The following is a 115,343-nucleotide window of genomic DNA, read 5'->3' on the forward strand; positions in this document are numbered from 1 at the left end:
GTGTGCCATGACGGCCCGCCGCCCCAGGCGGTCGGCACGCACGCGCTGCCCGGCCACGACCACGTGCATCCCCATGGCGAGGAGACCTCTGTGAGCCCGCTCGACTGGAGGCCCGCGTCGTGATCGCGCTTCTGCAGTTCGACTTCATGCGGCGAGCGCTGATCGCCGCCCTGCTGGTCGGCCTGGTGGCCCCCGCCATCGGCACGTTCATGGTGCAGCGCCGCCTGGCCCTGCTGGGCGACGGCATCGGGCACGTCGCGCTGACCGGTGTGGCGCTCGGCTTCCTCACCAACCAGGCTCCCGTGCTGACCGCCGTGGTGGTCTCGATCCTCGGCGCCGTGGCCATCGAGCTGGTCCGCGCACGCGGCAGGACCAGCGGCGACGTGGCGCTCGCGCTGTTGTTCTACGGTGGCATCGCCGGAGGCGTGCTGCTGATCTCGCTGGCTCCCGGCGGCAGCAACGCCACGCTGATGTCGTATCTGTTCGGCTCGATCAGCAGCGTCCCCACGGAGGACGTGTGGGTGATCGGCTTCCTGGCGGTGGCCGTGCTCGGCGTGGTGATCTTCTTCGGCCGCGAGCTCTACGTGCTCTGCCAGGACGAGGAGGTCGCCAGGGCCAGCGGCCTGCCGGTGCGCTTCCTGAGCCTGCTGATCGCCGTCACCGCCGCGCTGACCGTGGTCATCGCCATGCGCGTGGTGGGGCTGTTGCTCGTCAGCGCGTTGATGGTGGTTCCCGTGGCGACGAGCCAGCAGCTCACCAGGGGCTTCAGAAGCACGATGCTTCTTTCTATGCTTTTTGGAATGATTGCTACTGTAGGCGGGTTGACCTCCTCGTTCTACGTCGAGGTTCCGCCAGGCGCAATCATTGTGATCGTTGCCCTCGCAGGGTTCGTTCTGGCCCTCGGGCTCGGTAGATTCGTACGCCGAAGCCGACCACAGGAGGCCAACTTATGAGTAACAGACGTGAGGCCGTCCACGCAATTCTGCGCCAGAGCGAGGGGTTTCGCAGTGCGCAGGACGTATATGCGGAAATGCGTGCAGAAGGCGCAAAAATTGGACTTACAACGGTTTATCGGGCGCTACAGGCACTCGCCGACATCGGTCATGTCGACATGCTCAGGACCGACGACGGAGAGTCGGTCTACCGCGCCTGTGCCAGCGGTCATCACCATCACCACCTGGTCTGCCGGACCTGCGGGCGAACGGTCGAGGTGGCCGGCCCCGCGGTGGAACGCTGGGCCGAGACGGTCGGCTCCGAGCACGGCTTCACCGAGATCACCCACACGGTTGAGATCTTCGGTACCTGCGCCTCCTGCTCCGACGCCCTCAAGATGGCCGGCGCGTCGAGCAGCTTCTGAGCGTCAGGACACGCCCGAACGCGGAGACCTCGAGATGACCGTCGCCTCCGCCGAGGCCGCAGAGCGCCGGAGCGCCGCGGCCACGGCTGCGGCCACGGCCGCGGCGAGGCGCGGAAACGCCGGGAAGGCCCGACGGTGCGAGGCCGCGGAGGCGCCACGAAGGCTCGCCGGAGAGATACGCTTCCGAGACGGCGAGCCGCCGTACGCTGGAATTACCTCCAACAGGAGTCAACATGCCATTCGGACATGACATGCTGCACTCACTCGCCGTTGTGGTCGACCTGGTCAACACCTCCCCCGGCACCGGGGGCGAAGACCGGCTGACCGACCTGCGAGAGCTCGGCGAATTCGTGGAGCGCTGGCAGATCAGCGGCATCGGCGAGCTCGGTGCCGCGGACCTGAGCCAGGTGCGCGCCCTGCGCGACGCCTTCCACAAGGTGTTCACCGCCTCCGGCCACGCCGCCACGGTCGCCTGGCTGAACTCCCTGCTGAGCGAGACCCGCATCACCCCGCGCCTGGCCGAGCACGACGGTCACCCCTTGCACGTCCACTACTTCGCGCCCGACGCCTCGCTTTACGAGCACCTCTCGGCCGACCTGGGCGTCGCCCTGGCCCACCTGCTCGTCGAGGACGAATGGGAGCGCCTGCGCACCTGCTCGGCTCCAGACTGCGGCAACGTCTTCTTCGACGAGTCCCGCAATCGCTCCCGCGTCTACTGCGACAGCCGCACGTGCGGAAACCGCATGCACGTCGCCGCCTACCGCGCCCGCCGCCGGGTCTGAGTCACGCTCCGCCGTCACCTGCCGACCGGGCAGGTGGGCGCATGAGGAAGGTCAGGGCCTGGCGGACGGGTCCGGCACGGCGTTGGGTACGGCTCCGCCGTACCTCCTGTCACGCTTGGCGTAGGTCTCGCAGGCCTCCCACAGGTCACGACGGTCGAAGTCGGGCCAGAGGCGGTTGAGGAAGACCATCTCGGCGTAGGCCGTCTGCCAGATCAGGAAGTTGGAGGTGCGCTGCTCGCCCGAGGAGCGCACGAACAGGTCCACGTCCGGGATCTGCGGCTCGTCCAGGTAGCGGGCGAAGGTCTCCTCCTTCACCCGGCCTGGCTTGAGCCGGCCCTCGGCGATGTCCTGGGCCATGCGCACGGCCGCGTCGACGATCTCGGCCCGGCCGCCGTAGTTGACGCAGAACTGCAGGGTCAGCGTGGAGTTGCCCGTGGTCATCTCCTCGGCGTCCCGCAGCTCCTGGATGACGCTCTTCCACAGCCGTCCCGGGCGGCCGGCCCAGCGGACCCGCACCCCCAACGCGTTGAGGCCGTCTCTCCGACGGCGGATGACGTCGCGGTTGAACCCCATCAGGAAGCGCACCTCGTCCGGGGAGCGCTTCCAGTTCTCCGTGGAGAAGGCGTAGACCGACAGGTAGGGGATGCCGAGCTCGATCGCACCCTCGATCACGTCGAAGAGCGAGGCCTCGCCCGCCTTGTGACCTTCGGTCCGCGGCAGGCCACGCTGTTTGGCCCATCGGCCGTTGCCGTCCATCACGATCGCCACGTGCCGGGGCACGAGGTCTCGGGGGATGGAGGGCGGGGTGGCGCCGGAGGGGTGAGGGACGGGTGGGCGGACGTTCACGTGGCAGGCTCCCTTTCTACGTGTCGAAGAGAGCGTATGCCGTGTTCGAGGTGCCATTGGAGGTAGGCGGCGACCAGGCCGCTGCATTCGGCGCGGTGCCGGGGGACGGAGGCGTCGGCGGCGGGCCAGTCGCCCCGCAGGAGCGCGAGCATCAGGGCCAGGGTCGCCCCCTCGGGCACCGCGGCGCCGGCGGGACGGCAAGCCCCGCACACCACGCCTCCCGACACGATGGCGAACGCCCGCACCGCGGGGGCCTTGCACCGGGCGCACGACTCCAGGGCGGGGGCGTAACCGGCGACGGCCAGCGAGCGGAGGAAGTAGGCGTCGAGGACGAGCCGGGCCTCGTGCTCCCCCGAGCCGAGCGTGCGCAGACCGCCGACGAGCAGCAGGAACTGGCGGAGCGCGGGCTCCTTCTCCCCCATGATCAGCCGGTCGGCGGTCTCCAGCATCGCGACGCCCGCCGTGTAGCGCGGATAGTCGCTGACGAGCGCCTCGCCGTACGGGCGGATGGTCTCGGCCTGGGTGATCACGTCGAGTGTGCGGCCGGTGTGGAGCTGGAGGTCCACGTGGGTGAACGGCTCAAGCCGGCCGCCGAATCGCGAGGTCGTCCGCCTGACGCCCTTGGCGACGCCCCGGACCTTGCCCGTGCGTCTGGTCAGGATGGTGACGATGCGATCGGCCTCACCCAGCTTGTGGGTGCGGAGCACGATGCCGTCGTCCCGGTACAGACTCACCTGTGCAGTCTAGCGTCGTTCTTTCATACCGTTTCATGCCGTGTACACGGTCGGCGGACAGCCGAAACCCGGCACCCGAATCCAGATCTTCGCACGTCGGCGCGTGAGCGGAGGCCGTCGCCGAGGGCGGCGCGGTGGCTCCTCCGTCCCCGTTTCAGGGGCTCTCCGCGAACGGACCGGAGGGCGGTACGGTCAACGTGCCGGGACCAGGTCCAGGACGAACAGCCGGACCAGGTCGTCGAGGCGGTAGTGGAACCGCCCGGCCTGCCCCGAGGCGACCACCGAGACGAACCGGGCCTCGACCAGGGCGTCCAGGCAGGCTTCGGCATCCGCGTGGTTCAGGCCGCAGACGGCGGCGGCGGTACCGACCGCGAACTCGACCGATCCCAGCCTGGCCAGCTGGGCCAGCGCCTTCCGGGCGTCCTCCCTCAGCCGCGAGTGGCTCTGCCGCAGGCCGTCCCGTATGGCCAGGTCCGCGACGCTCAGCTCGTCCAGACGGCGGTGTTCGTCACGCAACATGACGACCAGGCCGGAGATCGGCCAGTGAGGACGGGCGGCGAGCCGGGCGCCGCAGATGCGTACCGCCAGGGGCAGCCTGTCGCACAGCTGGACCAGTTCGGCGGCGGCCTCGGGCTCGGCGGCCAGCCGCTCGTGCCCGACGATGCTCGCCAGCAGGTGGACGGCGTGATCGACCTCGAACCGGTCGAGGTCCACGATTCTCGCGCCGCCGATGCCCACCAGCCGGGACCGGCTGGTGATGAGGACCGAGCAGGTCGCCGAGCCGGGGAGCAGCGGCCTCACCTGCGCCTCCCCCACGGCGTTGTCGAGCACGACCAGGATGCGGCGGTTGTCCATGAGGCTGCGGTACAGGGCCGTTCGTTCGGCCAGGTCCTCAGGGACGGCCGCGTGGCCGACGCCGAGCGCCCGCAGGAACCGTCCGAGCACCCGGGCGGGAGCTTCGGGGACGGCTCCGGCGCCGCCCAGGTCGGCGTAGAGCTGGCCGTCGGTGTAGGTCGGCACCAGCCGGTGGGCGAGGTGCACGGCCAGGGCGGACTTGCCCGCTCCGGCGGGACCGGTGACACCCGCGACCGGCGCGGCCGGTCGCATCGGATCGTCCAGCACCCCGCTCAGATGATCGAGGAGAAAGGCGGTCGCCTTGTCCCGCCCCGTGAAGTCGGCGATGTCGGCGGGAATCTGGTGAGGCACGACCGGACGCCCCCATCCCATGCCGTAGGTCCGCTCGAACCCTCCGAGTACCGGAGGGTCCTGGTCGAGCACGGCGAGGTGGGCGCGCTGGGCGTCGGCGCTGGGCGCGACGCCCAGCTCGTCGGCGAGCCTGGATCTCAGCCGTTCGTACTCCATGAGCGCCTCGGCGGGCCGGCCGCAGGCGGCGTACAGCTCGATCAGGCGTGTGTGCAGGGGCTCGTCGAACGGACGGGCCTGGGCCAGGGCGCGGGTTCTCGGCAAGAGCAGCTCGGGGGCCTGGACCGAGATGGCGAGCGCGGCCAGCCGCTGCAGGCACGTGGCGTGGTCGTCGTCCAGAGCCCGCACCACGGGGTCCTCCCGCACACCGTCGGGAGCGCCCTCCAGCACGGGACCACGCCACTGTTCGAGCGCGTTCATCAGGTTGGCCAGTCGCTGATGCGGGTCGAGGCCGGAGATGTCGGAGTCGGCGGCCAGGGCGACGCGGAACCGGGTGGCGTCGACGGACCCGTCCGGTAGCCGCAGCCGGTATCCACCGTCGACGTGCTCGATGGAGGCGACCGCGCCGACCGTGTCGCGCAGCCAGGAGCGCAACCGCGACACGGCGGTGCGCAGGGCGATCACGCTGCCGACGCCGTGGTCCCACACCTGCTCCAGCAGCTGTCCCTCGGCGACGATTTCTCCGTTGTGCAGCAGCAGAGCGGCCAGGAGCATGCGGGGATGACGTGCCGGCAACGCCACGGCGACCCCGTCCCGGCACACCTGGAGCGGTCCGAGCATCTGGAAGTCGTACACGGAAGCAATCTGATCGACGGTCATGTCTGTCCTACGCCTGAATCTCTCGCTGACACTTCGCAAAAGTCATAGTCAAGCCACATATAGCGGTGTTTGCGGAAGTTGCAATCGTATGGCTAATGATCAGAAATGTCCGCCCTTTAACGTTCCATATGTCATCAATCCGCACCTTGCGCATGATGACGTAACACGCAGTAACGGCGGATCCGGACATTGATCTCCGGACAGTGATAAACGTGCAGGAATTCGGATAATGCAACATACGGTAATTGGCCGATTCCTTGATGTCGTGAACGCCGGCCCCGACCGCGTCGCGGTGCGTTCTGCCGATTCCTCGGTCACCTACGCCGAACTGGCCGCCGCCGCCGGGGGAATCAGGCACCTCGTCGCCGCCGCGGGAGGCCGCCCGGGGGCACGCGTCGGCCTGTTGACCGGCCACGACGCAAAAACCGTCGCCGCCGTTCTGGGAACCCTGCTCACCGGCTGCGTCTACGTTCCGCTGGACCCGTCGTACCCCGTGCCGCGGCTGGCGTACATGCTCGGCGACGCCGACGTTTCCGTGCTGGTCACCACGCGGAGACACGAGGCACTCGCCCGGACCCTCCTGGGAGAGCGGTCCTGCGAGGTGGTCTTCGTCGAAGACGCGATCCCGACGGCCCCGGCGATCGCCGGATCGATCGATCCCGACGGCCTGGCCTACCTGCGATACACCTCAGGATCCACCGGCGTGCCCAAGGGCGTGGCCCAGAGCCACCGCAACCTGGCGCACTGCGTCGACAACCAGATCGAAAGCCTGTCGATCACCTCCGAGGACCGGCTCAGCCTGCTCGCCTCGGTCAGCTTCGACGCCTCCATCCCGGACATCTACCCCGCCCTGCTGGCGGGCGCGACCGTGGTGCCGATCGACGTCCGCGCCCTCGGGCCGGACGAACTGGTGCGGCACCTGGCCGAGCTGGGGGTGACCGTCTACCACTCCACCCCGACGCTCTACCGTTACGTGCTCGACGCGCTGGGGTCCCATGGCCGGCTGCCCTCGATACGCACCGTTCTGCTGGGCGGCGAGCGGGTGACCCGGTCCGACGTGATCGCGGGCCGGGGGCGTTTCGCCGACGCCTGTGCTTTCGTCAACGGTTACGGTGCCACCGAGGCCACCTTCGTGGCCCACTACCGGACCTCTTTCGACTCGCCGGCCGAGCCGGAGACCGGACCCTCGCTGCCGATCGGGCACGCTCTGCCGGGCTACGAGGTGGTGCTGCTGGACCCCCGCCCCGGCGAGGGCGAGGCCGAGGGCGTGGGCGAGATCGCCGTCCGCAGCCCGTACCTGGCACTGGGGTACTGGCGGGATCCGGAGCGCACCGCCGAACGGTTCACCACCGACGACGACGGCAGGCGGGTCTACCGCACCGGAGACCTCGGGCGTGAGCTCCCCGACGGCACGCTGGTCTGCCTCGGCAGACGCGATCGGCAGATCAAGGTGCGCGGGTTCCGCGTCGAACCGGCCGAGGTCGAGGCGCACCTGGCGGGGCAGCCGGGGGTGGCCAGAGCCGTGGTCACGCTCGCCGGCGACAGGCTCGTCGCCCACGTCCAGCCCTCCGCCGCCGCCGTACTGGATCCGGCCGCGATGCGGCGGACCGCGGCCGAGGTCCTCCCCGACCATCTGGTGCCCGCGGCGATCGTGGTGCTCGACGCGCTGCCGCTCACCCCGACCGGCAAGGTGGACGTCCAGGCCCTGCCCGCGCCGGGCCCCGCCCGCGACGGCGAACGGCCCGCCACCCCCGCCGAGACCACCGTGCACGACGCCTGGTGCGAGGTGCTCGGCGTGGCCCGGATCGGCGTGACCGAGCCGTTCTTCGACGCGGGCGGCCACTCCCTGCTCCTGGGACGGCTTCAGCGGCTGCTGGCCGCCGCGTTCGGGACACCGGTATCGATGATGACCCTGTTCGAGCACACCACGGTGCGCGCCCAGGCCCGTGCCCTGGCCGCTCCGGACGACACGTCGCCCGCTCCGGGTGACGCGCCACCCCTCCGGCCCGCCGTCGCGGAGCTCCCCGGCCCCGACGACGACACCCTCGACGGGCACATCGCCGTGGTCGGCCTGGCCTGCAGGTTCCCCGGCGCACCCGGCCCCGCCGCCTTCTGGTCCGTGCTGTCCGACGGGGTGGACGCCATCTGGGACTACTCGGACGCGGAGCTGCGCGAGCTGGGCGTCGGGGAGTCGTTGCTGGCCGACCCCGCGCACGTGAAAGCCGGCGGGAAGCTGGACGGGGTGGCGGACTTCGACGCGGAGTTCTTCGGATTCGGCGCGGAGGAGGCCGCCCGCACCGATCCGCAGCACCGGCTGTTCCTGGAGACGGCCTGGGAGGCCCTGGAGGACGCCGGCTACGACCCTGACCGGTTCGACGGCCAGATCGGCGTGTTCGCCTCCGCCGCGGCCAACCGGTACTTCCTGTTCCACCTGTTCGGCAACCCCGCCGCCGGAACGCCGGCCGACCCCGACGACTGGGAGGGACGGCTCCTGTCCCACCAGGGCTCCGACCACCTGCCGGGACAGGTCGCCTACCGGATCGGCCTGACCGGCCCGGCGATCGCGGTGCAGAGCGCCTGCTCCAGCTCCCTGGTCGCGGTCTGCCTGGCCGCCCAGAGCCTCGCCGACCACCGCTGTGACCTCGCGCTCGCGGGCGGTGTCACCGTCACCTGGCCGAGGCACCGGCACACCCCCGGCGGGATGGTCTCCTCCGACGGCCGGTGCCGCGCGTTCGACGCCGCGGCCGACGGCTCGGGGTTCTCCAGCGGGAGCGGCGTGGTGGCGCTGAAGCGGCTCGCGGACGCCATGGCCGACGGCGACCACGTGTACGCCGTGATCCCCGGCTGGGCGATCGGCAACGACGGCGCCGCGCGGGCCGGCTTCGCCGTACCGGGCCTGGCCGGGCAGGTGGCCGCGGTGACCGAGGCCCTGGAGGACGCGGAGATCTCCCCCGACGAGGTCGGCATGGTGGAGGCCCACGGCAGCGGCACACCGCTGGGAGACGCCATCGAGGTGGAGGCGCTGACCCGCGCCTATCTCGCGGCCGGCGCGCGGAGCACCGGAGGATGCGCGCTGGGTGCGGTCAAGACCAACATCGGCCACACGGACGCCGCCTCCGGAATCGCGGGGTTCATCAAGGCGGTCCTGTCGGTACGGCACCGGCAGATCCCCGGCAACCTGCACCTCACCTCCCCCAACCCCCAGCTCGACCTGGACCGTGGACCGTTCTACCTGCCCACCAAGACGACGGACTGGCCCGCCGGCCGCCGGCGCGTCGCGGGGGTCAGCGCGATCGGCATCGGCGGCACCGGCGCGCACGTCCTGGTGGCCGAGGCGCCGGAGCCGCCGGCCGCGGCGCCCGCCTCCGGGCGCCGGTACCTGTTCCCCGTCTCCGCCCGCTCCCCCGAGGCCCTGCGCGCCGCGATCGTACGGCTCCGCGACCACCTCGCCGACAACCCGCACCTGTCACCGGCCGACGTGGCCTACACCCTGACGGCCGGACGCCGTTCCTTCGCCCACCGGGTCGTCGTGGAGTGCGGCAGCCTCGCCGAGGCGATCACCGCACTCGACCCCGACCGGCTGTCGTCCCAGGCTCACACGCCGGAGACGCCGCCCTCCGGCCCCGCCGTCCCAGGCCGGCGGATACCCCTGCCGACCTACCCCTTCCAGCGGCAGCGCCACTGGATCGACCTGCCGGGAGGCACCCGATGACCACCCTGACGGCTCGTTGGTTCCGGTGCTCACAGCCGTTGCCGCGCGCGGCGTTCCGGCTGTTCTGCCTGCCGTACGCCGGTGCGGGCGCGGGCGTGTTCCATCCGTGGCCGTCCGCCCTCGCTCCCGGCGTGGAAGTCGTGGGCATCCAGTTGCCGGGCAGGGAGAACCGGATCGTCGAGCCGGCCGAGATCGACCTGTCCGAGCTGGCCACCGCGGTCGCCGACGCCGCGGCCGCCGACAACCGTCCCTACGCGCTGTACGGGCACTCGCTGGGCGCGCGGCTCGCGTTCGAGGTGGTACGGCTGCTGCGCCGTGCCGATGCGCCCCTGCCGGTCCGGATGTACGTGGGCGCCGCCCGCGCGCCGCACCTGAGCGGGTCGGCCATGTTCGACGGGCTCTCCCTCCTCTCCGACGACGAGCTGGTCGCCCGGGTCGTGGCCGGAGGCGGCGTGCCCGAGGCGGTCGCCGACGAACCGGAACTGCTGGAGCTGCTGCTGCCGGCGCTGCGGGCGGACTTCACCTGGCTGGACGACTACGTGTACCAGCCAGAACCGCCGCTTCCGGTGGCGATCACGGCCTTCGCCGGCACCCTCGACCGGGCCGTCTCGGTGGAACAGGTGGCCGCGTGGGAACAGCACACCACCGCCGGGTTCGTCCTGCACCGCATCGACGGCGACCACTTCTTCCTCCAGGACCGGCTGACGGATCTGACCGCCCTCCTGACGGCGGACCTCATGACCGCGGGCGGTGTGAGGTGACGAAGGTGAACCTGGGCGACACCGGCTGGTCGGTGTGGACCGACGCGCTGCTGCGCACCACCGGATTCCCCGCCGACGGACTGAACGCCTTCGCCGCACCCTCGGCCGCCGCAGCCGCCGACGACCTCCTGACCGGCCACGGCTCCACCGACGCCTTCGACAAGGCCCTGACCGAGGCGATCACCACCGGAGCGCAGAAGATCTGCGACATCGCCGCCGACCCGCTCTTTCGCGAAGCCGTCACCTGGCAGAACCCCGGCGTCCTCGTCGCCCTGGACGGCCTGCTCACCGGCGGCCCCCACGCCACCCGCAACGTCCGCCGCCGCGACCGCGAACGCGCCGTCCTGCGCTACTGGCAACGCTACTGCGCCAAAAACGAGACCATCGGCTTCTTCGGACCCGTCTGCTGGATCACCGTCGCCCCGGACACCGATCAGATGGTGGAGATCCGTACCGGAGCGGGCCTGCTGCGCGAACGCCGCGTGTTCTTCGAGGGCTGGGCGATGACCGCCTACGCCGACCACCTCGCCACCGACCCGCGCGTCCGCCGCTGGTGGCCACCCGCCCTCCTGCCGCACCTCACCCTGCACGAACGGCAGATCCTGCGGCCCCTGCAACCGCCCCTGCCGCTGTCCTCACCCGAGGCCGCCCTGCTGGCCCGCTGTGACGGACGCACCCCCGCCGTGAACGTGGTCGCCGAACTCGCCCGCCCCGAAGACGGCTACCTCCTCCTGGAACGACTGGTCGAGCGCGAGCTGATCACCTGGGACGCCGCCCTGCCCATCGGCCGCGACGCCGAACACGAACTCCGCACCCGCATCCACGCCATCGGCGACCCCGACCTGCGCGAACAGTCACTGAACGGCCTGGACCGGCTGTGCGCCGCCCGCGACACCGTCGCCGCCGCCGCCGGAGACCCCGACACCCTCAAAACCGCCCTCGCCACCCTCGACACCGAGTTCACCGCCCTGACCGGCGCCCCACCCCGCCGCCGCGACGGCCAGATGTACGCCGGCCGCACCCTCTGCTACGAAGACACCACCCGCGACCTCGACACCGTCATCGGCACCACCCTCCTGAACGACCTCGCAGCACCCCTCGCCATCACCCTCACCACCGCCCGCTGGCTCACCCATGAGATCGGTTCGGCCTGCCGGGACGTCCTGCGGGGCCTGTACGACGAGCTGAGGGAGGACACCGAGGGTCCGGTACGGCTGGCCGACCTGTGGTATCTCGCCCAGGGGCTGCTGTTCGCCGGTGGCGAGAATCCCTTTCGCGCGGTGGCAGATGACTTCGCCCGACGGTGGGCCGAGCTGATCGGCGTGTCGATCGCACCCGAGGGCGACGCCCCGGTCCGGTTGTCCTCCGCCGACCTGGCCGAGCCCGTGGCCCGGCTCTTCCCCGCCGAGCGGCCCGGCTGGTCCAGCGCCCGGATCCACAGCCCCGACCTGCAGATCTGCGCCACCGACGTCGACGCGATCAACCGCGGCGACTACCAGGCGGTCCTCGGCGAACTGCATCCGGCGTGGGCGCCGTTCGACAGCGCCCTGTTCAGCCCGTTCCACCCCGACCCCGATCGGCTACGCGCCCACTACGACCTCGATCTGGGGCCGGATCGAATCCGGATCCTGTATCCGGAGGACTACCCCCGCAACACCAGCCGCACCGGTTACGGGCTGGTCGGGCCCGGCGACCGGCAGCTGGGCATCGACAAGGCCCGCGGCGCCGACCCCGACCGGCTGTTGCCGTCCACCTCCGTCACCGTCTCCGACGAGGACGGCGCCCTGATCGCCACGGCGTCCGACGGGCACCGATGGCCGCTGATCGAGATGTTCGCCGGGATGCTCAGCACGCAGCTGATGGACGCGTTCAAGCTCACCCTGCCCCTCTCGCACGTCCCCCGGATCACCATCGACCGGCTGGTCATCACCCGCGAGACCTGGCGCACCACCGTCGCCGACACCGGACTGGCCACCATCACCGACGAACGCGAACGCTACCTCGCCACCCGCACCTGGCGAGGACACCTCAACCTGCCCGACCAGGTCTTCGTCAAGATCGGCACCGAAGTGAAACCCTGCTACTTCGACCTCACCAGCCCCCACTACACCGGCCTCCTGTGCACCATGCTCCGCACCGCCGGAGAAGACGCATCCGTAACGGTCAGCGAAGCCCTGCCCACCCCCGACCAGGCCTGGGTCCCCGACCACAACGGCAACCGCTACTTCAGCGAACTCCGCCTGCAGATCACCGACCCCGCCACCGCGGACGGTGTGAGGTGACGAAGGTGAACCTGGGCGACACCGGCTGGTCGGTGTGGACCGACGCGCTGCTGCGCACCACCGGATTCCCCGCCGACGGACTGAACGCCTTCGCCGCACCCTCGGCCGCCGCAGCCGCCGACGACCTCCTGACCGGCCACGGCTCCACCGACGCCTTCGACAAAGCCCTGACCGAAGCGATCACCGCCGGAGCGCAGAAGATCTGCGACATCGCCGCCGACCCGCTCTTTCGCGAAGCCGTCACCTGGCAGAACCCCGGCGTCCTCGTCGCCCTGGACGGCCTGCTCTCCGGCGGCCCCCACGCCACCCGCAACGTCCGCCGCCGCGACCGCGAACGCGCCGTCATCCGCTACTGGCAACGCTACTGCGCCAAAAACGAGACCATCGGCTTCTTCGGACCCGTCTGCTGGATCACCGTCGGCCCCCACGCCCCTCAGGCACTGCAGGTCCACGCAGGAGCGGGCCTGCTGCGCGAACGCCGGGTGTTCTTCGAAGGCTGGGCCATGACCGCCTACGCCGACCACCTCGCCACCGACCCGCACATCCGCCGATGGTGGCCACCCACCCTGCTCCCCCACCTCACCCTGCACCAACGACAGATCCTGCGCCCCATGCAACCGCCGCTGCCGTTGACGGCGCCGGAAGCGGCATTACTGGCCCGCTGCGACGGACGCACCCCCGCCATCGACGTCGTCACCGAACTCACCCGCCCCGAAGACGGCTACCTCCTCCTGGAACGACTCGTCGAACGCGAACTCATCACCTGGGACGCCGCCCTGCCCATCAGCCGCGACGCCGAACACGAACTCCACACCCGCATCGAAACCATCGGCGACCCCCTCCTCCGCGAACGATCACTCACCGGCCTGGACCGGCTGTGCGCCGCCCGCGACACCGTCGCCGCCGCCGCCGGAGACCCCGACACCCTCAAAACCGCCCTCGCCACCCTCGACACCGAGTTCACCGCCCTGACCGGCGCCCCACCCCGCCGCCGCGACGGCCAGATGTACGCCGGCCGCACCCTCTGCTACGAAGACACCACCCGCGACCTCGACGCCGTCATCGGCACCACCCTCCTGAACGACCTCGCAGCACCCCTCGCCATCACTCTCGTCGCCGCCCGCTGGCTGACGGCGACGCTGGCCGACGCATACGGGACGGCGCTGCGGGAGCTCCACGACGACCTGCGGGAGGGCACCGACGCCCCGGTGCGCCTGGCCGACCTGATGTCTCTGTCCCAGGGACTGTTCTGGGGAACCGGACGGCGTCCCGCGGACGCCGTCGCCGAGGAGTTCACCCGGCGCTGGGAGAGCCTGTTCGGCCTTGACGGGAGCGACACCCCTGTCCGGCTGTCCGCCGCCGACCTGGCCGAGCCCGTGGCCCGGCTCTTCGCCGCCGAGCGCCCCGGCTGGTCCACCGCCCGGATACACAGCCCCGACCTGCAGATCTGCGCCACCGACGTCGACGCGATCAACCGCGGCGACTACCAGGTGGTCCTCGGCGAACTGCACGCGGCGTGGCCGACGTTCGACAGCGATCTCTTCACCGTCTGGCACCCCGAGGTCGAACGGCTCCGGGAGCAGCTGACCGCCGACGTCGGGCGGCACAGGGTCCGGCTGCTCCATCCCGACACCTGGCCCCGGTACACCGGACGGGTCGCGGCGTCGCTCACCGGCGCCACCGACCGGCTGCTGGGGTTCGCCGCGGCGCGGAGCGCCGACCCCGACCGGCTGTTGCCGTCCACCTCGGTCACCGTCTCCGACGAGGACGGCGCCCTGATCGCCACGGCGTCCGACGGGCACCGATGGCCGCTGATCGAGATGTTCGCCGGGATGCTCAACGGACTCGCCGTCGACGCGTTCAAGCTCACCACGCCCACTCCCCACGTCCCCCGGATCACCATCGACCGGCTGGTCATCACCCGCGAGACCTGGCGCACCACCGTCGCCGACACCGGACTGGCCACCATCACCGACGAACGCGAACGCTACCTCGCCACCCGCACCTGGCGAGGACACCTCAACCTGCCCGACCAGGTCTTCGTCAAGATCGGCACCGAAGTGAAACCCTGCTACTTCGACCTCACCAGCCCCCACTACACCGGCCTCCTGTGCACCATGCTCCGCACCGCCGGAGAAGACGCATCCGTAACGGTCAGCGAAGCCCTGCCCACCCCCGACCAGGCCTGGGTCCCCGACCACAACGGCAACCGCTACTTCAGCGAACTCCGCCTGCAGATCACCGATCCCGCCACCGCGGACGGTGCGCGATGAACGACCTGTTGTCCCCCTCCGCGGGGAACCCGCCGTCCCGGCCGGGAACGGACTCCTCGCACCTCGTGGAGACGACCGCCGCCGACCTCATCGTGGCGCGGGCTCGCGCCGTACCCGACGCGGTCGCGGTCGCCCAGTGGGACGAGAAGATCACCTATCGCGAGCTGGTCGGCCGCGCCGCGGCGCTCTCCGCCCGGCTCGGCGCGCTCGGCGTCGGGCCGGAGAGCAGAGTCGGGATCTGCGTGGAACGGCGCCCCGAGATGGTCGTCGCGGTCCTGGGCGTCCTGCTCGCCGGCGGCTGCTACGTACCGCTGGATCCGGCCGGTCCGCGGCTGCGGCTCCGGGACATGACCGCCGACGCCGGCCTGGACGTCGTGGTGTGCGACCAGGCGGGAGCGGAGGCGGTCGGCGAGGCGGGTCCGCGGTGCGTCGCCGTACCCGGCCCGGCGGAGGAGCCGGTCGATCTGACCGCCGTGCCCGCCTGCCCCGCCGCGCCGGACAACCTCGCCTACGTGTTGTACACCTCCGGCTCCAGTGGGCGGCCCAAGGGCGTGCTCGTCACCCACCGCAACCTGGTCTCGTTCGTCGTCGCATACGTCACGAACGTCGGGGCCGACCACACCACCCGCGCGCTGGGGTTCTCCTCCCTCGGATTCGACGCCTCCTCCATCGACCTGTTCGTGCCGCTGTCCGTGGGCGGGTCGGTGCAGCTGGCCGACGACACCGACCGCACCGACCCGGCCCGGCTGCGGCGGTTCATCGCCGAGCACCGGGTCACCTGGGGATTCGTCACCCCGGCTGTGCTCTCCCTGCTCGACCCGGTCACGCTGCCCGGCTGGCGGGTGGTGATGTGCGGCGGCGCCGCGGTGCCGCCCGAGCTGGTCGATCGGTGGGCGGCGCCCGGCCGACGGTTCGTCAACATCTACGGGCCCACCGAGACCACGGTGGTGGTCGTCACCGACGAGCTGACCGCGCCGCAGGTCACGCCGGTGCCGATCGGCTTTCCCACGCCCGGCCACCGCTGCCATGTCGTCGACGACCGGCTCCGCCCGGTCGAGCCCGGCGTCGAGGGCGAACTGCTGGTCGGCGGCCCCGGCGTCACCCGCGGATACCTGAACAGTCCCGGTCTGACCGCCGGGGTGTTCGTGCCGGACCCGTTCTCCGGCGAGCCGGGCGCGCGGCTCTACCGGACCGGGGACATGGTGCGGTACGCCGACGACGGGCGGCTCGTCTACCTGGGCCGCCGCGACGGGCAGATCAAGGTTCGCGGCCAGCGGATCGAGCTCGGCGAGGTCGCCGCCGTGCTGCAGGAGCACCCGGCGGTGGCGCAGGCGGCCGTGGAGGCGCTGCCCCGGACCGGCGGAGATCTGGAACTGGTCGCGTTCCTCACGCCGCGGGACGCCCCCGCCGACATCGGCTACGCCGCCTCGCGGCTGACCGCGGCGATGCTGCCGGGGCGCGTGCTGCGCCTGCCCGAGCTGCCGCTCACCTCCTCCGGCAAGGTGGACCGGGCCAGGCTGCGGGAGCTGGCCGACGAGGAACGCCCGGCCGACGTCTCGCCGGAAGGGGGAACGGCCGCGGAACGGGCGCTCGCGGCGATATGGCGGCGCTTCGGCGTCGGCGCCGACTTCTTCGCGAGCGGAGGCGACTCGATCACCGCGATGCGGCTGGTCGCCGCCGTCCGGGACGAGCTGGGCCTGGACGTGACGGTGGACGACGTGTTCGCCGGCCGTACCCTGCCGGAGATCGCCAGGCGGTTCGGCAAGGCCCCCCGGCTGCCCGGCCCGGAGCTTGTCCTCGGCCACCCGCCGACCCTGGCGCCACCGCAGCGCCGTCTGTGGTTCCTGGACCAGCTGGCGCCCGAGGCCGCTCCGTACAACATCGCTCTCGCCGAGAGACTGCTCGGCTCCCTGGAGGTGCCCGCGCTGCGGGCCGCGCTGCGGGCGGTCGCCGAACGGCACGCCGTGCTGCGCTGGCGAATCCGGCAGAACGCCGGGGTGCCGTACGCCGTCTGCGAGCCGCCGTCCGAGGTGGACCTGACCGTGGTGGACCTGAGCGGGTACGGCCTGGCACAGCGGGACGTGCAGCTGCGCACCCGGCTGTCGGCCGGCGCGGCAGCGCCGTTCGACCTGGCGGGCGGTCCCCCCTGGCGGGCGTGGCTGTACGTGCTGGGCCCCGACGAGCACGTGCTGGCGCTGACCCTTCACCACGCGGTGTTCGACGGCTGGTCCCAGGACACGCTCTACACCGACCTGTCCGCCGCCTACGCGGCCGCCGTCACCGGTCCGGCGGCGGACCTGGCGCCGTTGCGGGCGTCGTACGCCGACTACGCGGTCTGGCGGGCCGAGCGGGACCGCCGCACCGGTGAGGCGGACCTGGCCTGGTGGACCGAGCACCTGGGCGGGGCGCCCACCGTACTGGAGCTGCCCCGCGACCGGCCCCGCCCGGCCGTGCAGACCTACCGGGGCGCCGAGGCCCGGGTACTCCTGCCGCCCGGAGTGGACGCCGCGGTCCGCGCGCTCGCCGCCGACCTCGGGGCCACCCCCGCGGGGGTGCTGCTGGCCGGGCTCGGCCGGCTGCTCCACAGACTCACCGGCACCGCCGACCACGTGATCGGCGCGGTCATCGCCGACCGGCGGGTGGCCGCCTTCGACGACCTGGTCGGGTTCTTCATCGACATGGTCCCGCTGCGGCTGCGCTCGGACGACGACGCCGACTTCGCCACCCTCGTACGGCGGTGCGCCCGCGAACTGCTGGACATCGCCGCGCACCCGGCCGCCCCGCTGGAACGCGTGGTCGAAAGGCTCGGCATCCGCCGGGACCCGTCCCGTGCCCCGCTGGTGCAGGTCATGTTCAACGTGTTGAACCTGAAAGAGCCCCGGCTGGGGTTTCCCGGCCTGAGCAGCGAGACGATCGAGGTCGACAAACCGGGGTCGCCGTTCGACATGACCGTGTACGTGGCGGAGCGAAACGGCGGATTCTCCGTCGAGGTCGTCTACAACCCCGACCTGTTCGACGCCGTCAGGATCGAGGCGATGCTCGCCGACTATGTGAACGTGCTCGGCGCGCTGGCCGCCGACCCGGCCACCCCGGTGGGCGCGGTCGCCCTGCCCGGACGGGTCACCCCCGATTCCGCGCCCGGCGCCATGCGGGTCGCCGAGCCGCACACGCCGCCCCCGAACCCGGGGAACGGGTCGAGCGCCACCGAACAACTGATCGCCGCGATCTGGCGTGAGGTCCTGGAACGGGACACCGTCGGCCCCGACGACAACTTCTTCGACATCGGCGGTCACTCACTGGCGCTCGCCGCCGTGCACGCCCGCCTGTGCGTCCGGCTCGACCGTGAGCTGCGGATGGTGGACCTGTTCCGCTACCCGAGCATCCGTGCCCTCGCCGTCCACCTCGACACCCAGGCCGACGGCCCCGTCGAGGACGGCAGTTCCGAAATCGCCCGTGCGACCTCCCGTGCCGAGGCGCGGCGCAACCGTATCCGACGCCCGCGACGCGTCAACAGCACCACCGGACAGGAGAACGACCATGACCAGTGACGTCACCGACGAGGGCGTCGAGCCGATCGCCATCGTGGGGATGGCCGCCCGGGTACCGGGCGCGGCAGACATCGGCGAGTTCTGGCGCAACCTGGTCGACGGCGTGGAATCGATCACCACCTTCACCCGCGAGGAGCAGGTGGCCAGGGGCGTGCCCGAGGAGGACGTCGACGATCCCAGCTGGGTGTCGAAGGCCCCGTACGTGGAGGGGTACGACCAGTTCGACGCCGAGCTGTTCGGCCTGACCGCGCGAGAGGCGGAGATCCTCAACCCGCATCATCGGCTGTTCCTGGAGTCGTGCTACTCCGCGCTGAACGACGCCGGAACCGACCCGGCGCGCTACGACGGCGCCATCGGCGTCTACGCGGGCACCGGGGGCAACCAGTACCTGTGGGAGAACCTGGCCCGCAACAAGCGCGTGTGGGACACCCGTCACGGCATCGGGCTCGCCACCGCCAACTCGCCGAACTACGTGGCCACCACCGTGTCGTACCGGCTGAACCTGCGCGGGCCCAGCCTGACCGTCCACACCGCCTGCTCCACGTCGCTGGTCGCGCTCCACCTGGCCTGCGAGGCGCTGCGTGGCGGCGAGTGCGACATGGCCCTGGCGGGCGGGGTGAACGTGGAGCACCCACCGGCGAGCGGATACATCGGGGTGGAGGGCTTCACCTCTCCCGACGGTCACTGCCGGCCGTTCGACGCCGACGCGAACGGCACCGTCTGGGGCAGCGGCGTCGGCGTCGCCGTCCTCAAGCGGCTTGAGGACGCCATCGCCGACGGCGACCACATCCGCGCGGTGGTGCGGGGCAACGCGATCAACAACGACGGCGCCGGCAAGGTCGGTTTCTCCGCGCCCAGCGTCGACGGGCAGGCCGCCGCGGTCGCGCAGGCGGTCGGGCTGGCCGCGATCGACCCACGCACGATCGGCTACGTCGAGGCGCACGGCACCGGCACCGCGATGGGCGACCCGATCGAGGTCGCAGCGCTGTCCGCGGTGTACACGCGGGGCACGCGGGACCGCGGCTGGTGCGGCATCGGCTCGGTGAAGTCCAACATCGGCCACCTCAGCCAGGCCGCGGGCATCATCAGTGTGATCAAGGCGGTGCTGGCCCTGGAGCACGGGCTGATCCCGCCGACGATCAACTACGAGCGTCCCAACCCGGCGATCGACTTCGACGACACCCCGTTCTACGTGGCGTCCACGCTGAGCAAGTGGGAGACCGACGGCGGCCCCCGGCGCGCCGGGGTGAGCTCCTTCGGCATCGGAGGCACCAACGCGCACGTGGTCCTTGAGGAGGCCCCGCGCGTCGCGGCCGACCCCCTGCCCGCGCGGCCCGCGCACCTGCTGCAGGTGTCCGCCAGAACCGCCACCGCGCTGGACGCGGCGGTGGAGCGGCTCGCCGGGCATCTGACCGCCGACGAGGGCCTCGACCTCGCCGACGTCGCCCACACGCTGCGGGTGGGCCGGCCCGCGTACCCGCACCGGGCCGCGGTGGTGGCCGCCGACCGCGCCGACGCGGTCGCCGCGCTGCGGGACCGCAAGCGCCGCCGCAGGGGGGAGTCCGGCGTCACGCCGCCGGTGGCCTTCCTGTTCTCCGGGCAGGGCGCGCAGTACGCCGGCATGGGCGCGCAGCTGTACCGGACCGAACCGGTGTTCGCCGCCGCCGTCGACGAGTGCGCGGGCCTGCTCACCGAGCACCTCGGTCTCGACCTGCGCGACCTGATGTTCGGTTCCGCGCCCGACGCCGACGAGACGCTCCGGCAGACGCGCCTCACCCAGCCGGCGCTGTTCACCGTGGAGTACGCCCTGGCCCGGCTCTGGCAGAGCTGGGGAGTACGGCCCGCCATGATGATCGGCCACTCCATCGGCGAGTACGTCGCCGCGACCGTCGCCGGGGTCTTCACCCTGGCCGACGCGGTGCGCCTGGTCGCCGCCCGCGGCTCGCTGATGCAGTCGATGCCGCCGGGCGCGATGCTCGCCGTCCAGCAGGACGAGTCGGTGCTGGCGGGCCGGCTGCCGGACGGGGTGTCGGTGGCGACCGTCAACGGTCCGGGCACCTGCGTGGTGGCGGGCTCCCCGGACGCGATCGAGGCGTTCGCCGAGACCCTGAAGTCGGAGGAGGTGGGCTGCAAGGCCCTGCGCACGTCCCACGCGTTCCACTCGCCGATGATGGAGCCGATCCTCGCGGAGTTCACCGCACTGGTCGCCTCGGTGCCGCGGCGGGCTCCGAGCCTGCCGTTCTGGTCCAACGTCACCGGTGAGCTCATCACCGCCGAGCAGGCGACGGACCCGGGATACTGGGCCGACCACCTGCGGCGGCCGGTGAGGTTCGGCGCCTGCGTCGCCGGGCTGTTCGCCGCATACGGCGACACGCCGCCGCTGCTCGTGGAGTGCGGCCCCGGACGACAGCTGGCCGGGCTGGCCAGGATGCAGCTGCCCAAGGGGGCGCCCGCACCGCTGCCCAGCCTGCCTGCGCCCGGGGAGCGGAGCGGGGACGCCGCCACCGTCTACGACGCCGCGGGCACGCTGTGGGCCGCCGGAGTGCCGCTGAGCGCGGGCTTCGGCGTGGCGAGCCGGCGGGTGCCGCTCCCGGCGTACCCGTTCGAGCGCCGGCGCTACTGGATCGACGCCGACCCGGTCGATCAGGCCGCCACCGTCCCGGTCCGGCGCCGTGGCCCGCTGCCGCTGGCCGACTGGTTCGCGGTGCCCACCTGGAGGCAGGCTCCCCCGGACCTCCGCGAGACCGAGCTGGGCGACTGCCTGGTGCTCGCCGACGGGCCCCGCGGTGAGGAGCTCGTCGCCGGGCTCCGTGCCCGGGGCGCCACCGTGCGGGTGGCCGGCGCCGGTGAGCGCGAGGCGCTGCTCGCCGACGGGACCCCCACCAGGATCGTGCACGCCCTGGCGCTGGACGGCCCGCCCGCGGACGGTGGGATCACCGCCACCTGGGACGCGCAGGAGCGCGGCTTCCTCGACCTGCTGGACCTCGTCCAGGTCCTGGCCGCCGCAGGAGTGGCCGACGGGATCCACCTCGACGTGGTGTCGTCGGGCGCCTCGGACGCCCAGGGCGCCCTGCTCCGCCCCGAGCACGCCACCCTCGCCGGCATCGCCAGGGTGGTCCCGCTGGAACTGCCCGGCCTGACCGTCCGCCACATCGACGCCGACCCCGAGGCGGGCGCCGCGCAGACGGCCGACCTCGTCGCGGAGCTGCTGCGGCCCGCGGACGAGGCGGAGGTGGCGCTGCGCGCCGGCCGCCGCTGGGTCACCGACTACGCCCAGGTGCCCTTGACCAAGGAGTCCTCCGAGCCGGGAGCGGTTCGCCGGGAGGGCCGGTACTTGATCACCGGCGGGATCGGCGGGATCGGCATCACCCTCGCCGAGGACTTCGCCCGGCGGTCCCGCGCCCGGCTGGCGCTGCTCAGCCGGAGCGGTCTGCCGCCGCGGGAGGAGTGGGACACCCACCTGGCCGTGCACGGCGGCGCGGACCGGACGGGCCGTGCCATCCTCGCGATCCGGCGGATGGAGCAGGCCGGCGCCCAGGTGCTGGTCCTGGCCGCGGACGTCACCGACCCGGTCGAGCTGGGCGCGGCCCGGGAGCGGATCGAGGCCGAGTTCGGCGGCCTGGACGGCATCGTGCACGCCGCCGGCCTGCCCGGCGGCGGCATGGCCGAGGTGAAGGACCGTGCGGCGGCGACCGCCGTACTGGCTCCCAAGGTCGCGGGAACCCTCGCCCTGGCGCAGGTCTTCGGCGACCTCCCGCTCGACTGGGTGGCGCTCTGCTCCTCGGTGACCTCGGTGGTCGGCGGCTTCGGGCAGGTCGACTACTGCGCGGCCAACGCCTTCCTCGACGCCTACGCCCGCAGCGCCCACGGCTGGCGCGCCCCGGTCGTCTCACAGAACTGGGGCGGCTGGACCGAGGTCGGCATGGCCGTCGAGGTGTCCGCGCCCGACGGGTTCCGCGCCGCCCGGGGCGGGATGGCCCAGGCGATGGACCACCCCGTTCTCTCCACCCGGGTGAACGGTCAGGACGGAGGAGCCGAATGCCACGGGCTGGTGTCGGCCTCCACGCACTGGCTGCTCGACGAGCACCGCATCGGCCAGGTCGCCGTGGTGCCCGGCACCGGTCACCTGGAGTCGGTCCGGGCCGCCGTGGCCGCGTCCCTGCCCGCCCCGGACGCCGGCCACGTCGTGGAACTGCGGGACGTGGCGTTCCTGGAACCGTTCTCCGTCCCCGACGGGGGCACCGCGCAGTACCGGGTGGAGATGACCCCTTCGGCGGACGGCGCCGAGTTCCGGGTGGTGAGCCGTACGGCGGGCCGCTCCGCCACTCACGTGCGCGGATCGGCCGCGTGGGTCCGCCCGGAGCCGGCCGCGACGGTGGACGCCCCGTCGATCGTGGCCCGCTGCCGGCCGAGCTCCGCGAGTTCCGCGAGCTCCGCCGGACACGAGACGGGTCGCACCAGCATGCTCGTCTTCGGCCCCCGCTGGGACGCGCTGGGCGAGCACCACGTGGGCCCGGACGAGGAACTCGCCAGGATCGTCGCGCCTGAGGCCGCCCTGGCCGACCTGGGGCACTGGGTGCTGCATCCGGCGCTGCTCGATGTGGCCACCGCGTTCGGCGAAGGCCGCGGAGAGGGCAGCTACCTGCCGCTCTCCTACGGCCGGGTGCTCGTGCGCGGGCCGCTGCCCGCGCGGTTCTGGAGCCACCTGCGGTACGCCGACGGCGGCGACGACGTGGTCTCGGCGGATCTGACGCTGTTCGACGAGGACGGCCGGACGCTGGTGGAGATCGGCGACTTCGTGTTACGCCGGGTGAACCGCGACGCCGTCACCGGTGATCTGGCCTCCGTCACCGGCGACCCGGCCGAAGGGACCGCCGCGACGGCCGCGCCGGCCACGGACGGGATCACCCCCGTGGACGGCGCCGAGGCGTTCCTCCGGGTGATGGCCGCGCGCCTCGGCGCCCAGGTCGTGATCAACCCGCTGCCGGTGGCCGAACTCGCCGAACGGGCCAGAGCGCGGACCACCGACACCCTCGCCGGAGACCCCGGCGCCGGCGAGCTCCTTGAGACCGCGGCGTCAGGAGACGACGGCGCCGTGCCCCGCACCGAACTGGAGGCGACCATCGCGAGGGTGTGGAGCGACGGTCTCGGCGTGCCGCGGGTCGGCATCGACGACGACTTCTTCGAGCTCGGAGGCAACTCCCTGATCGCGGTGCAGCTCATCGCCTCCCTGCGCAAGGCCGTCAGAGTGAAGCTGCCGATGCGCAGTCTGTTCGAGTCCCCGACCGTGGCGGAGCTCGCGGTCGTCGTCGAACGGCTCCGTGCCGCCGACGGCGACGCCGAGCAGTCCCGCCCGGCCACCACCACCATCCCCAAGCTGGACCGCCGATGAACGAGGCAGGAAACATGACCGACGACCACTACCTGGTCGTGCGTAACGACGAGGAGCAGTACTCGATCTGGCCCGTGGGGCGTACCCTCCCCGCCGGATGGCACGACATCGGCTTCAGCGGAGCCCGGCAGGAGTGCCTGGACCACATCGAGACGGTATGGACCGACATGCGTCCGCTCAGCCTCCGCCAGGGCCGGTGACGAGGATGACCCCCAGGGAATGGGAGGCTCCCGCCTCGTTCGGCCAGGAACGGATCTGGCTGGCCGACCAGATGGACCCCGGCTCGCCGGTGTTCAACCTGCAGTGCTCGTTCGTGGTGCCGCACCCGCTCGAACCCGATCAGGTCCTCGCGGCGCTGCGGGTCCTCACCGAGCGGCACGAGGTGCTCCGCACCTCCTTCCGGCTCGTCGACGGCGTTCTCCACCAGGTGGTGCACGCGGAGGTCGACCTCGACGTGCGGATGCACGACCTGCGGGCGCTCCCTGTCGAGGAGGCCCGTACCGAGGCGTACGACCTCGCCGTGGCCGCCACCGGCGCCGCGATCCCCACCGGCCGTGCCCCGCTCTGGTGGGTCACGGCGATCAGGACCGAGAACGCGCGCTGGGTGATCAACTTCGTCATCCACCACGCCGTGTTCGACGCCACCTCCGCCGTCATCCTCGAAAGGGAGACGATCGAGGTGTGCGCGGCCGCGGCGGCCGGCCGGCCCGCCGACCTGCCCGAGCTGCCCATCCAGTACGCCGACTACGCGGCCTGGCAGCGCGGCCAGCTCACCGGCCCGGTGCTGACCGAGCAGACGGACCACTGGCGGTCGCGGCTGACGGGACTGCCCGCCGTACACACCCTCCCCACCGACCGGCCACGGCCGGCCCGGCTCGGCTACGCCGGCGACGAGGTCCGTTTCACCATCCCCGAAGAGGTACAGGAGCAGGCCGCCGCGACGGGACGCCGCTCGGCCGCGACGCCGTTCATGGTGTTCCTGACGGCGTACGTCGCGCTGCTGTCGCGGCTGTCGCGCGACGACGACACCGTGGTCGGGGTGACCCTGAGCGGCCGGGACCTGCCGGAGGTCGCCGGCCTGGTCGGCATGTTCGTCAACCAGATGGTGCTGCGGACCGACGCCTCGGGCGACCCGACCTTCACCGAGCTGCTCGGCCGGGTCCGCACCGCCTTGCTCGACGCCATGGAGAACGGCCAGCTCCCGTTCCAGGCGGTCGTGGAGGCGATCGCGCCGCAGCGGGACCCGGGGGTGCAGCCGCTCTACCAGATCGGCTTCAACTTCATCCCCGACTCCGGCATCGAGCCGATCCCCTACACCACCTCGAAGGACGACCTGGCCTTCGACCTGACCACCGGCATCAGCCGGCTGCTGTATCGCACCGACCTGTTCGACCGGGGCACCGCGGAGGCGTTCGTCGCCCGCTACCTGCGCGTCCTGGCCGCCGGTGCGGCCGATCCGGAGACCCGGATCGGCGATCTGCCGCTGATGGACGAGACCGAGCGCGCGTCGCTGCTGGAGACGGGAGCGCAGGAGCCGCCGCGCGAGCACCCCACGGTGCGCCACATGGTGGAGGCTCAGGTCGCCCGCACCCCGGACGCGACCGCCGTGATCACCGGCGACCGGCGGCTGACCTACACGGAGCTGGACGAGGCCGCCGAGCGGGTGGCCGACCGGTTGCGCGGGTCGGGCGTCGGCCCCGAGTCACTGGTCGCGGTGTACGCCGAGCCGTGCCTGGAACTGCTGCCCGCCCTGCTCGGGGTGTGGAAGGCCGGAGCGGGTTACGTGCCGGTGGACCCCGCCTACCCGGCCGGCCGGGTGGCCTACATGCTCGCCGACTCGGCCGCCGCGGCGGTGCTCACCCAGCGGCATCTGGCGGGCACCCTGCCGGCCACCGGCGCGACCGTGCTCACCCTCGACGACCTCGGCGATCGGGCCGGGCCGGCGGCCCCCTCGCAGCGGGCGGCCGGACCGGGGAACATCGCGTACGTCATCTACACCTCCGGTTCGACCGGCACCCCCAAGGGGGTCGTGGTCGAGCACGGCTCGGTGGCCGCCTACCTGGCGTGGGCCGGCACCGCCTATCCCGGCCTGGCCGGGCAGGCGCTGCTGCACTCCCCGATCTCGTTCGACCTGACCGTGACCGGCCTGTTCGGGCCGCTGACCGTCGGAGGATCGGTACGGCTGGCCGCCCTCGACGAGATCACGGCAGGCGACCGGCCGACGTTCCTCAAGGCCACCCCCAGCCACCTGGCGCTGCTGGCGGCACTGCCCGACCACGTGGCCCCCGGCGCCGACCTGGTGCTGGGGGGTGAGGCGCTGCCCGCCGACTGGGTCGCCGCCTGGCGGGACCGGCATCCCGGTGCCACCGTCGTCAACGAGTACGGCCCCACCGAGGCCACCGTCGGCTGCGTCACGGCCCACGTGGCGCCGGGCGAGGCGCCGCCCGTCGACCGGACGGGTTCGGTCGGGATCGGCCGCCCGGCCCCCGGCAACACCGTCTACGTGCTGGACGACGGGTTGCGTCCGGTGCCCGCCGGTGTCATCGGCGAACTCTACGTCGCCGGCCCCCAGGTCACGCGCGGTTACCTGAACCGGCCGGGTGCCACGGCCGCCGCCTACGTGCCCTGCCCCTACGGGCCCCCCGGCCTGCGGATGTACCGCACCGGCGACCTGGCCCGCCGACGCGCCGACGGGGGCCTGGAGTTCGCCGGCCGCGCCGACGACCAGATCAAGCTCCACGGCTACCGCATCGAACCCGGCGAGATCGAGGCGGCCCTGCGCGCACAGCCCGGCGTCCGCGACGCCGCCGTCAGCGTCCGCGAGGACACCGCCGACGGCAGGCGGCTCGTCGCCTACCTGGTCGGTGAGGCGGACCCCACCGCGGTCGGCGACGCGCTCGCCGCCACCCTGCCGGCCCACATGGTCCCCGCGGGATACGTCGCCCTCGACGCTCTGCCCCTGACCGCCAACGGCAAGCTGGACCACGCGGCGCTCCCGGCGCCGGCGGCCCCGAGCCGCGGGTACGTCGCACCCAAGACCATCGCGGAAGAGCTGGTGGCGGAGGTGTTCGCCGAACTGCTGAAGGTGGAGAAGGTCGGCGTCGACGACGACTTCTTCGAGCTCGGAGGCAACTCCCTGCTGGCGATCAGGGCCATCGCCAGGATCCGCAGCCAGATCGAGGTCGACATCCCGGTCCGCGGGCTCTTCTCCTACGCCACCGTCGCCGATCTCGCAGCCGAGATAGAACGGCGACTCACCGAAGACCTCGACCGGCTCAGCGATGAGGACGTCGAGCGGCTCCTCACAGCGGAAGGTGACGGCCGAGCATGACGACCACCCCGGAGATCCCTCCACCACCCCCCTCTCCCCCTTCTCCGACGTCGGCCGCGGCCCGCCGGGCGCTGCTGGAGCAGCGGCTGCGCCGGCGCCGCGCCGCGACCGTGGCGCCCCGCCCCGAGGGAACCGCCCCGCCCCTGTCCTACCAGCAGGAGCGGGTCTGGTTCATGGAGCAGTTCGCCCCGGGCACGAGCCAATACACCATCCCGGTTCCGATGCGCCTCACCGGAGAGCTCGACCTCGAACTGCTCAAGGAGGCCCTGCAGACGCTCCCCGCCCGGCACGAGGCGCTGCGGATGCGGTTTCCCTCCGACGCCGACGGCCGCCCGACCGTCCACGTCGAGTCCTCCGTCGCGGTGCCGCTGCGCTTCGTCGCCGCGGACGACGAGGCCGCGGCCCAGGTGCTGATCGACGAGGCGGCCACCGAGCCGTTCGACCTGGCCGACGGGCCGCTGCTCCGCGCTCTGCTGGTCAGACTGGCCGACGACGACCACCGGCTGCTGGTCACCACCCACCACATCATCGGTGACGGGTGGTCGGTGGACCTGCTGCTGCGCGACCTCGCCGCGGCCTACCACGCCCTGCGCGCCGGCACGCGGGCGACGCTCCCGGACCTGGCGATCTCCTACGGCGACTTCGCGCACTGGCAGCGGCAGACCCAGACCGGCGCCGAGCTGGAGCGCCAGCTGGAGTTCTGGAGCGACCGGCTCACCGGGGTCCCGGCCCTGGAACTGCCCGCCGACCGGCCACGGCCCGCCACCCAGGCCTTCGACGGCGACTGGCACGTCGTCGACGTCGACGCCGAGCTCACCGGCGCGGTCAACCGGTTCTGCAGGGAGCGCAACGCGACCCTGTTCATGACGCTGCTCGCCGCCTACCAGGTGCTGCTGGCCCGGCACTCCGGTCAGGACGACTTCGCGGTCGGCTCCTCCTCGGCCGGCCGGTCGCTGGCGGAGCTGGAGAACGTGGTCGGCATGTTCGTCAACATGCTGCCGATGCGTGCGCGACTCGGCGACGACCCGACCTTCGACGAGTTGCTCGAACGCACCAGAATCAGCGTTCTCGACGCCTTCGACCACGCGGAGGTTCCGTTCGAGCAACTGGTCAACGCGCTCGGCGTGCCCCGGGACGTCAGCCGGTCGCCGGTGTTCCAGGCGATGTTCGCGCTGCAGAACTACCAGATGGGCAGGATCGCGGACGCGGGAAGCTCGGACCTGCGCATCTCGTGGCTGCCGATGGACCTGCGGGCCACCCGCTTCGACATCGAACTGCACGTCATCGAGGTGGCGGACGGACTGATCGTCAAGTTCGCCTACAACACGGCGCTGTTCGACGAGGCGACCGTGGCGAGGATGGCGACCCGCTTCGTCACCCTCCTGCGGGCGGTCGTCGCCGCCCCGGCCACCCGGGTGTCCGAGCTGCCGATCCTGGACACCGGCGAGCAGACGCTGCTGGTGGACACCTGGAACGACACCGGTGTCGCGCTGGACGAGAGCGCGACGCTGCACGGCCTGATCGAGGACCAGGCCGCCCGGACCCCCGACGCGGTCGCGGTGACCTTCGAAGGCCGCCACCTGACCTACGCCGAGCTGGGCGAGCGCGCCGACCGGGTGGCGCACCGGCTGGGCGAGCTGGGCGTGGGCCCGGAGACCCTGGTCGGCGTCTACGCCGAACGCTCGGCCGAGCTCGTGGTGGCGTTGCTGGGCGTGCTCAAGGCGGGAGCGGCCTACCTGCCGCTCGACCCGGAGTATCCCGCCGACCGGCTGACCTTCATGATCAACGACGCCGGTGCCCCCGTGGTTCTCACCCAGGGGCACCTCAGGGAGAGCGTCCCCGCCACCGACGCGATCATCCTGGACCTGGACGATCCCGGCGAGTGGGCCGGCAGGCCCGCCGGCGCTCCCCGGCCACAGGTCACCTCCGGCAACGCCGCCTACGTCATCTACACCTCCGGGTCCACCGGCCGTCCCAAGGGCGTGCCCAACACCCATCGCGGCATCGTCAACCGGCTGCGCTGGATGCAGAGCACCTACCGGCTGGGCGACGACGACGTCGTGCTGCAGAAGACCCCCGCCGGCTTCGACGTGTCGGTGTGGGAGTTCTTCTGGCCGCTGCTCACCGGGGCGCGGCTGGTCCTCGCCAAACCCGGCGGCCACAAGGACGCGGCGTACCTGCGCGACCTGCTGATCTCCGAGAACGTGACCACCGCCCACTTCGTCCCCTCGATGCTGGCGGTGTTCCTCGCCGACGACGAGAACGCCGCGGCGGACTGCACGGGGCTGCGCCGGGTGATCTGCAGCGGCGAGGAGCTCCCCGTGGCCACGGCGGCCACGTTCACGACGGCGCTGCCGCACTGCGAGCTGCACAACCTGTACGGTCCCACCGAGGCCGCCATCGACGTCACCTCCTGGCACTGCGATCCGGCGGCCGTCGCCGGCGCGGTCACCCTGCCGATCGGCGCCCCGATCGCGAACATGCGGCTCTACGTCCTCGACGGGCACGGCAACCCCGCCCCGATCGGCGTGCCCGGCGAGCTGCACATCGGCGGGGTCGGGGTGGCCAGGGGCTACCACCGCCGTCCGGCGCTGACCGCCGAACGGTTCGTCCCCGACCCGTTCGGCACCGATCTGGGCGCCAGGCTGTATCGCACCGGCGACCTGGCGCGCTGGCGCCACGACGGGAACCTGGAGTTCCTCGGCCGCATCGACCACCAGGTGAAGCTGCGCGGCCTGCGCATCGAGCTCGGCGAGATCGAGACGGCGCTGCGGGACCGGGAGGGCGTCGCCGAGGCGGTGGTGGTGGTCCGCGAGGACACTCCCGGCGACAAGCGGCTGGTCGCCTACCTGACGACCTCCGGCGAAGCGGACGCCGACGCCGACCTCGACGTCGCCGAGCTTCGGGCCGCGCTGAAGCAGAGCCTGCCCGACTACATGGTGCCGACGGCGTTCGTCATTTTGGAGACGCTGCCGCTGTCCCCCAACGGCAAGCTGGACCGCGCGGCGCTGCCGGCCCCGCAGGCGACACGGGACGCCACCGCCGAGCTGGTCGAGCCGGAGACCGCCACGGAAAGGATGCTGGCCGGAATCTGGACCGAGGTCCTCGGCGTGGAGCAGATCGGCGTCCACGACGACTTCTTCGACTCGGGCGGCCACTCCCTGCTCGCCACCCAGGTGGTGGCCCGGATCCGCAAGGAGTCCGACGGCTCGGGACGTCCCGTCGGGGTGATGGACCTGTTCCAGAACCGCACCATCCGCGAGCTGGCCGTCTTCATCGACGCCGGCGCCGACGCGGCCGCCGGGCCGCAGCCGCTGCTGTACGAGCTGACCCCGAAGGGCGGCAGACGCACCCTGTCCTACGTGTGCGTCCCGTACGGGGGCGGCAGCGCGATCGTCTACCAGCCGCTCGCCGACGCCCTCCCCGCCGGGCACGCGCTGTACTCGGTGGCCATCCCCGGTCACGACGTGGGCCTGACCGAGGAGGCGCTGCCGTTCCACGAACTGGTGGACCGGATCGTGGCGGAGGTCGGGGAACGGGTGGACGGCCCGCTGGTCCTCTACGGGCACTGCGGCGTCGGCAGCGCCATCGCCGTGGGCGTGGCACGGAAGCTGACCGAGTCCGGCCGGGACGTGGACGCGGTCTACATCGGCGCCATGTTCCCGTTCGCCCGGCTCAAGGGCGTCATCGGGGCCGTGCGGACCCGGTTGGAGAAGCTGCGCAGCAACCGCGAGTCCGCCAACTGGCTGAAGGGGATGGGCGTCGACACCGACGCGCTCGACCCGGAGCAGGCCGATCGGATCATCGGCAACATGCGTGCCGACTCCCGGGCCGCCGAGGAGTACTTCACCGAGCTGCTCGACCGGCACCCGGAACCGATGTCCGCCCCGATCATCTCGGTGGTCGGCTCCGAGGACCCGGTCACCGACTACCACACCGAGCGCTACCGGGAGTGGGAGTTCCTCACCGGCACCACGGGGCTGGTGGTGCTCGACCAGGCCGGGCACTTCTTCCTGAAGCACCGCTCGGAGGAACTGGCCGAGATCGTCACGGGCATCCACCCGGCGATGGCCCGCCGCGAGACCGCCGAGTACGGCGTCGCCGGGCGGGGACCGGACGCCGCGTGGGCGCTGCACGCCACGCACTACCCGGCCGAGGCCGGCCAGAGCGAGGACTCGCCGGTCGTGAAGCCGAGCGGCAGGAGGTTCCTCAGCGTCGCGATCGGCCAGCTGGTGTCGACGACCGGATCGGCGCTGACCGGCTTCGCCATCCCGGTGTGGCTGTTCGACCGGACCGGGTCGGTGGCCGACCTCGGCCTGTTGTGGGCGCTGATGCTGCTCTGCGGGGTGGCGATGCTGCCCATCGCCGGGCCTCTCATCGACCGGTTCGACCGGCGGCGCGTCATGATCGCCGCGAGCGGCATCGCCGGCACGATCCAGCTCTGCATCGCCCTGCTGCTGTGGGCCGACCGGCTGGACCTGTGGATCATCTACCTGCTGCTGCCGCTCAACTCGATGGCAGGCACCTACCAGCGGCTGGCCTTCCAGACCGCGGTTCCCCAGTTGGTGCCCAAGCGTTACCTGGGACACGCGGTGGGCCTCACCCAGCTCACCAACGGGTTCGCGATGCTGTTCGCCCCCCTGATGGGCGCCGGGCTGTACGTCGCGATCGGCCTGCCCGGCATCATCGCCATCGACATGGTGAGCTACCTGTTCGCCCTCGCGGTGCTGCTGGTCGTCCGCTTCCCCGACACGCTCGGCTTCCGCCGCAAGGAACCGCTGGTCACCTCGATCGCGGAGGGACTGCGGTTCTCCTGGAACCTCCGCGGGTTCCGGACCATGGTCGTCTACTTCACCGTCGCCAACGTCTTCCTGGGCCCCGCCCTGGTGCTGACCGTCCCGCTGACACTCTCCTTCGGCACGGTCGACCAGGTCGCCCAGGTGGCGGTGGCCGAGGCCCTCGGCGCGGTCGCCGGCGGGGTGGTGATGGCGCTCTGGGGCGGCCCCAGGAAACGCCGGATGATCGGCGTGTTCCTGGGCAACCTGGGGATGGCCGTCGGCTGCCTGGTGATGGGGCTGCAGCCGTCCCTCGTCGTGGTCATGACCGGTGTCTTCTGCCTGGCGATGGGAATGACGATCTCCCAGGGCATCTACGTGACGCTGATCCAGGTCAAGGTGCCGCAGCGGTTCCACGGGCGGGTGCTCGCGCTCAACCAGGCCATCTCGTGGTCCACCCTGCCGATCGGGTTCGCCGTACTGGCTCCTCTGGCCACCTCCCTGTTCAATCCCCTGCTGCAGCCGGACGGCGCGCTCGCCGGCTCGGTGGGCGCGATCATCGGCACCGGAGACGGGCGGGGCGTGGGCCTCGCCTACATCGTCTTCGCACTGATGATGGCGGCGGTCACCGTCTGCGCGTCCACCATCCGGCTGCTGCGGAACTTCGACACCGAGGTGCCCGATTCGCTGCCCGACGACCTCATCGGCATGCAAGAACGGCAACGTCGCCTGAAAGGAAGCATCGCATCATGACGGGTGTCATTCCCACGGACCTGGCCCAGCTCGGGCCGGTGACCGGGCATCTGTCCGGAAACGACCACACCACCGTCGTGGTGTACGGTCTCGGGCCGGACATGACCGACCATCTCGGCTGGGTGACGGCCCATCGCGAGGGACTGCGGGCCGGTCTGGCCGGGCACGGTGCGGTACTGCTCCGCGACCTGCCAGCAGACCTCGACCTGTTCGACCGGATCGTCCGGGTCATCGGCGGCGACCCGCTGCGCTACACCGAACGCTCCACCCCGCGCACGTCCGTCACCGAGTCCATCTACACCTCCACCGAGTACCCGGCCGACCAGCCGCTCCCGATGCACAACGAGAACTCCTACTCCGACACCTGGCCGGGTCACCTGTTCTTCTACTGCGACATCGCCGCGGCCACGGGCGGGGCCACCCCGATCGCCGACAGCCGGGCGGTGTTCCGCCTGATCCCCGACGAGGTGCGGGACAGGTTCGCGGACGGCGTCGTGTACTCCAGGGCCTTCCGGGAGGGACTCGGCCTGTCCTGGCAGGAGTCGTTCCAGACCGACGACCCGGCGGCGGTGGAGGAGTACTGCGCGCGGCACGGGCAGACGTTCGAGTGGACCGAGGACGGCCTGCGCACCAGACACCACCGGCCCTCTCACCAGACCGAGCCGCTCACCGGGGAGCGGGTCTGGTTCAACCAGGCGAACCTGTTCCACGTCACCAGCCTGGACGAGGAGGTCCGCGAGGCCCTGCTGTCGCTGTACGACGAGGCCGACCTGCCCCGGAACGCGTATCTGGCCGACGGCTCCCCGATCGACCCCGCCGACCTGGCCGCGATCAAGGATGCCTACGACGAGGTCTCCTACGGGTTCCCCTGGCGCCAGGGCGACCTGCTGATCATCAACAACATGCTGTGCGCGCACGGCCGGGACCCGTTCACCGGCGCCCGCCGGATCCTGGTCGCCATGACGGCCTGACCGCCGGCCCCCGTGATCGACGGCTGAGGACCTGACCACCGGCGACGGCGGCCAGGTCCTCAGCCGTCTCCCGGACGTCGCGGGCGAGACTCCGTCACCGCGACGGACGGTCCGGAAACGGCGGACTCGGCGTGCAGACGGAGGAGGCGGCCGGGGTCAGGCGTGCTGGGCCGCCAGGTCGCGGTAGGTGCTCCGGACGACCAGCAGCCGGTCCAGCCGGAAGCGCCCCGGCTCCGCCGCACGCACCCGCTGCCCGCGCTCCGACCAGAACCCGCCGTCCGACACCTCCTCCTGCCCCGGCGAGACGAACTTCATGACCTCCTCGATCGCCGCCATCGCGATCGTCAGCGCCTGCAGCGCCTCACGGGGTTCACCGACCGGCACGTTCCCGGCGGTCAGGTCGGCCACCCACAGCCATTCCCCGGCGTCGAGCAGCCGCGACGGCTCCGGGCCGCCGAACGCCGGGAATCGCGCGGACGTCACCTCGCGTTCCGGCAGGCCGAACAGGAACTCACGCTCGGTGCCGCATCCCTGGCACACGCCGGTGTACCAGGAGACCGGCTCACCTCCGGCGTTCGCCAGAGCGCTCTCCCAGGTCGTGTCGGCCGAACCGCACTCGCACGGGTGCAGGTCGAGGTACAGATGCGCCTCGTCCCTGCTCCGCGCCACCGGAAACGGCATCGCAGTCCCCTCTTCCGTTCTTCCAGTCTTCCAGGCCGACGACGGGCTGACGGGCTCCCGGATGTCCTTCCGGCGACGGCCGTCGCCCTAGTGGTTCCCGGCGATCTGCCACAGCGTCTCACTCGAGGCGACGGTACGGCTCTGCCCCGTGAGCTGTGCCGGAGCCGGGACGGGGTCCGCGGTTGCGTGAGCCGGCGGCGAGGCGCCGTTCTCCGGGCCGGAATCCACCGGCCGTCGACCGCAGACACAGGGCTCGCCGGGCGGGCATTCGCACGCCTCCTCTTCCGGCGGGATCCAGCCGGTGGTGTTGCCGATCCGGGCCATCCGGTCCCAGTACTCGTCCCTCAGCGCGTTCCGCGGGGCCGGTCGGTCCGGCATCGGAGCGGTGCCACCGTCGGGGCGGTTGAGGAGGGCGGCGAGACCGCCCCTCTGGGCCGGCACCGCCGGCTGCCCGTCGTTCCGGGGCGGCACCGGCGGAACCTGGCCGCGGTCCCGGATGGCCCACGCCACCCCGCTCATCTCACGCTCGTAGTAGTCCCGTTCGCCGTTCGTGCGGGCCGACCGCCACTGAGCGACCAGCTCCTGATACTCGCGGTACCGTGACGTCGCGCACTCGTCCCGGCTGTCCGTCCGGGTCACCCACGACAGGGCACGGCGGATCACACCCTGCTCCGGCCGCTGCGCGGCCGCCGCCGGCCGCTGGAGCACGTCACTGATCTCGCGGAGCACCATCCGCTTCACAACGTCCGGGTGGGGCCGTTCGGTGAGCACCATGTCGTGCAGGTACGGGAAGTCGCCCGACGGGGTCGTCGTCTTCGCCATCAGCTCCTCCACCCGGCCACTCAACACCATCCGCTTCACCGGCCGGCCGATCGTGACCCGGAAGTAGTGCGTGGCGTGGCCCTTGGTCTCCACCACCAGCGTCGAACCGTCCGCGGACCAGCTCAGGCTCTTGACGTCCCGGCCCAGCTGCGAGGGCAGGAGGTGCTCCACCGCCGTCTTGATCTCCTTCACGGTCAGGTTGGGCAGATGCGGCGCCCGATTGTCCACGACGAACGCCGTCCCCGGGCTCTGTCGCAACGCCGCCCCCGGGCGCTGTCGCTCCGACACCGAGCCCGCGCCACCAGCCGGCGCCGCGGCAGTGGGCGACACCGCACCCGGGCCGGCGGCTCCCTGGTAGGAGCTGCTCAGCCCTGCCGAGCCCGCCTGCGTTCCGGGGGCGGCGGAGGCGCGTGGGACGGACGTCACCGGGGGGACGACCTTCACGCCACGCCGGTCCAGCTCTTCGCGGACCCGGTGGTCGAAATCGCCCTCCTCCGGCGAGCGGTTGTGCAGTGCGCGCAGGTCGGCCCCGGCCTCGTCCGCGAGGGCCACCAGCCCGGGGGGGAGCGTGCCGAACGCCGAGGTGAATCCGCCGTCGGGCAGCTCGCTGCGCAGCGTGCCGTCCCGAGTGGCCCGGTAGTGGCGTGCGGTGCCGTCGGGCTCACGTAGCTCAAGGCTGACGTCGGTGTGCAACGCGCGGGCCAGCAGCCGGGCATGGGTCACCAGGCTCATCTGTCCGGGGGCGCTCGCCTTGGCGGTGAGCAGGATCGGGGTGCCGGGCGGCCGGCGGCCGAACAGGTTCCACTGCGCCGTTTTGACGATCGCCTTGTGCAGGACGTCGGGAGGGATGTCGGGGCCGGCCCTCCCCTCAACCTTCGCCAGGGTCTTCGCCAGGGCCTTCGCCTCGGTGATCAGTGCGTTCAGATCGAGCGGATGCGCGGCCCCGGCCGCCGGTCTGCTCCGCCACAGCGCCCGCCAGCCGGGCCGCTCGGTGGTGCGGGTGACCTCCGGCTCGCCGAGGCTCCAGCCCCACCGGCGCCGGTCTTCGGCGCCACGCGAAAGCTCGACCTTCCTCAGGTCACGCTCGAACATGGTCACCTCGGCCAGGCCCGTCGCGACGTCCTGCGCCTCGACCCGTAGGCCGGCCTTCTCGGCCTTACCGGGCTTCACGGTCTTCACCTCGGCCGTGATGTCGAATGACACCGGCACCTCGACGCTGGCGGCGGTGCCCTTCGCGAAGCGGCTCAGCTCGGTGCGATTCCCGTTGCTGACCGTGGTCTGCACGGAGACCTGCCAGCCTGTGGATTTCGACCTGCTCAATCCGAAGAGCTGTGAGGCCCGGCCGATGGAGAACTTCCGGCTCCAGCTGACGGTCCGCTCGGTGATGTGCATGATCCGGCGCACCAGGCCGATCTCGGTGTCCTTCCGGCCGGGGACGGTGACGTGGAGGTCCTGCGGCCGGGCCTTGAGGGTCACCTCCACCACCTTGCCCGGCTTGCTCGGGTGGGTGAAGCGGATCGTCGTGGACCCCTCCTCCTCGAGCATCTGGCGGAAGTTGACACCTTGCCGCATCTCCGACAGGTCGCGTTCCAGCGTGGCCAGCGCCTCTGCGGCACCCTTCTCGCCGAGAAGCCTCTTGTCCGCGAGCAGTTCCCGTACGGCCTTCTCCAGCCCGTCGGTCCGCAGGTTGTCCACCATGAAGGTCTCCGGCAGCTTCACCACCGGCCGGGGGTCGGGGGCCCGTTGCCGCTTCTCCGCCATCACCAGCTCCGACGGCACCAGCCGGGTCATCTCACCTGCCAGCTCGACCACGACAGGCTTGCGGGCGCCGTTCTGCTCCGCCTCCCCCTCGGTGACCTGACTCCCGCCGACCGTGATCGTGACCCTGACCGCATGGCGGACCTCGTCCAGGCCGAAGGTGGCGATGCGCTGCAGCTCGGTCCACTGCCGTGTTCTGGAGGCCGAACCGGAATGGCTGTAGCTGACCCCTCCCGAACCTGACATGCCGAAACCGACGTCGGCGTTCCCCACCGAACCTCTGGCGCCGACGTTGCCCCCGTACGACGTGCCGGACGACTCGGACGCGGTGAGCTGGTCGTAGACGTAGCGCTGCACGATCAGGCCACGGTCGCTGTAATGGGCGAGCAGCTCGACCGGTCCGTCGCCGAAATCCATCTGCAGCCGGATGGCGGGGATCGTGCCGGTCCCCGCATCGGCACGCACCGTCGGGGAGTAGACGTATCCGTTCCCACCGAGCATGTTGGCCAGCTTCGCTCCCAGCCAGCGCCGACCGGCGAAGCTGCTGAACAGGCTGCGCCGCGGCACCGGCCTCGCGTCCGGATTGGCCCGCTCGTAGGCTTCGACGGCGTCGAGTATCGCGTGGTGCAGGTCGGTCTCCGGGCCGCCCTTCCCGTAACGCAGGACGATCTCCTCGGGCCAGGACTGGCCCAGCTTGCCCCGGACGGAGTCCGCAAGCTCCACCATGTCCGGTCTCGGGTGCGCAACCCGATTGGCTTCCTTGGCCAGCAGGCGTGCCAAGCGCCGGCTGGGGTTGGTCTCCGCCCGGAGGGCGGCGTCGTGGTTGCCGAACAGCTGCATGAGCCGGTCGAGCAACACCTGCGGCGTGTGCCCGGCGGCCAGCCCGAGTGCGGCACCGGAGGCACGGGCGGCCCTGATGTCCTGGAGGTAGCGCTTGACCAGCAGGGCCTGCGTGTCACGCCTGAGGGTCAGGTGGCCGTACAGGAACCGTTCCACCGCGTCGGAAACCTCGTCCAGCGACAGCAGCACCTCTCCCCGCGCGTACATGTCCAGCACGTCCCGTTCGGGCTTCAGGAACATGTACGTACCGTCATCCGTCGTGACCCTCTCGGTCTTGTCCGTGCCCACCTCGCTGACGGTGACGGTGGTGGTCAGCTGCGCGGCGAACAGCGACTGGTCGCCGGTGTCGATGCCCAGATACTCCTCTCCCGAGATCGGCAGTTTCGTGCGCGAGGTGGAACCGTTCTTCGACCTGGACCCTCCGGCGTCCGCACCGCCCATGGGCTGCGCGGCCTGGCTGGCGCCTCCCGAGACGGAGCCGTTCACCGTCCCGCCGTGCTGCTTGCCGGAGGACGTGCCGTGGCTGCCCAGGGTGAGGTTGATGTCGCCGTCCACCATCTCGCCGGTGGTGACGTGCCGCGATTCGCCCACCTGGCCGGAGATCGACACCGACCAACGACGTGGCCGGACCCCCTGCGACGTTATGACGAACTCGATCTCGTACGGGGTCTGCATGAACTCGGTGTGGGACAGGAGGCTGGAGTCGCTCAGGATCTGGGCGATGGCGTGGTAGGCCTCACTGCCCTGCGGGATGCCCATCTTCTTGGTGATCTCGCCCAAGAGATCGGTGTTCGCACCTGTGTCGATGGCCCACGGCCTGGCCCTGTCCAGCAGCCTCCCGGGCGTCTGGAACGTGGCCGAGGGGCCGGTGGAACCGGTCGCGGGCAGCATGCCGGCGGGCAGCGGATGCCCCACCCGCACATAGGCGGAGGCGACCTCTTTCACCTTCCCGTCGCTCATCAGATGCTCGATCGTCAGCTTGTCCACCTCCTCGGTCACCGCCGTGGTGGAGCGGCCTTCCGCCAGGAGCACCCCGTTGGTGGTGAGACCCTCGCTCTCACCGGAGCTCGGGCCCCAGTTCTTCCCGTAGCCCACACCACCGCCGACCACGCTTTCCTCGGCGCCGAACTTATATTCGGCGCCGACCGCGGCACCGACCGACGTGGAGACCGACAGGCCGCTCGAGCTTCCCTCGGTGTCGGACCCGATATACAACGTGACCACCGTCTTGGCGGTCCCGTGCCCGATGTATTGCCTGCTGCTCCAGTCTCGGTTGCCCCGGACGCGCAGGGTGGTCTCCTTCGGCCGGTGACCGCTCCGCCCGTCCACGACGCGAATGAGGATCCCGTCCTTGACGAGTTGGTTGTAGTCGGTCTCCAGCCGCAACTTGGACAGTTGCCTGCCCAGTTCCGTACCGGGATCCACACCTATCCCGCGCAGATACTCCTCCGTCACGCGCTGGATCCTGGCGAGCTCGGCGAGGTTGGCGGGGTCGTCCGGCAGCAGCGTGTGCCCCATCCCGACCGTGCGCACCTGGCCCGGACCGTCTCCCTGCCAGGTCGCCGGCTCTCCCTTCCGGCCGGGCGGCGGTTCAGGTGAGATGTCGTCCCGCAGCTTCAGCGAGCCGTCGGCATGCCGCAGCTCCGCACCGGATTCGTCCCGTTGGATGATGTCCGCGTCAACCGGGAACCCCGCGTGGTATGCGGCGCTCTCCGGCATCTGCATCGTCACCCCGAGCGTGCTCGCGATCGGAGCGCGCGGCTTGCTCTCACCACGGACACGCACGGTGAACGTGATCACCATTTCGGCCGTGTAGGCCTGGTTGTGCCCGGAGTCACGCCCCACGATCGGCACGATCGACGTGCCGCCCACGTTCACCCCGCCGGAATGCGACACCCCGTGGGAAGCGTTGGCGACGGCCTTCGCCGACAGACCCTTGACGTCCGCCAGGTCGGTGATGACGATGTCCGGCAGGGGAAGCGCGTCCTTGCCGAACTTGACGCCCGCCGTGGCGTTCACACCCGACGACTGGTTGGTCCCCTGTCCTCCCGACACCTCGGAGAACGAGACGCCCAGTTTCTCGCCGAGCTGCTTGGTGCTGGCCCACCCGAGCGCCTCGGTCTCCAGCTCCACCTTCCCGTTCCCCACGGGCCGCCACTTGAGCTCGCCCTGGGCCTGGATGTCCACCTGCGGCATTCCCTCGGCGGTGGTGGTCCAGGTCTTTCCGTCCGGGTTGTTCACCACCTCCAGCAGGCTGTTCGGCAGTTCCTCGACGATCATCGTACGGATCTCGTGGTGGGCCATGCTGCCCACCTTGGCGAACTTGGGACCCAGCTCCGCCCTGAGCTTGCCCATGGCCTCTTCCGCACCGGCCACATTGATGACCGAGTGGTCCGGGAGCGCCGGCGTCTGCCCCCGGTCGAACTTGAGCTGGATGGTCTTCTCGGGGCCGCGCTCGGCGTGAGCGTGCGAGATGTACACCACGGTGTGCGTCGCGTCGCCGGGCAAACCCTCGGTGACTCGCCCGCCTGACTGCCACCTGGCCTTCCCCGGGGCGAGAACCTCGACCTCGTACTCGGACACCGCGCTGTACTCATCCGAATCACCGCGGTTGTCCGTGACCCCGCCGCCCGTGACGCGGGAGCTGGATTTCTCGTTGATCGACTTTCCGGAGCCGCTGCTGCGGCCGCCCTCAAGCACGATGTGCGGCAACACGTTCTCGGCCCACAGCCGCACGCTGTGCTGGGCCGGCAGCATCTTGATCAGGTTTCCGATCAGTCCCGGCACATCGACCCCCGTCGCCGTGCCGGTGTTACGGCTGGTGGTGACCGATACCGCCTCGTGCCCCTGCTTCATGCGGCCGAGCATCAGTTCGGAGGCCACCACCTCCCGGTCGAGGACCTCCACGAGATCACTCATCTGCAGCTTGATCCGGACCTCGGCGGTCTCGCCGACCCCCACCCTCAGCACCGCCCCGTCGCCGGATACCAGTTGGGGGAACTCCGGCCACAGCATCTTCTCCAGTTCGGCGGGGGTGAACAGGTGATCGACCTTGTTGTCGGCCAGCGCCTCGTTGACCTTCTTCGTCAAAGCTTTCATGAACGGCAGCCGGTTGGCCGGCACACCGGCGGCCTGCCCGGCCGCCGGCGGCAGCGCCGCCTTCAGCGCCTCCTGGTACTCGGCGAGCCGGGAGTCCGCCTCATGCACAAGCCGGGCGGCCTCAGCGGCCAGCGTGGCCGCCGGACCCGGCTTCCGCTCCGCCTTCAGCCGCTGCAGCGCGTCGGACGCCTTTTCGAACGCCTCGCGCACGGCCTTGGCTCGGTCGACTGCCGTTTCGTACCTGAGGGCGGCCCTCATCTCACGTGCCGCGGTTTCCTTGTCGAGCGTGGCCTCCGCCCGTGCCTGGCGGCGCCGCTCCGATGCCTTGCGGTCGCGCTCTCCCGGTAGTTTCTCGCCCTTCTTCTCCGCCTCCTCGGCGGCATCCGCCTTCCTGATCGCCTCGTCGGCCCGTTCCTCGGCCGTCTCCGCGCTCTTCGACTTGACCTTCTCCCGCTCCTTCAGGCCGGTCTCGGCGGCTGCCAAGGACTCGGCCAGTTCCTTCACCTGCGCGGACAGCTCGGAGAGCGCGGGAGGCACCGACGATGTGCCCGATCCACCCGGTTTCGCTGCCGCGCCGGCCAGTTGGACGGCGAGCTCATCGGTCTGCCGGACGATCTCCTTGGCCGCACTGACCTGCCGCCCCGAACGGAGCGCCTCGTGCTCGTCCACCGGTGCACTCGCCGACTCGTTCGCGGCGCGGGCCAGGTCGTTCTCCACCTGCTTGCGCGCACTCTCGTCCAGTTGGGAGTGGTCAATGCCGGTCGGATTGTCCTGGACGATTTCCATGGCCACCCGCATGGCCGCGTCCATGGTCTCGGGCGACCCTTCCGCCAACCAGTGGAGCGCCTGGATCGCGCTTGCCAACGGTGGTTCGCCGTCGGCCCGGGCGATCTCGATGCCCAGCCAGGCGGCCGCCTCCGCACGGAGCCGGTGCGGGCCGACGCCGTCGCCCGCCCGGACCGCCAGCCGTTCCCGCATGGCACGCAGAAGGTCGGCAGTCAGGTAAACGGGGCTGCCGTCCGCCCTGGTCAGCCGCATCTGACCGCCCTGTACCAGCGACGCGTCCGGCACCACGATCCCCATGGTCTCGGCCATCACCGACTCGGCGAGCAGCGTCGTGCCGGTGGGGACCGTCGCGGCCTGCCCACTCGGCGTGCCCGCCGCGACCTGCGTGGGCGCGTTCGCCCCGTTGGACGCGGCGGCACTGGCGGGATTCGCCGCAACCGGGCCGGCGGCCGGACCGCCCTGCCCGCTCACATTCGACGCACCCGGTGCCGCCTGACCACCCGCGCTCGGCGCACTCGCACTCGACGGGCTCGGAGACGCCGACGTGCTCGCGCTTGACGCACTCGCATTCGAAGGATGCGGCGCCGCCTGCCCGCTTGTACCGCTCTGCCCGCTCACATTCGCCGCACTCGCCGCACTCGGTGCACTCGGTGCACTCGGTGCCGCCTGACCGCCCGCACTCGGCCCAGCCACGTTCGAAGAATGCGGCGCCGCCTGCCCGCTTGGGCCGCCCTGCCCACTCGGCGTGCCCGCCGCGACCTGCGTGGGCGCGTTCGCCCCGTTGGACGCGGCGGCACTGGCGGGATTCGCCGCAACCGGGCCGGCGGCCGGACCGCCCTGCCCGCTCACATTCGACGCACCCGGTGCCGCCTGACCACCCGCGCTCGGCGCACTCGCACTCGACGGGCTCGGAGAGGCCGACGTGCTCGCGCTTGACGCACTCGCATTCGAAGGATGCGGCGCCGCCTGCCCGCTTGTGGCGGTCGGACCCGAGGCGGTGCCCTGAGTGGTGCCGGCCTGAGTAGTGCCGGCCTGGGGGCTCGGAGAGGCCGACGTGCTCGCGCTTGACGCAGCCGCGTTCGAAGGATGCGGCGCCGCCTGCCCGCTTGGGCCGCTCTGCCCACTTGTGCCTGACATATGTGAGGCCCTGGCACCGGCCGTGGCACCGGCCGTGGCGGAAGCACCGGCCCGGTTGCCACCTCCCTGGCCTCCGGCTCCGCCACCGGGGACGCCCACGCCCGCCATACCCGGGGCGCCGGTAACGGGACCACCTGGACCACCGGTGGTGGGATTGGGGGCGCCGCCCGCCATACCGCCCGGCGGGCCGCCGGGACCGGCGCCCGCGCGTATCGCGTCGGCGAGAGCGGCGGCGTCGTAGGCGGAGGCGAGGGTCGTGTTCGGGCTGGCGAGCGCGGTGTAGACGTCCGCGCTGAACGGGCTGACCGACCCGGTGCGTCCGACGCCGCCGAAGAACGCGCCGGTCATCGAGTCCATCGTGAACGGGTTGCTCCACTGGTCGTAGACCAGGCCGTTGGCGACGAAGCTGCCCACCGGCGAGGCCACAACGTTGCTGAGACCGGTGTTCAGCGCCCGCCCCGCGAAACCGGGCACGTTGCGGGTGACCCGGGAGATCGGACCGGCCGTTCCCATGCCGACCACCGCGCCGGTGCCCGCGCCGATGACGGCGGCCTGGGACTTCTTCCAGTCCCATTTCTCACGGGTGCCCATCTTGATCTGCTGGTACTGGGCCATGCCGTCGATGAAGAACTCCTCGCCCATCTCCTCGATGAGTTCCTTGCCGAGCGGCGAGAGGAGGATGCGGGTGAGCAGGCCGCGGCCGGTCGCGCCGCTCAGCGCGGTGATCCGGGCCATGCCGGCGGGACCGATCACCCGGCCCGCGACGGCGGCCAGCCGGGCGAGGATGCGGCTGATGGCCGCGCGGGCCGCCGCCGCGTACGGGCCGATCAGCGGGGCGGTCGAGCCCGCGGTGAAGAAGGCGACGAGGAGCGCGATGGAGATGGCGACGACCGTGACCCAGAACGCCACGTTGATGGAGAGCTTGGAGTACTGCGTCTCGACGGCGAAGTCGCTGACCTGCACGGCGTAGGCGTCCGCGCCCCGGGAGACGCCGGCCAGGCCGGCCTGCTCGCCGTACATCGTCTGGGCACGGGTGACGAAGTCGGCTGTGGCCGGGGCCTGCCAGCCGGCGACGACGGTGCGGACCGCCTTGCCCGCGGGCTCGGCGTAAGGCCTGAGCCCGGCGGCCAGCTCCTCCCATGCCTGGGCCAGCTCCGACAGCTTGCTCTCACTGAGACCCCCGCCGTCGCCCTTGCCGGGCCACATCTGCCCGCCCGCCAGCAGTGGAATCAGTACGTAGTCCACAAAGTCGGGCATGACGTCGGTCTCCCAGACGGGCATGACGTCGCTCGTGATGCGAACCACGCGCTGCTGGGTCGGCTGCCCACTCTGATTGACCGTATCCGTACCAGTGTTCGTGGCCATGCCGCCCTCACTCCGTCACCTGACCCTGATCTGCCCCCTGCGCGCCTCGGACCCGCGCGTCAGATCTGGCGCACCGCGCCCCGGCCGAGGTCCTGGGCGATCGCGGCGTCGGTGCCCAGCGAGTTCTCGAAGGTCCGGCGCAGCCCCGGGCCCGCGTCGGCGATCTGCCGGACGAGATGGGCACCGTTGGAGAGCATGACGTCGGGTCCGTCCCCCTGCATGTAGGACTGCTGGAAGGCGCGCCCTGAGGCGTCTCCACCCCAGGGCGCGGCGGCGTTGAGTTCGGTGATCCTGGCCGCGCGCTCCGTGAAGAACCGCTCCAGGTCGCCGGACATGACGTTCCACTGCGCCACTCCCGCGTCCACCGCGGGCTTGGAGATCGCCAGGCCGTCGTAGGGGTTGTTCATCGCTTCCCACCCATCTGGTCGGCGAGCTGGGTCATCAGGGATCCGAGGTCGCCGTCGAGATGGACCTTCATCTGGTCGGCCGGGATCAGCGGCTCGAAGACCTCGATGATCCGCTCCCGGGCCCCGTCCGCCGCCCGCCGGACGGTCTCGGTGATCGAGTCGGCCAGGGCGCGGGCGTCGGGGCGCCGGTAGATGCGGGGGTCGATGTCGAGCCGGATCAGTTCGCCGCGCGAGCCGACGGTGACCGACACCAGGCCGTCGCGCGATTTCTCGGTCACCTGGACCGCTCTGGCCACGGCGTGCAGTTCGGCGCCCTCGTCCTGAAGCCGCATGAAGGTCGCGCGCAGTTCCTCCGTATAAGCCTGCAGACCGGTGGCGTCCCTTTCGCCGAAAGGCTCCATGTCACTCCCCTCACCATGCGCACCTGCCCCTCAGATGTCGCAGATGTTACTGAGTAGTTTCTGCCACATGAACACCATTCGACAAGCATGTGGAGGGAAATGCCTATACCTAGTCAAACCTCACAAGTTCAGCGCAATCGCGCGTTCCTGAAACTCGCCGACCTCGGCACGCGGGATCCAGCGGCGGTAGACGCCGCGTTCGATCCGCTCCAGGCCGAGTGCCACGGCCTCGGGCGCGGAGCCGCCCAGATACTCCAGCAACACCTCGCCCTCACGCTCGTCGTGCACGTGGAACTCGGCGTCACGCCACCGGCAGACCGTGGTCACGAAGTGCACGGACTCGCACTCGGCGGCCGGGACGGCCCGGACGTGGCACCCGGGCTCGACCTCCTCGAAGCCCTCGGCCGGCTCGTCGCGGCGCAGCCGTACCCACGTCTCCAGCGCGGACGGCTCGGGGCTGGCGGGGTAGTCGGCGCCCCGCCAGCGGGCGCGGTAGGAGTGCCAGGTCACGGCGCGCTCGCCCGGACCCCGACCAGCAGCCAGCGCCGCAGGTCACCGTGGTAAAACGCGCGCCGGTGCTCGGTCCCCTCCGCGGTCAGCTCCCAGATCTCGGCGCCGTGGGTGAGCCCGACGCCGTACACCTTGTACTCGCGGATGACCTGGTCGACGTTGGGCACCAGGCCCAGCCCCACGAACGGCGGCTCCTCCACCACCCATCCGGCCACCGCGTCGCGGCCCGCCTCGTCCACCCCGCCGTACGGCGTGCGGTACAGGTCGAGCCCGGCCGGACGCCAGCGCAGCAGGTTGAGCCCGCCGTCGTCGGTGAGCAGATCGGATCGGCCGAGCGCGTCGGCGAGCACGGCCGGCGTGGCGATGTGCGAGACGTCCAGGGCGTGGTGGCAGTAGCCGGAGACCCGGGGCTCCCCGCCGGACAGCAGGTCGTGGATGTCGGCCGGGCGCAGCGGCTTCTGCAGCACGGGGACACCGGCTTCGGGGGCGAGCGCGAGGTCCTGGGCCAGCGTGGGGACGGCGAGCCTGGCCACCGTGCCCGACTCCAGGAGGAAGCAGACGGGCAGACCGGGATTGATCGCCAGGCCCCAGTGGGGATCGGGCCAGCCCGCGGCCAGCTCCGTCATCGAGACGATCCGGTAATGCTCGGTGACGCCGCCGCCTGCCAGCGTCATCGCCTCGGCCGAGGTGTAGGCCAGCAGCCAGGTCCGCTCGGCGTCGGCGGCCGTCGGCCAGGCGACCGGCTCGGCGCCCTCGGCCGCGGCCCGGGTGATCGGCAGCACGAAGTCGGCGTCCTTGAGCAGGCTCAGGCACCGGGCCGTCCGGCCGGCCTCGAACTCCGCCCAGAGGTGTTCCTCGAAGGGGCCGGAGGGGGGCACGGTCAGCATGCCGGGGCGGGGTTCGACGGCTGCATGTCGATCACACTAAATGATGGGTTCCGTCCGGAGGACATCCCATGGCTGACCATACGAAATCACGGGTCCCCGGTCGGCGGAACGCCCGATTGGCGAGGCTTCAAGCATGATCAAGTGGCTTGCGTAGATCACGGATGCATGTTGTTAACCTAAAACTCACTAAACTTTGGCTTCTGGCGAACTCCCCCGCCCGCGTTTTACCCCGCCCCCGCACGAAAGGGTGCCATGCCCCGCGTGGTCCTGCTGGGCTCATCGCCCAGCCCCGATGCCGCTACCGGCCAGTCGACGCCGCCCGCCGCGCTGACTCTGCCCGCGCTTCCCGGCTGCCCCACGGTGATCGGCAAGCTGCACGGCCAGCTCGCCTCTCTTGATCCCGCACCGGTGACGATCGCCCGCTCGGGCGACGCGGCGGTCTATCGGGGCCTCCCCGGCCGGCTCGTCGAGACCTCCGATCTGGCCGGCGACCTACGCGCCGTGGCCGACGCGGTCGAGAACGCCACCGAGAACCTGCTCATCCTCCCGGCCAACTCGCTGATCCACGACGAGCTGATCTACCAGATCACCAAGTCCAAGCGTGGAGCGCTGGCTCTGATCACCAAGGAGCCCCGCGAGGAGGACGAGAACGGCGACGCCATCGTCCCCAACGTCCCGATCGACGAGGCGCAGCCGGAGATCGGCGACCGGATGCTGGAGGGCCTCCCCGTCCGGGTGCGCGTCCGCCGGTCCCGGGTGATCTCGGTGGGCTCGGCCTACCACGGGGTGACCAGGCCCAACTCGGTCCTGCTCGGCCCGCTGCACCTGCATCACAAGCACGCGGCCACGCTGGCCGAGGCGGCCCGCGAGCTCGCCGACATGGCCCATCTCCTCGGGCCCGAGGACGACCTGCTCCAGCTCCTGGTCCTGGGCCTGGTACGGCGGGGCGTCTCGGTCGGCATCCGAGGCCGCCGCGACCTGTTCTTCCGCCGGGTGACCACCCCGGAGCAGGCCGCCGAGGCGGTGGCCGAGATGGCCACCTTCAACGAGGACAAGGCGCGGCTGAGCAACGCGGTGAAGGGGGCCGACGGCTTCTTCACCACGTACTTCGTCAGCACCTACTCGCGCTACATCGCCCGCTGGGCGGCCCGGCGCGGGCTCACGCCCAACCAGGTCACGCTGATCTCGATCGCCCTGGGCGTGGCGTCCGCGCTGTGCTTCGCCACCGGAGAGCGGGCCGGGATGGTCGCCGGCGGCATCCTGATCTACTTCGCGTTCGTGTTCGACTGCGTGGACGGCCAGGTCGCACGATACGCCCGTAAGTTCGGCGTGCTCGGGGCATGGCTGGACGCCACCTTCGACCGGTTCAAGGAGTACGTGGTCTTCGCCGGTCTGGCGGTCGGCGCGGCCGTCTCCGGCGTGGGCGACGTCTGGACCCTGGCCCTGATCGCGCTCGGGCTGCAGTCCGTCAAACACCTGCTGGACTTCTCCTTCGGTGCCGCCAACCGGCGCAAGCCCCCGTCGCCGCTGCCCTCGCTGGCGCTGTCGATCAGCCCCGACACCGGTCTGCGCACGGCGCTGGAGCAGCGCAAGCTGGCGCGGAGCGGGGGCATCCGCAGCCTGCTGAGGATGTGGGGCAAGGCGGGCAAGTACCGGGCGGTGCACTGGGCCCGGAAGATGATCGTGTTCCCGATCGGTGAGCGCTTCGCCGCCATCGCGATCGTCGGCGCCCTGTTCGACGCAAGGATCACCTTCATCACCTTGATCATCTGGGGCGGCATCGGTTCCGCCTACTCGCTCACCGGACGCCTGATGAGGTCGCTCGCATGATCACCCAACCGCAGACCAGCCCCGCCGTTCCAGACCCCTACGAGGAGCGGCTGCGCATCCAGACCGCGCGGCTGCTCGCCTACCGCGACGACGGCCCGCTGGTGACGCTGCTCCGCGGCAAGATGGGACCCGGGCTGCCCACCGTGCCCTCCGCGCTCGTCGCGCTGCTCGCGATCGTCGCGATGTCGATGACCGGGATGCTCACGGACGGCCCGATCCTGCTCGTCCCGGTGCTGATCATGATCGTCCTGGTGCTGCCCACCGCGGCCCGCGACCACCTGGGCAAGTTCGACTGGCTGATGCCCCCGCTGATCCGGGCGACCGAGTTCCTCACCATCGTTCTGATCGGCCTGGCCGCCGACGCGCCCAAGTGGCTGCTGTTCGTGCTGCTCTACGTGATCGGCTACCACACCTACGACACGGTGTACCGGACGCGGCAGAGCATCTGGCCGCCCGACTGGGTGTTCCGGGCGGGGCTGGGCTGGGAGCTGCGGCTGCTGCTGATCGGCGCCGGCGCCGCGCTGGGCGTGCTGACCTGGGTGCTGGCCGCGCTCACGCTCTACCTCGGCGTGCTGTTCGCCATCGAGAGCGTGACGAGCTGGGTCCGCCTGGACAAGGGCGCGGCGCTCGCCCAGGCGGGTGACGACCTGGAGGCCTCCCCCGAGGAGGTCCTGGAGCAGACCACCGGCGACGCGGATCCCGCCTGACCCCTACCGGGGTCACCGCCACGTCGCGACACGCGGCACGGAGCGGCCCGGAGCTTCACGGCACGCCGTGAACGCCGTGCCATCCACGGCACCCCGCGCCACCACGGCACGTCATAACGCACAGGAGAGGACCGCGACGCACTGTCGCGGTCCTCTCCTGTGTTACAAAACAACGTGGAACTGGACCGGCTGGATCGTGACATCATCGGGGCGCTCGTCGAGGACGCCCGCACCACCTACGCGGAGATCGGGCAGAGGGTGGGCCTGTCGGCGTCGGCGGTGAAACGGCGGGTGGACCGGCTCCGGGAGACCGGGGCCGTCACCGGGTTCACCGCGCGGGTGAACCCCGCGGCACTCGGCTGGACCACCGAGGCCTACGTGGAGCTGTTCTGCGCGGGCAAGACCTCGCCGTCGGAGATCGGAGTGGCCGTCGCCCGGCATCCCGAGGTGGTCTCCGCCTGCACCATCACCGGCGAGGCGGACGCTCTGCTGCACATCAGGGCCACCGATGTGAGACACGTGGAGCAGGTGATCGAGCGCATATCCTCGGAGCCGTTCGTGGTGCGGACCAAGAGCTCCATCGTGCTTTCCAGGCTGATCGACGCCCCGCTCATCACCTCACGCAACGAATCGCCGTTCATCGCCTGAACAACGCGCGAAACCCGCGCTCATACGCAAAAACATGCTCTTGGCCTGCGCGAACACCGTTCGTAAGCTGTTGACGTCGTCGGTGCGTCTGTCACTGCGACCATCACTACGACGTCTTCTGCGGAGTTATCTATGACGAGGCACTACCTCATGTGTCGGCCCGACTACTTCGCGGTTGAGTACGCGATCAACCCGTGGATGCATCCCGAGGCCGGTGCCGACCGCGAGGTGGCGATCCGGCAGTGGGAGACGCTCAAGAGCGCCTACGAGGAGCTCGGCCACCGCGTGAGCCTCATCGACCCGATCGAGGGCCTGCCGGACATGGTCTTCGCCGCCAACGGCGCGCTGGTCGTCGGCGGACGCGTGTACGGCGCGCGGTTCACCCACAAGGAGCGCGCGGCCGAGGGGCCCGCGTACCTGAAGTGGTTCACCGACCACGGCTACGACCGGGCGCGCGAGGCGTCCTTCACCAACGAGGGCGAGGGCGACTTCCTCACCCTCGACCAGGTGGTGCTGGCCGGCACGGGATTCCGCACCGACATCACCGCGCACAAGGAGGCTCAGGAGTTCCTCGGCCGCCCGGTGGTGACGCTGCAACTGGTGGACCCGCGTTTCTACCACCTGGACACGGCGCTCTTCCCGCTGAACGGACGACGGGTGGCGTATTTCCCCGGGGCCTTCTCCCCGGGCAGCCAGGAAGTCCTGCGGAGCCTCTTCCCCGACGCCGTCATCGCCGACGAGGACGACGCGTCCGTGCTGGGCCTCAACGCGGTCAGCGACGGCACGCACGTGGTCATCAACGCCGAGGCGGGCAACCTCCAGCTCGAACTCAAGCGCCAGGGCTTCGAGGTCATCCCGGTCGACCTCTCTGAGCTGCGCAAAGCGGGAGGCGGCCCGAAGTGCTGCACGCTTGAGATCCGGGAATGACCCGGAAATAGGGCCAGGCAGGACGGTTACGAAACAAGAAACGGCAAATATCGGATGACCAGCACAAACGAGTTCATCGAGCTCAGCGAGCGACGCAGCGCGCACAACTACCACCCGCTTCCCGTCGTGATCCATGAAGCTCAGGGCGCCTGGGTCACCGACGTCGAGGGCAAGCGGTTCCTGGACTGCCTGTCCGGCTACTCCTCACTGAACTTCGGCCACGGCAACCCGAAGATCATCGAGGCGGCGCAGGAGCAGCTCTCCAAGCTCACCCTGACCAGCCGTGCCTTCTTCCACGACCAGTTCGCCGCCTTCGCCGCCGGACTCGGCGACCTCACCGGCAAGGACATGGTCCTGCCGATGAACACCGGCGCGGAGGCCGTGGAGACCGCCATCAAGGTGGCCCGCAAGTGGGGTTACGACGTCAAGGGCGTGACCGCGGAGCAGGCCAATATCATCGTGATGGAGGAGAACTTCCACGGCCGCACCACCACGATCGTCAGCTTCTCCACCGATCCCGACGCCCACGACGGCTTCGGCCCCTACACCCCGGGCTTCAGGATCGTGAAGTACGGCTCGGTCGAGGCGATTCGCGAGGCGATCGACGCCAACACGGTCGCGGTGCTGATCGAGCCCATCCAGGGTGAGGCGGGCGTGCTGGTTCCGCCGGACGGCTACCTCACCCAGGTCCGCGCGCTCTGCACCGCCGAGAACGTCCTGATGATCGCTGACGAGATCCAGTCCGGCCTCGGCCGTACCGGCGACACCTTCGCCTGCGATCACGAGGGGGTCGTTCCCGACATCTACGTGCTGGGCAAGGCCCTGGGCGGCGGTGTCGTCCCGGTCTCGGCCATCACCGCCAACGAGGACGTCCTCGGTGTGATCAAGCCCGGCCAGCACGGTTCCACCTTCGGCGGCAACCCTCTCGCCTGCGCGGTCGCCAATGCGGTCATCGAGCTTCTCAACACCGGCGAGTACCAGGCGCGGGCCAAGCGGCTCGGCGTGGTGCTGCACGAGAGGCTGCGCGGCCTGATCGGCCACGGCGTGATCGCCGTACGCGGGCGGGGGCTGTGGGCGGGCGTGGACATCGACCCGTCCCTGGCGACGGGCCGGGAGGTCTCCAAGGCTCTGATGCGCCGTGGCGTCCTGGCCAAGGACACCCACGGCTCCACCATCCGCCTCGCCCCGCCGATCGTCGTCTCCGAGGAGGACCTCCTCTGGGCCGTCGACCAGCTCGCCGACGCCATCGCGGAGTTCTCGAACTGACCCGTCCGGTGTGGCCGGCGCACCCGTGAGCGCGCCGGCCGCACCGGAATCGCCCTGCCCTCCCGAAGCCGGATCGGCCGGCCTCGGGGGCCGGGGCGGTCAGGAGCCGGCCACCCCACCGGGCTGGAGCGTCCCGGTGTCCTGTCTCCTGCCGGGGACCTCCTGGAGTTCCACCGTGGTGATCTCCGAGATGTTCGTGGCGGCCGCGGTGTCCCAGCGGACGGACACGGGGCTGTTGTCCAGGCACAGGGTGGCCACCGCGTTGGAGAACCACGGGCCGTTGGTGATCCGCCACCTGAACGGCGGCTTGGGGATCTTGGCCATCCGGGAGAGCGAGCGCCCGATCAGGGTCGCGACGCCGAACTGGGCGACGATGTTGGCCAGGCGGAGCGTACGGCTCAGCGGGTTGCGGATCGGGGAGCAGACGAGCTGATAGATGGGTAGCTTGTCCGCCTTCGCCACGTAGGAGTAATGCACGTCGCCGGAGAGCAGCATCACGGGCTTGCCGACCCCCGCCAGCAGCCTGGACAGGTCTTCGAAGGAACGGCGGAAGGCCGCCCAGTGCTCCAGGTCGACGGCCTGGCGGATCGCCTCCGACCAGCGGGCCGTCCGCTTTCCCCAGGCCCCCTGGGCCAGTGCCTCGTTCCAGCTCTCGATGTGGTGAATGCCGGAGGGGAGCAGGAACGGCACCGACGTGCCGATCACAAAACGCTCCGCGCCCTCCTTCTTGAGCTCCCCGGTGAGCCACTCCCACTCCACCGGGTCGAGCATCCGCCGGTCTCCGGGGGTGAGCTGCCGCGCGGACCGGGAGTCGAGCATGAGCAGGCGGGTGCCGCCGAGGTCGCGGGAGTAGCTCCACCGGTTGTCCGCGGGGGCGTCGTAGGCGTGCTTGGCGAACGTGTCGAGGGCTGCGGCCCCGTCGCCCTCCATCGCGCACAGCTTGCCGAGCAGCTCGTCCGACGAGCGCTCCTGCGGTGACATGTTGCCCAGGTGCTGGTAGATCCAGTAGGCCCCGAGGCCGGAGGTCACCCTGCGCGGCCACCACTCGACCTTCTCCATCTGCTCGCGCCAGGAGGAGGAGGTGTTGAAGTCGTCGCGCAGGTCGTGGTCGTCGAAGATCATCGCACTGGGCACGGTCGAGAGGAACCAGCGGATCTCCGGGTCGGTCCACGCCAGGCGGTACAGCTCGGCGTACTCCTCGAAGTCGGCGATCTCGGTCTTCGGCTCGTCGTCCCTGCGGTTCTTGATGAACTCCAGCATCTCGGCGGACGGCTCGTCGGCGTAGACCTGGTCCCCGAGCAGGAGCACCATGTCGGGCCACTCCTCCTCGGGCGTGCCCGTCAGGCTGTCGCCGTACGCCCGCAGCACGTCCACTCCGTGCGAGATCGTATGCATCGTGTCGTGCGGAACGCTGGTCCGGCAGGAGCCGAACATCACCCGCCTGGGTCCTTCGGGGCCCAGCAACCGGATACGGCTGGGCGGCTGGTCCGGAAGCGGCCAGACGGTCTTCCCCTCAAGGCGGACCTCGTAGGTCCCGCCGCCCTCGACGTCCACGATCGCGTAGTGGTGGCCGTGCACGGTGAACGTGCGTGCCCGCGAACGCGTCCCGCCGACCTCGATCGTCACCTCGCACGGCTCGCTGGTCTCGACCCACACCGACGCACTCGTCTCATCCACATAACGCAGCATCGGTCCGACCACAAGCTCTGGCACGTTCGTCTCCTCAAACATCACACAACGTCAAGCATCCCGATCCGATCCCGCCAAACCGGTGTGTTCATCCCACAATGCCCAGACGCTCCGGCGGATAACAACGGATCATCCCGCAGGTGGGGAAACACTCAAGGGCCGGTCATGAGAACGCGATGTTTCCGGCGTTCTCCGGCAAAAAATCGCGGCCGTCCCGACCGCGAAAAACCACCCGGGCAGAGCGGGGAGGCTCCGCTCGCCGTCCCGGTGCCGGGCGCGGCGCGAGGCCGGAACGAACGCCGCGTGAGGCCTCCGGGTCCGGCACGACACCGCTCGCGGCCTGCCAGGACCCGCCGCCCGTGCGGGGCTCCGCGTATGAGGCACGCCCCCGGTGCGGCGTCCCGGCGCTCAGCGGGCGATACCGCCCAGATTCTGTTCGGAGAGCACCGCGGACGGCTCCTCCAGGGCCCTGACCAGGCCCTCCAGGTCGCGCATGAGCCGTTCGGTACGCTCGGTGCCATAGGCCGCCTCGATCAGCCGATGGTGCTCGGCCACTCCGCCCTCGACCCGGGCGAGCAGGTCGCCTCCTCTGTCGGCGAGGAAGACGGCGACCTTGCGGCGGTCTGCCGGGTCGTGCCCCCGGTAGACGAGGGAACGGTCGATGAGCCGGTCGATGGCCTTGGTCAGCGTAGGGTGAGGCATCAGCACCGCCTCGGCGAGATCGCCCATCGAGTGCCCCCGGCCGTCGGCGAGGGCGCGCAGGATGCGCCACTGCTCGACGGTGATCTCCTCGGCGGTCACCGCGACGGCGAGACCTCGATTGACACTGCGCTCGGCCCGGCTGAGCAGGTAGGCGAGCGAGGATCCCAGCCCGGTCGTCACCATGTGGAGCTCCCGTCTGTATCCCGGCTGTGTAACAGGTCTGCCGTACCCGTCCATTGGGGAGGATACTCGTCTTCGTGGCAGAAGCCATCGCACCCGTTATAGAACCCCTGGAAGCAGAGCTGATCCGGGGCGGTGCACTACGCGTCGGACTGGTCGTGCCGATCTCAGGGGTCCTCGGCCTGGTGGGACCGTGCGCGATCAACTGCGCGATCCTCGCCGCCGACGAGGTGAACCTCGCGGGCGGGATACTCGGCAGGCAGGTCGAGCTGGTCCTGATCGACGGCGGCGGCCCGGCGAGGCAGGTGGCCGCCCAGGTCTCGGGGCTCGCGCACAGCGGTGTGATCGACGCGGTGGTCGGCACCCACGGCAGCGACGTGCGGATCGAGGTGGTACGGGCGCTGGCCGGAAAGGTGCCGTTCGTCTACGCCCCGCCGTACGAGGGGGGCGGCCACGCGCCCGGCGTCTACTTCCTGGGCGAGACCCCCGGCCGCCAGCTCAGACCCGGCCTCGACTGGCTGATCGACCGGCGCCGCGCCCGCAGGTGGTTCCTGCTCGGCAACGACTACGTCTGGCCGCGCCTCGTCCACGGGGCCGCCCGCCGCCACCTCGCCGCCCGCAACGTCACGGTGGTGGGCGAGCGGTTCGTACCGCACGGCATGCGGGATCTCGCCTCGATCCTGGAGAGACTCGTCGCCAGCCGGCCCGACGCCGTGCTGCTCAGCCTGATCGGCAGCGACCTCGTCACCTTCAACCGGGCCTTCGTCGCGGCCGGACTGTCGTACCCGCGCCTCTGCGGGGCGCTGGAGGAGCACGGCCTGCTCGGCATCGGCGGCGACGCCACCGGCGAGCTCTACGGGGCGATGGGCTACTTCGCGAGCCTGGTCACCGACGACAGCCTGAGCCTCGGTGAGCGCTACATCCGCCGGTTCGGCTCCAGTGCGCCGCTGCTGAACGGGCACGGTCAGGGGTGCTATGAGGCGGTGCTGATGCTCGCCGCCCTCGGCGCGCGCGCGGGCACGCTCGCCGTACCCCAGGTGGACGCGATCGCCGACGGCACCTCCATCGTCACCGCGCGGGGACGGCTGACGCTCCAGGGCCGGGGAGTACGGCGGAGCGCGCACATCGGACGGGCCGAAGGTCTCGACTTCGACATCGTGCGGTAAAAACTTCCACCTGGAAACTTTTCCTTTTCAAGTTTTGGTTCTATGGTCAGGCCTGCAGCCATATAAGGAGCCATTTCATGACCACCGAACCCTCACTGGAGCAATTCGGCTACCAGCAGGAACTCCGCCGATCCCTCAGCTTCACGGACCTGCTCGTCTACGGCCTGATCTTCATGGTCCCGATCGCGCCGTTCGGCATCTTCGGGGGCGTCTTCCAGGTCTCCGGTGGCATGGTCGCCCTCGCGTACGCCGTCGGCATGATCGCCATGGCCTTCACGGCGATGTCCTACGCGCAGATGGCCCGCGCCTTCCCGATGGCCGGATCGGTCTACACCTACGCGGGCCGCGGCATCGCGGCACCGGTCGGTTTCCTCGCCGGATGGGTGATCCTGCTCGACTACGTGCTGGTGCCCGCTCTGCTCTACCTCATCGCGAGCGCGGCGATGGCGTCGTTCGTCCCGGCCATCCCGATCTGGGGCTGGCTGATCGTGTTCGTACTGCTCAACACGGTCGTGAACTACACCGGCATCCAGATGACCGCGCGCATCACGAAGCTCATGCTGATCGGCGAGGTCATCGTACTGGCGATCTTCATGGTCGTCGGCGTGATCGCCCTCGCCCAGGGCAAGGCCCAGACCGGCGCGCTCACCCCGCTGTTCGACTCCTCGACCTTCTCCTGGTCCCTCATCTTCGCCGCGGTCTCGGTCGCGGTCCTGTCCTTCCTCGGCTTCGACGGCATCTCGATGATGGCCGAGGAGAGCCAGGTGGACTCGCGGAAGCTCGGCAAGTCGATGGTCGCCGCGCTGGCCCTGGCCGGCCTGCTGTTCATCGCGCAGACCTGGGTGGCCGCGCTGCTCACGCCCAACCGGGCCGATCTGCTGGCCAACGGCGACCCCGCGGGCAGTGCCTTCTACGACATGGCCGAGTTCGCCGGAGGCCACTGGCTCAGCGTGCTGACCGCCGTCGCCACCGCCATCGCCTGGGGCTTCGCCAACTCGCTGGTCGCCCAGGCCGCCACCTCGCGCCTGCTGTTCGCGATGGCTCGCGACCGCCAGCTCCCCGCCTTCCTGGCCAAGATCAGCCCCAAGCACAAGGTGCCCGTCAACGCCACCCTCCTGGTGGCCGCGATCTCCCTGGGCCTCGGGCTCTACCTGGACACCCGCGACGACGGCATCGCGCTGATCAGCGGGCTGGTCAACTTCGGCGCGATGACCGCCTTCCTCGCGCTGCACGTGTCGGTGGTCGTGCACTACGTCCTGCGGAAGGGCAGCCGCGACTGGTGGAGGCACCTGATCGCCCCGGTGATCGGCTTCGGGATCCTGCTCGCCGTCGTGATCAACGCCAACATCGCGGCCCAGGTCCTCGGCGCCATCTGGTTCGGCATCGGCGTGGTGGTGCTCATCGTCTTCTACGCCCTCAAGCGCCGCCCCACCCTGGCCGGGATCACCGAGACGCCGGACGCCCCGGAACCGTCCGCGAAGTACGTGCGGTAGCCGTCTCCCCTCCCCACAGTTCCGATCATGCGAGGTCAGATCAATGTTTGAGCTTTTTCTCGAGGTGGAGGAAGGTTTCACGTCCTCTCCCCTCACCACGGCGCGGACCCTCGACGGGGCGGGCGCCCGGTGAACGTCGTCTCCTACCGTCCCGCGCTCGAAGACCTCAGCTACACCTTCGGCGGGCGGCCCGCCGTCGGCACGATCCAGCCCGGCACGATCCTTGAGATGTACACCGAGGACTGCTTCGGCGGCCGGGTGCGCTCGGTCGACGACCTGCCCTCGCGCGTCTGCGAGTTCCCCTACCTGAACCCGGTCACCGGCCCCTTCCACGTCGAGGGGGCCCAGCCGGGCGACACGCTCGCCCTGCACTTCGTCTCCATCGAGCCCGCCAGGGACTGGGCGGTGTCCGCCACGTTCCCGCACTTCGGCGCATTGACCGGAACGCACACCACCGCCATGCTCAGCCCGCCGCTGGACGAGGTCGTGTGGCGCTACGACATCGACGTGGAGAAGGGCGTGGTCCGCTATCACGCCCGCAACAGTGACTTCACGATGGAGCTCCCGCTCGACCCGATGCACGGCACGGTCGGCGTCGCGCCCGGCGCGTCCGAGGCCCGCATGACGATCACCCCGGACGCCCACGGCGGCAACATGGACACCCCCGAGCTGCGCGCCGGGGTGACCGTGTACCTCGGGGTCAACGTCGAGGGCGGGCTGTTCGCGGTGGGGGACGGACACGCCCGCCAGGGACACGGCGAGGTGTGCGGCACTGCCGTCGAGGCCGCGATGAACACCGTGGTGGCGGTGGAGCTGATCAAGGGGGTCGGCACCCCCTGGCCCCGCCTGGAGGACGACGACCACCTGATGTCGACCGGCTCGGCCCGCCCGCTGGAGGACGCCTACCGGATCAGCCAGCACGACCTGGTCACCTGGTCGGCGGAGCTCACGGGGCTGGAGACGCTGGACGCCTACCAGCTGATCAGCCAGATCGGTGAGGCGCCGGTCGGCAACGTCTGCGACAGCAACTACACGATGGTCGCCAAGGTCCCCAAGACCTACCTGGGCCGGCCCGACGTCTACGAGTCGGCCCACGAGCGGCTGCGCGCCCTCGGCCGGCGGTATCTGGCCGAACGCTGACGGAAGGCGTTCACCTCGCGGTGAACCGTCCCACTCCACGCCTCACCGGGGGCGCGTGGCGCGGGACGGTTCACCGCGTGATCGCCGCTCTCAGTCCCCGTAAAGCGGAGCAATCGCCGGCGATCGAGTCTCTCTGGGCGGATACCCAGCTAACTCCATCCGAACGAATACCCGTGGGATATCCTGCGGACATGGCTGAGCCTGCCTTCGAGTTACCGCTCGACGAAGCACCGGAGCACCTTGACCAGCTGACCCGCGCGGCCAGCGAGCAGGGAATCGCCTACCTCACCGAGCATGGGCGACGGCGATTCGTCCTACTGCCGACGGAGAACTTCCCGAATATCTGGCATGTCGCCGCCAGAACAGATGACGAAGAGGACTCCCTTGAGGCCCTGATCGGGTCCGCTCCAGGGCTGTCCGCCGCGACTGATCTTCAAGCATTGCGGGACGAATGGGAACGGTAGTCCTCGACAGTTGCATTCTGCTCGGGCTTTTTGACCCCAAGGACGCACTTCATCTGGCCGCGGCCGGCACAGTTCGAGAGCGCCGCCTCCGCAGTGATCGACTTGCCGTTCCGATCATCGTGTCCTCGGAGATTCTGATAGGTGCCGCACGGCAGGGCGAACCCGCTCTACAAGACCGACTAAGACGTCTTATCCGCGCGTTCGGTACCCCGGTTCCCATAGACCTCGATATCGCTGTCACAGCGGCTAGACTCCGTGCCGCCCACTCCGCGCTACGGTTACCCGACGCCCTTGTGCTGGCCACCGGCATCGTTCTCGATGCCGAGATACTTTCCGCCGACAAGAAGTGGCCCAAAATCGATCCACGCGTCACCCTCGTCGAGCCCCAGGTCAACTGACGGATCTGTAGTGGCCGGAATCTAGCCTGCGCAGGCGCGGACGATGTCCTCGCAGATCGCGTGGGTGGCCAGGGCGTCGCCGGCGTCGATCACGACGCCGGAGCGGACCGCGTCCAGGAACTCCAGGCAGACCTGTTCGATGCCCCGCTGGCGGGAGACCGGGGTCCAGTCGCCGCGGCGGGTCAGCGTCTCTCCCCCGGCGTGGTCGATCACGTCGGCGAGGTTGACCACTCGCCGCTTGACTCCCCCGCCCATGACCTCCACGGTCTCCTCGGCCGCACCGCTCACCCTGTTCATGATCCCGAACGCGGTGAAGCCGTCTCCGGAGAGCTCCAGCGTCACGTGCTCCAGCAGCCCGTCCCTGACGCGGCTCCGGATCCCGGCGTGCTCGATCTTCCCGGGCACCAGGAACCTGAGCGTGTCCACGACGTGGACGAAGTCATCGAAGATCGCGGTGCGCGGGTCCTCCGGGAGGTCCCTGCGGTTCTTCTCCATCACCACCAGGTGACGGGGCAGGTCGAGCAGGGCCGCGTAGGACGGCGCCCTGCGGCGGTTGAACCCGACGAGCAGCGACCGTCCCCTCTCCCGTGCCAGCCGTACCAGGCGCTCGGACTCGGCGAGGGTGTAGGCGATCGGCTTGTCCAGGTAGACGTGGACGCCCGCCTGGAGCAGCGGCTCGACGATCTTCACGTGGGCGCCGGTGGCCGCGTGCACGAAGGCCGCCTCGACGCCCGCGCCGAGCAGCTCCTCCACCGAGGTGAAGCGGTGCTCGATCCGGTGCGCGTCGCCGAGACGGTCGAGCGTGACCTGGTTGCGGGTGCACAGGTGGAGGTCGAGGCCGGGCAGCGCGGAGAGGACGGGCAGGTAGGCCTTCTCCGCGATATCGCCGAGGCCGATCATGGCGAGCTTCATGAACCGAGCGTACGGCCTACGCCGCCGTCGCCGACCGGTTTCGCCACCACGCGAGAGTCCCCGTCAGCGCCTCGTCCATCGAGGTCGGCTCCATGCCGAAGGTGGTCCGGAAGTCGGTGGAGTCCATGACGAAGGGCCGGACGAACTGGTAGCGCAGCTCCTCCAGCTCGCCGAGCATCGGCGAGAAGGTCCCTGCGGTGCGGACGAGCCAGTGGGGCATGGTCTTGACTCCCGGGTTCCGGACGCCCGCGAGCGCGCACAGGCGCTCCGCGACCTCCTGAGCCGTCATCGGGTCGTTCGTGGGAACGTGCCACGCCCGGCCCCAGGCCCGGTCGCCGGCCCCCGCCGCCACCAGGGCCCGCGCCACGTCCGGCACGTAGGTCCAGCTGTGCGGCTGCGTGGGATCGCCGACGTAGCGGACGGGCTTTCCCCCGAGCAGCCGGGGAACGAACCTGTCCCCCAGGTGCGACTGGTCGAGGCAGCCGGGACCGAAGTAGTCCGAACCGCGCACCTCGGTCACCCGGACCCGCCCCGCCTCGTGCGCGGCCAGGGCCTCCCGCCACATACCGGCCCGGATCGCGCCCTTGGCGCTGGGCGGCGTGAGCGGGTCGCTCTCCCTCATCGGCCGCTCGGGGGCGCCGTAGCCGTAGAGGCAGCCGAGGATGACGTAGCCCGCGCCGGTGGCCTCTGCGGTCGCCAGCATCGATCCGGCCATCGCCGGCCAGTCCTGCGCCCAGCGGTGGTAGGGCGGGTTGACGCAGTTGTAGAAGGTGTCGGCCCCCTCGGCCAGCGTGGTCAGCCGCTCCCGGTCGGCCACGTCGGCCACCGCCTTGCGGACCCCCTGAAGATCGGGGCCGGATCCGGAACGGCTGACGAGGACGACCTCGTGCCCCTGCCCCGCCAGGAGGCGGGCGACCTCGGAGCCGACCTGTCCGGCTCCGGCGATGACGTGCTTACCCATGTCGATCTTCCTTTCGCTGATGTTCGAGGATGCTTCAACGGGTTCGCGTCACTGAGCCCACAGCAGCCGCAGCGCGGCGTTGACGACGTAGACGGCGGCGAAGACGATCCCCGGGGTCAGGCGTCCGGCCATGACCAGCGCCGCGGCGCCGCCGCCGAACCAGAGGACCTCCAGAACGACCCTGGCGAATCCGGTGAGCGGGATCACGGCGCCGTTGGCCGCGCCGAAGAGGGCCCAGAGCGCGATGAAGAGCGCGGGTGCGCCAAGCCCGAGGAGCAGTTTCACCGGCCAGTTCTGCCCCACGACGAACCCCCAGTAGCCGACCGAGACGAGAACGCCCAGTTCCAGCAGGAACATGACCAGAAGGTTGGTGTTCTTGGCCAGGGACAGCATCGAGGGCTCCTTGGAGATTGTCGTTCCGTTTCGAGAGCAATGCTCTCCCAAAAGAACGACGCTCGTCAAGAGCACTGCTCTTTTTTTCTTTCGGTGCTCTGGTATGGTCCTGGGCATGAGCTCAAGCCGTACAGCGAGAGAACGGGTCCGGGCCGAGCTGACCCGCGAGATCACCGACATCGCCCGCAGCCAACTCGCCACCGAGGGGGCCGGCGGCCTCTCCCTGCGCGCGGTCGCCCGCGAGATGGGCATGGTCTCCTCGGCGATCTACCGTTACTTCCCGTCGCGGGACGACCTGCTCACCGCCCTGATCATCGACGGCTACAACGCCGTCGGCGAGGCCGTGGAGAACGCCGAGGCGGCCTGCCCACGCGAGGACCACTCCGGCCGGTTCACGGCCGTGTGCCATGCCGTACGCGACTGGGCGCTGGCCCATCCGCACGAGTACGCCCTGCTGTACGGCTCACCCGTGCCCGGCTACCAGGCTCCCGTGGACACCGTCTCCGCGGCGCTTCGCGGCACCCACGTCTACGGCCGGATCATCTCCGACGCCCACCGCGCCGGAGCCCTCGACCCGCCCGGCCTCTGCCCGCCCCCGCCCCCCTCCTTCGCCGAGGACGCGGCGCGCGTGCGCGAGATCATGCCCGAGGCCCCCGACGACCTCGTCATCCGCGCCCTGATCACCTGGACCGGCCTGTTCGGCTGGATCGGCTTCGAGCTGTTCGGTCAGTTCACGAACGCGATCCTCGACCCGACCCCCGCCTTCGATCACTCCATACGCTGCCAGGCCCGTTTCCTCGGCCTCCCAGCCTGACAAAGTATGACTTCGCCGAGATTAGTAACGCTTTTATGCCTAACGTGATAGATGAGAGAGACTCAGCTCTCAAGCGAGCCATCCACCACAGGCGAGAGGCGTTCCCGATCCATGGCGGAAAGTCCTATTCACGGTGAAGGTGTAACGGTCCGCACGCTCTTCGAGCGCAATTCCTTCGCCCTGGACTACTACCAGCGGGAGTACACCTGGACCCGTCACGAGGTCGGCACCCTGATCGACGACCTCAGCCAGCGTTTCCTCAGCCAGTGGAACCCCCTGCACGAGCGCGACGAGGTCAGCCGCTACGCCCCCTACTTCCTCGGCCCCTACGTCTACCACGAAGGCGAGGGCCGTACCTTCCTCGTCGACGGCCAGCAGCGCGTCACCACGCTCCACCTCGTGCTCATCTACCTCCGGCAACTGCTGCTCGACCAGGAGAAGTGGATCTACGCCGACGAGCTGGAGGGGCTCACCTACACGGCGCGGCACGGCAGGCGGAGCTTCAAGGTCGGCAGCACCGAGGAGCTGGCCCGCGCGCAACTGCTCAACTCCCTGGTCACGGATTGGAACGGTCTCAAGGGGTTCACCCTGTCCGACGACGCCCACATCTCGGTGAGAAACCTTCACGACCGGAGCAGGGAGATCGACGGGGAGTTCCCCGAGGTGCTGCGCGGCGAGGCCCTGGTGCCCTTCGTCCGGTGGCTGCTCGACCGCGTGTGCCTGGTCGGCATCCGTGCCCTCGACCAGGAGAACGGACGCGAGATCTTCGTGTCCATGAACGACCGGGGGCTCCGGCTGAGTCACGTGGACCTGCTGAAGGGACACCTCTTCCGGCGGGTCGACCCGCGGACGCGCGAGGAGCTGAGCAAGGCGTGGGCCGACATGCTGGCCCGCCTCACCACCGCGGAGACCGACTCCCCCGAGGCCAACACGCCCAGCGCGTACGTCCGCTCGTTCCTCCTGGCGCAGTACGCGCACCTCGACGCGGCGTCCGCGGACGCCGCCGACATCGGGAGAGCCGTCCACGAGTGGATCCTGCGCAACGAGGTCCACCTGGGCCTCGACCGCCCGGCCGGAGCGCGGGAGTTCGTCCAGAGGCTCACGAACGTGTCCGAGCGCTACTGCGTGCTGCTCCGCGCCTGCCGGGAGTTCAGGCCCGATCTGGCCGCCGTCTACTTCAACGGCTACCACGGCATCGACAGCCAGTTCACCCTCCTGCTCTCCGTCGCCTCTCCGGAGGACTCCGAACAGGTGTTCGTTCAGAAGTGCTCGATGGTCTCGATGTTCCTCGACCTCGTCTACGTACGGCGGTGCGTCAACAACCTGCCGGTGCAGCGCCGCGACCTCGACGAGATCGTCCACCGGCTGATCCCCGTCCTGCGGATCTGCCGGACGACCGACGACGTCGCCACGGTCCTCGGCAGGGAGACCTCCCTGCTTGATCACGACTTCCGCGAGCTCACCTCCTTCGGGCTCCGGGCGAACAACCGCCGCCTGGTCCGCTACCTGCTCTCACGGATGACCGCCCACGTCCAGCGGGCGTGCGAGGGGGGAGAGCACGAGTACGACTTCCTCCGGGGAGCCCGCGACTACGAGATCGAGCACATCTGGGCCAACCGCTTCGAGCGGCACCGGGGCTCCGTCAAGAACATCGAGGAGTTCTACCTCCGGCGCAACCGCCTCGGCGCCCTGTTGCTCCTGCCCAAGTCCGTCAACGCGAGCTTCCGGGACGACCCCTACGAGCGGAAGATCGAGCACTACTACGCCGAGAACCGGCTCGCAGCCTCGCTGCATCCCAAGAGCCGCCTGCGGAACACCCCCTTCACCCACTACCTCAGGGACTCCGGACTCGACAAGGCGTTCCAGCCCTGCCCGGAGTTCGGCGTCAAGGAGATCGAGCGGCGTCAGCAGCTCTACCGGCTCCTCTGCGAGGAGATCTGGAACCCGTCCAGGCTCGGCTTCCGCCTGCCGGTGATCGAACTTCCTCCCGAGCCGCCTCCGGCCCGCCGCCACTACGGCGTCGAACTCCTCGATCTGATCAAGGGGGGTCTGATCCCCCCGAACGCCAAGATCTTCCGGACGGTCAGGGGTGAGATCCACTTCGCCACCGTCGAGGAAGGGGGGACGATCAGGGTGGAGGCGACGAGCGAGGTCTTCCACTCCCTGTCCGCCGCCGGGGCCGCGGTCGCCGGGACCAAGGCATGCGCGGGCTGGGACGTCTGGCGGATCGAACACGGCGGTGCCGCGGTGCCGCTGAAACGCCTCCGCGAGGAGGCCATCAACCGCGGCCTGGCCGGCACCGGCTCATGACGCTCCACGGACCCGTAGGTGCCGGGAGCCTCCGGGTCACCTGATCGACCGATGCTCAACGCTCGCCGAACAGCCGTTCGTCGACGAACGCGTTGCGGAACTTACCGGTGGGGTCGTGGTCGGTGAGCAGCCGCCGGAAGTCGGGAAGCCGCTCGTACAGAGATCGCACCCGCTCGGGACCCATGACAAAGAGCTTGCCCCAGTGGGGCCGGGCCTCGAAGGGTTCCAGCAGGTCCTCGATCACGGCGAGCACCCGTCGCACGGCCGGCCAGTCCTTCTTCCAGGTGAAGTGGAGGGCGACGACGTCCTCCCGGTAGGAGGGGCTCATCCACAGGTCGTCCGCCGCGACGGTGCGGATCTCCGACACCTGCAGAACGGGGGCCACGATCTCCCTGACGCCGTCCAGCGCGCGGAGCGCGGCGATCGCGTGGCGGCGCGGCAGCAGATACTCCGACTGGAGCTCCTCCCCGCTGCTGGGGGTGAAGTCCAGGCGGAAATGCGGCAGCCGGTCGTACCACGGGCCGGGCACGCCCATCTGCGCGGTGCAGTTGACGGCGGACAGCCCCGGCAGGGGATGCCGGTCGGCCGGCGCCGCGGTGGCGTCCAGCCAGCGCGGCGCCGGCTCCCACGGACCCGGCTCGTCGACGCGCTGCTTCACCCACACCTGGTCGATCCGAGGGCCGTTCCAGCCGGTGAACAGGCTCACGCTGTACGCGGCGGACATGATCTCCTCGAAGTGCTCCTCCAGCCGCGCCCACGGGAGGTTCTCGTAGACGTACTGCCGCACGTCGAAGGTCGGGACGACGTCGAGGGTGACCCGGGTGACGACGCCCAGCGCGCCGAGCCCGACCACCGCGCCGGCGAAGCGGTCGCCGTCCTTCTCCCGGCTGAGGACGACGATCTCGCCGTCGGCGGTGACCAGTTCGAGCCCGGACACCGCGGTCGCCAGGTTGCCGTTGCCCACCCCTGAGCCGTGCGTGGCCGTGGCGCAGGCCCCGGCGACCGAGATGTGCGGCAGCGAGCCGAGGTTGTGCAGCGCGTAGCCCTCTCCGTGCAGCCATCGGCTCAGCTCGCCGTACCGGACCCCGGCACCGACCGTGACCGTACGGCGTGCGGGGTCGAGCTCCGTCGAGCTCGGGAGATCCTCCAGGGAGACGAGATCCCCGCCGGGCCGGTCGGCGATCTCGTTGAAGGAGTGACGGGTGCCGAGCGCCCGCACCCCGTCGCTTTTCGCGACCAGCTTCTGGAGCTGCTCCACACTGCCGGGGCGATGGATCCGCGCGGCGTCGTAGGTGATGTTGCCGGCCCAGTTCGTCAGCCGTCCGGTCAAGGTATGCCCTCTCTACGCCTCACGCCAGGCCGCGCGTGATCGATGCACGCCTCACGCCGGGTCGTGCAGGGGCACGACGGCGGCACCGGCGCACCAAGCGTAGTTCAAGGGCGTTGTCCTGCCTCCTGCGGCCGTCACGGCTCATGGAGCGTGACGACTCACGGGCCGCAACGACTTACGGAGCGTAACGACTCATGGGCGTCAGCGTCCACGGATCGTCACCGGCCGCGAACCGTCACCGTCCACGGGCCGTCACCGGCCGCGAACCGTTACCGGCCCGTGGACGGTCACCGTTCGTGATCGGTCACCGCCCACGGGCCGTCATCGGCCGCGCGTCGTCACCGTTTGTGCGCCGCGCACTCGATGCAGGTCCGCGCGACCGGACGTGCCTTCAGGCGTTCGAAGGCGATGGGCCGTCCGCAGTTCTCACACACGCCGTACGTGCCCTCGCGGAGCCGTTCGGACATCTGGTCCAGATCCTCGAGGCGAGAGCGGGCCTTGTCGAGCAGGCTTTCCAGATGGGCTCGCTCGAAGGCGAGCGTCGCCCCCTCCGGATCGTGCTCGTCGTCGTTCGCCACCAGTGTTGCCGATTCGATGATGCCGTCCCAATCACGCGTCAGTGCCGCGATCTGGATCATCGTACTCTCACGATCCTCGGTCAGAAGATCCTGCATGGCCGCCCGCTCCGAGGAGGAGAGGCCCGCTCCGGAAAGCTGCTTGCCCATCGGCGTTTTCACCCCGTTCCACAACCGGGTCCGCGTTCCCTGCCGGAGACAATGCGGACATTCCGTACGAACGCGCTGATTTGGGGATTCTCCCCATTTTACGGCTCCCAACTCACCAAAGCCGTCGCCATAAGAGCCGATCTCGGTCATAGCCGCCCTCGCCGAACCCGCGTCAGGCGGATGGCACTCAGCCATCGGGAAACCACGCGCCTCAACGCCGAAGAAGGGATCCGGCGACGTTGAGCTGGACATGACTCGACCGCGCCCCTGCGGATTTCGCGGTGGGCGCGGTCGGGTGAACGACGTTGATGCCTTGTGGGCCGTTGTCGGGCGACGCCGATCGGCAGGTCCTGCCGGGCGCCGGGCATCACCGGCCCGGCAGATCGTGCCGGGCGGCGCGGGCGGGTGTCAGCGGAAGGCGCGGCTGGTCAGCGTCCGGTCCGGTTGACGGCGGAGACGACGGCCTTGAGAGCGGCGGTGGTGGTGTTGGCGTCGATGCCGACGCCCCACAGGACCTGACCGGCGATCTCGCACTCGATGTAGGAGGCGGCCTTGGCCTCGGCGCCGGAGCTCAGCGCGTGCTCGGCGTAGTCCAGGACGCGGACCTCCACCCCGACCTGGGCCAGGGCGTCGCAGAAGGCGGAGATGGGGCCGTTGCCGACACCCTCGACCTCACGGATCTCACCGCTGACGCGCAGGTCGACGCTGATGGCGTCCTTCGCGTCGCCCCCGGAGACGTGGCGGTGGGCCAGCAGGCCCAGGCGGCCCCACGGGCTGACCGGGTTCGGCAGGTATTCGTCGGTGAACGCCTCCCACATCTGAGCCGGGCTCACCTCGCCGCCGAGGGCGTCGGTGCGGGCCTGGATGACGCGGGAGAACTCGATCTGCAGGCGGCGCGGCAGGTCCAGGTGGTGGTCGGCCTTCATGATGTAGGCGACCCCGCCCTTGCCGGACTGGCTGTTGACCCGGATGACCGCCTCGTAGGTGCGGCCGATGTCCTTGGGGTCGATCGGCAGGTACGGCACCGCCCAGGTGAACTCGTCCACCGGGACGCCCGCGGCGGTCGCGTCGCGCTCCAGGTGCTCAAGACCCTTCTTGATGGCGTCTTGGTGGGACCCGGAGAAGGCGGTGTAGACGAGCTCGCCGCCCCAGGGATGACGCGGGTGGACAGGCAGCTGGTTGCAGTACTCGGTGACCCTGCGGACCTCGTCGATGTCGGAGAGGTCGATCTCCGGGTCGACGCCCTGGGAGAACAGGTTCATGCCCAGCGTGACCAGGTCCACGTTGCCGGTGCGCTCACCGTTGCCGAACAGGCAGCCCTCGATCCTGTCTGCCCCGGCCATGTAGCCCAGCTCGGCGGCGGCCACGGCGGTGCCCCGGTCGTTGTGCGGGTGCAGGGACAGCACGATCGAATCGCGGTAGGCCAGGTTGCGGTGCATCCACTCGATCTGGTCGGCGTAGATGTTCGGCGTGGCCATCTCGACGGTGGCGGGCAGGTTGACGATGACCTTGCGGTCGGGGGTGGGCTGCCAGACCTCGTTGACGGCGTCGCAGACCTCCACGGCGTACTCCAGCTCGGTGCCGGTGAAGGACTCCGGGGAGTACTGGAAGTAGATCTCCGTGTCCTCCATCTCGGCGGCCAGCTTCTTGCACAGCTTGGCGCCCTCGACCGCGATGGCGGTGATGCCCTCCCTGCCCTGGCCGAAGACGACCCGGCGCTGGAGGGTCGAGGTGGAGTTGTAGAGGTGGACGATGGCCTGCTTGGCGCCGCGCACCGACTCGAAGGTCCGCTCGATCAGCTCGGGCCTGGCCTGGGTCAGGACCTGGATGACCACGTCGTCGGGGACGCGCCCCTCTTCGATGATCTGCCGTACGAAGTCGAAGTCGGTCTGTGAGGCGGCCGGGAAACCCACCTCGATCTCCTTGTACCCCATCTTCACCAGCAGCTCGAACATCTTGAGCTTGCGGTGGGAGTCCATCGGGTCGATCAGCGCCTGGTTGCCGTCACGCAGGTCCACGGCACACCAGCGGGGGGCACTGTCGATGACCTTGCCGGGCCAGGTGCGGTCGTCGAGCCGGACCGGGACGAAGGGTTGATAACGCTTGAACGGCATGGGGCTGGGCTGCTGCTGCGGATACATGCAATGGCTCCTCGGCTGGAAAACAATCGCGGCCGACGCGCATGACTCTCTCCGCGACGAGGGAGCCGGCCTTCTACAGGCCCTCGTCGCGGCAGCTAAGAAGCAGTCCGCGCAGCATGCACAGCAGGCTAGCAGACGGTCTTAAATTCCTGAGACTCAAGCCCACATAATGAGATCTTTGACGTCCGCGGGCCGTTTCGGGAGCTCCCCGCGGCGGCGCACCGGATCATCGGGTCGCCGATCCGGCCGGGGTCACGGACCGTACGATCCCGTCAGGGGCGTCGCCGCCGTCGGCCCGGCCTGCGGACGGGCGGCCGGCCGCTGATCGGATACAGTCCCAGGAAAAAGCCGACAGGGGGAACGGGCATGAACGACGTCGACATCCTCACCCACATCAACAAACTCATCGCCGAGGAGCGAGAGCTCCGGGACCGGCTGGGGACCCACGCGATCTCCTCGAACGAGGAGAACAACCGGATCAAGCAGCTGGAGGAGGCTCTCGACCAGGCCTGGGACCTGCTCAGGCAGCGCCGGGCCCGCCGGGAGTTCGGGGAGGACCCGGACTCGGCGGCACCGCGCCCGATCAACGAGGTCGAGGGCTACCGCCAGTGACCCCTCGCCCGTGAAGCCCTTCCGGGCGCGCTCGGCGGACGGTGACCGGACGCGCTCAGCGGGGGAACGGGCAGGCGGGAGGAACGACCGGCAGAGGATCGCCGTCGGCGGGAGCCGGTGAGACGCTCTCGCCGGACGGGCTCGGAGCAGGCGAGGGACTCCGGCCGGGCAGGCCCGAAGCCGGTGAGGGACCGTCGCCGGACGGGCTCGGAGACGGCGAGGGATCGCGGCCGGCCGGTTCCGGAATCGGCGGGACGGCCCTGGCGGCACCGGTCCGCAGCGCCGGGGCGAGCCAGGAGATCACGCTCTGCTCGGCGTACCAGCCGTGCAGGTTCACCGAGGTCCTGAACACCTCACCGGGGTCGGGGCAGAGCACCTTCGACTGCAGCTGGTCGTTCCGGAGGAAGCTCACGCTGCCCTCGCGGTCCAGAATCGTGGACATCTGGTCGTCGCTGGCGACCAGGTAGCCCACGATCACCCTGCCGGGTTCCTTCTCGTCCTCGACGACCTGCAGGGCGATCAGCGGGAGGATCGGCGCCTTCATCACGACCACGCCGGCCAGGAACGGCATGAGCGCCGCCATCGCGGTCGCGATGCCGTGGGTCAGCACCCTGGCGGATCCCGCGGGCACCGGGCCGGTCAGCAGCACCGTGAGCCCCGGCGGAAGCACCAGCAGGATCGCGGACGCCATGTCGCCCGCGGCGAACGCGGTGGCGACGGCCGGCCACAGCAGCACGTAGGAGAGCACCGCGGCGATCAGCGGCAGCGCGTAGCAGAACGTGGTCCGCAACTCCTCGTGGCCCGGAAACCGATCACGTACCGTCAGGCCCGCCACGGCCAGCGCCAGCATCGCCAGCGTCGGCAGGAAGCGCAGCTGCCAGGCGAGCACGCCCACCACGACGGCCAGGAGCACGACCCAGTCGGGCAGCCGCTCGGCGGCGCGCACCAGCCACGACGTGCGGCCCGTGCTGATCCAGTAGAGGGTGCCGAGGAGCCGTCCGCCGAGGACGACGACGGGCAGCACCCAGATCGTCGCCAGCAGGACCGCGCTCAGCAGGCCCAGCGGGCTGATGGTCTGCACGAGCAGGAGCAGCGTCTGGGTGTCCTGCTTGCTGGCGTACCACAGCCGCATCACCAGCAGGGCGAGGGGGAACACCGGCAGCAGCGCGAGGAACCACTCCTGGTTCCTCGGCGCGTTCTTGACCCGCGCGTCGGGCTTCAACTGGACGAGCACTCCTGGACTGCGAGGGTGCGCTCCCACGGCCACCTGCGCACCGGCGGCGGGAGCACGCACGGCTGGTTGGCCTGGGCCACGTTCGCGTTGGTCTGGCCGGTGGGGTCGTCCGACAGCAGCGGGCCGATGTACGTCTGGTACGCCTGCTCCCACCTCTGGTCCTGGGGATCGGCGTAGGAACGGTACAGGGAGAGGTCGACCAGGGTGCGCAACGCGTCGTTGGCGCCCGTGTTGACCGCCCACATCTCCGTCTTCTCCAGCGCGATGTCGTGGTGGACCAGCGCGCCGCCTGACTCCTTGACGAACCCCGCCAGGAGGGCCGCGTCGGTGGTCACCGCCTCGAAAGCCCCGTCCTTCAGCCCGTCTATGCAGTCCTTGATCGAGTTCACCCCGGTGATGACGGCGTTCGTCCCCTCCGTCGCCTTGGCCAGCTCGCTCTCGGAGGTCGAGGTGCCGAGGGTGCAGATTCTCTGGCCCTTCAGCTGCCCCAGAGACGTGATCTTCTTGGAAGGGGTGGAGCTCCTGGTCACCACGGACTGCTCGGTGTAGAGGTAGGGCGCGGAGAATCCGACGGAGGGGTCCGCCTCGCGTTCGGGCGTCACGCTGAAGGTCGCGACGACGAGGTCGACTTTGACGGGCTGGCCCTTGTCGTCCTCGGCCTGCATGCGTGCCCTGTCCTCGGTCTCGATGGACAGGAAGTCGACCTTGTCCGGCGGAAAGCCCAGATCCGCGGCGAGCATGTAGGCGATCTGGATGTCGAAGCCCTCGAAGCCGCGACTGCCCGTCTCCTTCTGCAGGGCGATGTTCGGGGTGTCGTTCTTCACGCCGATCCGGATCCTGTCCTTTTTGAACAGTCCCGCGTTCTCGCGCAGCTCTGCCTCGGTGGGCGGCCCGCTGGTCCACATGACGGATGCCCCGACCACGGCCGCGGCGAGGATCAGCGCGATCCACGCGGCCAGCCGGAACCTCCGGAACCTTATCCGGCCGGACGGCGCGGGCCGATGGTCCCCGTCGTCCTCCGGGCCTTCGGCCCATCGCTCCCGGTCGTACCGGTCCGCGGCCCGCCGGTCGCGCTCGTCACCCGGCCACCGGTCTCGCTGGTCATGCTCATCGTCGGACAGCCGGTCGTCCTCGTCGCCGGACCGCTGATCGCGGCCGTCGTCGCCCCACCGGTCCCCCCGGCCGCGCCCTCCGCCGGGTCCCCGGTCGTGCTCCTGACCGGCTCGCCGGTCGCGCTTCTGACCGTGCTGCTCGGGAGGGGCTGAGAACTCCTCCGGTTGCGTCCCTCCGTCCGCAGATTTTTCCGCCATGACGCCCCCGGGCTCCGTTTTTTGCCAGGCTATGCCGCCATCATCCACAACGGGGAGATCTTCACCAAGAAGAGATCAAAAACGACTTCCAGCCCGGGAAAGTCCGGTTCAGACGGCGAGGAGACGATGAATCTCCTCCCCACGCAGTTCCTCGGCCGCCCCCGAGTGGACGACGTGCCCGGCGTCGAGGATCAGGAAGCGGTCGGCCAGGCGCAGCGCCAGGTCCAGGTACTGCTCGACCAGCAGGAGCGACAGGCCCGAGGCGTGCAGCCGCTCGATCGCCTCCTCGATCTCGATGATGATCGACGGCTGGATGCCCTCGGTGGGCTCGTCCAGGATGAGCAGCTTGGGACGGGTGACCAGGGCACGGGCGATGGCGAGCTGCTGTTGCTGTCCACCGGACAGGAATCCGGCGCGCCGCTTGAGCAGCGGTTTCAGGCGGGGGAAGGTCTCCAGCGCCTCTTCCAGCGCCTCCTGCGGACCGCCGGAGGCCTCCAGGGTGACCTGAAGGTTGCCGAGCACGCTGAGCTGGGGGAAACTCTCGTGCCCCTGGGGGACGTACGCCATGCCGAGCCGTACCCGCTCATGGGACGCCAGGCGCGTCACGTCGCGGCCCTCGAAGGTGACCGACCCGGCGGTGGCGGGCAGCACGCCCATCACGGTGTTGAGCAGGGTGGTCTTGCCCACCCCGTTGCGGCCCATCACGCAGACCAGCTGCGCCGGCTCCACCTCCAGGGAGACCCCGAACAGGACCCGGGCCCTGCCGTACCCGGCGTCAAGATCACGTACCGACAGCATCGCTTGGCTTCCTTCCCAGGTAGACCTCCTGCACGCGGGGGTCGTCGCGGATCGCCTCGACCGAGCCCTCGATCAGCACCCTGCCCTCGTGCAGGACCGTGACCTGCGAGGCGTACCTGCGCAGGAACTCCATGTCGTGCTCGATCACGATCACCGTGTGGTCGCGCGCCACCGAGGTCAGCAGCTCGCCGGTGCGCTCCCGCTCGTCCTTCGACATCCCGGCCACCGGCTCGTCCAGCAGGAGCAGCTTGGGGCCCTGGGTGAGCAGCATGCCGATCTCCAGCCACTGCCGCTGCCCGTGGGAGAGCACCCCGGCGGGACGGTCCGCCAGCGGTCCGAGCTCGGTGGTCTCCAGCGCCTCGGCGACGGCGTCGGAGACACCCCGTCTCCGACGGGCCAGCGACCAGAGCGGCTGCCGGAACGACGCGGCCAGGTCGAGGTTCTCCAGGACCGTGAGCTCCTCGAAGACCACCGAGGTCTGGAAGGTCCGCCCGACGCCGAGCCGTACGATCCGGTGCTCGCGCAGGCCGGTCAGGCTGCGCCCGTCGAAGACGACCTCGCCGGTGGTCGGCCGGGTGAGACCGGTGATGACGTCGATGAGCGTGGTCTTGCCCGCGCCGTTGGGCCCGATCAGGAACCGCAGCTCGCCGCGTTCGACGGTCAGGTCGATGCCGTCGATGGCGCGGAAGCCGTCGAAGACCACCGACAGGTCGCGCACCTCGATCATCGCGTTCACGAGACCTCCTCCATGACTCTCATGCCGGGGGTGGCCGCGGGCGGGTGCCCGGGATCGCCGCCCGGGGCCGCCCGCCGCCGCGCCAGGGCGTCGCGGGCCGAGGCGGCCAGACCGACGATCCCCTTGGGGGCCAGGGTCATGACAAGAATGAACAGCGCGCCCTGCAGGTACAGCCAGCCGTCGGCGAACTGCTCGCTGAAGGACGTCTTGGCGTACCCCATGACGACCGCGCCGAGGATGGCCCCGGCCAGGGCGAACCTGCCGCCCACCGCGACCGCGACGACGAGTTCGAGCGAGGGGACCACTCCCAGCAGCGCCGGCGAGATGATCCCGACGACGGGCACGAACAGCGCGCCCGCGAGCCCCGCCATGCCCGCCGAGATGGCGAAGGTGACGGTCTTGACCCTGGCCGGGTCGTACCCGAGGAACCTGACGCGGTCCTCACCGTCCCTGACCGCGATGAGCAGCCGCCCGAAGCGGCTGTTCACCAGTTGCCGCGCGCCGAGATAGAGCAGCCCGCACGTGACGGCGACCACGAAGTACAGTCCCCGCTGGGTGGAGTCGTCCGCCAGGTCCCGGCCGAACAGGTCGAAGAAGTTGGTCAGCCCGTTGGTGCCGCCGGTCAGGCCCTGCTGGCCGACGAGCAGGATGACGAACGCGGCGGCGAGCGCCTGGGTGAGGATCGCGAAGTACGCGCCGCGCACCCGCTGCCTGAACACCAGCAGGCCCAGCACCGTCGCGATGAGCATCGGCCCGACGATGACCATGGCCAGCGCGAACACCGGATTCGCGAACGGTTTCCAGAGCGCGGGCAGTTGCTCGACCCCGCTCCACACCATGAAGTCCGGCAGGTCTCCCTGGGCGTCCACCAGCTTCAGGTGCATGGCCATCGCGTAGCCGCCGAGGCCGAAGAACACCCCCTGGCCGAGCGCCAGCATGCCGCCCTGCCCCCAGGCCAGGCCGATGCCCAGGGCGATGATCGCGAAGCACAGATACTTGGCCAGCAGGCCGAGACGGAAGGGCTCCAGCAGGAGCGGGGCCACGACCAGGGCCAGCACGGCCACCGCCGCGAAGACGCCCGGCCCCTTGAGGCGTGCGAGGTTCATAGAATTTCGGGACGAAGACTCCTGGCTTCAGCCATGAGCAAGACGTCCCTGCCTCCCCTCGGTTATGGTCATGCTCGGGCTTGCGACAACCAAGTGAGTCTCGCGGAGTTGAAGGTCCTCGCCGCCGGGCTGGTGGAGAGATGAAACGCCTGTGGAGCCGATATAAGACACGGCACTCGTTCTGGGTGGCTGCGATTGGCTACGAAGCAGGAACCCCGACCTGTGAGGGTTCGGATTCCCAGGCTTCGGCCGTAGGGAAGATGTCAAGTCAGCGCCCTCGATCGGAGTACGAACAGGCCCTGCGGCCGGAACTGGAGGAAGGCGATGATCGCGGCGAACACGACGACCTTCGCCAGACTGGCGTCGCTCCAGAACTCGGCGTAGGAGTTGAGGAGGCCGAGCCCCGCGGCGGCGATGACCGCTCCGCGCAGCTGGCCGAGTCCGCCGGCGACGACCACGAGGAAGGCGTCGACGATGTAGTAGGTGCCGAGGGCCGGGCCGACCGGGCCGATCAGGGTGAGTGCCACCCCGGCGACCCCGGCGAGACCCGAGCCGATGAAGAAGGTGCGCTGGTCCACGCGGCCGGTGTTGATGCCGCTGACGGCGGCGAGCTGCCGGTTCTGCATCACGGCCTGCATCCGGCGGCCCTGGCCGGTGCGGTTCATGTAGGCCCAGATGCCGACGACGGTGGCGAGCGCGAGGGCGAAGATGAACAGCCGGTTGTACGGCAGGGACCCGATCCCGCCCTGCAGCCAGGTGGGCGCCTGGACCTGGACGTTGGGCGCCCCGAAGAGGTCGCGGGCGAGTTGCTGGAGCACGAGGCTGACACCCCAGGTGAGAAGCAGGGTGTCGAGCGGGCGGCCGTAGAAGTGCCTGATCGCGGTCCGCTCCAGGATCAGCCCCATCAGCCCCGCGACCAGGAACGCCACCGGCAGGGCCACGATCACGGCCATCCGGCCCGTGAGGTCCTGGAGCAGGTAGGCGGTGTACGCCCCGGCCATGATGAACTCGCCGTGGGCCATGTTGATCACGCCCATCTGGCCGAACGTGAACGTCAGCCCGAGCGCGATGAGAAGCAGTACGGCGCCGATGGACAGGCCGATCGGCAGCTGGTTGAGAAAAGCCTCCACCGGTGTGCCCTTTCCTACGAGTGTGTGGCTCCGGAACCGGGTCGTGCCGCGTTGTGGGCGCGTCACGGTGGTGCCCGTGATCAGGTCACGACCCGGGTCCGAAGCCGGTCTGCGGGGAGGCGTCAGCCGTCGGACAGACCGCTCGCCCAGGGGTAGCCCTTCAGGTAGGGGTCGGGCTTGATCGGTTCGCCGGAGTTCCAGACCTCCTTGATGAGGCCGTCGGGCTGGACGACCCCGATCCGGGCCGTCTTGTACATGTGCTGGTTCTCGCCGTCGATGGTGACCAGGCCCTCGGGGCGCTCGACGGCGATTCCTCCCGCGGCCTTCCTTACGGCCTCGACCTCCACGGTCCCGGCCTTCTTGACCGCCTCCGCCCAGAGGTAGACCGCGTTGTATCCGGCCTCCATCGGGTCGGAGGTCACCTTGTCGGCGCCGTACTTGGCCTTGAACGCGGCCACGAACTTCTCGTTGGCCGGGGTCTCGGTGGTCTGGTAGTAGTTCCAGGCGACCGGGTGGCCGGCGATGTTGTCCACGCCGATGCCCTTGACCTCTTCCTCGGCGACGCTCACCGACAGCACGGGCATCTCCTGCGCGGTGATCCCGGCGCTGTTGAGCTGCTTGAAGAACGCGACGTTGCTGTCGCCGTTGAGCGTGTTGAAGACCGCGTCCGGCTTGGCCTGGACGACCTTGTTGGTCAGCGTGCTGTACTCGGTGTGGCCGAGCGGGGTGTACTCCTCACCGAGGACCTCCATCCCGTTCGCCGCCGCGTACGCCTTGATGATCTTGTTGGCGGTGCGGGGGAAGACGTAGTCGCTGCCGACCAGGAAGATCTTCTTCTTGCCCTGCTCCTTGAGGTAGTCCAGGCCGGGGATGATCTGCTGGTTGGTGGTGGCGCCGGTGTAGAAGATGTACGGCGAGCTCTCCAGCCCCTCGTACTGCACCGGGTACCAGAGCAGGGCCTTGCTCCGCTCGAAGACCGGCAGCATCGCCTTGCGGCTGGCCGAGGTCCAGCCGCCGAAGGTGGTGGCGACCTTGTCCTGCCGGATCAGTTTGGTGGCCTTCTCCGCGAAGGTCGGCCAGTCGGAGGCCCCGTCCTCCACGACGGGGGCGAGCTTCTTGCCGAGCACTCCGCCGGACGCGTTGATCTCCTCGATGGCGAGCAGCTCGGCGTCCCTGACGGTCACCTCACTGATGGCCATGGTGCCACTCAGGGAATGCAGGATGCCGACCTTGATGGTGTCACCGGCGACCGAGGCGCTCTCGCTCGCCGGGGCTTCGCCGCCACACGCGGTGAGGGCGATGGCCAGCGCCGCGACGGCGACACCGGAGCGCCAGACTGAATTCCTCAATGACTTTCCTCCTTGCCGGTACGGCCCCCGCACCGATCTATCTGCCGCCAAGGTGACCGAGTGAGGTTTCCCGCCGAGATCGCATTTGTTAATTGCGCTTTACCGGGTTATCACCGCCGTGACAGGACACGGCAGCACAGGCGCACTACAAGAACTTGTATAGACAAATCATCCGGCTGAGCGACAGTGAACAGCGGTGATGAGTTTCCAGTGCGCGCAAGATGGAGGACGATCTCCGTACACCCGTTCTTCACCGGGGCGCTTCATGCTAGTTTCGCCCTCAAAAAGAATAAATATCCTAAATCTGCTAATTGTTCGTGGCGGTGGCGGCCACACCGGTTGATCCGGCCCGGCAGGCACGCCCGCCACGGCCCGATCGACGGCACGCCGAGCACCGTCCCGACGCACCCGTCCCGACGCGCTGCCCCGGTACCGGCGAGCCGACCGGCCTGGCCCATTCCGACCGAAGAGAAAATCATGAGCAACGAGCCGCTGCACTTCGTCACCGATGCCATCCCGCTGCGCAACGCCCGCGCGCTGAGGCCGTACACCGCGACCGTCAAGGGCCTCCTGCGCGGCGACGCCGAGGGCCTGGTCTTCCACAAGACCGGCGGACCGCCCTGGATCACGGTCGGCGCGGACGGCGCCATCTCCGGCGTCCCGCGCCTCCCGAGCGCGCTCCGGCCCACGGTGGCGAGGATCGAGGCGCGCAACGCCGCCGGCGAGACCGCGGCGGCGACCGTCGAGATCGAGGTCAAGGCTCCCGGCGTCAAGCTCGTTCCCGAGCTCAGGGTGATGAGCTGGAACCTCTGGTACGGCGGCAGCAAGGTGAAGGGCGCCCGCGACAAGCAGGTGAAGTTCCTGCTCGACCACGACGTGGACGTGGTGGGCCTGCAGGAGACCGCCTCGACCTCCGCCCAGGAGCTCGCCGAGGCGCTGGGCTGGGACTACTTCCAGGCCGATTCCAACCTGGGCATCGCCAGCCGCTATCCGATCGTCTCGCGCGGCCCGCTGCCCTCGGCGTCCGGCCTGAACGGGGCCTGCGCCAGGATCCGGGTGGACGAGGAGCGGCGGCAGGACATCGTCGTCTGGAACGCCCATCTCGGCTACACGCCCTACGGCCCCTACGACGCCTGCTTCGGGAAGGTGACCCCGCGGCAGCTCGTGGAAGGCGAGATCGCCTCGGGACGCACACCGCAGATCACCGCGATCCTGGCGGCCATGAAGCCCGACCTCGACGCCGCGGAGCGGACCCCGGTCCTGCTGACCGGCGACTTCAACGCCCCCTCCCACCTCGACTGGACGCCCGCGACCGACCGCTACGACTACGGCTACGTGGCCTGGCCCGCCTCCGTCCTCGCGGAGAAGGCCGGCCTGAGGGACTCCTTCCGCGTCGCCCACCCCGACCCGGTCGCGGACCCCGGCGTCACCTGGTCGCCGATCTCCCCGGTCTTCACCGGCGGCTACGGCCACGACGACCACACGGGCGAGCCCGAACCCCAGGACCGGATCGACTTCGTGTATTACGCGGGGAATCTCCGCGTTCAGGATTCCCGCACCCTCGTCGAAGGCATCCCCGCCGACATCCCTCACCACTCCGGCAATTCCTGGACCTCCGACCACGCCGCGGTTCTCACCACCTTCCGCGTGCGCTGACCTCCTCTCGGAAAGGGCACATTCGCGCCGTCCTCTTTCCATGTTTCGGGCACGGAGCACGCGGAAACCGGTTCGACATCGGCAGGCAACATCATGGAAACCGCCGGTTCCTATGGTCCGGGAATGCGGCTCACACCACACGAGCAGGAACGCCTGCTCATTCACGTCGCCGCCGGTGTCGCCCGTGACCGCAAGGCCCGGGGCCTCCGGCTCAACCACCCCGAGGCCACCGCGATCATCGCCTCCTTCCTCATGGAGGGGGCCAGAGACGGACAGACCGTCGCCTACCTCATGGAGGCGGGACGAAAGGTCCTGTCCCGGCAGGACGTCATGGACGGCGTGCCCGAGATGCTGGCCTCGGTGCAGATCGAGGCCACCTTCCCCGACGGCACCAAGCTCGTCACCGTCCACCAGCCGATCCCATGATCTTCAAAAGAGCGGTGAGCGCCGATGACACCCGGTGAGATCCAGTACGGCGAGGAACCCGTCCCGCTCAACCCGGGCCGCGAGCGCGTCACCGTCCGCGTGGTCAACACCGCCGACCGGCCCATCCAGGTCGGGTCGCACTACCACTTCGCCGCGTGCAACCCCGGACTGGCGTTCGACCGCCGGGCGGCCTGGGGCACCCGCCTCGACATCCCCGCCGGCACGGCGGCGCGGTTCGAGCCGGGCGTCGAACGCGACGTGACCCTCGTACCGATCGCCGGGAACCGGATCGTCCCCGGGCTTCGCCCCGAGTGGGCCGGACCTCTCGACGGGAGCCCCCATGTTCATTGAACGATCACGCTACGCCGCCCTCTACGGCCCCACCGTCGGAGACCGGATCAGGCTCGCCGACACCGACCTGCTCATCGAGGTCACCGAGGACCTGTCGATGGGCCCCTCGGGGGCGGGCGACGAGGCCGTGTTCGGCGGCGGCAAGGTCATCAGGGAGTCGATGGGCCAGGCCAGAACCACCAGGGCCGAGGGCTCGCCCGACCTGGTGATCACCGGCGCGGTGGTCCTCGACCACTGGGGCGTGGTCAAAGCCGACATCGGGATCAGGGACGGCCGGATCGTCGCGATCGGCAAGGCCGGCAATCCCGACACCATGGACGGCGTCCACCCCGATCTGGTCATCGGCCCCTCGACCGAGATCCTCTCGGGCAACGGGAAGATCCTGACCGCCGGGGCGATCGACTCCCACGTCCACCTCATCTGCCCGCAGATCCTGGACGAGGCCCTCGCCGCGGGGGTGACGACCATCGTCGGGGGCGGCACCGGGCCGGCCGAGGGCACCAAGGCCACCACCGTGACCGGCACCTGGTACCTCGCCCGGATGCTGGAGTCGCTCGACTCCTACCCGATCAACGTCGCGCTGCTCGGCAAGGGCAACACGGTCAGCCGCGAGGGCCTGTACGAGCAACTGCGCGCCGGGGCCTCCGGCTTCAAACTGCACGAGGACTGGGGCACCACCCCGGCCGCCATCGACGCCTGCCTGACGGTCGCCGACGCCACCGGCACCCAGGTGACGATCCACACCGACACCCTGAACGAGGCCGGGTTCGTGGAGTCGACGCTGGCGGCGATCGGCGACCGGATGATCCACGCGTATCACACCGAGGGGGCGGGAGGCGGGCACGCGCCGGACATCATCCAGGTCGCCTCCCACCGCAACATCCTGCCCTCCTCGACCAACCCGACCCGCCCTCACACCGTCAACACGCTGGACGAACACCTCGACATGCTGATGGTCTGCCACCATCTCAACCCCTCCATCCCCGAGGACCTGGCCTTCGCCGAGTCCCGGATCCGGCCGTCCACGATGGCGGCCGAGGACGTGCTGCACGACCTGGGCGCGATCTCGATGATCGGCTCGGACTCCCAGGCGATGGGCCGGGTGGGTGAGACGATCATCCGGACCTGGCAGACCGCGCACGTGATGAAGCGCCGCCGGGGATCACTGCCGGGCGACGGCGGCGCGGACAACCTCCGTGCCCGCCGCTACGTCGCCAAATACACGATCTGCCCGGCGGTGGCCCACGGCCTGGACGGCGAGGTCGGCTCGGTCGAGGTCGGCAAGCTGGCGGACCTGGTCCTGTGGGACCCCGCCTTCTTCGGGATCAAACCGGACCTGGTGGTCAAGGGCGGCGTGATCTCCTACGCCCAGATGGGCGACCCCAACGCCTCCATCCCGACCCCCCAGCCGGTCATGCCCCGCCCGATGTTCGGCGCCTCCCCCGTCACCGCCGCCGCCACCTCGGTCCACTTCGTCGCCCCGCTGGCGATCGAGGACGGCCTGGCCGACCGGCTGGCCGTACGGCGGCGCCTGCTCCCGGTGGCCGACGTCCGCCACCGGGGCAAGGAGAGCATGCCGCTCAACGACGCCATGCCCAGGATCGACGTGGATCCCGACACCTTCGCCGTCCGCGTGGACGGCGACCTGATCGAGCCCGCCCCGGTCGAGTCCCTGCCCATGACCCAGCGTTACTTCCTGTTCTGATGCACGCCGCGCCGCTGCCGGCCGGCTCCCGGCTCCCCGCCGGGGGGCACGGACACTCGGGAGGTGTCTTCTGATGCACGCCGCGCTGCTGCTGCTGGCCGACTCCCGGCTCCCCGCCGGGGGGCACGGACACTCAGGAGGTGTCTTCTGATGCACGCCGCGCTGCTGCTGCTGGCCGACTCCCGGCTCCCCGCCGGGGGGCATGGGCACTCGGGAGGCGCCGAGGAGGCGGTCAGGACCGGCGCGATCCACGACCTGACCAGCCTCGCCGCGTTCCTGCGGGGGCGCCTGGCCACCGCCGGCCTGGTGGCGGCCGGCCTCGCGGCGGCGGCCTGCGAGTACGGGGCGTCCGCGAACCGCGCGGGGTGGATCCGGTTGGACGCGGAGGCCGACGCCAGGACCTCCTCCCCCGCCCAGCGGGACACGAGCCGTACCCAGGGCAGGTTGCTGCTGCGGACCGCCCGGAGGATCTGGCCGTCACCGGCGCTCGACGTCCTGGCGGAGAGCCTGCCGCAGGGCGCCCATCATCCGGTGGCGCTCGGCGCGGCGGCGGGCGCGGCGGGATGCGCTCCCGGAGAGGCCGCCCTGGCGGCCGCCTACACCGCCGTCACCGGCCCCGCCACGGCGGCGGTGCGGCTGCTCGGCCTCGATCCCGTCGCGGTCCACCGGCTCCTCGCCGACCTCGCTCCGGACCTGGAGCGGATCGCGGCCATCACCCCCACCGGCTGGGAGGCGCTGCCCGCGCACGCCGCCCCCGCGCTCGACCTGCTCGCCGAACGGCACATCCGCTCCGAGTTGAGGCTTTTCGTCTCCTGACCAGCTAAGGACGGTGACCCATGGGCGCCAACCACGACGACCACCACCAGGCGGCCGACCCGCACGGCCGGGCGCTGCGCCTGGGCATCGGCGGCCCCGTCGGCAGCGGTAAGACCGCGCTGACCGCGGCGCTGTGCCGGACCCTCGGCCAGACGCTGCGCCTGGGCGTGGTGACCAATGACATCTACACCACCGAGGACGCCGACTTCCTGCGCAGGGCGGGGGTGCTCGATCCGGAGCGGATCGCCGCGGTGCAGACCGGGTGCTGCCCGCACACCGCCATCCGCGACGACATCGCGGCCAACCTCGACGCGGTGGAGACCCTGGAGGAACGGTTCGGGCCGCTCGACCTGGTGATCGTGGAAAGCGGCGGCGACAACCTCACCGCCACCTTCAGCAGGGGCCTGGCCGACAGGCAGATCTTCGTACTGGACGTGTCGGGCGGTGACAAGGTCCCCCGCAAGGGCGGTCCCGGCGTGACGACGGCCGACCTGCTCGTGATCAACAAGACCGACCTCGCCCCGATGGTCGGCGCCGACCTCACGGTCATGTCCCGGGACGCGGCGGCCGTACGGGACGGCAAACCGGTGCTGTTCACCTCGGTCAGGGAGGAACCGGGCGCGCACGCGGTGGCGACGTGGGTCGGCGGCCTCGTCGAGTCCTGGGCCGGCGACCGCGGCCACGAGCACGACCACGACCGTGTCCGCTCCTGACCGGTTCGCCGTGACCTCACCCGCTCGCGACGTCATCGTGAGCCATCCCGGCTCCAGCGCCCTCACCACGATCCCGCCGGCTCATGACGGCACCGCCGCACCCCCGCCCGCCTTCGACGGCATCACCGCGACCCCACCTCGGCGATCGAAGCCCGGATCGGCCCCCCGGCGCTCGATGAGGGCCCGGGCGGCGATCGTCACCGAACGCGACGCGGACGGCCGGACCCTGCTCGCCACGATGCGGTCCGATCCGCCGCTCACGCTGCGTAGGACCGCGCCGGGTCAGGTGCACCTGGTGTCCACCGCGGCGGGACCACTCGGCGGTGACGACCTCGCGCTCGACATCGAGGTCGCACCGGGTACCGCACTGGACGTACGGTCGGTCGCGAGCACCCTGGTGCTGCCCGGCTCCGGAGGGGGCGAGTCGCTGGTGACGATCACCGCCCGGGTCGGGGCCGGGGCGTCGCTGCGTTTCACGCCCGAGCCGACGGTGCTGGCCGTGGGCTGCCGGCACCGCACGATCGTACGGCTGGCACTCGCCGAGGACGCACGGGTGTTCTGGCGTGAGGAGATCGTCTTCGGCCGGTACGGCGAGGCGCCCGGCCGCTGCCACTCCCGTTTCGACGCCACGTTCGCGGGCGGCCCGCTGCTCCGGCAGGAGTTCGTGGTGGGCGACCCGGCGATCGACGCCAGCCCCGCCGTCTACGGCGACGCCCGCTGCGTCGGCAGCACCCTGACGACCGGACGGGTGCCGGAGCCGGTGATCGGCGACGGCTGGGCGGTCGTTCCCCTGGCCGGACCGGGCACCCTGGTCTCCGCCCTCGGCCGGGACGCCGTGGAGCTGCGGCGGCGCCTGCTGCAGGGCGAGGAGTCAGCCGTGGGGCACCGGCCGTGACCCCGTACCGGACGCCGGCCGGGGTCTTCGGGGCGCCTCGGCCGCTTCACCGGTCGGGGGCCGGAGACACCCCGGTGGAGCGTGAGGGCACCGGCCGTGAGACGCGGGGTCTCAGTCGTAGAAGCCCAGGCGGCGCAGTTGCTTGGGGTCGCGCTGCCAGTCCTTGGCGACGCTGATCCGCAGGTCGAGGTAGACCCGGGTGCCGAGCAGGGCCTCGATCTGCTTGCGGGCGCGGCTGCCGACATCCTTGAGCCGGCTGCCCTTGTGCCCGATCACAATGGCCTTCTGGGACGAGCGCTCGACGAACATGTGCGCGTAGATGTCGAGCAGATCGTCGCGGCCCTCCCGGGGCACCATCTCGTCGACGACGACCGCGATCGAGTGCGGCAGCTCGTCGCGGACGCCCTCCAGGACCGCTTCCCGGATCAGCTCGCCCACCAGCACCTGCTCGGGCTCGTCGGTGAGCTGACCGCCCTCGTACAGGGGCGGGCTCTGCGGGAGCCGTTCGACCAGCACGTCGGCCAGCACGTCGAGCTGCTCCCCCGACTTCGCCGAGACGGGGACGATATCGGCGAAGTCCGCGAGCTGGGAGACGGCGAGCAGTTGCGCGGCGATCTGCTCCTTGCTCGCCAGGTCGCACTTGCTCACCACGGCGACGACCGGAGTCTTCTTGATCGCGGCGAGCTTCTCCGCGATGAACCGGTCACCCTTGCCGATGGGCTCGTTGGCGGGCACGCAGAAGCCGATCACGTCGACCTCGGTCAGCGTCGACAGCACCAGGCTGTCCAGCCGCTCGCCCAGGAGCGTGCGCGGCCGGTGCAGACCCGGTGTGTCCACGATGATGAGCTGGGAGTCGGGGCGGTGCACGATGCCGCGGATGACGCGGCGGGTGGTCTGGGGCTTGGATGAGGTGATCGCCACCTTCGTGCCGACCAACGCGTTCATCAGCGTGGACTTGCCGACGTTGGGCCGGCCGACAAAGCAGGCGAAACCGGCATGGAAATCAACAGCTGAGGAACTCACGTCAACCATTGTCGCCGATGTCGGCCTCAGCTCTGACGCGCCCGCCACCGCGACGGCCCCTCGGCCCCCCGAAGCGGGGCGCCGACGCGACCGGCCCCGATCCTGAACACGCCCACCGCCGTGACCCGGCCTCAGCCCTGACGCGACGGGTGCCGCGACCCGGCCTCAGCCCTGACGCGACGGGTGCCGCGACCGGCCTCAGTTCTGGCGCAACGTGCCGTCGGGGTCGGCCACGAGCAGCGTCTTGCCGCCCAGATCGCGGACCGCCTGCGCGTCGGCGTCGGCAGCTCCGTCTCCTGCGGTGACCAGGGCGGCCGCCTCCAGGGACTCGGCACCGCTGGACACAGCCATCGCCACGGCGACCTGCAGGGCCGACAGCGTCAGCGACGGCAGCGCCACATTCGTCGCCGAGTAGGTCCGGCCGGTCTCGTCACGTACGGCCGCCCCCTCGGCCGCGCCGTTGCGGGCGCGGGCGGAACGGGCCAGAACGATGATTTTGGTGTCCTCGGGATCGAGGGTCGCGTCACTCACGGCACAAGCGTATTCAGCCCCGGGGAGCCGCTGCGACCCCGGCCACGCCGTGGCCCGGTTCATTCCGGTCAGATCTCGGCCACATCGGATCCTCGCCGGATCCGGTCGGATCCCTGCCGGGCCGGTCGGGGCCGGTCAGATCTCGGTCAGGGCCGGTCAGATCGGATCCCTGCCGGGTCCCGGTCGGGGCCGGGCCGGTCGGATCCCGGTCGGGTCAGGACGCGGCCCGGTCGATCAGGAATCGGGCGAACTGCCGGGTGCGCCTGATGTCGACGCGCGCGACCCCGGCGTGCACCAGCGAGACCAGTGTGCTCCCCGCCCGGGCGAAGACCAGGTGCATCTCATAGGGATATCCGTTCAACCGGCCCTTCAGCCGCCTGGCCTGCACGTCGCCGCCGACCCCTTCCAGGTCCAGGTTGGAGACCTTGAAGGAGGTGCCCTTACTCGCCCGGCGGTGGCTCGCCACCACCGGGCAGCCGCCCAGTGCCCGGGTGAGCTCGGCGAAGTGGGCCTCGGCCTCGTCGCCGGTGTACGACGCCAGCCCGACTCCGGCCAGCTCACCGATCTTGTAGCCCGGGTAGGTCACGGAGACCCGCGCCCCCGGAGCCCACTGCGGCGGACTGCCTCCGGCCGCGTCGAGGACGAGCCGGCAGGCACTGCCGACAGGCCGGAACGGCGGCTTCCACGCGTCACGCTGCCGGGCGGAGAAACCGTCCGGGAGTTCCTTCGTCTCCTTCAGCAACCCTCGCAGCCGCGCCAGCTCCGTACCCGCGTTCACCTCGGTACCGGACCCCGTCTTCTCAGCACCGCATCCCACTAAAAATCCCGATAAAAGCCCACAGGCCACCACTAAAGCGGCAATATGTTTCCCCCGCGTCATGACTATTCCCCCGATGTCACGTGCGGGGTGTTTGTCCCCGCCGTCCGCTTTCTTCCCCCAGATAAAAGCGGCAATCATCGGGAAACGTCTCAAGGGCGCCCTCATCCGTATGACACGGTTGAGAACGCCCTTAAGTGAGCAACATAAAAGAGATCGGTCGTACTGCCGTCACTTCCGCTCGGTGGAAGCCGAGACCGAGTCGGGCTCGACCGGAGCGACCCGCCTGACGAGCACCGTGCCGATCCGGTTGCGGCGCCCGGCGAGGCTCTCGGCGGTAAGGCTGAGTCCCTCCACCACGGCCTCGGAACCGGCGATCGGCACCCTGCCCAGCGCGTGCGCCAGCAGGCCGCCGACGGTCTCCACGTCGTCCACCTCCAGCTCGACGTCGAACAGGTCCGCGAGGTCGCTCACCGGGAGCCGGGCGGTCACCCGGACCGAACCGTCCTCGAGCGACTCGACCCGTGGGGCCTCCTGGTCGTATTCGTCGGCGATCTCACCGACGATCTCCTCCAGGACGTCTTCGATCGTGACCAGACCGGCCGTCCCGCCGTACTCGTCGATGACGATGGCCTGGTGGATCTGGCGGGCCTGCATCTCGCGGAGGAGTTGGTCGATCGGCTTGCTCTCCGGCACGTAGGTGGCCGGACGCATGATCGACTCAACGGACTCGGCCCGGCCGCCGTCGCCGGTGTCCTGCACCCGGCGCGCGATGTCCTTGAGATAGGCGATGCCGATGACGTCGTCCTCGTTCTCGCCGACCACCGGGATCCGGGAGAAGCCGCTGCGCAGGGCGAGCGACATGCTCTGGCCCAGCGTCTTGCCGCGCTCGATGAACACCATGTCGGTGCGGGGCACCATGACCTCGCGGACCAGGGTGTCGCCGAGCTCGAAGACCGAGTGGATCATCTCCCGCTCGTCCGGCTCGATGACCCTGCGCTCCTCGGCCAGGTCGACCAGGTCCCGCAGCTCGGCCTCGGAGGTGAACGGCCCCTCCCTGAAACCCTTGCCGGGCGTCACGGCGTTGCCGAGCAGGATGAGGAGCTTGGGGAGGGGGCCGAAGATCCGGGTCAGGCCGTACACCACGGGCGCGCTGGCGAGCGCGATCGGCTCGGCGTGCTGGCGGCCCAGAGTGCGTGGGGAGACCCCGACGATCACGTAGCTGACCACAACCATGATCGCCGCCGCGGCGGCGTAGGCCCAGCCCTGGTCACCGAGCCAGTCGATGAACAGCAGCGTCGCGATCACCGTGGCGACCAGCTCGCAGCTCAACCGGAGCAGAAGCAGCAGGTTGAGGTAGCGCGGCGGGTCGGCGACGATCGCCTGGAGGCGCACGGCGCCTCGGCGTCCGTCACGGACGAACTCCTCCGCGCGCACCCGTGAGATCCGGGTCAGGGCCGTCTCCGCGCTGGCGATCAACCCGCCGACCACAACGAGGACGACGGCCGAGAACAACCACCCGTTGGTGATGTTCACCGGTGGGGGCGCACCTCCCGCCACGACTCGAGAAGCTCGCCCTGGAGGCCGAACATCTCCTTGTGCTCGTCGGGCTCGGCGTGATCGTAACCGAGCAGGTGGAGGATGCCGTGCGTGCACAGCATCTCCAGCTCCGCCTCGGTGCTGTGCCCGGCCTCGGCCGCCTGCTTGGCGGCCACCTGCGGGCAGAGCACCACGTCGCCGAGGAGCGCGGGATCCGTGGGAGCGTCTCCCTCGTGCCGGGCCCCGGGAACGGGGCCGGGACGCAGCTCGTCCATCGGGAAGGCGAGCACGTCGGTCGGGCCCGGCTCTCCCATCCACTGCTCGTGCAGCACCGACATGGCCTCCTCGTCGACGACAAGGATGGACAGCTCGGCGAGCGGGTTGATGCCCATCCGCTCCAGCACGTGCCCGGCCAGCGAGACGATAAGCCCCTCGTCGATCTCGACACCGGACTCGTTGTTGACCTCGGTGCTCATTGCTCGCTCATGTTCTCTCCCGAGAGCGCTTGACGACGCCCTTGATCGCCTGCGGCGCGTTCTGCCGCTTGATCTCGTCGTAACGCCCGTAGGCGTCCACGATGTCACCCACCAGCTTGTGACGTACCACGTCGGCACTGGTCAGGTGGCTGAAGTGGATGTCCGAGATCCCCTCAAGGATATCTTGCACCACCTTCAGACCACTCTCGGTTCCGCCTGGCAGGTCGACCTGGGTGACGTCACCGGTGACAACGATCTTCGAGTTGAAGCCCAGCCGCGTCAGGAACATCTTCATCTGCTCGGGCGAGGTGTTCTGTGCCTCGTCGAGGATGATGTAGGCGTCGTTGAGCGTACGGCCGCGCATGTAGGCGAGGGGTGCGACCTCGATCGTTCCCGCGGCCATCAGCCGGGGGATCGAGTCGGGGTCGAGCATGTCGTGCAGCGCGTCGTAGAGCGGGCGCAGATAGGGGTCGATCTTCTCGTAGAGCGTGCCGGGCAGGAAGCCCAGCCGCTCGCCCGCCTCGACCGCGGGGCGGGTGAGGATGATCCGGTTGACCTTCTTGTCCTGCAGGGCCCTCACGGCCTTCGCCATGGCGAGGTAGGTCTTGCCCGTGCCGGCCGGGCCGATGCCGAAGACGACGGTGAACTTGTCGATCGCGTCGACGTAGCGCTTCTGGTTCACGGTCTTCGGGCGGATGGTCCTGCCGCGCGAGGAGATGATGTCCAGGGAGAGCACCTCGGCCGGACGGTCGGTGGTCATCCGCAGCATCGCGATGCTGCGCTCCACCGCGTCGGTCGTGAGCTCCGCACCGCCGCGGACGAGTTCGGTCAGCTCCTCGAAGAGCCGCACCACGGTGCTGCTCTCCTCCGGGCTGCCGGTGACGGTGATCTCGTTGCCCCGGACGTGGATGTCGGCGCGGAAGGCGCCCTCGATGACGCGCAGCAGCTCGTCGCGCGAGCCCAGCAGGCTGACCATCGAATGATCGTCCGGAATCACTACCTTTGCCTGGGTCCGGCTAGGACCTTTGGATCGTGGCGATGGGGCTCTGCTGGAATCGTATGTCTCGGACATGGGCGGGCCTTACGGCCTGTTCGCCTCCAGATATCGACGTAGGACTTCAACGCCATGGTATCCGTGATCCACAGGATGGCGCCTTCGGGTTTTCATCCGGGCGGCCAGGTCAGGCCACGTCCTCCGAGGACGTGCCCGTGCACGTGGAAGACGGTCTGGCCGGCCCCGGGGCCCGTGTTGAAGACCAGCCGGTACCCCGAGTCGGCGACGCCCTCCTGCTCCGCGACCGCGTGCGCCGTCCTGAGCACCTCGTCGGCCAGCCCGTGGTCGGCGGCCGCCAGAGCCGCCGCGTTCGGGTAGTGGTCCTTGGGGATCACGAGCGCGTGGGTCGGCGCCTGAGGGTTGACGTCCCGGAAGGCCAGCGTGCGATCCGTCTCGTAGACGATCTCCGCCGGAATCTCCTTGGCGACGATTCTGCAGAATAGGCAGTCGGCTTCACTTACCATGCAGGCACCCTACCGCCGAGGGCGTTGCGAATCGGTGATGGTTCGCCGTCCGCAAACAAAGATCCGCCCGGATATGGTGAGTATGCAAAACTTCAACGATGACAGACCGCTGTGACTAGCACGATATGGCCGCCTGGCGAGGACACGACTGGCTCATGCCCCCTAATGAACCGGAAGAACGTAAACCCTCTGGGAAGGCCGCGCGTCCCACTGATGTGACCACCGAGACTCTCGTGGCCGACAGGTCGCTCGGAACGGTGCCCGTCGGCTGGGACGCCGACATGGCCGTTACCGCGCTTTACAGCGCGCACTATCGGTCTCTTGTGCGTCTCGCCGTGCTGCTCGTCCGGGATATGGCAACCGCGGAGGAAGTCGTACAGGACGCGTTCGTCGCCATTCACGGCGCCTGGCGCCGGCTGCGCGACACCGACAAGGCCCTCGCCTACTTGCGCCAGTCGGTCGTCAACCGATCGCGCTCGGTGCTCCGGCACCGGGCGGTCGTGGAAAAATACGCGCCCAAGGGCATGCCGGACGCGCCGAGCGCCGAGAACGGGGCGATCGGCGAGTTCGAGAGGTCCGCCGTCATCGAGGCGCTCCGCGGCCTGCCCGCGCGTCAGCGGGAGGCACTGGTTCTGCGCTATTACGGAGATCTGTCCGAAGCGCAGATCGCCCACGCGATGGGCATCAGCAAGGGCGCCGTCAAGAGCCACACGGCTCGCGGCATGGCCGCCCTACGAACATCACTGGAGCAACTGTCATGACCGATGCCCCGGATGAGTACGGCGAGCTGCTCCGCCGTGCGCTCAGCGCGGAGGCGAACTCGGTCGTTCCCTCCCCGGACGGACTGGAGATCATCCGCGCTCGCGTGGAGAGACGCGGGCTCCGCGGGCTGGTGTGGTGGCGTGCCGGAGCCTCTGTCGTGGGAGTCGTCCTCGTCGCGGCCACCGTCGTCATGGTGGTCCCGCAGTTCCGTGAGCAGGTGATTCCGCAGGTGAACACCGGAGAGGTCAACTACACCGAGACGACCCCGCCCGACGGTTCCGCCACCTCACGCCCCCGGACCAGCCAGATCCAGCCGCCGGCCAGCAGGCCGGCCGTTCCGCCGCCTCTGCCGCCCCTCCCGTCCAAGAGCCTCCCTCCCAGCGTCAAACCGACGTCGAAGCCGACCGTCAAGCCCACGCCCACGTCCTCTCCGACCTGCCCGACCTCCACCGGCAGGCCGGTCGAGCCCGAGAAGTGCGAGGAGACCGCGACGCCGACACCCACGCCGACGCCGACGCTCCTGGAGCCCTCCATCTCCACGGTGAACCCGTGCCCGATCACGGAGTGCCCTCCTCCGGACGACACCCCTCCCCCGACGCCCACGGAGGCGAGCACTCCCCTTCCGACCCCCACGGGCGGCTAGGGCCCGGCAGACCACGCCCCTACGCGCCCGGACCTTCTATCGTGGTAGCCATGGAGCGAGTGCTGAGTTCTAAAGGAGCTGCCACCCGGCAACGGATCATCGAGGGCGCGGCCGCGCTGATCCGTGAGCGAGGCGTCGCGAACGTGAGCCTGGACGACATCAGGGCAGCGACCTCGACGAGCAAAAGCCAGTTGTTCCACTACTTCTCCGAAGGCAAGTCCGATCTGCTGCTGGCCGTGGCCGGTCACGAGGCCGAGCAGATCCTGGCCGACCAGCAGCCGATGCTCGGCGATCTGACCACCTGGCCCAAGTGGCAGGCCTGGCGCCGACGGGTGATCGAGAAGTACGACGCCCAGCGTCGGCGTTGCCCTCTGTCGGCCCTCACCGCCCAGCTGGGCATGGGGAACCCGGCGACCCAGGCCATCGTCACCGACCTGTACGACCGATGGCACGCTCACCTCGTCACCGGCGTGAAAGCCTTGGCGGACACCGGCGAGATCGACCCGAACACCGATGCCGACCAGGCCGCCACCGCCCTCCTGACCGCCGTCACCGGCGGCGCGACCCTGCTGCAGGCGACCGACCGCATCACCTACCTCGAGGTGGCCCTCACCGCGGCGCTCGACGACCTCCGCTCCGACGCCCGCCCGCGGCGTGAGGCCAGCGCGGCGTGAACCGCTGACAGGACGGCCACGGCCCGCTCACCGCCCGCGTGAGGTCAGGACGGCACGAAGCAGAACGGCCACGGCCCCTAACCGTCTACGACGCGAGGTCAGCCGGTGCGAACCCCCGGCAGGGCGGCCAAGGCCCGCCCTGAGACTCCATCGGGCGGGGGCGCCGTCCGGGCCGCGGAAAGGTCACCAGCGGCCGGTACGCGCCTGGAGCACCGCCACCGCGGCGACCCCGGCGGTCGAGGTGCGCAGCACCGTCGGCCCGAGCAGTGCCGGTACGGCTTTCGCCTCGCGGAACGCCGCGATCTCCTCCGCGGAGACCCCGCCCTCGGGGCCGACCACCACGACGATGTCGCCGTCGCCGGGGAGCGGCAGGGTGGAGAGCGGGGAAGCCGCCTCCTCGTGCAGCACGACGCCCAGCGCCGCCGCCGAAAGGAGTTCGGCGACCTTCGCGGTGGTGGCGAGTTCGAGCACCTCGGGCAGGTGGAAGCGGCGGGACTGCTTACCCGCCTCCCGGGCCGTGGATCGCCAGCGGGCCAGCGATTTGGCCGCCCGCTCGCCCTTCCACTGGGTGACGCACCTGGCCGCGGCCCAGGGCACGATCACGTCGGCTCCCGCCTCGGTCATCATTTCCACGGCCAGTTCGCCTCTGTCGCCCTTGGGCAGCCCCTGGACCACCACCAGACGAGGGCCCGGCGCGGGCACGTCGTAGCGGCGCAGCGTCTCCACCCGGAGCGAGTCCTTGCCGACGGCCAGGACCACGCACTCGGCCACGGCGCCCGCGCCGTCGGTCAGATCGAGCCGCTCCCCCACCCGCAACCGGCGTACGGCCGCCGCGTGACGTCCCTCGGGGCCGCCGAACGTGAACTCCGCCAGAGCCAGGTCGGCCGGCTCCGCCAGGAAGACCGGAACCGTCATCGGCCGTCGGAGACGTGTCGCCGTGCCCGGGAGGCGTTCCGCCCGGGCCGGAAGACGCCCTCCGCGGGCCGGAAGACGCCCTCCGCAGCGGATCGGGGCGCGCCCCGATCCGCTGCGGAGGGGACGTCTCGCCGTACTCCTCCGGAGAGGCCCCGCTCAGCGGCCATTGAACGCGTCTCGCAGGCGGGAGAAGAAGCTCTGCTGCCCGGGGGCGAACTTGCCGGGCGGGCGTTCTTCCCCGCGGAGCCTGGCGAGCTCGCGCAGGAGCTCCTCCTGTGCCGCGTCAAGGCGAGAGGGGGTCTCGATGTTGACGTGGATCAGCAGGTCGCCCCGGCCGTTCTCGTTGAGATGCTGAATGCCCCGGTTGTACAGCGGGATGGTCTGGCCCGACTGCGTGCCGGGCCGGATGTCCAGCTCCTCGGGGCCGTCGAGCGTCTCCATGGTCAGGATGGTGCCGAGGGAGGCCGCGGTCATCGGAATCTGCACGGTGCAGTGCAGGTCGTCGCCCCGGCGCTCGAAGATCTCGTGCGGGCGCTCGACGATCTCCAGGAACAGGTCTCCGGGCGGGCCGCCACCCGGGCCGATCTCACCTTCGCCGGCGAGCTGGATGTGGGTGCCGTCCTCCACTCCCGCCGGGATGCGGACCTTGATGGTCCGCCGGGTGCGGACCCGGCCGTCGCCGGAGCACTCCTGGCAGGGGTTGCGGATGATCGAGCCGAAACCGCCGCACTGGGGGCAGGGCCGGGAGGTCATGACCTGGCCGAGGAAGGACCGGGTGACCTGGGAGACCTCACCGCGGCCATGGCACATGTCACAGGTGTCGGGGTGGGTGCCGGCCGCCGCGCCGGAGCCCGTGCAGACCTCACAGAGCACGGCGGTGTCGACGACCAGCTCGCGGGTGGTGCCGAAGGCCGACTCGTTGAGGTCGAGCTCGACCCGGATGGTGGCGTTGCGCCCGCGGCGGGCACGCGAACGGGGACCGCGTCCGCCGCCCGCGGCGCCGAAGAAGGCGTCCATGATGTCGCTGAACGGGAAACCCGCGCCGAACCCCCCGGCACCGGCGCCCCCGCCCGAGGCGAACGGATCGGCACCCATGTCGTACATCTGCCGTTTGTTGGAATCCGACAGGACCTCGTAGGCCTGCGTGATGTCCTTGAATCTCTCCTGGGTCTCAGGGTCGGGGTTCACATCGGGATGCAGCTCCCGCGCCAGACGCCGGTAAGCCTTCTTGATCTCTTCCGCACTGGCGTCACGACGCACCCCGAGGGTGCCGTAGTAGTCACTCTTAGCCACTTAGTTGACCTCTTAGGATGCAGCCAGGATCTGGCTGACGTAACGTGCCACCGCGCGCACCGCGCCCATCGTGACCGGGTAGTCCATTCGCGTCGGACCCAGCACACCGAGCCGGGCCAGTTGCTTGTCCCCTGAACCGTATCCAGCGACGACGATCGATGTGCCCTGGAGGCCGGTATAGGGGTTTTCCGAGCCGATCCGCACCGTCAGCGCTGACAGGTCGGACGTCTCGCCGAGCAGGCGCATGAGCACGACCTGCTCTTCCAGGGCCTCCAGCACGTCGCGGAGTCCGACGGTGAAGTCGGCCCCCGCGAGGTTGGCTGCCCCGGCGAAGACAATCTTTTCATCGTGCCGGTCCACCAGGGACTCCAGCAGCACCGACAGGATCGTGGCCGCGAGCGGCCTGTCCTCGGCGGCGAGACGCGCGGGCAGATCGACGACCTTGTCGGGGACGCTGGTGAGCCCGCATCCGTCCAGGCAGGAGTTGAGCATCGCCCGCAGATGGGCGACGCGGGCCTCGTCGACCGTTTCGTGCAGCTCGACCACGCGCTGCTCGACCCGTCCCGTGTTGGTGATGAGCACGAACATCAGCCGGCGCTCACTCAGCGGGACCAGCTCGACGTGGCGAACCGTGGAGTTGGTCAACGTGGGGTATTGAACCACCGCCACCTGCCTGGTCAGCTGCGCGAGCAGCCGTACCGTGCGCATGACGACGTCGTCGATGTCCACCGCGCCGGCCAGGAAGGTCTCGATGGCCTTCCTCTCCGCGCTCGACAGCGGCTTCACCTGCGAAAGCCGGTCGACGAACAGCCGATAACCCTTGTCGGTGGGCACCCGACCGGCACTGGTGTGGGGCTGGGCGATGTAGCCCTGCTCCTCCAGCACCGCCATGTCGTTGCGGATGGTCGCGGGCGACACTCCCAGGTTGTGCCGCTCGACGAGCGCCTTGGAACCCACCGGCTCATTGGTGGACACGTAATCCTCGACAATGGCGCGAAGCACCGCGAGCTTCCGGTCGTCGACCAACGTGCTCACCTCCCTGCCTGCGTCCGAAGGTGGGGACTCCGGGCTGGCACTCTGTGTCCCCGAGTGCCAAGTGTACGGCCCATGGCCGCGAGGTGCGATAACAGGAGGGGCAGATGATCGGACCAAGCCGTCGTCAAGTCAACTGCTATCACTATCCAAGCGGCACGAACCACAATTTCGCACATGTCCCACGATTTCGGCTCTCCTTCGGGTGACGCGTCTACACACGTGCCCGATTACGGCGTTCCTCAACACCCATATGGCCAGCAGCAGTACCAGAACGACCCTTCCTATGGTTATGCCTCTTTCGCTTACGGCGTCCCCCAGGGCCCGCCGCCCAGGGAGAAGATCAAACCCGGCATCGGCTGGATCGTCGGTGTCTGGCTCGTCGCGCTGCTCAGCGTGATCGCCGGCGTCGGCGGCTTCCTCGGCGGTGTCTTCAACGCGCTCGGGGACGCCGCGCCCGCCACGTCCTTCGGCTCGGGCAAGGTCGTCACGGTCAGCCTCGACCCGGCGGACAAGTCCGCCATCTACGTCTCCGCGACCGGGCCCACCGATTTCGAGTGCGCGTTCCAGGGCGGTCCGGGAACCGCCAGGCTGTCGCAGCCGGACATCCAGCAGACCGTCACGTCCGACGGCGTCATCTGGGAGATGGGCTTGCGGGTGGGAGTCGACAAGGCGGGTGACTACCAGCTCACCTGCGACGCGAGCGAGGCCGCCGGCACCGAGTTCGGCGTGGGCACGGAGCTCGCCACCGACTCGCTCTTAGGCGGGGTGATCACCCTGTTCGCGGTGCCGGGCGGCGGGATCCTGCTGGCCGTCATCGTGACGATCGTCGTACTGGTGAAACGGAGCGGCGCCCGCAGACGCCAGGCCGCCGCGTCGGCGGGACAGTGGGGATCGGGACCGTACGGCGGGTGATCTCAGCTTTTGCTAACGTCCATTTGATCCATGGCGAGAAGATGGTGGGCGGTCGGTGATGTACGAACGTGACGTGCTGGCGGGAGACTGGCGACGCCCCCTGAAGGGGAAGATCCCTCAGGTTCCCGCAGAGCTTGACCTGGTCGTGGAGGACGCCGACGGCGGCTTCTGCGGCGCCGTGGTGGCCTGCGACAAGGAGGCCGTCACCCTGGAGGACCGGTTCGGGCGCCGGCGGTTGTTCCCGCTGGAGCCGGCCGCGTTCCTCCTGGAGGGCAAGGTGGTGACACTCGTCCGTCCCGCCGCCGCGCCCCAGGGGCCGAGGCGGAGCGCCTCGGGTTCCATCGCGGTGGAGGGCCTGCGGGCGCAGGTCGCCAGGGAGAGCCGGATCTACGTGGAGGGCATCCACGACGCCGCCCTGGTGGAGAAGGTCTGGGGCCACGACCTGCGGGTCGAAGGCGTGGTCGTGGAGTATCTCGAAGGGGTCGACCACCTGCCCTCGATCGTCGAGGAGTTCGGCCCCGGCCCCGAACGACGACTGGGCGTGCTCGTCGACCACCTGGTTCCCGGCTCGAAGGAGAGCAGGATCGCCGCCCAGGTCTCCTCGCCGCACGTGTTGATCGTCGGGCACCCGTTCGTGGACGTCTGGCAGGCGGTCAAGCCTTCGGCGGTGAGAATTCCCTCCTGGCCGTCGGTACCACGCGACGTACCCTGGAAGGAAGGCGTCATCGCCGCCCTGGGCTGGAAACTGGAGCCCAGCGACGCGTGGCGTCGCATTCTCGGATCGGTCACGACATATGCCGATCTGGAGCCAGAACTCCTCGGCCCGGTCGAGGAATTAATCGACTTCGTGACGATTCCCGGCGAGGATGGCTAGCCCTTGAATCCACCAGGAGAGGCTATGAGCGAGAACCCCGAGGATCTACCTCGCGAGTCCGCGGACCCGGACCGAACGCGGCGCATCGACCAGCCTTCCCCGCCCGGCCTCACCCAGCCGGGCCAGAGCCACACCCAGCAGGGCTGGGGCCACCCCCGGTTCGACCCGCCGCCCGACCAGAACCACCCGCGGCCCGACCAGGGGCAGGGCCACCCCCAGGGCCCGAGCCACACCCAGCAGGGTTGGGGCTATCCCCAAGGCCAGGGCTATGCCCAGCAGGGCCAGAGTCACCCACCATCGGGGCAGGGGTACGGCTACCCGCCTCCCCCGATCCCGCCGTACGACATGAGCGGCCACGGCTACCAGGGCGGCTATCAAGGTGGGTACCAGGGTGGATACCAGGGTGGGTATCCCCAACCCGGCGCGTACGGATACGGCTACGGCCATCCGGGGGCATACGGTCCGCGGCCCGGCAGCGACGACACCACCCTGTCCATGCTCGCCCATCTGCTGGGCCTTCTGACCTGGTTCGTCGGCCCGTTGGTGGTGTATCTCGCCAAGAAGGACGAATCCCCCTACGTGCGCGCTCAGGCCGCCGAAGCCCTCAACTTCCAGCTCACCCTGATGATCGCCTACTTCGTCTCCTGGATTCTGGCGTTCGTACTGATTGGTTTCGTCCTGATGTTCGTGGTCTGGATCGGATCGATCGCCTTGATGATCATCGCCGCCGTCGCAGCCAATCGAGGCGAGAACTACCGTTATCCAATGAACATCCGCTTCATCCGCTGACACCGAGCGCGCCTCCGGTCCAGGAGGCGCCTCCCGAGGCGCCGGTCACCTGGCCGGCGCCTCCTGTGCGGCCGGGTTCGGTGCCTCTCCGCCGGGCTCCCGCCTCGGCCGTCCTGGAGCGCCGGGCTCCCGCCTCGCCGGCCCGGAGCGCCTGCCTCACGGCCCGCCGCATCGGCGCTCCCTACCGAGAACGCCGTTCACCGTACCCGCACGGGCCACCGGTCACCGTGCTCGGTAGAGGGTTCCGGTCACCGTACTCACGTGAGGTCGCGGACCAGCGCGTCGGCCAGCAGACGCCCGCGCAGCGTGAGCACCGCGCGGCCCGCCTTGAACGGTTCCACCTCCAGCAGGCCGTCGGCCAGCGCCTGTGCGACCACCGGCGGCCGTTCGAGCTCCTTGAGCGGGAATCCCTGGACGAGCCTGAGCTCCAGCATCAGCCGTTCCACCGCCCGGTCCTCGGGGGTCAGCACCTCCCGTGCATGCGCGGGGGAGGTGCCGGAGGCCAGGCGCTGGGCATAGGCCGCGGGATGCTTGACATTCCACCACCGGGTGCCGCCGACATGGCTGTGCGCGCCGGGACCGACCCCCCACCAGTCACCGCCGGTCCAGTAGAGCAGGTTGTGCCGGCAGCGACCGGCCTCGGAGGTCGCCCAGTTGGACACCTCGTACCACTCGAATCCGGCCTCGGCCAGCATGGTGTCGGCGATGAGATAGCGGTCGGCGGCCACGTCGTCGTCGGGCATCGGCAACTCGCCGCGCCGGATCCTGGCGGCCAGCTTGGTACCGTCCTCCACGATCAGCGAGTAGGCCGACACATGATCGGGCCCGGCCTCGATCGCCGCGGTCAGCGAGGCGCGCCAGTCGTCGTCGCTCTCCCCCGGCGTGCTGTAGATCAGGTCCAGGTTGACGTGGTCGAATCCCGCCTCCCTCGCCTCCCGTACGGCGTGCGCCGGGCGGCCCGGCGTGTGCCGGCGGTCCAGCACCTGGAGCACGTGCTCACGGGCGCTCTGCATGCCGAAGCTCATCCTGTTGAACCCGCCGGCGCGCAGCTCCGACAGGTAGGCGAGGTCCACGGACTCGGGGTTGGCCTCGGTGGTCACCTCCGCGCCGGGGGCCAGCCCGAACTCCCTCTCGATCGCTCCCAGGATCCGGACCAGGTCACCGGCCGGGAGCAGGGTCGGGGTGCCGCCGCCGAAGAACACGGTCTCGACCGGGAGATTCACGTCGCCGAGGTTGGCCCGCGCCCGCCGTACCTCGTCGATGGCGGTGTCGGCGTAGTCCTTGTGCGAGGCGCCGGGACCGAGCTCGGACGCCGTGTAGGTGTTGAAATCGCAGTAACCGCAGCGGGTCACGCAGAAGGGCACGTGGACGTAGAAGCCGAAGGGCCGCCCGCCGAGCCCCTGGAGCGCGCTGTCGGGAAGCTCGCCTGAGGCCGGTACGGGATCGCCGTCGGGAAGTGTGGATGGCACGGTGCAAGTCTGCCGCTTCCTCCGGCATGCCCGGCACGGGCGCTCACCGGCCCCGGCATTCCGGCCTCCCGTGTGCCTCAGGTGCTCTTGAGTACCTCAGATCTCGTGTTCGGTTCGCTTGGGCAGTTTGTAACGCTGGGCAAGGGGATTCCACAGCTCCAGAAAATTCCGCTTGGCGGTCGTCGCCTCATTGGAGAAGGTGAGACCGCGCTGGTAGTCCTTGTCACCGCTCCACGCCTTGTCGCAGTCGGTGTTCTGGCGCGTCGCCCAGGCGAGGAACGCCTCGTCCGCGTTGAACGAGGCGGTCAGCGCCTCTGTCAGGCGCTCCTTGACGGCGTCTCCGCCGTCGAGCGTGCCGGTGTCCAGTGCCTTGACCTGGACCACCTGCTCGCGGCGGGCGTCGGTGACCCGGCGGACCGTCTCAAGGGCCGGGGCGGTGTCGGTGCACGAGCGAAGCTGATTGAGAGCCGGCCCGAGACCTGATCTGGAGCCTCCGCTGTCGGTGAGCAGAGCGTTCAGCACCTCGGCCTGCTTCTCAGCCTGCTGCTCGGTCTCGGGGGAGGTGCTGGTCGAGGGGTCTTCGGCCTCCTGAGGCGTTCCGGCCTCGGACTCCTGCCCGGAGGTGCCGGTCGCCGCCGTTTCGACGCCCACCACCGAACTCGGGTCGTCTCGCGCGACGAACCACGCGATCCCGGCGGCGATCATCACCACCAGCACCGCCGCGGCCACGAGCCCCGTCTTGCGTCCCCTTTCGGGCCGCTCGCCCTCGCCCCATTCCGGCTGGGGCGGCGGAGCCCAGTTACCCGGCTGGGACTCCTGCCAGGTGGGCGGCGGAGGTCCTTGCTCCCACGCCTGCGGGGCCTGCTCCCGGCCGGAGGGATCGTGCTGCGGGGGCTGCCGACCGGCGGCGTCGCGCGACGGATTCCGGTGTCCGGCCGGAGATTCGGGCCGCAGGGCCTGCGAGTGCTGCTGCCAGTCCGAAGGATTCTGCTGCCAGCCTGACGGTGAGGGGTGCTGCGGAGCCGAGGCGTCCTGCCCCCAGGCAGGCGGCGAGGGATGCTGCGGAGCCGAGGCGTCCTGCCCCCAGCCGGGCGGCGAGGGATGTTGTGGAGCCGAGGCGTCCTGCCCCCTGGCAGGCGGCGGAGACTGCGGAACGGAAGCGTCCTGCCCCCGATCGAACGGCGAGGAGTGCCGCGAAGCAGGAGGGTCCTGCCCCCAGACAGGCGGCGAGGGACGCTGCGGAGCCGAAGGAGCCTGCCCCCAGGCAGGCGGCGGAGACTGCGGAATCGACGCGTCCTGCCCCCAACCGGGCGGCGAGGAGTGCCGCGGGACCGAAGGATCCTGCCCCCAGGCAGGTGGCGGGGGTTGTTGCGGAACGGGAGGATCCTGTTCCCAGGCAGGCCGAGGAGACTCCTGCCGGTCTGCCGGCTCGGGCTCCGTGGACGACGGTGGCTCGTGGGCGGGGGTCCCGCATCGGGGGCATTGCGGCAGCCCGTCCAGCTTTGTGCCGCAGCGGTTGCAGAAAGCCTGCTCCATATTCCATGAAGGTATCGAAGTAATGGGTCGGCTAGGCGGCAAATTCCTGCAGACCGTTGACGCGTAGATCGCCCAGGTCTACGATCCGGGAAAACTTAAAGGAAAGTTTCCTATAAGTTACTACTCCAAGCAGTGGAGAAGCCCGTGCAGAGACTCCTCCGAAACATGATCGCGGCCACTCTCGCCGCAGGTCTCGCGGCGATGGCCGTGCAGGTCCCGGCCCAGGCCGAAACCCAGAGTCAGGCCCAGAGCAGCCTGGACCACAGCGACCGCTTCAAGCGGGTCGCCTATTTCATCCAGTGGGGCGTCTACGGCCGCAATTATCACGTCAAGGACATGGACACCAGCGGCGCGGCCGCCAAGCTGACCCATGTCAACTACGCCTTCGGATTCGTCAACAGCGACGGTGACTGCTACTCGGCCGACCCGTGGGCGGACTGGCAGCGCCCGGTGCCCGCCGAGCAGAGCGTCGACGGCGTCGCCGACGCCGCCGGGCAGGCCCTGAACGGCAACCTCAACCAGCTGAAGAAGCTCAAGGCCAAGCACCCCGGCCTCAAAACGCTGATCTCCCTCGGTGGCTGGACCGGCTCGAAATACTTCTCCGACGCGGTGCTGACCCCCGAGGGACGCGCCAGGCTGGCCTCCTCCTGCGTGGACCTGTGGCTCAAGGGCAACCTGCCCGGTAGCGCACCCGGCGCCGGCGCGGGTGTCTTCGACGGCATCGACCTCGACTGGGAGTGGCCCGGTTCCTCCGGCGAGGTCGGCAACGTCATCCGTCCCGAGGACAAGCGGAACTTCACCCTGTTCGTCGCCGAGCTGCGCCGCCAGATGAACGAGTTCAACCGGCGGACCGAGCTGACCGCCTTCCTGCCCGCCGCCGCGGCGAAGATCGACGCGGGCTTCGAGGTCCGCGACGTCTTCAAGAATCTCACCTTCGCCACCGTCCAGGGCTATGACCTGCGTGGTTCGTGGGAGACGATCACCGGCCACAACGGCAACCTGTTCACCGACCGGCGCGACCCCAACCCGGTGAAGTACAGCGTGGACCAGACCGTCCGCGACTATCTGACCCGCGGCGCCCCGGCCAAGAAGATCGTGGTCGGCATCCCGGCCTACGGCCAGGGCTGGACCGGCGTCACCGGTGGCCGCAACGGCCTCTACGGCACCGCCACCGGCCCCGCGCCGGGCGTCTGGGCCCCCGGCAGCAACGACTACAAGGACCTGGTGAAAAAGCCCGGCAAGCGCTACCGCGACCTGCTGACCGGCACCGTGTCGATCTACGACGGCAATGAGTTCTGGTCCTACGACGACCCCGCCACGGTGCTCCAGAAGGCGGCCTACATCCGCCTGAAGGGCCTCGGCGGCTCCATGATGTGGTCCATCGACCAGGACGACGCCAAGGCCTCGCTCACCTCGGCGCTCTACAGCGTCCTGCGCTGACCCGGCCCCTCATACCCGGACGGGGCAGCAGGTCTTGGGTCGACCTGCTGCCCCGTCCGCATGTTCCGGTTACTTCTTGGACTTGTCGGTGGAGGACTCGGTGGACAGCGCGGCGACGAAGGCCTCCTGGGGGACCTCCACCCGGCCGACCATCTTCATCCGCTTCTTGCCCTCCTTCTGCTTCTCCAGCAGCTTGCGCTTTCGCGAGATGTCGCCGCCGTAGCACTTGGCGAGGACGTCCTTGCGGATGGCGCGGATGTTCTCACGGGCGATGACCCGGGCGCCGATGGCGGCCTGGATCGGCACCTCGAACTGCTGCCTGGGGATCAGCTCGCGGAGCTTCTTGGCCATCTCGACGCCGTAGGCGTAGGACTTCTCACGGTGGACGATGGCGCTGAAGGCGTCCACGGCCTCGCCCTGGAGCAGGATGTCGACCTTGACCAGGTCGGCCTCCTGCTCGCCCGTGGGCTCGTAGTCCAGCGAGGCGTAGCCGCGCGTACGGGACTTGAGCTGGTCGAAGAAGTCGAAGATGATCTCGCCGAGCGGCATGGTGTAGCGGATCTCGACGCGATCCTCCGACAGATAGTCCATGCCCATCAGGTTGCCTCTGCGGTTCTGGCAGAGCTCCATGATGGTGCCGATGAACTCCGACGGGATCAGCACGGTCGTCTTCACCATCGGCTCGAAGACCTTGTCGACCTTGCCCGAGGGGAACTCCGAGGGGTTGGTGACGACGATCTCCTTGCCGTCCTCCATGATTACTCGATAGATCACGTTGGGCGCGGTGGAGATGAGCGCGAGGTTGAACTCGCGCTCCAGCCGCTCACGGACGATCTCCATGTGAAGCAGGCCGAGGAAGCCGCAGCGGAAGCCGAACCCGAGGGCCGCGGAGGTCTCCGGCTCGTAGACCAGGGCCGCGTCGTTGAGCTGGAGCTTGTCCAGGGCCTCGCGGAGCTCGGGGTAGTCGTCACCGTCGATCGGGTAGAGGCCCGAGAACACCATGGGCTTGGGGTGGTCGTATCCGGCGAGCGGCTCACCGGCCGGCCTCGTACCGGAGGTGACCGTGTCACCGACCCTCGACTGGCGGACGTCCTTCACGCCGGTGATCAGATAGCCCACCTCGCCGACGCCCAGACCCTTGTCCGCGATCTTCGGCTCGGGTGAGATGACCCCGATCTCCAGGGTCTCGTGGGTCACGCCGGACGACATCATCAGGATGCGCTCGCGCTTGCCCAGATGCCCGTCGACGACCCGGACGTAGGTGATCACACCGCGGTAGGTGTCGTAGACGGAGTCGAAGATCAGCGCACGGGCCGGGGAGTCGGCCTCGCCGATCGGAGCCGGAACGCTCTTGACGACGTGGTCCAGGAGCTCCTTGACGCCGACCCCCGTCTTGCCGGAGACCTTCAGCACGTCCTCCGGCTCGCAGCCGATGAGGTGGGCGATCTCCGCCGCGTACTTCTCGGGCTGGGCGGCAGGCAGGTCGATCTTGTTGAGCACCGGGATGATCGTCATGTCGTTGTTCATGGCCAGATAGAGGTTGGCCAGCGTCTGCGCCTCGATCCCCTGGGCCGCGTCGACCAGCAGGATCGCCCCCTCGCACGCCTGGAGGGACCGGGACACCTCGTAGGTGAAGTCGACGTGCCCGGGAGTATCGATCATGTTGAGCACGTAGTCGGTCTCGTCGACCTTCCACGGCAACCGGACCGCCTGCGACTTGATGGTGATGCCGCGCTCGCGCTCGATGTCCATCCGATCGAGATACTGAGCACGCATGGAACGGTCGTCGACGACGCCGGTGATCTGCAGCATGCGGTCGGCGAGCGTGGACTTACCGTGGTCGATATGCGCAATGATGCAGAAGTTGCGGATCACCGCGGGATCGGTCTGGCCAGGCTGAATGCGCACCGGTGTCCGTTTCGACGGGATTGATGACGATCGACGGCTGGCATACCAGCCGTCTTCCATGGTGACATGTCCGGGTGATTGCCCGGACCAGAGCACGGCGCGGCCTGCGGTTTCTCGTGACGGTGGCGGCCCTGCTCCTTGTGTTGCCAGGGGTGGCCACGGCCACCCTCTCCCTCCAGTTTACCGGGACACCCGCCTCGTGGGCGAAGACGACCGGTCACGACGCCCTGTGGCTCGGCCACGCGTGGGTCGACGGTCGCAGAACTCTCGACGACGTGAAGAAACTGGCTACACGACTCCGAAAGACAGGTATTAGTGATGTATACGTACATTCAGGACCATTTAACGCAGATGGATCGCTACCCACCTCCCTTTACCCAAATGCCGCGAATTTCCTGAAATGGTGGCGCGCCGAGCTGCCCAACATCCGGGTGTCGCCCTGGCTCGGCCAGAAGGTCGACGGCACCCTGAACCTCGACGATCCGGCCGCCAGGCAGCGCGTTCTGGACGGCGTACGCACGATCATGACGCTCGGCTTCGACGGCGTGCACTACAACTTCGAACCGATCGGCAGCGGGGACACCGACTTCCTCGACCTGCTGACCAAGACCCGCGCGATCATCGGCAACGCCCTGCTCTCCACCTCGACCCCGCAGATCGAGCCGTTCCCCCTCACCCGTTCCGCCGTCCGCGCCGTCATCGGCCGCGACAAGTACTGGTCACCCGACTACTTCCGCCAGGTCGCGGCCCTCACCGACCAGGTGGCGATCATGACCTACGACACCTACCTCCCCTTCAAGGGCACCTACGGCGGTTATGTCGTACGGCAGGGCACGATGGCGCTGGAGCTCGTCCCCGAGGAGAAGACCGTGCTGATCGGCGCCCCCGCCTACCACGATCACAGCTTCTCGTGGGTCGACGAGTCGGAGAGCGTCGCGGGCGCGGCCCAGGGCGCACGGCTCGCGCTGACCTCCCACGGCGTGCCGCGTGAGCGATTCGGACTGGCGCTCTACGTCGACTTCGCTGCCACCGAGGAAGATTGGGAGGAGTACGACCGATTCTGGTTACACCCATGACGGCCGCACGGTAAGCTGATCAGGCATCCCTCTGCCCAGGTTGTCGATTTGAGCGACGACCTGTGCTGTTGGTAGCCTAATCAACTGCGTGTGGCGCGCCCTCTCTGCCCGCGCGCCCCATCCAACGACATTCACCGAGGCTTCTTCGTGGCGAACATCAAGTCCCAGATCAAGCGCAACCGGCAGAACGAGAAGGCCCGGCTGCGTAACAAGGCTGTCAAGTCGTCTCTCAAGACGGCTGTCCGTAAGTTCCGCGAGGCCGCCGACCAGGGCAACGCCGACGAGGCCGTTGTGCTGATGCGCGCCGCCTCTCGCCAGCTGGACAAGGCCGCCAGCAAGGGCGTCATCCACAAAAACCAGGCTGCCAACCGCAAGTCGGCGATCGCCCAGCGCATCGCCGAACTGTCGGCCGCCAAGTAACACCGGGTTCCCGCGGACGCCGCATCCCACAGGGGTGCGGCGTTTCGGCATTCCACAACGCAGGCAAGGCCGCACGGACGACGGAGCCGGACCTTTTACGGATGACCGTGGCCGGATGACCGTGGCCGGATCCCGCGCCGATCACTTCGCGGGCTCGGGGGCTCCGGCGGCGGAATCACGCAGCCCGACGCAGTCCAGCGCCCAGAAAGGCTCGGAGTACACGAGGGTGCCGGTCATCCACGGCTCGTGGGCGGACAACCGGGCGACCTGGAACGCGGGGGCCGGAATGCGCAGCGACGGCGAGCGGAAACCCACCGCGTCGGCACGCTCGAAACCACGCTCGCCGTAGTAGTGCGGTGAGCCCTCAAGGAAGACCAGCGGCGCTCCTCGCTGGTCGGCCGCGGCCAGGGCGTGCTCGACCAGCCGGGTACCGACACCTCTGCGCTGGAACTCTGGGAGCACTCCCAGGGGCGAGAGAACAAGGATGTCCACGATCCGGGACGGGGCGTCGAGCCGGCTCGCGCTCAGCAGGACGTGACCGACGACCTGGTCGCCGAGCGTGGCGACGAAGGACATCGGTGGCAAGGGCGCGTCCGCGGCGCGGAGCGCGTCCACGAGGTCGGGAACCCGTGGATTTCCTTCGAAGGCACGCGCGTGAAGTCCGCGAACGTCCTGATGGTCACTGACCGTCTCCCACCGGATCAGCAGTTCGGTGGTACCGGAGGGTTTTCCTGAAGCGCCGGGCGTCTGGTCCGCTGTCATGGCTGCGAGCGTAAGAGGCGCCGCCCGCCCGCACCACGCATTTTTGACCAGGACCCCTACCGGCTCGCTCGCGCGTGTTCGATGAACGGCCTCCACGTCCACGAACGGGCTCCGTCCCGGCCGGAGGCCGGACACCGGCCCCCGCGCCCGTCACGGAAGCCCGTCACAGAAGCCCGTCACAGAAGGTCCCGAAAGCCCGTCACAGAAGCCCGTCACAGAAGGTCCCGAAAGCCCGTCACGGAAGCCTGTCCCCGAAGGTCCCGAAAGCCGGTCACGGCCGGGAGGCCGTTCCTGGGATGATCTCTCCGGCTCCACCGGCCGGCCGTCTCATCGCGACCGGCGAGGAAGCCGTGTCCCCCCGCTTCCAATGACCGTCGAACCCGGTCCCCGTCCTCATCCAGCGGCGCTAGCGGCCGTTACGGTTGGCGACGACGGTCTGGATCATGTGCTCCAGCGCGTAGGCCGGGTCGGCGCCGCCGCCCTTGACCTGTTCGTCGGCGACGGCGGCGGCCTGGATCGCACGGGCAAGACCGTCCGGACCCCAGCCGTTCAACTGCCGCTGGACCCGATCGACCTTCCAGGGCGGCATGCCGAGGTGGCTGGCGAGCTGGCCACCCCGGAGATTGCGCGGAGCGTCACCCACCTTCGCCAGCGACCGCAGTCCGCCTGCGAGCGCGCTCACCAGCAGGACCGGAGCCGTTCCCGTACCCAGCGCCCAGCGCAACTGCTCCAGGGCCTCGCTCAGACGTCCCTCCACGGCTGAGTCGGCCACGGTGAACCCGCTGACCTCTGCCCGGCCCCGGTGATAACGAGCCACGGCGGCCTCGTCGATCGTCTTGCCCGGCGTGTCGAAGGCGAGCTGGCTGCACGCGGCGGCGAGCTCTCGCAGATCGTTTCCCACGGCGTCGAGCAGTGCCACGGCGGCGTCACCGCCGATCGTCCGCCCGGCCCGCTTCACCTCGGCCTTGACGAACGCGAGCCGCTCGGCCGGCTTGGTCAGCTTGGTGACGGTGACCACCCGCGCACCGGCCTTTTTGACCCCGTCGACCAGGGCCTTTCCCTTGACCCCTCCCGGATGGACGAGAACCAGCACCGTCTCCTCCGACGGGTGGGCCGCGTAGGAGACGATCTCGGCGATGACGTCCTTGACGAGATCCTGGGCCGAACGGATGGCCACCACCGACCTGTCGCCGAACAACGAAGGCGACGTCATCCGGGTGAGCTCTCCGCGCTCCAGCTTCGCACCGGGCAGGTCGTGCACCTCGGCAGTCGGGTCCGCCGCCTTGACCCCCGCGATCACCTCGCTCACCGCGCGGTCGGCGAGCAACTCCTCATCGCCGAGAACCAGGATCACGGGTGCTGGATCGATAGCCGCCATGTCGAGCAGCATGCCACGTGTCAGCGGCCGGATCCCAACCGGCAAGTCGTTCGCAATCGGAATGCAGGCGACGGGAGGCAGTCTTGTCACTGACACCGGAGGTGAAAACCATGACGAAGTCCACTACCTGCCGCCACGCCTGTCCGCGCTGCGGGACGACCCTCGACGAGGGTCCCATCATGTACCGCTGCGCACCCTGCAGCCGCTCGGTCTACGCCGCCGACGTGAACACCGAGTTCCGCCCGGCCAAGATCTCGCGCTAGGCCCCCACCCCACGCCCCGCCCCGTCCGCCGATCCCTCCCGCGAGATCAGCGCAGGGGCAGCGCGGCCGTGATAGGCCAGGTGAGCGAGCGCGACCGTGATAGGCCGGGAGAGCGAGCGCGGGACCAATCGACGGACGTCCGAGCGGGCTTGCCCGTGGCTTCTCCCGACGAAGACCCCAGGCCGAGCGCCGGATCGAATCCCCCGGCCCGCGACGAGTCCGCTCCCCCACCTGAGCCCGCTCCCGGACCGTGGTCCTCCGATGCCCTCACCGGCCAGTAGGGTCGGTTGCCGTGACAGAGCTTGCGCAGTTGCCGGACGGTGCCCTGCGCGTCGTTGACGGCACGGTGACCGCCTTGGTCGCACCCCGCGCCGGGCTGATCGAACTGCCGGCCTCCATCGGCGAGATGACCTCGTTGCGCCACATCGATCTCGACGGCAACGCGCTGACCCGTCTGCCCGCCGACATCGCCGCGCTGCCGCTGCTGAACACCCTTCTGGTCTACGGCAACCGGCTCACCGACATCCCCACCGCGCTCGGCCACGCGCCCGCGCTGCGGCATCTCAGCCTCGGCGGCAACCGCCTTGCCTCGGTACCTGACACGCTCTGGCGCCTGAAGGGCCTGCACTCACTCAATCTCGCCGAGAACGAGCTCACCGAGATCCCCCGCACCATCGGCGACCTGGTCGAACTGCGCATGCTCGACCTCGGCCACAACCGGCTCCGCCACGTGCCCGAGACGATCGGCGACCTTCCGAACCTCACCGACTACCTCTATCTCAGCGACAACGGTTTCACCTCGGTACCCGCGTCACTGGGCCGGCTGAACCGGCTCGACTACCTCAACCTCACCGACAACCGGCTCACCACCTTGCCCCAGGCGATCGGCGAGATGACAGCGCTGCGCGAACTGCGCCTGTACAACAACCGCCTCGCCACCCTGCCCGACACGATCGGCCGGCTGTCCCGGCTGCGCGAACTGCACCTGATGAACAACCAGCTCACCGCCCTGCCCGGCGCCATCGGTGAGCTGAATCAATTACGCCACCTCGATCTGCGCAACAACCCCCTGCGAGAGCTGCCCGAGGCGGTCGGGGGGCTGGCTCACCTCGTCCACCTCGACCTGCGCGCCAGCCACCTGCGCGAACTGCCCGACAACCTCGGCGCCCTGCCCCGGCTGGAAAAACTCGACCTGCGATGGACCAAGCTGGAGCGGCTCCCCGACTGGATCACGACACTTCGCCATCGAGGGTGTGCGGTGCTGCTGTAACGCGGCCCCGCCGTAGCGACGTCTTGCCGCGACGACGTCCCGAACGGTTCGGTATTCGTCTCTCGGCCACCGACGCGACCGGTCTCCCTGCCCCGTGGCGCCTCGGCACAAGACGACCGGTGACGCTCCAGCCGCAAAGCGACCCGTGACATCCCCGGTACGAAACAGCCCACGACACCCCCGATGCGAAACGGCCCGTGACACCCCCGGTGCGAAACAACCCATGACACCCCCGATGCGAAACGACCCGTGACACCCCCGGTGCGAGTCGTTGACGATCGGCTCTCCCTCACAGGCAAAGGAGGACACCGGGCGTGACAAGACTCGGCTCTGAGGCGACTATCGCCCCCGGGAGATGACGGCCAGGGCTCCGTCGCGAGCCACCACGGCGAGGTCTCCCGACAGGTCCGTCCGGTAGACGCGAGCACCGAGCCGGTTCAGCTGGGCCAGGGTCGCCGGGGTTGGATGGCCGTAGTCGTTGTCCGCTCCAACACTGATCAGCGCCGCACGAGCACCGGACGCCGCGAAGAAGGCCGGGTCGTGTCTGCCGGATCCGTGATGAGGGACCTTGAAAATCTCGGCCGGCGGCAGGCCCCGCCGTAGCAGTGCGGTCTGAGCCTCGGTCTCGACGTCTCCGCTGAGCAGCGCCGCCCCGGCCGCCCAGCGCACATGCACCACGACGCTGGCGTTGTTGACGGCCGCCCCCTCCCCCGCCCCCGGCGGGAACATCTCCGCCGGCGGGCCGAGGATCGTGAGCTCGGAGGGACCCAACCGCCAGCTCGCACCCGGCCGGGCCGCCCACTCGACGACCCGGCGACGGGCCAGCTCGTCGCTCAGTCTGGCGCTCTCACGACCTTCGGCCCTCTGCGGAGTCACCACCACCGCCCCCACCTCTCGCCCCCGGAAGACCCCGTCCAACCCACCGACATGGTCGAAATGCGGGTGAGTCAGGATGACCAGCGGCACCTCCCTGACCCCCATGGAACGCAGGCACCGGTCCACCCGCACCGGGTCGGGCCCCGTATCCACCACCACGGCCCGGCCAGGCCCCGCCGCGACCAGTAACGCGTCTCCCTGGCCGACGTCGCACATCACCAGCAGCCAGTCTCGGGGTGGCCAGCGGGCCACGATCGGCGTGGCCACGACCACGGCCGCGACCGCTCCTCCCGCCACGGCCAGAAGGATCCAGCGCGACCACCGATATCGCAGCGCCGGCACCACGACCGGGACGGCGACGGCCAGCACGATCAGCCCGGTGACACCGCCCGGCCATGGGATCACGGCCAGCGGGAGTCCGGCGGCGTGCTCCGCCACCTCGATGATCCATCCGGTAGCGAGGCCCGCCGGACGGACCAGCAGCTGGGCGGCCCCCATGTGCAGGGGTGCGACCAGCGCCGCGACGACCCCGAGCAGGGTGGCCGGTGCGACGGCGGGGCCCGCCAGCAGGTTGGCGGGGATCGCCACCGGTGCGAGCTGTCCCGACATGAGGACCAGCACCGGGGTGACGGCGGCCTGGGCCGCCGCCGCCACGGCGGTCGCCTCGGCGGCCCATCGGGGCATTCGCCGCGAAAGGCGATCTCGCCACCGGGGAGCGAGGACCAGGATGCCCGCGGTGGCGCAGACCGACAGAGCGAAACCGTAGGACCGGGCAAGAGCCGGGTCGAAGAAAATCAGTCCGAGGACGGTCGCCGACAGAGCTGCGACGCCGTCACGCACGCGGCCCGTGCCGAGCGCCACGGCGGTGACGCCGCCCATGAGAAGTGCCCGGAGCACGCTGGGCGATGGGCGGGCGACCACCGCGAAGGCGAGCATGGCCAGCGCCGCCAGTACCGCACGGGCCGCGAGAGGGAGCCCCGCCGTCCTGGCGATCGCGACCGCGGCTCCGGCCACGATCGCCAGATTGGCGCCGGAAACGGCGGTGAGATGGCTGAGCCCGGCTTCCTTGAAGTCGGCTTTGACCTGCTCGTCCATACGGGACACGTCACCGACCACCAGTCCCGGCAGCAGTCCTCGCTGATCCGGTGGCAGCACGCCGGCCGCCTCCCTCAACCCCGATCGGAGCGTCTCGGCCGCACGCTGCATCCACGAGGGCCCGCTCAGAACCCGTGGCGGCCCCCGGACCAGCACCGTTCCGGCGAGCAGCTCGCCGGGATCGGCCGGGGCGAACCGCCCGGTGAGCGCGATCCGCTGGCTGGGCAGCAACGGACGCCACTCCCCTCCCGAGGCGAGCAGCACCACCGGAGCTCGCAGCGTCACCCTGTCCGCTCCCGCGCCGATCGATTCGATCCGCGCGGGAACCACGAAACCCTCCCGTCGAAACACCCCGCCGTGCTGTGGCAGCGCCCGGGGGTCGTCGGTCACCACGGCCTCCATCACCGCCGAGGATCGCCTCTCGACCAGCTCGGCCACCGGTCCCGTACTGACCGCGTGCACCCGGAAGGCAGTCGTCCCGGCCACGGCCGCCGCGCATCCCAGCACCGCCACCACCGCGTTTCGCCAGCCCGCGATCCCCTCTGCGGGAATCACGACGACCACGGCGAGCATGCCCGCGAGCACGACCACGGCCACCACCGCGCCGGCCGAGGCGGAGCAGCCCAGCAGGATCAGCGCGGTTGCCCATGAGGCGAGCGCCGGCAGCACCAGGTGAAGGGCATGTGCGTGCCGGCCTTTCTTCGCGACGTCGCTGTCACGGACCATGGCGGACGCGCTGAATCGCGTCATGGCTCCGGCCCACGCGAATGAGACGGAGCCACTGCCCGGAACCGTCTCCACGATCGGGGTGAATCCGACGAACACGCTGCCCCGGGTCGCCCCTGCCACGGACACGAACGCCGAGTCATACGCGGACCTTTTCTCTCATCTCGGCGTACTTTCGATCCCCTATGCCGCTGACCTCGCGGAGCTGCTCGACACTGCGGAAGCCGCCGTTGCCGTCGCGGTATTCGACGATGCGGCGAGCGAGCACCTCTCCGACACCCGGCAGCTGTTCGAGCTGTTCGGGGGTGGCCGTGTTGAGGTCGATGACGGTCGCGGCGGGGTCGGCTGGGGCGGGCGCCGCCACGACGCCCGGGCCGGGGGAACCGACGACGATCTGCTCGCCGTCGACGACCTTGCGTGCGAGGTTGAGAGGCCCCAGGGCTTTGCCCTTGCGGACGCCCCCGGCCGCTCGGATCGCATCGGTGACCCGGGAACCGCCGGGCAGCGTGACCACCCCGGGGCGGCGAACCATGCCGGTCACATGAACGGTCAGCTCGACAGCGGGCGTGGACTGCGGATGCGAGGCGGAGACAGGCGCCGAGAGCGGAGATCCGGAGAGCGGCGCGGGCGGGGCCAGGGGCTCGGGCTCCGGCTGGGACCGCCAGGCGTACATGCCGCCGATGACGGCCGCGATCAGGGCGATGAGAAGGAGAACACGCAACCCGGGACCGCCGGGGCCGAGCGCGGCCCCCTGGGTGGACACAACCCTGCGGAGGGCGTGAAAAGAGGGAGGAATCGGCGCGGAACGCATGCGGGCGGAGAATCCGTCAACGGGAGGCGTGCCCCTCGGCCCGGCCTGACCGTCGAAGCGGGCGAAACCATCCGTACCGAATGCTCGGACGGAGCCGGCCGGACCCCTGTGGCCGTCGGAGTGACCGGAATCATTCAGCCGGGACGAGCCCGCTCGGAGCGGACCGGATGGGCCGGACGCGTCATCGAGGGGGTCGGCCCCCGTCAGCATTCGCAGCCGCGACTCGGCCCGGAATCGCTCGGAGGTCTCGCCTGTGGTCCGCACGCCGAGGACACTAGGGCGACGCCGTCGAACGAACCCCGGCCGAACCTGGTTCTGTGGACAGCCACCGGCCGGACGGCAGAGCTGTGGACGAGCCGCGTCGACGGCTCGGAACACCGCCAGGACCCGCAGCCGGGCGGCACCGGTGATCCGATCGGTAGCCTGACGACCGTGAACCACCTCCTGACGACGGAACGTCTGGTCCTGCGCCCGGTGACCGCACAGGACCAGACCTGGCTACTGGCCCACTGGACCGCGCCCGAGGTCCGGAAGTTCCTGTTCGACGGGGCGACGCCGTCCCCCGCGGAGGTCACCGAGGCCGTCGAGGACAGCGTGCGAGACTTCGCCGCGGCCGGGTACGGTCTCTGGCTGGTCCGGGAGACCGGCGGGACCGATCTGGTCGGCACGGCCGGGCTCCGGCCGCTGGAGGACCTCGGAATCGAGGTCCTCTACAGCCTCGAACCCGGCGCGTGGGGCAAGGGATACGCCACCGAGGCCGCCCGCGCCGTGGTGGAATACGCCCTCGGCCCGCTCGGGCTGGCCGAGGTGCTGGCCGAGGTCGACGCGGGCAACGCCACGTCGGTCGCGGTCGTCGAGCGGCTGGGCATGACCCCGTTCGAGGTGGTTCCCGGCCTGCTCGGACCGATGACCCGCTACCGCGGGACCCGCTGAACCGACCCCAGAACCGCCGAGCTGTGGTTCAGCGGGCGGAACCGCTCCGTTGCTCGTACGCATGGATCACCCGCGCGCTCGGATCCGGCGCCTCCGGGTTCCGCATCCGATCGGTGATCAGGAAGTCGGTGAGCTCGAATGCCGCGGCGTGCTCGCTTTCGGTCAGCAGGAACGTCCCGCCCACCGCGTCCGGCTCCCAACCGTGATCCAGCGCGTACTCGACGACCTCCCGCACATCCCTCGACGTCGGGTGGGAGTCGTCGGTCGCGCACGGCCCCCACGGCGCGGGCCAGTACTTCGACACCAGATCCACCTGCAACGCCCGACTGTTCTTCCCGGCGCCCCACACGCGCAGGCGGATGCTCCTGTGGCAGTCGACCTCGCCCTTCACATGGCAGATCCTGGCCGTCCACGCGCATCCCCGGTCACCGACGCGCAATATCCGCAGTCTTTTCTTCATACCGCCCGTCTCACCTCGCCGACCTCAAGCCCGCACGATACGACCGGCCGGCAGGACAACGCCATCGATTATCACGACGGCGAACGGGCTCAGACCGCTCCCCGAGCACGGGGATCACACGCCATCCGTGGCCGGAGCGTGTGTCGGTGTTCGGGTACATCAGTGGTTCCCCTCCGCGACCTGGAGCACGGTGAGTCCGAGGGAGCGCCACATCTTCACGACGCCGGCCCGATCCTCGATGACTCCGGCGACCTCCCTGCCGGCGAAGTGCTCCCGGTAGACCTCGGCCTTCCAGACGGTGTCGGGCCGGCGATCGCCGTTCGGCCTCAGCCACAGCCCCTCCGCGGAGTCGAGGTGCCCGACGTGGGTTCGCAACCAGCGTTCGGTGCGACGCCGGGTTCGCTCGATCCGGCCCGACACGTACGCGATCGGATGGCCGGCGAGAATGAGCGCCTTGACGATCGTGACGACCGGGTGGTTCGGGAGGTCCTCTCCCACCCGGTCCCAGTCGTAAGGTCCTCGGTCTCCCCGCAGGGCGAGGGTTCCGTCGATGTCCACAATCCACAAGGCCTCGCTCACGGCCACCTTCCGAACGCTGTAGCACCTGCGAATTCACCGCTCCCCCTCAGGCGGTCGAGGACCGGCGGGGCTGGAGGTCTCCGTCGAAACCCGCGGGGTCGGCGATATTTCGTGGCACAGCCAAGCCCGGCCGGGCGGAGAGCACAAGTCCGCCCTGACGCGTGGAAGGCTCTTTTCACCGGGCCGGTCGCGAGATCGTGCTTCTGACCGCGGCCATCCGATCGGCCGGCGCTCCCACGGGGATGTCGATGAGTTCGTAACCGAACGCACGATAGCTCTCCTCATGCACGCGTTCGAACTTCAGTGAGTCCTCGAAGCTGATCCGACGAGCGGCGGTGGGCTCGCAGAATCCGAGGTTGCGGACGAAGAACACCTGGCGCTCGTAAATCCGTTCGCGCGTGATCCTGTCGATCTCCGCGGAGAGCGCCGATGAGACCGGGTAGCCCAGATAGACACCGAGCGCATGGGTGCAGATCGGCGAACGGTCGTAGATCTGGACGGTTGTGGCCGCGGCGACCGCCTGCGTCTGCCGTCGTCTCTGCAGGGCCACGACATCGTCGATGAAGGACGCCCGTGTCCACGGCTCAGCCTCGCCCCGCGCCTGCCCTGACGCGATGACCGCCGTCGCCGCTTCGCCGACGGTGCTGTGTCCCGTGGCCTCCAGGAGCCGCAGGATCGATGTCTTCCCGGCGCCGGGGGCGCCTGTAAGGACGTATCGCCTCATCGTTCTTCCTCGCTCTTTCGTCTGGCCCGTCCGGCTGTGGTTCCGGCCTCGGACATCGAGTCTCTGAACCACCCGCACCGCGATCCGTGGCATCCGGCGTCTCCCGGGTGGAGGGTCTCCTACGGGGAGGACGGAAAGGAGAGCGCCAGGCCGAGCATGCCGGGGCGCACATGGGCGCCGACGGTGCCGCCGCCACCGGACACGAACCGCGCCGCATCACGCCGCTGACAGACACGAGGCGCGTCAGGACGCGAAACGCGCCAGGCGTGGATCGCGTCCTCGTCGGAGACGATCCGCCGTCCGGCGCGGACGACGCCGTTACTGGACGGGGGGTGCCGCCCCGCCAGACTCGGCGGGGCTTGAGACCGAAGGCCCAGGCGAAGGCGCCCTCGTGGTCGGCGTCCCACTGGACGATGTCGGCCAGGCGGCCGGGAGCGAGGACGCCACGGTCGGGGGCGCCGAGGGCGGTGGCTCCGCCGAGCGTCGCGGCGCGGAGCGCGTCGCCGACGCTCATCCCGAAGGCGGCCACGGCGAGGCTGATGACCAGGGAC

Annotated in this window: 91 protein-coding genes and 1 pseudogene (2 of these 92 only partly in view); 46 read left to right on the forward strand and 46 right to left on the reverse strand. The window is 70.1% G+C overall.

The genetic code is table 11. The features are described 5' to 3' along the window. From J2853_RS23520 to J2853_RS23535, 4 genes are all read left to right on the forward strand, one after another. Window positions 1-123: the end of a metal ABC transporter ATP-binding protein gene (locus tag J2853_RS23520; protein WP_307561384.1), read on the forward strand. The gene continues 630 nt to the left of window position 1, outside the view; 123 of the gene's 753 nt are visible here — the last part of the coding sequence; its start codon lies beyond the left edge, outside the window; the stop codon is at window positions 121-123. Continuing rightward, on the forward strand, window positions 120-953 hold the full coding sequence (locus J2853_RS23525) for a metal ABC transporter permease (protein ID WP_307561386.1): 834 nt from the start codon (window positions 120-122) through the stop codon (window positions 951-953). The genes J2853_RS23520 and J2853_RS23525 overlap by 4 nt, the downstream gene beginning before the upstream one ends. After that, on the forward strand, window positions 950-1,357 hold the full coding sequence (locus tag J2853_RS23530; protein WP_307561388.1) for a Fur family transcriptional regulator: 408 nt from the start codon (window positions 950-952) through the stop codon (window positions 1,355-1,357). Before J2853_RS23525 ends, J2853_RS23530 begins: the two co-directional genes overlap by 4 nt. A gap of 233 nt (window positions 1,358-1,590) precedes the next feature. Continuing rightward, window positions 1,591-2,139, forward strand: coding sequence for a CGNR zinc finger domain-containing protein (locus J2853_RS23535; protein WP_307561390.1), 549 nt, complete (start codon window positions 1,591-1,593; stop codon window positions 2,137-2,139). Window positions 2,140-2,190: 51 nt separating this feature from the next. Here the strand turns inward: J2853_RS23535 and J2853_RS23540 are convergent, their stop codons facing one another. The 3 genes from J2853_RS23540 to J2853_RS23550 form a co-directional block, all read right to left on the reverse strand. Next, complete coding sequence (locus J2853_RS23540; RefSeq protein ID WP_307561392.1) at window positions 2,191-2,985, reverse strand: isoprenyl transferase; 795 nt, start codon at window positions 2,983-2,985, stop codon at window positions 2,191-2,193. Continuing rightward, entirely contained in the window at window positions 2,982-3,719 is a 738-nt protein-coding gene (recO, locus tag J2853_RS23545; protein WP_307561394.1) for a DNA repair protein RecO, read from the reverse strand. The genes J2853_RS23540 and recO overlap by 4 nt, the downstream gene beginning before the upstream one ends. A gap of 192 nt (window positions 3,720-3,911) precedes the next feature. After that, window positions 3,912-5,741 (reverse strand): AfsR/SARP family transcriptional regulator, encoded by a 1,830-nt coding sequence (locus J2853_RS23550; RefSeq protein WP_307561396.1) that lies wholly within the window; start codon window positions 5,739-5,741, stop codon window positions 3,912-3,914. A 265-nt stretch (window positions 5,742-6,006) separates the two neighbouring features. On the opposite strand from J2853_RS23550, the gene J2853_RS23555 reads away from it, so the two are divergent. Genes J2853_RS23555 through J2853_RS23600 form a run of 10 tightly spaced genes read left to right on the forward strand, consistent with a single transcriptional unit; the run spans window position 6,007 to window position 33,539 of the window. Beyond that, window positions 6,007-9,453 (forward strand): amino acid adenylation domain-containing protein, encoded by a 3,447-nt coding sequence (locus J2853_RS23555; protein WP_307561398.1) that lies wholly within the window; start codon window positions 6,007-6,009, stop codon window positions 9,451-9,453. Beyond that, window positions 9,450-10,214, forward strand: coding sequence for a thioesterase II family protein (locus tag J2853_RS23560; protein ID WP_307561400.1), 765 nt, complete (start codon window positions 9,450-9,452; stop codon window positions 10,212-10,214). The genes J2853_RS23555 and J2853_RS23560 overlap by 4 nt, the downstream gene beginning before the upstream one ends. Before the next feature lie 5 nt (window positions 10,215-10,219). Continuing rightward, a complete protein-coding gene (locus J2853_RS23565) occupies window positions 10,220-12,496 on the forward strand; it encodes a lantibiotic dehydratase (protein WP_307561402.1) in 2,277 nt (758 codons plus the stop codon). Then, window positions 12,493-14,769, forward strand: coding sequence for a lantibiotic dehydratase (locus J2853_RS23570; RefSeq protein WP_307561405.1), 2,277 nt, complete (start codon window positions 12,493-12,495; stop codon window positions 14,767-14,769). Before J2853_RS23565 ends, J2853_RS23570 begins: the two co-directional genes overlap by 4 nt. After that, a complete protein-coding gene (locus J2853_RS23575) occupies window positions 14,766-18,317 on the forward strand; it encodes a non-ribosomal peptide synthetase (protein WP_307561407.1) in 3,552 nt (1,183 codons plus the stop codon). Before J2853_RS23570 ends, J2853_RS23575 begins: the two co-directional genes overlap by 4 nt. After that, window positions 18,307-23,709 (forward strand): type I polyketide synthase, encoded by a 5,403-nt coding sequence (locus J2853_RS23580; protein WP_307561409.1) that lies wholly within the window; start codon window positions 18,307-18,309, stop codon window positions 23,707-23,709. The genes J2853_RS23575 and J2853_RS23580 overlap by 11 nt, the downstream gene beginning before the upstream one ends. Next, window positions 23,706-23,909, forward strand: coding sequence for an MbtH family protein (locus J2853_RS23585; RefSeq protein ID WP_307561411.1), 204 nt, complete (start codon window positions 23,706-23,708; stop codon window positions 23,907-23,909). Before J2853_RS23580 ends, J2853_RS23585 begins: the two co-directional genes overlap by 4 nt. Before the next feature lie 5 nt (window positions 23,910-23,914). Then, window positions 23,915-27,040, forward strand: coding sequence for a non-ribosomal peptide synthetase (locus J2853_RS23590; RefSeq protein ID WP_307561413.1), 3,126 nt, complete (start codon window positions 23,915-23,917; stop codon window positions 27,038-27,040). Then, complete coding sequence (locus tag J2853_RS23595; protein WP_307561415.1) at window positions 27,037-32,568, forward strand: non-ribosomal peptide synthetase/MFS transporter; 5,532 nt, start codon at window positions 27,037-27,039, stop codon at window positions 32,566-32,568. Before J2853_RS23590 ends, J2853_RS23595 begins: the two co-directional genes overlap by 4 nt. Continuing rightward, entirely contained in the window at window positions 32,565-33,539 is a 975-nt protein-coding gene (locus J2853_RS23600; protein WP_307561418.1) for a TauD/TfdA family dioxygenase, read from the forward strand. Before J2853_RS23595 ends, J2853_RS23600 begins: the two co-directional genes overlap by 4 nt. A gap of 156 nt (window positions 33,540-33,695) precedes the next feature. On the opposite strand, the gene J2853_RS23605 is transcribed toward J2853_RS23600, so the two are convergent. The 6 genes from J2853_RS23605 to J2853_RS23630 all read right to left on the reverse strand — a co-directional run bounded on the left by J2853_RS23605 (window position 33,696) and on the right by J2853_RS23630 (window position 46,232). Continuing rightward, on the reverse strand, window positions 33,696-34,220 hold the full coding sequence (locus J2853_RS23605; RefSeq protein WP_307561420.1) for a hypothetical protein: 525 nt from the start codon (window positions 34,218-34,220) through the stop codon (window positions 33,696-33,698). 87 nt (window positions 34,221-34,307) lie between these two features. Beyond that, a complete protein-coding gene (locus J2853_RS23610) occupies window positions 34,308-44,027 on the reverse strand; it encodes a WXG100-like domain-containing protein (protein WP_307561422.1) in 9,720 nt (3,239 codons plus the stop codon). Between the two features lie 59 nt (window positions 44,028-44,086). Continuing rightward, complete coding sequence (locus J2853_RS23615; protein WP_307561424.1) at window positions 44,087-44,434, reverse strand: hypothetical protein; 348 nt, start codon at window positions 44,432-44,434, stop codon at window positions 44,087-44,089. Then, window positions 44,431-44,835: a YbaB/EbfC family nucleoid-associated protein gene (locus tag J2853_RS23620; RefSeq protein WP_307561426.1), complete on the reverse strand. Its 405-nt coding sequence runs from the start codon at window positions 44,833-44,835 to the stop codon at window positions 44,431-44,433. Before J2853_RS23620 ends, J2853_RS23615 begins: the two co-directional genes overlap by 4 nt. A gap of 120 nt (window positions 44,836-44,955) precedes the next feature. Next, window positions 44,956-45,345 (reverse strand): UCP033725 family protein, encoded by a 390-nt coding sequence (locus tag J2853_RS23625; protein ID WP_307561428.1) that lies wholly within the window; start codon window positions 45,343-45,345, stop codon window positions 44,956-44,958. Further along, window positions 45,342-46,232 carry an SseB family protein gene (locus J2853_RS23630; protein WP_307561430.1) on the reverse strand — a complete coding sequence of 297 codons (891 nt, stop codon included), beginning with the start codon at window positions 46,230-46,232 and terminating at the stop codon, window positions 45,342-45,344. Before J2853_RS23630 ends, J2853_RS23625 begins: the two co-directional genes overlap by 4 nt. Window positions 46,233-46,484: 252 nt before the next feature. On the opposite strand from J2853_RS23630, the gene J2853_RS23635 reads away from it, so the two are divergent. The 5 genes from J2853_RS23635 (at window position 46,485) to rocD (ending at window position 51,610) form a co-directional block, all read left to right on the forward strand. Further along, on the forward strand, window positions 46,485-48,062 hold the full coding sequence (locus J2853_RS23635) for a CDP-alcohol phosphatidyltransferase family protein (protein ID WP_307561432.1): 1,578 nt from the start codon (window positions 46,485-46,487) through the stop codon (window positions 48,060-48,062). Continuing rightward, a complete protein-coding gene (locus J2853_RS23640; RefSeq protein WP_307561435.1) occupies window positions 48,059-48,769 on the forward strand; it encodes a DUF5941 domain-containing protein in 711 nt (236 codons plus the stop codon). The genes J2853_RS23635 and J2853_RS23640 overlap by 4 nt, the downstream gene beginning before the upstream one ends. Before the next feature lie 174 nt (window positions 48,770-48,943). After that, window positions 48,944-49,417 carry an Lrp/AsnC family transcriptional regulator gene (locus tag J2853_RS23645; RefSeq protein ID WP_307568784.1) on the forward strand — a complete coding sequence of 158 codons (474 nt, stop codon included), beginning with the start codon at window positions 48,944-48,946 and terminating at the stop codon, window positions 49,415-49,417. A 102-nt stretch (window positions 49,418-49,519) separates the two neighbouring features. Beyond that, window positions 49,520-50,344, forward strand: a complete 825-nt coding sequence (gene ddaH / locus J2853_RS23650; RefSeq protein WP_370879536.1) for a dimethylargininase — start codon at window positions 49,520-49,522, stop codon at window positions 50,342-50,344. 54 nt (window positions 50,345-50,398) lie between these two features. Next, on the forward strand, window positions 50,399-51,610 hold the full coding sequence (gene rocD, locus J2853_RS23655) for an ornithine--oxo-acid transaminase (RefSeq protein WP_307561439.1): 1,212 nt from the start codon (window positions 50,399-50,401) through the stop codon (window positions 51,608-51,610). Between the two features lie 99 nt (window positions 51,611-51,709). Here the strand turns inward: rocD and J2853_RS23660 are convergent, their stop codons facing one another. Continuing rightward, window positions 51,710-53,323: an alkaline phosphatase D family protein gene (locus tag J2853_RS23660; protein ID WP_307561441.1), complete on the reverse strand. Its 1,614-nt coding sequence runs from the start codon at window positions 53,321-53,323 to the stop codon at window positions 51,710-51,712. A 384-nt stretch (window positions 53,324-53,707) separates the two neighbouring features. Next, the gene (locus J2853_RS23665; RefSeq protein ID WP_307561442.1) at window positions 53,708-54,184 is read right to left on the reverse strand and encodes a MarR family winged helix-turn-helix transcriptional regulator; all 477 of its coding nucleotides are present in this window, start codon (window positions 54,182-54,184) and stop codon (window positions 53,708-53,710) included. Window positions 54,185-54,258: 74 nt separating this feature from the next. Between J2853_RS23665 and J2853_RS23670 the strand changes: the two genes are divergently transcribed. The 5 genes from J2853_RS23670 to J2853_RS23690 all read left to right on the forward strand — a co-directional run bounded on the left by J2853_RS23670 (window position 54,259) and on the right by J2853_RS23690 (window position 58,842). Continuing rightward, entirely contained in the window at window positions 54,259-55,347 is a 1,089-nt protein-coding gene (locus J2853_RS23670) for a substrate-binding domain-containing protein (RefSeq protein WP_307561444.1), read from the forward strand. 77 nt (window positions 55,348-55,424) lie between these two features. Continuing rightward, entirely contained in the window at window positions 55,425-56,840 is a 1,416-nt protein-coding gene (locus J2853_RS23675) for an APC family permease (protein WP_307561446.1), read from the forward strand. A gap of 129 nt (window positions 56,841-56,969) precedes the next feature. After that, a complete protein-coding gene (locus J2853_RS23680) occupies window positions 56,970-57,980 on the forward strand; it encodes an acetamidase/formamidase family protein (protein ID WP_307561448.1) in 1,011 nt (336 codons plus the stop codon). A gap of 191 nt (window positions 57,981-58,171) precedes the next feature. Then, window positions 58,172-58,444 carry a hypothetical protein gene (locus J2853_RS23685; RefSeq protein WP_307561451.1) on the forward strand — a complete coding sequence of 91 codons (273 nt, stop codon included), beginning with the start codon at window positions 58,172-58,174 and terminating at the stop codon, window positions 58,442-58,444. Further along, window positions 58,432-58,842, forward strand: a complete 411-nt coding sequence (locus tag J2853_RS23690) for a type II toxin-antitoxin system VapC family toxin (protein ID WP_307561453.1) — start codon at window positions 58,432-58,434, stop codon at window positions 58,840-58,842. The genes J2853_RS23685 and J2853_RS23690 overlap by 13 nt, the downstream gene beginning before the upstream one ends. 21 nt (window positions 58,843-58,863) lie before the next feature. On the opposite strand, the gene J2853_RS23695 is transcribed toward J2853_RS23690, so the two are convergent. Genes J2853_RS23695 through J2853_RS23705 form a run of 3 tightly spaced genes read right to left on the reverse strand, consistent with a single transcriptional unit; the run spans window position 58,864 to window position 61,108 of the window. Continuing rightward, window positions 58,864-59,754, reverse strand: a complete 891-nt coding sequence (locus J2853_RS23695) for a Gfo/Idh/MocA family protein (RefSeq protein ID WP_307561456.1) — start codon at window positions 59,752-59,754, stop codon at window positions 58,864-58,866. Window positions 59,755-59,770: 16 nt separating this feature from the next. After that, window positions 59,771-60,715: an NAD-dependent epimerase/dehydratase family protein gene (locus J2853_RS23700; RefSeq protein ID WP_307561457.1), complete on the reverse strand. Its 945-nt coding sequence runs from the start codon at window positions 60,713-60,715 to the stop codon at window positions 59,771-59,773. A 48-nt stretch (window positions 60,716-60,763) separates the two neighbouring features. Further along, entirely contained in the window at window positions 60,764-61,108 is a 345-nt protein-coding gene (locus J2853_RS23705) for a YrdB family protein (RefSeq protein ID WP_307561459.1), read from the reverse strand. A 115-nt stretch (window positions 61,109-61,223) separates the two neighbouring features. Here J2853_RS23705 and J2853_RS23710 point away from each other — a divergent pair, with 115 nt between their 5' ends. Both J2853_RS23710 and J2853_RS23715 read left to right on the forward strand, forming a co-directional pair. After that, window positions 61,224-61,922 (forward strand): TetR/AcrR family transcriptional regulator, encoded by a 699-nt coding sequence (locus J2853_RS23710; RefSeq protein WP_307561461.1) that lies wholly within the window; start codon window positions 61,224-61,226, stop codon window positions 61,920-61,922. 111 nt (window positions 61,923-62,033) lie between these two features. Then, window positions 62,034-64,232: a GmrSD restriction endonuclease domain-containing protein gene (locus tag J2853_RS23715; protein WP_307561463.1), complete on the forward strand. Its 2,199-nt coding sequence runs from the start codon at window positions 62,034-62,036 to the stop codon at window positions 64,230-64,232. Window positions 64,233-64,287: 55 nt separating this feature from the next. Here the strand turns inward: J2853_RS23715 and J2853_RS23720 are convergent, their stop codons facing one another. The 3 genes from J2853_RS23720 to leuA all read right to left on the reverse strand — a co-directional run bounded on the left by J2853_RS23720 (window position 64,288) and on the right by leuA (window position 68,428). Beyond that, on the reverse strand, window positions 64,288-65,562 hold the full coding sequence (locus tag J2853_RS23720; RefSeq protein ID WP_307561465.1) for an FAD-binding protein: 1,275 nt from the start codon (window positions 65,560-65,562) through the stop codon (window positions 64,288-64,290). A 338-nt stretch (window positions 65,563-65,900) separates the two neighbouring features. After that, window positions 65,901-66,539, reverse strand: a complete 639-nt coding sequence (locus tag J2853_RS23725) for a TraR/DksA family transcriptional regulator (RefSeq protein ID WP_307561467.1) — start codon at window positions 66,537-66,539, stop codon at window positions 65,901-65,903. 176 nt (window positions 66,540-66,715) lie between these two features. After that, complete coding sequence (gene leuA, locus J2853_RS23730; protein WP_307561469.1) at window positions 66,716-68,428, reverse strand: 2-isopropylmalate synthase; 1,713 nt, start codon at window positions 68,426-68,428, stop codon at window positions 66,716-66,718. 366 nt (window positions 68,429-68,794) lie between these two features. Between leuA and J2853_RS23735 the strand changes: the two genes are divergently transcribed. Beyond that, window positions 68,795-69,040, forward strand: coding sequence for a DUF2630 family protein (locus J2853_RS23735; RefSeq protein WP_307561471.1), 246 nt, complete (start codon window positions 68,795-68,797; stop codon window positions 69,038-69,040). Window positions 69,041-69,095: 55 nt separating this feature from the next. Here J2853_RS23735 and J2853_RS23740 read toward each other — a convergent pair whose 3' ends face one another. From J2853_RS23740 to urtA, 7 genes are all read right to left on the reverse strand, one after another. After that, window positions 69,096-70,274, reverse strand: a complete 1,179-nt coding sequence (locus J2853_RS23740) for a hypothetical protein (RefSeq protein WP_307561473.1) — start codon at window positions 70,272-70,274, stop codon at window positions 69,096-69,098. Further along, window positions 70,259-71,584: a transporter substrate-binding domain-containing protein gene (locus J2853_RS23745; RefSeq protein WP_307561475.1), complete on the reverse strand. Its 1,326-nt coding sequence runs from the start codon at window positions 71,582-71,584 to the stop codon at window positions 70,259-70,261. The genes J2853_RS23740 and J2853_RS23745 overlap by 16 nt, the downstream gene beginning before the upstream one ends. Before the next feature lie 108 nt (window positions 71,585-71,692). Continuing rightward, window positions 71,693-72,382, reverse strand: a complete 690-nt coding sequence (gene urtE / locus J2853_RS23750) for an urea ABC transporter ATP-binding subunit UrtE (RefSeq protein ID WP_307561477.1) — start codon at window positions 72,380-72,382, stop codon at window positions 71,693-71,695. Then, window positions 72,366-73,109, reverse strand: a complete 744-nt coding sequence (urtD, locus tag J2853_RS23755; RefSeq protein WP_307568785.1) for an urea ABC transporter ATP-binding protein UrtD — start codon at window positions 73,107-73,109, stop codon at window positions 72,366-72,368. The genes urtE and urtD overlap by 17 nt, the downstream gene beginning before the upstream one ends. Before the next feature lie 5 nt (window positions 73,110-73,114). Next, window positions 73,115-74,224: an urea ABC transporter permease subunit UrtC gene (gene urtC, locus J2853_RS23760; protein ID WP_307561478.1), complete on the reverse strand. Its 1,110-nt coding sequence runs from the start codon at window positions 74,222-74,224 to the stop codon at window positions 73,115-73,117. A gap of 263 nt (window positions 74,225-74,487) precedes the next feature. Beyond that, a complete protein-coding gene (gene urtB / locus J2853_RS23765) occupies window positions 74,488-75,354 on the reverse strand; it encodes an urea ABC transporter permease subunit UrtB (protein WP_307561480.1) in 867 nt (288 codons plus the stop codon). A gap of 122 nt (window positions 75,355-75,476) precedes the next feature. Continuing rightward, the gene (urtA, locus tag J2853_RS23770) at window positions 75,477-76,703 is read right to left on the reverse strand and encodes an urea ABC transporter substrate-binding protein (RefSeq protein WP_307561482.1); all 1,227 of its coding nucleotides are present in this window, start codon (window positions 76,701-76,703) and stop codon (window positions 75,477-75,479) included. Between the two features lie 477 nt (window positions 76,704-77,180). On the opposite strand from urtA, the gene J2853_RS23775 reads away from it, so the two are divergent. The 7 genes from J2853_RS23775 (at window position 77,181) to J2853_RS23805 (ending at window position 83,265) form a co-directional block, all read left to right on the forward strand. Further along, complete coding sequence (locus tag J2853_RS23775; RefSeq protein ID WP_307561484.1) at window positions 77,181-78,359, forward strand: endonuclease/exonuclease/phosphatase family protein; 1,179 nt, start codon at window positions 77,181-77,183, stop codon at window positions 78,357-78,359. 123 nt (window positions 78,360-78,482) lie between these two features. Next, window positions 78,483-78,785 (forward strand): urease subunit gamma, encoded by a 303-nt coding sequence (locus tag J2853_RS23780; RefSeq protein WP_307561486.1) that lies wholly within the window; start codon window positions 78,483-78,485, stop codon window positions 78,783-78,785. A 24-nt stretch (window positions 78,786-78,809) separates the two neighbouring features. Next, window positions 78,810-79,136 (forward strand): urease subunit beta, encoded by a 327-nt coding sequence (locus J2853_RS23785; RefSeq protein WP_307561489.1) that lies wholly within the window; start codon window positions 78,810-78,812, stop codon window positions 79,134-79,136. Continuing rightward, on the forward strand, window positions 79,126-80,841 hold the full coding sequence (locus tag J2853_RS23790) for an urease subunit alpha (protein ID WP_307561491.1): 1,716 nt from the start codon (window positions 79,126-79,128) through the stop codon (window positions 80,839-80,841). Before J2853_RS23785 ends, J2853_RS23790 begins: the two co-directional genes overlap by 11 nt. A 150-nt stretch (window positions 80,842-80,991) precedes the next feature. After that, window positions 80,992-81,657, forward strand: coding sequence for an urease accessory protein UreF (locus J2853_RS23795; protein WP_307561493.1), 666 nt, complete (start codon window positions 80,992-80,994; stop codon window positions 81,655-81,657). A 20-nt stretch (window positions 81,658-81,677) separates the two neighbouring features. Further along, complete coding sequence (gene ureG, locus J2853_RS23800) at window positions 81,678-82,370, forward strand: urease accessory protein UreG (RefSeq protein ID WP_307561495.1); 693 nt, start codon at window positions 81,678-81,680, stop codon at window positions 82,368-82,370. Continuing rightward, window positions 82,357-83,265: an urease accessory protein UreD gene (locus tag J2853_RS23805; protein WP_307561497.1), complete on the forward strand. Its 909-nt coding sequence runs from the start codon at window positions 82,357-82,359 to the stop codon at window positions 83,263-83,265. The genes ureG and J2853_RS23805 overlap by 14 nt, the downstream gene beginning before the upstream one ends. Before the next feature lie 111 nt (window positions 83,266-83,376). Here J2853_RS23805 and era read toward each other — a convergent pair whose 3' ends face one another. From era to J2853_RS23840, 7 genes are all read right to left on the reverse strand, one after another. Further along, window positions 83,377-84,297, reverse strand: coding sequence for a GTPase Era (gene era / locus J2853_RS23810; RefSeq protein WP_307561499.1), 921 nt, complete (start codon window positions 84,295-84,297; stop codon window positions 83,377-83,379). Between the two features lie 189 nt (window positions 84,298-84,486). Further along, complete coding sequence (locus J2853_RS23815; RefSeq protein ID WP_307561501.1) at window positions 84,487-84,819, reverse strand: cytidine deaminase-like protein; 333 nt, start codon at window positions 84,817-84,819, stop codon at window positions 84,487-84,489. Between the two features lie 214 nt (window positions 84,820-85,033). Then, on the reverse strand, window positions 85,034-85,597 hold the full coding sequence (locus J2853_RS23820; RefSeq protein WP_307561503.1) for a hypothetical protein: 564 nt from the start codon (window positions 85,595-85,597) through the stop codon (window positions 85,034-85,036). 270 nt (window positions 85,598-85,867) lie between these two features. After that, window positions 85,868-87,172 carry a hemolysin family protein gene (locus tag J2853_RS23825; RefSeq protein WP_307561505.1) on the reverse strand — a complete coding sequence of 435 codons (1,305 nt, stop codon included), beginning with the start codon at window positions 87,170-87,172 and terminating at the stop codon, window positions 85,868-85,870. Continuing rightward, window positions 87,169-87,651 carry an rRNA maturation RNase YbeY gene (ybeY, locus tag J2853_RS23830; RefSeq protein WP_307561508.1) on the reverse strand — a complete coding sequence of 161 codons (483 nt, stop codon included), beginning with the start codon at window positions 87,649-87,651 and terminating at the stop codon, window positions 87,169-87,171. Before ybeY ends, J2853_RS23825 begins: the two co-directional genes overlap by 4 nt. A gap of 7 nt (window positions 87,652-87,658) precedes the next feature. After that, the gene (locus J2853_RS23835) at window positions 87,659-88,723 is read right to left on the reverse strand and encodes a PhoH family protein (protein WP_307561510.1); all 1,065 of its coding nucleotides are present in this window, start codon (window positions 88,721-88,723) and stop codon (window positions 87,659-87,661) included. Window positions 88,724-88,815: 92 nt separating this feature from the next. Then, the gene (locus J2853_RS23840) at window positions 88,816-89,169 is read right to left on the reverse strand and encodes a histidine triad nucleotide-binding protein (protein ID WP_307561512.1); all 354 of its coding nucleotides are present in this window, start codon (window positions 89,167-89,169) and stop codon (window positions 88,816-88,818) included. Between the two features lie 281 nt (window positions 89,170-89,450). Here J2853_RS23840 and J2853_RS23845 point away from each other — a divergent pair, with 281 nt between their 5' ends. Genes J2853_RS23845 through J2853_RS23855 form a run of 3 tightly spaced genes read left to right on the forward strand, consistent with a single transcriptional unit; the run spans window position 89,451 to window position 91,248 of the window. After that, the gene (locus J2853_RS23845) at window positions 89,451-89,930 is read left to right on the forward strand and encodes a SigE family RNA polymerase sigma factor (RefSeq protein ID WP_043655278.1); all 480 of its coding nucleotides are present in this window, start codon (window positions 89,451-89,453) and stop codon (window positions 89,928-89,930) included. Beyond that, window positions 89,927-90,574: a hypothetical protein gene (locus J2853_RS23850; protein ID WP_307561514.1), complete on the forward strand. Its 648-nt coding sequence runs from the start codon at window positions 89,927-89,929 to the stop codon at window positions 90,572-90,574. Before J2853_RS23845 ends, J2853_RS23850 begins: the two co-directional genes overlap by 4 nt. Window positions 90,575-90,624: 50 nt before the next feature. Next, on the forward strand, window positions 90,625-91,248 hold the full coding sequence (locus J2853_RS23855) for a TetR/AcrR family transcriptional regulator (protein ID WP_307561516.1): 624 nt from the start codon (window positions 90,625-90,627) through the stop codon (window positions 91,246-91,248). Window positions 91,249-91,431: 183 nt separating this feature from the next. Here the strand turns inward: J2853_RS23855 and J2853_RS23860 are convergent, their stop codons facing one another. The 3 genes from J2853_RS23860 to hrcA form a co-directional block, all read right to left on the reverse strand. Continuing rightward, window positions 91,432-92,163, reverse strand: coding sequence for a 16S rRNA (uracil(1498)-N(3))-methyltransferase (locus J2853_RS23860; protein ID WP_307561518.1), 732 nt, complete (start codon window positions 92,161-92,163; stop codon window positions 91,432-91,434). A gap of 156 nt (window positions 92,164-92,319) precedes the next feature. Beyond that, the gene (dnaJ, locus tag J2853_RS23865) at window positions 92,320-93,456 is read right to left on the reverse strand and encodes a molecular chaperone DnaJ (protein WP_307561520.1); all 1,137 of its coding nucleotides are present in this window, start codon (window positions 93,454-93,456) and stop codon (window positions 92,320-92,322) included. Window positions 93,457-93,468: 12 nt separating this feature from the next. Then, a complete protein-coding gene (gene hrcA, locus J2853_RS23870; protein WP_307568789.1) occupies window positions 93,469-94,482 on the reverse strand; it encodes a heat-inducible transcriptional repressor HrcA in 1,014 nt (337 codons plus the stop codon). Between the two features lie 183 nt (window positions 94,483-94,665). Here hrcA and J2853_RS23875 point away from each other — a divergent pair, with 183 nt between their 5' ends. From J2853_RS23875 to J2853_RS23885, 3 genes are read left to right on the forward strand one after another with little or no spacing between them, the layout of a single operon-like run. Then, the gene (locus J2853_RS23875; RefSeq protein WP_307561522.1) at window positions 94,666-95,403 is read left to right on the forward strand and encodes a hypothetical protein; all 738 of its coding nucleotides are present in this window, start codon (window positions 94,666-94,668) and stop codon (window positions 95,401-95,403) included. A gap of 58 nt (window positions 95,404-95,461) precedes the next feature. Beyond that, a complete protein-coding gene (locus tag J2853_RS23880) occupies window positions 95,462-96,277 on the forward strand; it encodes a DUF3097 domain-containing protein (protein WP_307568791.1) in 816 nt (271 codons plus the stop codon). Window positions 96,278-96,301: 24 nt separating this feature from the next. Next, window positions 96,302-97,066, forward strand: a complete 765-nt coding sequence (locus J2853_RS23885; protein ID WP_307561524.1) for a DUF4870 domain-containing protein — start codon at window positions 96,302-96,304, stop codon at window positions 97,064-97,066. Here J2853_RS23885 and J2853_RS23890 read toward each other — a convergent pair. The 3 genes from J2853_RS23890 to J2853_RS23900 form a co-directional block, all read right to left on the reverse strand. Beyond that, window positions 97,056-97,238: a hypothetical protein gene (locus J2853_RS23890; RefSeq protein WP_307561526.1), complete on the reverse strand. Its 183-nt coding sequence runs from the start codon at window positions 97,236-97,238 to the stop codon at window positions 97,056-97,058. The two genes, J2853_RS23885 and J2853_RS23890, sit on opposite strands and share 11 nt — an antisense overlap. An 85-nt stretch (window positions 97,239-97,323) precedes the next feature. Further along, window positions 97,324-98,535, reverse strand: coding sequence for a radical SAM family heme chaperone HemW (gene hemW / locus J2853_RS23895; protein WP_307561528.1), 1,212 nt, complete (start codon window positions 98,533-98,535; stop codon window positions 97,324-97,326). A 96-nt stretch (window positions 98,536-98,631) separates the two neighbouring features. Continuing rightward, entirely contained in the window at window positions 98,632-99,264 is a 633-nt protein-coding gene (locus J2853_RS23900) for a hypothetical protein (RefSeq protein WP_307561529.1), read from the reverse strand. Window positions 99,265-100,215: 951 nt separating this feature from the next. Here J2853_RS23900 and J2853_RS23905 point away from each other — a divergent pair. Continuing rightward, complete coding sequence (locus tag J2853_RS23905) at window positions 100,216-101,511, forward strand: glycoside hydrolase family 18 protein (RefSeq protein ID WP_307561531.1); 1,296 nt, start codon at window positions 100,216-100,218, stop codon at window positions 101,509-101,511. Window positions 101,512-101,580: 69 nt separating this feature from the next. Here J2853_RS23905 and lepA read toward each other — a convergent pair whose 3' ends face one another. After that, window positions 101,581-103,419, reverse strand: coding sequence for a translation elongation factor 4 (gene lepA, locus J2853_RS23910; RefSeq protein ID WP_307561533.1), 1,839 nt, complete (start codon window positions 103,417-103,419; stop codon window positions 101,581-101,583). Window positions 103,420-103,850: 431 nt separating this feature from the next. On the opposite strand from lepA, the gene J2853_RS23915 reads away from it, so the two are divergent. Further along, on the forward strand, window positions 103,851-104,495 hold the full coding sequence (locus J2853_RS23915; RefSeq protein ID WP_307561535.1) for a glycoside hydrolase family 18 protein: 645 nt from the start codon (window positions 103,851-103,853) through the stop codon (window positions 104,493-104,495). Window positions 104,496-104,642: 147 nt separating this feature from the next. After that, window positions 104,643-104,915: a 30S ribosomal protein S20 gene (gene rpsT, locus J2853_RS23920; RefSeq protein WP_307561537.1), complete on the forward strand. Its 273-nt coding sequence runs from the start codon at window positions 104,643-104,645 to the stop codon at window positions 104,913-104,915. Between the two features lie 141 nt (window positions 104,916-105,056). Here rpsT and J2853_RS23925 read toward each other — a convergent pair whose 3' ends face one another. Together J2853_RS23925 and holA are read right to left on the reverse strand one after the other, a co-directional pair. Next, window positions 105,057-105,677 carry a GNAT family N-acetyltransferase gene (locus tag J2853_RS23925; RefSeq protein ID WP_307561539.1) on the reverse strand — a complete coding sequence of 207 codons (621 nt, stop codon included), beginning with the start codon at window positions 105,675-105,677 and terminating at the stop codon, window positions 105,057-105,059. A 406-nt stretch (window positions 105,678-106,083) separates the two neighbouring features. Further along, entirely contained in the window at window positions 106,084-107,055 is a 972-nt protein-coding gene (holA, locus tag J2853_RS23930) for a DNA polymerase III subunit delta (protein WP_307561541.1), read from the reverse strand. A gap of 110 nt (window positions 107,056-107,165) precedes the next feature. Here holA and J2853_RS23935 point away from each other — a divergent pair, with 110 nt between their 5' ends. After that, a complete protein-coding gene (locus J2853_RS23935) occupies window positions 107,166-107,318 on the forward strand; it encodes a hypothetical protein (RefSeq protein ID WP_307561543.1) in 153 nt (50 codons plus the stop codon). Window positions 107,319-107,610: 292 nt separating this feature from the next. After that, window positions 107,611-108,588: a leucine-rich repeat domain-containing protein gene (locus J2853_RS23940; protein ID WP_307561545.1), complete on the forward strand. Its 978-nt coding sequence runs from the start codon at window positions 107,611-107,613 to the stop codon at window positions 108,586-108,588. A gap of 339 nt (window positions 108,589-108,927) precedes the next feature. Here J2853_RS23940 and J2853_RS23945 read toward each other — a convergent pair whose 3' ends face one another. Continuing rightward, window positions 108,928-111,309, reverse strand: coding sequence for a ComEC/Rec2 family competence protein (locus tag J2853_RS23945; RefSeq protein WP_307561547.1), 2,382 nt, complete (start codon window positions 111,307-111,309; stop codon window positions 108,928-108,930). A 115-nt stretch (window positions 111,310-111,424) separates the two neighbouring features. After that, window positions 111,425-112,048, reverse strand: a complete 624-nt coding sequence (locus J2853_RS23950) for a ComEA family DNA-binding protein (RefSeq protein WP_307561549.1) — start codon at window positions 112,046-112,048, stop codon at window positions 111,425-111,427. A 480-nt stretch (window positions 112,049-112,528) separates the two neighbouring features. On the opposite strand from J2853_RS23950, the gene J2853_RS23955 reads away from it, so the two are divergent. Further along, window positions 112,529-113,029, forward strand: coding sequence for a GNAT family N-acetyltransferase (locus tag J2853_RS23955; protein ID WP_307561551.1), 501 nt, complete (start codon window positions 112,529-112,531; stop codon window positions 113,027-113,029). 28 nt (window positions 113,030-113,057) lie between these two features. Here the strand turns inward: J2853_RS23955 and J2853_RS23960 are convergent, their stop codons facing one another. From J2853_RS23960 to hutI, 4 genes and pseudogenes are all read right to left on the reverse strand, one after another. Beyond that, complete coding sequence (locus J2853_RS23960; RefSeq protein ID WP_307561553.1) at window positions 113,058-113,489, reverse strand: hypothetical protein; 432 nt, start codon at window positions 113,487-113,489, stop codon at window positions 113,058-113,060. Window positions 113,490-113,648: 159 nt separating this feature from the next. Further along, on the reverse strand, window positions 113,649-114,068 hold the full coding sequence (locus J2853_RS23965) for a phosphatase domain-containing protein (RefSeq protein WP_307561555.1): 420 nt from the start codon (window positions 114,066-114,068) through the stop codon (window positions 113,649-113,651). Window positions 114,069-114,243: 175 nt separating this feature from the next. After that, window positions 114,244-114,885: an AAA family ATPase gene (locus J2853_RS23970; RefSeq protein ID WP_307561557.1), complete on the reverse strand. Its 642-nt coding sequence runs from the start codon at window positions 114,883-114,885 to the stop codon at window positions 114,244-114,246. Between the two features lie 235 nt (window positions 114,886-115,120). Continuing rightward, window positions 115,121-115,343: pseudogene (gene hutI / locus J2853_RS23975) on the reverse strand (imidazolonepropionase); its annotated part runs 977 nt beyond the window's last position; the annotation flags it as partial.

Source organism: Streptosporangium lutulentum (assembly GCF_030811455.1).
Taxonomy (GTDB): domain Bacteria; phylum Actinomycetota; class Actinomycetes; order Streptosporangiales; family Streptosporangiaceae; genus Streptosporangium; species Streptosporangium lutulentum.

Coding starts and splice junctions, on each gene's coding strand:
- J2853_RS23835 (WP_307561510.1), bottom strand. CDS start 88,723: ATGTCCGAGACATACGATTCCAGCAGAGCCCCATCGCCACGATCCAAA.
- J2853_RS23785 (WP_307561489.1), top strand. CDS start 78,810: ATGACACCCGGTGAGATCCAGTACGGCGAGGAACCCGTCCCGCTCAAC.
- J2853_RS23550 (WP_307561396.1), bottom strand. CDS start 5,741: ATGACCGTCGATCAGATTGCTTCCGTGTACGACTTCCAGATGCTCGGA.
- J2853_RS23620 (WP_307561426.1), bottom strand. CDS start 44,835: ATGGAGCCTTTCGGCGAAAGGGACGCCACCGGTCTGCAGGCTTATACG.
- J2853_RS23780 (WP_307561486.1), top strand. CDS start 78,483: ATGCGGCTCACACCACACGAGCAGGAACGCCTGCTCATTCACGTCGCC.
- J2853_RS23795 (WP_307561493.1), top strand. CDS start 80,992: ATGCACGCCGCGCTGCTGCTGCTGGCCGACTCCCGGCTCCCCGCCGGG.
- J2853_RS23855 (WP_307561516.1), top strand. CDS start 90,625: ATGGAGCGAGTGCTGAGTTCTAAAGGAGCTGCCACCCGGCAACGGATC.
- ureG (WP_307561495.1), top strand. CDS start 81,678: ATGGGCGCCAACCACGACGACCACCACCAGGCGGCCGACCCGCACGGC.
- J2853_RS23580 (WP_307561409.1), top strand. CDS start 18,307: ATGACCAGTGACGTCACCGACGAGGGCGTCGAGCCGATCGCCATCGTG.
- J2853_RS23560 (WP_307561400.1), top strand. CDS start 9,450: ATGACCACCCTGACGGCTCGTTGGTTCCGGTGCTCACAGCCGTTGCCG.
- J2853_RS23665 (WP_307561442.1), bottom strand. CDS start 54,184: ATGGTGACGACCGGGCTGGGATCCTCGCTCGCCTACCTGCTCAGCCGG.
- J2853_RS23735 (WP_307561471.1), top strand. CDS start 68,795: ATGAACGACGTCGACATCCTCACCCACATCAACAAACTCATCGCCGAG.
- J2853_RS23585 (WP_307561411.1), top strand. CDS start 23,706: ATGAACGAGGCAGGAAACATGACCGACGACCACTACCTGGTCGTGCGT.
- J2853_RS23890 (WP_307561526.1), bottom strand. CDS start 97,238: ATGCGGCGGGCCGTGAGGCAGGCGCTCCGGGCCGGCGAGGCGGGAGCC.
- J2853_RS23675 (WP_307561446.1), top strand. CDS start 55,425: ATGACCACCGAACCCTCACTGGAGCAATTCGGCTACCAGCAGGAACTC.
- J2853_RS23685 (WP_307561451.1), top strand. CDS start 58,172: ATGGCTGAGCCTGCCTTCGAGTTACCGCTCGACGAAGCACCGGAGCAC.
- J2853_RS23840 (WP_307561512.1), bottom strand. CDS start 89,169: ATGGTAAGTGAAGCCGACTGCCTATTCTGCAGAATCGTCGCCAAGGAG.
- J2853_RS23615 (WP_307561424.1), bottom strand. CDS start 44,434: ATGAACAACCCCTACGACGGCCTGGCGATCTCCAAGCCCGCGGTGGAC.
- J2853_RS23705 (WP_307561459.1), bottom strand. CDS start 61,108: ATGCTGTCCCTGGCCAAGAACACCAACCTTCTGGTCATGTTCCTGCTG.
- J2853_RS23790 (WP_307561491.1), top strand. CDS start 79,126: ATGTTCATTGAACGATCACGCTACGCCGCCCTCTACGGCCCCACCGTC.
- era (WP_307561499.1), bottom strand. CDS start 84,297: ATGGTTGACGTGAGTTCCTCAGCTGTTGATTTCCATGCCGGTTTCGCC.
- holA (WP_307561541.1), bottom strand. CDS start 107,055: ATGGCGGCTATCGATCCAGCACCCGTGATCCTGGTTCTCGGCGATGAG.
- J2853_RS23945 (WP_307561547.1), bottom strand. CDS start 111,309: ATGACGCGATTCAGCGCGTCCGCCATGGTCCGTGACAGCGACGTCGCG.
- leuA (WP_307561469.1), bottom strand. CDS start 68,428: ATGTATCCGCAGCAGCAGCCCAGCCCCATGCCGTTCAAGCGTTATCAA.
- J2853_RS23775 (WP_307561484.1), top strand. CDS start 77,181: ATGAGCAACGAGCCGCTGCACTTCGTCACCGATGCCATCCCGCTGCGC.
- J2853_RS23575 (WP_307561407.1), top strand. CDS start 14,766: ATGAACGACCTGTTGTCCCCCTCCGCGGGGAACCCGCCGTCCCGGCCG.
- J2853_RS23605 (WP_307561420.1), bottom strand. CDS start 34,220: ATGCCGTTTCCGGTGGCGCGGAGCAGGGACGAGGCGCATCTGTACCTC.
- rocD (WP_307561439.1), top strand. CDS start 50,399: ATGACCAGCACAAACGAGTTCATCGAGCTCAGCGAGCGACGCAGCGCG.
- J2853_RS23745 (WP_307561475.1), bottom strand. CDS start 71,584: ATGGCGGAAAAATCTGCGGACGGAGGGACGCAACCGGAGGAGTTCTCA.
- J2853_RS23700 (WP_307561457.1), bottom strand. CDS start 60,715: ATGGGTAAGCACGTCATCGCCGGAGCCGGACAGGTCGGCTCCGAGGTC.
- J2853_RS23875 (WP_307561522.1), top strand. CDS start 94,666: ATGTCCCACGATTTCGGCTCTCCTTCGGGTGACGCGTCTACACACGTG.
- J2853_RS23695 (WP_307561456.1), bottom strand. CDS start 59,754: ATGAAGCTCGCCATGATCGGCCTCGGCGATATCGCGGAGAAGGCCTAC.
- J2853_RS23880 (WP_307568791.1), top strand. CDS start 95,462: ATGTACGAACGTGACGTGCTGGCGGGAGACTGGCGACGCCCCCTGAAG.
- J2853_RS23725 (WP_307561467.1), bottom strand. CDS start 66,539: ATGTCCAGCTCAACGTCGCCGGATCCCTTCTTCGGCGTTGAGGCGCGT.
- J2853_RS23970 (WP_307561557.1), bottom strand. CDS start 114,885: ATGCCACGGATCGCGGTGCGGGTGGTTCAGAGACTCGATGTCCGAGGC.
- J2853_RS23860 (WP_307561518.1), bottom strand. CDS start 92,163: ATGACGGTTCCGGTCTTCCTGGCGGAGCCGGCCGACCTGGCTCTGGCG.
- J2853_RS23600 (WP_307561418.1), top strand. CDS start 32,565: ATGACGGGTGTCATTCCCACGGACCTGGCCCAGCTCGGGCCGGTGACC.
- J2853_RS23850 (WP_307561514.1), top strand. CDS start 89,927: ATGACCGATGCCCCGGATGAGTACGGCGAGCTGCTCCGCCGTGCGCTC.
- J2853_RS23535 (WP_307561390.1), top strand. CDS start 1,591: ATGCCATTCGGACATGACATGCTGCACTCACTCGCCGTTGTGGTCGAC.
- J2853_RS23590 (WP_307561413.1), top strand. CDS start 23,915: ATGACCCCCAGGGAATGGGAGGCTCCCGCCTCGTTCGGCCAGGAACGG.
- J2853_RS23885 (WP_307561524.1), top strand. CDS start 96,302: ATGAGCGAGAACCCCGAGGATCTACCTCGCGAGTCCGCGGACCCGGAC.
- urtC (WP_307561478.1), bottom strand. CDS start 74,224: ATGAACCTCGCACGCCTCAAGGGGCCGGGCGTCTTCGCGGCGGTGGCC.
- J2853_RS23715 (WP_307561463.1), top strand. CDS start 62,034: ATGGCGGAAAGTCCTATTCACGGTGAAGGTGTAACGGTCCGCACGCTC.
- J2853_RS23610 (WP_307561422.1), bottom strand. CDS start 44,027: ATGGCCACGAACACTGGTACGGATACGGTCAATCAGAGTGGGCAGCCG.
- urtD (WP_307568785.1), bottom strand. CDS start 73,109: ATGATCGAGGTGCGCGACCTGTCGGTGGTCTTCGACGGCTTCCGCGCC.
- J2853_RS23925 (WP_307561539.1), bottom strand. CDS start 105,677: ATGACAGCGGACCAGACGCCCGGCGCTTCAGGAAAACCCTCCGGTACC.
- J2853_RS23845 (WP_043655278.1), top strand. CDS start 89,451: ATGGCCGTTACCGCGCTTTACAGCGCGCACTATCGGTCTCTTGTGCGT.
- J2853_RS23630 (WP_307561430.1), bottom strand. CDS start 46,232: ATGCTGACCGTGCCCCCCTCCGGCCCCTTCGAGGAACACCTCTGGGCG.
- ybeY (WP_307561508.1), bottom strand. CDS start 87,651: ATGAGCACCGAGGTCAACAACGAGTCCGGTGTCGAGATCGACGAGGGG.
- J2853_RS23710 (WP_307561461.1), top strand. CDS start 61,224: ATGAGCTCAAGCCGTACAGCGAGAGAACGGGTCCGGGCCGAGCTGACC.
- J2853_RS23640 (WP_307561435.1), top strand. CDS start 48,059: ATGATCACCCAACCGCAGACCAGCCCCGCCGTTCCAGACCCCTACGAG.
- J2853_RS23635 (WP_307561432.1), top strand. CDS start 46,485: ATGCCCCGCGTGGTCCTGCTGGGCTCATCGCCCAGCCCCGATGCCGCT.
- J2853_RS23960 (WP_307561553.1), bottom strand. CDS start 113,489: ATGAAGAAAAGACTGCGGATATTGCGCGTCGGTGACCGGGGATGCGCG.
- J2853_RS23690 (WP_307561453.1), top strand. CDS start 58,432: ATGGGAACGGTAGTCCTCGACAGTTGCATTCTGCTCGGGCTTTTTGAC.
- J2853_RS23935 (WP_307561543.1), top strand. CDS start 107,166: ATGACGAAGTCCACTACCTGCCGCCACGCCTGTCCGCGCTGCGGGACG.
- J2853_RS23595 (WP_307561415.1), top strand. CDS start 27,037: ATGACGACCACCCCGGAGATCCCTCCACCACCCCCCTCTCCCCCTTCT.
- urtE (WP_307561477.1), bottom strand. CDS start 72,382: ATGCTGTCGGTACGTGATCTTGACGCCGGGTACGGCAGGGCCCGGGTC.
- J2853_RS23530 (WP_307561388.1), top strand. CDS start 950: ATGAGTAACAGACGTGAGGCCGTCCACGCAATTCTGCGCCAGAGCGAG.